The organism is Mesorhizobium sp. M0968, assembly GCF_040319065.1.
Taxonomy (GTDB): domain Bacteria; phylum Pseudomonadota; class Alphaproteobacteria; order Rhizobiales; family Rhizobiaceae; genus Mesorhizobium.
This window is the reverse complement of the sequence record NZ_JAMYNL010000005.1, coordinates 327,382-441,421: the sequence shown is the minus strand read 5'-3', so window position 1 is coordinate 441,421 and position 114,040 is coordinate 327,382. Positions and strand designations below refer to the sequence as shown.

106 protein-coding genes, 2 tRNA genes and 1 pseudogene (2 of these 109 running past the window's edge) are annotated in these 114,040 nt (G+C 62.6%); 65 read left to right on the top strand and 44 right to left on the bottom strand.

The annotated features are described in order from the left end of the window. Positions 1-724, top strand: the 3' portion of a protein-coding gene (locus tag NKH67_RS12605; RefSeq protein WP_352473619.1) for a zinc-dependent alcohol dehydrogenase family protein. It extends 266 nt beyond the left edge of the window; the window shows 724 of its 990 coding nt (coding positions 267-990); its start codon lies off the left edge, out of view; the stop codon is at positions 722-724. 17 nt (positions 725-741) lie between these two features. On the opposite strand, the gene NKH67_RS12600 is transcribed toward NKH67_RS12605, so the two are convergent. Continuing rightward, a complete protein-coding gene (locus tag NKH67_RS12600; RefSeq protein ID WP_352473620.1) occupies positions 742-1,644 on the bottom strand; it encodes a LysR substrate-binding domain-containing protein in 903 nt (300 codons plus the stop codon). Between the two features lie 91 nt (positions 1,645-1,735). Here NKH67_RS12600 and NKH67_RS12595 point away from each other — a divergent pair, with 91 nt between their 5' ends. From NKH67_RS12595 to NKH67_RS12570, 6 genes are all read left to right on the top strand, one after another. Beyond that, a complete protein-coding gene (locus NKH67_RS12595; protein WP_352473621.1) occupies positions 1,736-3,286 on the top strand; it encodes a trimethylamine methyltransferase family protein in 1,551 nt (516 codons plus the stop codon). A 41-nt stretch (positions 3,287-3,327) separates the two neighbouring features. Continuing rightward, complete coding sequence (locus tag NKH67_RS12590) at positions 3,328-4,977, top strand: ABC transporter substrate-binding protein (RefSeq protein ID WP_352473622.1); 1,650 nt, start codon at positions 3,328-3,330, stop codon at positions 4,975-4,977. Positions 4,978-5,082: 105 nt separating this feature from the next. Further along, positions 5,083-5,562, top strand: coding sequence for a DUF3828 domain-containing protein (locus tag NKH67_RS12585; protein WP_352473624.1), 480 nt, complete (start codon positions 5,083-5,085; stop codon positions 5,560-5,562). A 4-nt stretch (positions 5,563-5,566) separates the two neighbouring features. Further along, positions 5,567-6,124, top strand: a complete 558-nt coding sequence (locus NKH67_RS12580) for a hypothetical protein (protein ID WP_352473625.1) — start codon at positions 5,567-5,569, stop codon at positions 6,122-6,124. Positions 6,125-6,135: 11 nt separating this feature from the next. Continuing rightward, complete coding sequence (locus NKH67_RS12575; RefSeq protein ID WP_352473626.1) at positions 6,136-7,320, top strand: mandelate racemase/muconate lactonizing enzyme family protein; 1,185 nt, start codon at positions 6,136-6,138, stop codon at positions 7,318-7,320. A 110-nt stretch (positions 7,321-7,430) separates the two neighbouring features. Then, entirely contained in the window at positions 7,431-8,216 is a 786-nt protein-coding gene (locus NKH67_RS12570) for an alpha/beta hydrolase (protein ID WP_352473627.1), read from the top strand. Positions 8,217-8,230: 14 nt separating this feature from the next. Here the strand turns inward: NKH67_RS12570 and queF are convergent, their stop codons facing one another. Continuing rightward, the gene (queF, locus tag NKH67_RS12565; RefSeq protein ID WP_023674394.1) at positions 8,231-8,692 is read right to left on the bottom strand and encodes a preQ(1) synthase; all 462 of its coding nucleotides are present in this window, start codon (positions 8,690-8,692) and stop codon (positions 8,231-8,233) included. A gap of 113 nt (positions 8,693-8,805) precedes the next feature. On the opposite strand from queF, the gene NKH67_RS12560 reads away from it, so the two are divergent. Further along, positions 8,806-10,851, top strand: a complete 2,046-nt coding sequence (locus NKH67_RS12560) for an oxidoreductase (protein WP_352473628.1) — start codon at positions 8,806-8,808, stop codon at positions 10,849-10,851. Positions 10,852-10,991: 140 nt separating this feature from the next. Here the strand turns inward: NKH67_RS12560 and NKH67_RS12555 are convergent, their stop codons facing one another. Continuing rightward, the gene (locus NKH67_RS12555; protein ID WP_023674396.1) at positions 10,992-11,399 is read right to left on the bottom strand and encodes a hypothetical protein; all 408 of its coding nucleotides are present in this window, start codon (positions 11,397-11,399) and stop codon (positions 10,992-10,994) included. Between the two features lie 117 nt (positions 11,400-11,516). Between NKH67_RS12555 and NKH67_RS12550 the strand changes: the two genes are divergently transcribed. The 3 genes from NKH67_RS12550 to NKH67_RS12540 all read left to right on the top strand — a co-directional run bounded on the left by NKH67_RS12550 (position 11,517) and on the right by NKH67_RS12540 (position 12,719). Further along, a complete protein-coding gene (locus NKH67_RS12550) occupies positions 11,517-11,942 on the top strand; it encodes a MarR family winged helix-turn-helix transcriptional regulator (RefSeq protein ID WP_352473629.1) in 426 nt (141 codons plus the stop codon). Between the two features lie 79 nt (positions 11,943-12,021). Further along, a complete protein-coding gene (locus tag NKH67_RS12545; RefSeq protein ID WP_352473667.1) occupies positions 12,022-12,264 on the top strand; it encodes a type II toxin-antitoxin system Phd/YefM family antitoxin in 243 nt (80 codons plus the stop codon). 17 nt (positions 12,265-12,281) lie between these two features. Continuing rightward, positions 12,282-12,719, top strand: a complete 438-nt coding sequence (locus tag NKH67_RS12540; protein WP_352473630.1) for a type II toxin-antitoxin system VapC family toxin — start codon at positions 12,282-12,284, stop codon at positions 12,717-12,719. Positions 12,720-12,730: 11 nt separating this feature from the next. On the opposite strand, the gene NKH67_RS12535 is transcribed toward NKH67_RS12540, so the two are convergent. Continuing rightward, positions 12,731-14,803: a putative bifunctional diguanylate cyclase/phosphodiesterase gene (locus NKH67_RS12535; protein WP_352473631.1), complete on the bottom strand. Its 2,073-nt coding sequence runs from the start codon at positions 14,801-14,803 to the stop codon at positions 12,731-12,733. A 264-nt stretch (positions 14,804-15,067) separates the two neighbouring features. Between NKH67_RS12535 and NKH67_RS12530 the strand changes: the two genes are divergently transcribed. Genes NKH67_RS12530 through NKH67_RS12520 form a run of 3 tightly spaced genes read left to right on the top strand, consistent with a single transcriptional unit; the run spans position 15,068 to position 17,742 of the window. Then, positions 15,068-16,255 carry a glycine C-acetyltransferase gene (locus NKH67_RS12530; protein WP_352473632.1) on the top strand — a complete coding sequence of 396 codons (1,188 nt, stop codon included), beginning with the start codon at positions 15,068-15,070 and terminating at the stop codon, positions 16,253-16,255. 48 nt (positions 16,256-16,303) lie between these two features. Then, positions 16,304-17,338 carry an L-threonine 3-dehydrogenase gene (tdh, locus tag NKH67_RS12525; RefSeq protein WP_352452270.1) on the top strand — a complete coding sequence of 345 codons (1,035 nt, stop codon included), beginning with the start codon at positions 16,304-16,306 and terminating at the stop codon, positions 17,336-17,338. Then, complete coding sequence (locus tag NKH67_RS12520; RefSeq protein WP_352501674.1) at positions 17,335-17,742, top strand: hypothetical protein; 408 nt, start codon at positions 17,335-17,337, stop codon at positions 17,740-17,742. Before tdh ends, NKH67_RS12520 begins: the two co-directional genes overlap by 4 nt. Positions 17,743-17,756: 14 nt before the next feature. On the opposite strand, the gene NKH67_RS12515 is transcribed toward NKH67_RS12520, so the two are convergent. After that, on the bottom strand, positions 17,757-18,233 hold the full coding sequence (locus NKH67_RS12515; RefSeq protein ID WP_352501449.1) for a MarR family winged helix-turn-helix transcriptional regulator: 477 nt from the start codon (positions 18,231-18,233) through the stop codon (positions 17,757-17,759). A 153-nt stretch (positions 18,234-18,386) separates the two neighbouring features. Between NKH67_RS12515 and hmgA the strand changes: the two genes are divergently transcribed. From hmgA to NKH67_RS12485, 6 genes are read left to right on the top strand one after another with little or no spacing between them, the layout of a single operon-like run. Next, positions 18,387-19,700, top strand: a complete 1,314-nt coding sequence (gene hmgA / locus NKH67_RS12510) for a homogentisate 1,2-dioxygenase (RefSeq protein WP_352501450.1) — start codon at positions 18,387-18,389, stop codon at positions 19,698-19,700. 10 nt (positions 19,701-19,710) lie between these two features. Next, entirely contained in the window at positions 19,711-20,568 is an 858-nt protein-coding gene (locus tag NKH67_RS12505) for an MBL fold metallo-hydrolase (RefSeq protein WP_352501451.1), read from the top strand. A 2-nt stretch (positions 20,569-20,570) separates the two neighbouring features. Further along, positions 20,571-20,924, top strand: a complete 354-nt coding sequence (locus tag NKH67_RS12500) for a DUF7660 family protein (protein WP_352501452.1) — start codon at positions 20,571-20,573, stop codon at positions 20,922-20,924. Positions 20,925-20,941: 17 nt separating this feature from the next. Further along, complete coding sequence (locus NKH67_RS12495; protein WP_352501453.1) at positions 20,942-21,964, top strand: fumarylacetoacetate hydrolase family protein; 1,023 nt, start codon at positions 20,942-20,944, stop codon at positions 21,962-21,964. Then, positions 21,961-22,254, top strand: a complete 294-nt coding sequence (locus NKH67_RS12490; protein WP_352501454.1) for a hypothetical protein — start codon at positions 21,961-21,963, stop codon at positions 22,252-22,254. Before NKH67_RS12495 ends, NKH67_RS12490 begins: the two co-directional genes overlap by 4 nt. Before the next feature lie 4 nt (positions 22,255-22,258). Next, entirely contained in the window at positions 22,259-22,813 is a 555-nt protein-coding gene (locus NKH67_RS12485) for a DinB family protein (protein ID WP_352501455.1), read from the top strand. On the opposite strand, the gene NKH67_RS12480 is transcribed toward NKH67_RS12485, so the two are convergent. From NKH67_RS12480 to hppD, 3 genes are all read right to left on the bottom strand, one after another. Beyond that, positions 22,814-23,191, bottom strand: a complete 378-nt coding sequence (locus NKH67_RS12480; protein ID WP_352501456.1) for a type II toxin-antitoxin system VapC family toxin — start codon at positions 23,189-23,191, stop codon at positions 22,814-22,816. Continuing rightward, the gene (locus NKH67_RS12475; RefSeq protein WP_352473643.1) at positions 23,188-23,412 is read right to left on the bottom strand and encodes a type II toxin-antitoxin system Phd/YefM family antitoxin; all 225 of its coding nucleotides are present in this window, start codon (positions 23,410-23,412) and stop codon (positions 23,188-23,190) included. The genes NKH67_RS12480 and NKH67_RS12475 overlap by 4 nt, the downstream gene beginning before the upstream one ends. A gap of 69 nt (positions 23,413-23,481) precedes the next feature. Then, on the bottom strand, positions 23,482-24,597 hold the full coding sequence (gene hppD, locus NKH67_RS12470) for a 4-hydroxyphenylpyruvate dioxygenase (protein WP_352542358.1): 1,116 nt from the start codon (positions 24,595-24,597) through the stop codon (positions 23,482-23,484). A gap of 141 nt (positions 24,598-24,738) precedes the next feature. Here hppD and NKH67_RS12465 point away from each other — a divergent pair, with 141 nt between their 5' ends. Together NKH67_RS12465 and NKH67_RS12460 are read left to right on the top strand one after the other, a co-directional pair. Further along, the gene (locus tag NKH67_RS12465; protein WP_352501458.1) at positions 24,739-25,206 is read left to right on the top strand and encodes an Lrp/AsnC family transcriptional regulator; all 468 of its coding nucleotides are present in this window, start codon (positions 24,739-24,741) and stop codon (positions 25,204-25,206) included. A 256-nt stretch (positions 25,207-25,462) separates the two neighbouring features. Then, complete coding sequence (locus tag NKH67_RS12460) at positions 25,463-25,636, top strand: hypothetical protein (protein WP_352501459.1); 174 nt, start codon at positions 25,463-25,465, stop codon at positions 25,634-25,636. Between the two features lie 30 nt (positions 25,637-25,666). Here the strand turns inward: NKH67_RS12460 and NKH67_RS12455 are convergent, their stop codons facing one another. The 4 genes from NKH67_RS12455 to aztA form a co-directional block, all read right to left on the bottom strand. After that, the gene (locus tag NKH67_RS12455; RefSeq protein WP_352473646.1) at positions 25,667-26,005 is read right to left on the bottom strand and encodes a protein tyrosine phosphatase family protein; all 339 of its coding nucleotides are present in this window, start codon (positions 26,003-26,005) and stop codon (positions 25,667-25,669) included. A 123-nt stretch (positions 26,006-26,128) separates the two neighbouring features. Next, positions 26,129-27,070, bottom strand: coding sequence for a zinc ABC transporter substrate-binding protein AztC (aztC, locus tag NKH67_RS12450; RefSeq protein ID WP_352501460.1), 942 nt, complete (start codon positions 27,068-27,070; stop codon positions 26,129-26,131). Between the two features lie 22 nt (positions 27,071-27,092). Then, positions 27,093-27,968, bottom strand: coding sequence for a zinc ABC transporter permease AztB (gene aztB / locus NKH67_RS12445; RefSeq protein ID WP_352501675.1), 876 nt, complete (start codon positions 27,966-27,968; stop codon positions 27,093-27,095). Continuing rightward, the gene (aztA, locus tag NKH67_RS12440; RefSeq protein ID WP_352501461.1) at positions 27,968-28,780 is read right to left on the bottom strand and encodes a zinc ABC transporter ATP-binding protein AztA; all 813 of its coding nucleotides are present in this window, start codon (positions 28,778-28,780) and stop codon (positions 27,968-27,970) included. Before aztA ends, aztB begins: the two co-directional genes overlap by 1 nt. Positions 28,781-28,991: 211 nt before the next feature. Here aztA and NKH67_RS12435 point away from each other — a divergent pair, with 211 nt between their 5' ends. Beyond that, positions 28,992-29,336: a RidA family protein gene (locus tag NKH67_RS12435; RefSeq protein ID WP_023674415.1), complete on the top strand. Its 345-nt coding sequence runs from the start codon at positions 28,992-28,994 to the stop codon at positions 29,334-29,336. Positions 29,337-29,742: 406 nt separating this feature from the next. Here NKH67_RS12435 and hutC read toward each other — a convergent pair whose 3' ends face one another. After that, a complete protein-coding gene (gene hutC, locus NKH67_RS12430) occupies positions 29,743-30,504 on the bottom strand; it encodes a histidine utilization transcriptional repressor HutC (RefSeq protein ID WP_352501462.1) in 762 nt (253 codons plus the stop codon). After that, complete coding sequence (locus NKH67_RS12425) at positions 30,501-31,853, bottom strand: formimidoylglutamate deiminase (RefSeq protein ID WP_352501463.1); 1,353 nt, start codon at positions 31,851-31,853, stop codon at positions 30,501-30,503. The genes hutC and NKH67_RS12425 overlap by 4 nt, the downstream gene beginning before the upstream one ends. Positions 31,854-31,951: 98 nt before the next feature. On the opposite strand from NKH67_RS12425, the gene hutI reads away from it, so the two are divergent. From hutI to NKH67_RS12385, 8 genes are all read left to right on the top strand, one after another. Next, positions 31,952-33,187: an imidazolonepropionase gene (gene hutI, locus NKH67_RS12420; protein WP_352501676.1), complete on the top strand. Its 1,236-nt coding sequence runs from the start codon at positions 31,952-31,954 to the stop codon at positions 33,185-33,187. Continuing rightward, entirely contained in the window at positions 33,184-34,719 is a 1,536-nt protein-coding gene (gene hutH, locus NKH67_RS12415) for a histidine ammonia-lyase (RefSeq protein ID WP_352501464.1), read from the top strand. Before hutI ends, hutH begins: the two co-directional genes overlap by 4 nt. Positions 34,720-35,128: 409 nt before the next feature. Next, positions 35,129-35,947 (top strand): N-formylglutamate deformylase, encoded by an 819-nt coding sequence (gene hutG / locus NKH67_RS12410; protein WP_352501465.1) that lies wholly within the window; start codon positions 35,129-35,131, stop codon positions 35,945-35,947. Between the two features lie 32 nt (positions 35,948-35,979). Beyond that, a complete protein-coding gene (gene hutU, locus NKH67_RS12405) occupies positions 35,980-37,650 on the top strand; it encodes a urocanate hydratase (RefSeq protein WP_352501466.1) in 1,671 nt (556 codons plus the stop codon). Between the two features lie 8 nt (positions 37,651-37,658). Further along, entirely contained in the window at positions 37,659-38,246 is a 588-nt protein-coding gene (locus NKH67_RS12400; protein ID WP_352501467.1) for a HutD/Ves family protein, read from the top strand. A gap of 267 nt (positions 38,247-38,513) precedes the next feature. Next, the gene (locus NKH67_RS12395; RefSeq protein ID WP_353030969.1) at positions 38,514-47,084 is read left to right on the top strand and encodes a glycoside hydrolase family 94 protein; all 8,571 of its coding nucleotides are present in this window, start codon (positions 38,514-38,516) and stop codon (positions 47,082-47,084) included. A gap of 363 nt (positions 47,085-47,447) precedes the next feature. After that, positions 47,448-49,217 (top strand): glucan ABC transporter ATP-binding protein/ permease, encoded by a 1,770-nt coding sequence (locus tag NKH67_RS12390; RefSeq protein ID WP_352501469.1) that lies wholly within the window; start codon positions 47,448-47,450, stop codon positions 49,215-49,217. Between the two features lie 238 nt (positions 49,218-49,455). After that, on the top strand, positions 49,456-50,208 hold the full coding sequence (locus NKH67_RS12385; RefSeq protein ID WP_352501470.1) for a heme ABC transporter permease: 753 nt from the start codon (positions 49,456-49,458) through the stop codon (positions 50,206-50,208). A gap of 188 nt (positions 50,209-50,396) precedes the next feature. Here NKH67_RS12385 and NKH67_RS12380 read toward each other — a convergent pair whose 3' ends face one another. Beyond that, a complete protein-coding gene (locus NKH67_RS12380; protein WP_352501471.1) occupies positions 50,397-51,455 on the bottom strand; it encodes a D-TA family PLP-dependent enzyme in 1,059 nt (352 codons plus the stop codon). 244 nt (positions 51,456-51,699) lie between these two features. On the opposite strand from NKH67_RS12380, the gene NKH67_RS12375 reads away from it, so the two are divergent. Next, positions 51,700-52,386: a D-lyxose/D-mannose family sugar isomerase gene (locus NKH67_RS12375; RefSeq protein WP_023674428.1), complete on the top strand. Its 687-nt coding sequence runs from the start codon at positions 51,700-51,702 to the stop codon at positions 52,384-52,386. A 270-nt stretch (positions 52,387-52,656) separates the two neighbouring features. Here NKH67_RS12375 and NKH67_RS12370 read toward each other — a convergent pair whose 3' ends face one another. From NKH67_RS12370 to NKH67_RS12345, 6 genes are all read right to left on the bottom strand, one after another. Further along, positions 52,657-53,445: an RDD family protein gene (locus NKH67_RS12370; protein ID WP_352457151.1), complete on the bottom strand. Its 789-nt coding sequence runs from the start codon at positions 53,443-53,445 to the stop codon at positions 52,657-52,659. Between the two features lie 64 nt (positions 53,446-53,509). Further along, complete coding sequence (locus NKH67_RS12365; RefSeq protein WP_353030966.1) at positions 53,510-54,541, bottom strand: stage II sporulation protein M; 1,032 nt, start codon at positions 54,539-54,541, stop codon at positions 53,510-53,512. Further along, entirely contained in the window at positions 54,538-55,845 is a 1,308-nt protein-coding gene (locus tag NKH67_RS12360) for a DUF58 domain-containing protein (RefSeq protein WP_352501473.1), read from the bottom strand. Before NKH67_RS12360 ends, NKH67_RS12365 begins: the two co-directional genes overlap by 4 nt. Further along, positions 55,842-56,798, bottom strand: coding sequence for an AAA family ATPase (locus NKH67_RS12355; protein WP_352449246.1), 957 nt, complete (start codon positions 56,796-56,798; stop codon positions 55,842-55,844). The genes NKH67_RS12360 and NKH67_RS12355 overlap by 4 nt, the downstream gene beginning before the upstream one ends. Further along, positions 56,785-57,984: a DUF4350 domain-containing protein gene (locus tag NKH67_RS12350; protein ID WP_352501474.1), complete on the bottom strand. Its 1,200-nt coding sequence runs from the start codon at positions 57,982-57,984 to the stop codon at positions 56,785-56,787. Before NKH67_RS12350 ends, NKH67_RS12355 begins: the two co-directional genes overlap by 14 nt. Next, on the bottom strand, positions 57,981-58,613 hold the full coding sequence (locus NKH67_RS12345) for a DUF4129 domain-containing protein (RefSeq protein ID WP_352474990.1): 633 nt from the start codon (positions 58,611-58,613) through the stop codon (positions 57,981-57,983). Before NKH67_RS12345 ends, NKH67_RS12350 begins: the two co-directional genes overlap by 4 nt. 146 nt (positions 58,614-58,759) lie before the next feature. On the opposite strand from NKH67_RS12345, the gene NKH67_RS12340 reads away from it, so the two are divergent. Together NKH67_RS12340 and NKH67_RS12335 are read left to right on the top strand one after the other, a co-directional pair. After that, a complete protein-coding gene (locus tag NKH67_RS12340; RefSeq protein ID WP_352501475.1) occupies positions 58,760-59,635 on the top strand; it encodes a DUF7847 domain-containing protein in 876 nt (291 codons plus the stop codon). Between the two features lie 60 nt (positions 59,636-59,695). Further along, positions 59,696-60,460: a hypothetical protein gene (locus NKH67_RS12335; protein WP_352501476.1), complete on the top strand. Its 765-nt coding sequence runs from the start codon at positions 59,696-59,698 to the stop codon at positions 60,458-60,460. 66 nt (positions 60,461-60,526) lie between these two features. Here NKH67_RS12335 and NKH67_RS12330 read toward each other — a convergent pair whose 3' ends face one another. Genes NKH67_RS12330 through NKH67_RS12320 form a run of 3 tightly spaced genes read right to left on the bottom strand, consistent with a single transcriptional unit; the run spans position 60,527 to position 63,266 of the window. After that, entirely contained in the window at positions 60,527-61,303 is a 777-nt protein-coding gene (locus NKH67_RS12330; protein WP_352501477.1) for an N-formylglutamate amidohydrolase, read from the bottom strand. Continuing rightward, positions 61,303-62,622: a glutamine synthetase family protein gene (locus NKH67_RS12325; protein WP_352501478.1), complete on the bottom strand. Its 1,320-nt coding sequence runs from the start codon at positions 62,620-62,622 to the stop codon at positions 61,303-61,305. The genes NKH67_RS12330 and NKH67_RS12325 overlap by 1 nt, the downstream gene beginning before the upstream one ends. Further along, the gene (locus tag NKH67_RS12320; RefSeq protein WP_352501479.1) at positions 62,619-63,266 is read right to left on the bottom strand and encodes a cysteine hydrolase family protein; all 648 of its coding nucleotides are present in this window, start codon (positions 63,264-63,266) and stop codon (positions 62,619-62,621) included. The genes NKH67_RS12325 and NKH67_RS12320 overlap by 4 nt, the downstream gene beginning before the upstream one ends. A 153-nt stretch (positions 63,267-63,419) precedes the next feature. On the opposite strand from NKH67_RS12320, the gene NKH67_RS12315 reads away from it, so the two are divergent. The 6 genes from NKH67_RS12315 to NKH67_RS12290 all read left to right on the top strand — a co-directional run bounded on the left by NKH67_RS12315 (position 63,420) and on the right by NKH67_RS12290 (position 67,988). After that, the gene (locus NKH67_RS12315; RefSeq protein ID WP_352501480.1) at positions 63,420-64,142 is read left to right on the top strand and encodes a LuxR family transcriptional regulator; all 723 of its coding nucleotides are present in this window, start codon (positions 63,420-63,422) and stop codon (positions 64,140-64,142) included. A gap of 83 nt (positions 64,143-64,225) precedes the next feature. After that, positions 64,226-64,885, top strand: coding sequence for an acyl-homoserine-lactone synthase (locus NKH67_RS12310; protein WP_352501481.1), 660 nt, complete (start codon positions 64,226-64,228; stop codon positions 64,883-64,885). Positions 64,886-65,054: 169 nt separating this feature from the next. After that, complete coding sequence (locus NKH67_RS12305) at positions 65,055-65,531, top strand: hypothetical protein (protein WP_352501482.1); 477 nt, start codon at positions 65,055-65,057, stop codon at positions 65,529-65,531. Positions 65,532-66,015: 484 nt separating this feature from the next. Beyond that, a complete protein-coding gene (locus NKH67_RS12300; RefSeq protein ID WP_352501483.1) occupies positions 66,016-66,579 on the top strand; it encodes a hypothetical protein in 564 nt (187 codons plus the stop codon). Between the two features lie 13 nt (positions 66,580-66,592). Beyond that, on the top strand, positions 66,593-67,597 hold the full coding sequence (locus tag NKH67_RS12295) for a hypothetical protein (RefSeq protein ID WP_352501484.1): 1,005 nt from the start codon (positions 66,593-66,595) through the stop codon (positions 67,595-67,597). Continuing rightward, on the top strand, positions 67,575-67,988 hold the full coding sequence (locus tag NKH67_RS12290; RefSeq protein WP_352501485.1) for a recombinase family protein: 414 nt from the start codon (positions 67,575-67,577) through the stop codon (positions 67,986-67,988). Before NKH67_RS12295 ends, NKH67_RS12290 begins: the two co-directional genes overlap by 23 nt. Before the next feature lie 343 nt (positions 67,989-68,331). Here NKH67_RS12290 and NKH67_RS12285 read toward each other — a convergent pair. Then, positions 68,332-68,405: transfer RNA gene (locus NKH67_RS12285), tRNA-Gln, on the bottom strand. Between the two features lie 462 nt (positions 68,406-68,867). On the opposite strand from NKH67_RS12285, the gene NKH67_RS12280 reads away from it, so the two are divergent. After that, positions 68,868-69,299, top strand: coding sequence for a YybH family protein (locus tag NKH67_RS12280; RefSeq protein ID WP_352501486.1), 432 nt, complete (start codon positions 68,868-68,870; stop codon positions 69,297-69,299). A 333-nt stretch (positions 69,300-69,632) separates the two neighbouring features. Here NKH67_RS12280 and NKH67_RS12275 read toward each other — a convergent pair whose 3' ends face one another. The 3 genes from NKH67_RS12275 to NKH67_RS12265 form a co-directional block, all read right to left on the bottom strand. Continuing rightward, a complete protein-coding gene (locus tag NKH67_RS12275; protein ID WP_352501487.1) occupies positions 69,633-70,262 on the bottom strand; it encodes a hypothetical protein in 630 nt (209 codons plus the stop codon). Between the two features lie 113 nt (positions 70,263-70,375). Beyond that, positions 70,376-70,449 (bottom strand) — tRNA-Gln (locus NKH67_RS12270). Between the two features lie 110 nt (positions 70,450-70,559). Continuing rightward, complete coding sequence (locus NKH67_RS12265; protein ID WP_352501488.1) at positions 70,560-71,492, bottom strand: lysylphosphatidylglycerol synthase domain-containing protein; 933 nt, start codon at positions 71,490-71,492, stop codon at positions 70,560-70,562. Positions 71,493-71,820: 328 nt separating this feature from the next. Here NKH67_RS12265 and NKH67_RS12260 point away from each other — a divergent pair, with 328 nt between their 5' ends. Together NKH67_RS12260 and NKH67_RS12255 are read left to right on the top strand one after the other, a co-directional pair. Next, positions 71,821-73,203: a Ppx/GppA phosphatase family protein gene (locus NKH67_RS12260; protein ID WP_352501489.1), complete on the top strand. Its 1,383-nt coding sequence runs from the start codon at positions 71,821-71,823 to the stop codon at positions 73,201-73,203. Between the two features lie 58 nt (positions 73,204-73,261). After that, on the top strand, positions 73,262-73,957 hold the full coding sequence (locus tag NKH67_RS12255) for an RlmE family RNA methyltransferase (protein ID WP_352501490.1): 696 nt from the start codon (positions 73,262-73,264) through the stop codon (positions 73,955-73,957). A gap of 181 nt (positions 73,958-74,138) precedes the next feature. Here NKH67_RS12255 and NKH67_RS12250 read toward each other — a convergent pair whose 3' ends face one another. Next, positions 74,139-75,560 carry an MFS transporter gene (locus tag NKH67_RS12250; protein ID WP_352501491.1) on the bottom strand — a complete coding sequence of 474 codons (1,422 nt, stop codon included), beginning with the start codon at positions 75,558-75,560 and terminating at the stop codon, positions 74,139-74,141. 295 nt (positions 75,561-75,855) lie between these two features. Here NKH67_RS12250 and guaB point away from each other — a divergent pair, with 295 nt between their 5' ends. The 3 genes from guaB to NKH67_RS12235 are packed head-to-tail and all read left to right on the top strand — an operon-like array spanning position 75,856 to position 78,377. Further along, positions 75,856-77,358, top strand: coding sequence for an IMP dehydrogenase (guaB, locus tag NKH67_RS12245; protein WP_352458563.1), 1,503 nt, complete (start codon positions 75,856-75,858; stop codon positions 77,356-77,358). A 31-nt stretch (positions 77,359-77,389) separates the two neighbouring features. Continuing rightward, positions 77,390-77,929 (top strand): hypothetical protein, encoded by a 540-nt coding sequence (locus NKH67_RS12240; RefSeq protein ID WP_352472058.1) that lies wholly within the window; start codon positions 77,390-77,392, stop codon positions 77,927-77,929. A 28-nt stretch (positions 77,930-77,957) separates the two neighbouring features. Beyond that, on the top strand, positions 77,958-78,377 hold the full coding sequence (locus NKH67_RS12235) for an MAPEG family protein (protein WP_352501492.1): 420 nt from the start codon (positions 77,958-77,960) through the stop codon (positions 78,375-78,377). A gap of 5 nt (positions 78,378-78,382) precedes the next feature. Here NKH67_RS12235 and rnd read toward each other — a convergent pair whose 3' ends face one another. Both rnd and NKH67_RS12225 read right to left on the bottom strand, forming a co-directional pair. Next, positions 78,383-79,540, bottom strand: coding sequence for a ribonuclease D (gene rnd, locus NKH67_RS12230; RefSeq protein ID WP_352501493.1), 1,158 nt, complete (start codon positions 79,538-79,540; stop codon positions 78,383-78,385). 73 nt (positions 79,541-79,613) lie between these two features. Beyond that, entirely contained in the window at positions 79,614-80,861 is a 1,248-nt protein-coding gene (locus NKH67_RS12225; RefSeq protein WP_352501494.1) for an MFS transporter, read from the bottom strand. 390 nt (positions 80,862-81,251) lie between these two features. Here NKH67_RS12225 and NKH67_RS12220 point away from each other — a divergent pair, with 390 nt between their 5' ends. From NKH67_RS12220 to aspS, 4 genes are all read left to right on the top strand, one after another. Beyond that, positions 81,252-82,520 (top strand): ABC transporter substrate-binding protein, encoded by a 1,269-nt coding sequence (locus NKH67_RS12220; protein WP_352501495.1) that lies wholly within the window; start codon positions 81,252-81,254, stop codon positions 82,518-82,520. A gap of 68 nt (positions 82,521-82,588) precedes the next feature. Beyond that, complete coding sequence (locus NKH67_RS12215; RefSeq protein ID WP_352472057.1) at positions 82,589-83,461, top strand: carbohydrate ABC transporter permease; 873 nt, start codon at positions 82,589-82,591, stop codon at positions 83,459-83,461. A gap of 36 nt (positions 83,462-83,497) precedes the next feature. Then, complete coding sequence (locus tag NKH67_RS12210) at positions 83,498-84,322, top strand: carbohydrate ABC transporter permease (RefSeq protein ID WP_352501496.1); 825 nt, start codon at positions 83,498-83,500, stop codon at positions 84,320-84,322. Positions 84,323-84,536: 214 nt separating this feature from the next. Continuing rightward, a complete protein-coding gene (aspS, locus tag NKH67_RS12205) occupies positions 84,537-86,327 on the top strand; it encodes an aspartate--tRNA ligase (protein WP_352501677.1) in 1,791 nt (596 codons plus the stop codon). An 80-nt stretch (positions 86,328-86,407) separates the two neighbouring features. On the opposite strand, the gene NKH67_RS12200 is transcribed toward aspS, so the two are convergent. Beyond that, positions 86,408-87,622 carry an aq_1923 C-terminal domain gene (locus tag NKH67_RS12200; RefSeq protein ID WP_352501497.1) on the bottom strand — a complete coding sequence of 405 codons (1,215 nt, stop codon included), beginning with the start codon at positions 87,620-87,622 and terminating at the stop codon, positions 86,408-86,410. Positions 87,623-87,994: 372 nt separating this feature from the next. Between NKH67_RS12200 and parC the strand changes: the two genes are divergently transcribed. Both parC and NKH67_RS12190 read left to right on the top strand, forming a co-directional pair. Next, positions 87,995-90,247, top strand: coding sequence for a DNA topoisomerase IV subunit A (gene parC / locus NKH67_RS12195; protein WP_352501498.1), 2,253 nt, complete (start codon positions 87,995-87,997; stop codon positions 90,245-90,247). Between the two features lie 249 nt (positions 90,248-90,496). Further along, the gene (locus NKH67_RS12190; RefSeq protein ID WP_352501499.1) at positions 90,497-91,717 is read left to right on the top strand and encodes an AI-2E family transporter; all 1,221 of its coding nucleotides are present in this window, start codon (positions 90,497-90,499) and stop codon (positions 91,715-91,717) included. Here the strand turns inward: NKH67_RS12190 and NKH67_RS12185 are convergent. The 3 genes from NKH67_RS12185 to NKH67_RS12175 all read right to left on the bottom strand — a co-directional run bounded on the left by NKH67_RS12185 (position 91,705) and on the right by NKH67_RS12175 (position 94,097). After that, the gene (locus NKH67_RS12185) at positions 91,705-92,601 is read right to left on the bottom strand and encodes a DMT family transporter (protein WP_352472036.1); all 897 of its coding nucleotides are present in this window, start codon (positions 92,599-92,601) and stop codon (positions 91,705-91,707) included. The two genes, NKH67_RS12190 and NKH67_RS12185, sit on opposite strands and share 13 nt — an antisense overlap. 122 nt (positions 92,602-92,723) lie before the next feature. Next, complete coding sequence (locus NKH67_RS12180; protein ID WP_352472035.1) at positions 92,724-93,488, bottom strand: arginyltransferase; 765 nt, start codon at positions 93,486-93,488, stop codon at positions 92,724-92,726. Positions 93,489-93,626: 138 nt separating this feature from the next. Next, the gene (locus NKH67_RS12175; RefSeq protein WP_352472034.1) at positions 93,627-94,097 is read right to left on the bottom strand and encodes an RDD family protein; all 471 of its coding nucleotides are present in this window, start codon (positions 94,095-94,097) and stop codon (positions 93,627-93,629) included. Positions 94,098-94,307: 210 nt separating this feature from the next. On the opposite strand from NKH67_RS12175, the gene sthA reads away from it, so the two are divergent. Beyond that, a complete protein-coding gene (gene sthA, locus NKH67_RS12170; RefSeq protein ID WP_352472033.1) occupies positions 94,308-95,696 on the top strand; it encodes a Si-specific NAD(P)(+) transhydrogenase in 1,389 nt (462 codons plus the stop codon). A gap of 9 nt (positions 95,697-95,705) precedes the next feature. Here the strand turns inward: sthA and NKH67_RS12165 are convergent, their stop codons facing one another. Then, positions 95,706-96,380: an alpha/beta hydrolase gene (locus NKH67_RS12165; RefSeq protein ID WP_352501500.1), complete on the bottom strand. Its 675-nt coding sequence runs from the start codon at positions 96,378-96,380 to the stop codon at positions 95,706-95,708. 215 nt (positions 96,381-96,595) lie between these two features. Between NKH67_RS12165 and NKH67_RS12160 the strand changes: the two genes are divergently transcribed. Further along, entirely contained in the window at positions 96,596-97,771 is a 1,176-nt protein-coding gene (locus tag NKH67_RS12160) for an OpgC family protein (RefSeq protein WP_352501501.1), read from the top strand. Between the two features lie 23 nt (positions 97,772-97,794). On the opposite strand, the gene NKH67_RS12155 is transcribed toward NKH67_RS12160, so the two are convergent. Further along, positions 97,795-98,877 (bottom strand): LacI family DNA-binding transcriptional regulator, encoded by a 1,083-nt coding sequence (locus tag NKH67_RS12155; RefSeq protein WP_352501502.1) that lies wholly within the window; start codon positions 98,875-98,877, stop codon positions 97,795-97,797. Positions 98,878-99,040: 163 nt separating this feature from the next. Here NKH67_RS12155 and NKH67_RS12150 point away from each other — a divergent pair, with 163 nt between their 5' ends. Further along, on the top strand, positions 99,041-99,184 hold the full coding sequence (locus tag NKH67_RS12150) for a hypothetical protein (protein ID WP_352501503.1): 144 nt from the start codon (positions 99,041-99,043) through the stop codon (positions 99,182-99,184). Positions 99,185-99,241: 57 nt separating this feature from the next. Further along, positions 99,242-99,385 carry a hypothetical protein gene (locus tag NKH67_RS12145; protein ID WP_352472029.1) on the top strand — a complete coding sequence of 48 codons (144 nt, stop codon included), beginning with the start codon at positions 99,242-99,244 and terminating at the stop codon, positions 99,383-99,385. A 26-nt stretch (positions 99,386-99,411) separates the two neighbouring features. Here the strand turns inward: NKH67_RS12145 and NKH67_RS12140 are convergent, their stop codons facing one another. Both NKH67_RS12140 and NKH67_RS12135 read right to left on the bottom strand, forming a co-directional pair. Next, positions 99,412-99,780 (bottom strand): DUF423 domain-containing protein, encoded by a 369-nt coding sequence (locus NKH67_RS12140; protein WP_352501504.1) that lies wholly within the window; start codon positions 99,778-99,780, stop codon positions 99,412-99,414. Positions 99,781-99,833: 53 nt separating this feature from the next. Next, the gene (locus NKH67_RS12135) at positions 99,834-101,084 is read right to left on the bottom strand and encodes a multidrug efflux MFS transporter (RefSeq protein WP_352501505.1); all 1,251 of its coding nucleotides are present in this window, start codon (positions 101,082-101,084) and stop codon (positions 99,834-99,836) included. A 196-nt stretch (positions 101,085-101,280) separates the two neighbouring features. On the opposite strand from NKH67_RS12135, the gene NKH67_RS12130 reads away from it, so the two are divergent. Both NKH67_RS12130 and NKH67_RS12125 read left to right on the top strand, forming a co-directional pair. Continuing rightward, positions 101,281-101,943, top strand: coding sequence for a GntR family transcriptional regulator (locus NKH67_RS12130; RefSeq protein ID WP_353030981.1), 663 nt, complete (start codon positions 101,281-101,283; stop codon positions 101,941-101,943). Between the two features lie 96 nt (positions 101,944-102,039). After that, a complete protein-coding gene (locus tag NKH67_RS12125) occupies positions 102,040-102,297 on the top strand; it encodes a DUF982 domain-containing protein (protein WP_023674477.1) in 258 nt (85 codons plus the stop codon). 51 nt (positions 102,298-102,348) lie between these two features. Here the strand turns inward: NKH67_RS12125 and NKH67_RS12120 are convergent, their stop codons facing one another. Both NKH67_RS12120 and NKH67_RS12115 read right to left on the bottom strand, forming a co-directional pair. Then, positions 102,349-102,507 carry a hypothetical protein gene (locus tag NKH67_RS12120; RefSeq protein ID WP_254817539.1) on the bottom strand — a complete coding sequence of 53 codons (159 nt, stop codon included), beginning with the start codon at positions 102,505-102,507 and terminating at the stop codon, positions 102,349-102,351. A gap of 113 nt (positions 102,508-102,620) precedes the next feature. Next, a complete protein-coding gene (locus tag NKH67_RS12115; RefSeq protein ID WP_352501507.1) occupies positions 102,621-103,664 on the bottom strand; it encodes an aldo/keto reductase in 1,044 nt (347 codons plus the stop codon). 278 nt (positions 103,665-103,942) lie between these two features. Here NKH67_RS12115 and ppk2 point away from each other — a divergent pair. Then, positions 103,943-104,863 (top strand): annotated as a pseudogene (gene ppk2 / locus NKH67_RS12110) (polyphosphate kinase 2). Between the two features lie 48 nt (positions 104,864-104,911). Here the strand turns inward: ppk2 and NKH67_RS12105 are convergent. From NKH67_RS12105 to NKH67_RS12095, 3 genes are all read right to left on the bottom strand, one after another. Beyond that, positions 104,912-105,559 carry a dihydrofolate reductase family protein gene (locus NKH67_RS12105; RefSeq protein ID WP_352472020.1) on the bottom strand — a complete coding sequence of 216 codons (648 nt, stop codon included), beginning with the start codon at positions 105,557-105,559 and terminating at the stop codon, positions 104,912-104,914. A 392-nt stretch (positions 105,560-105,951) separates the two neighbouring features. Then, the gene (hemB, locus tag NKH67_RS12100; RefSeq protein WP_352501508.1) at positions 105,952-106,983 is read right to left on the bottom strand and encodes a porphobilinogen synthase; all 1,032 of its coding nucleotides are present in this window, start codon (positions 106,981-106,983) and stop codon (positions 105,952-105,954) included. An 87-nt stretch (positions 106,984-107,070) separates the two neighbouring features. Next, the gene (locus NKH67_RS12095; RefSeq protein WP_352501509.1) at positions 107,071-107,895 is read right to left on the bottom strand and encodes a DUF8605 domain-containing protein; all 825 of its coding nucleotides are present in this window, start codon (positions 107,893-107,895) and stop codon (positions 107,071-107,073) included. A gap of 145 nt (positions 107,896-108,040) precedes the next feature. Here NKH67_RS12095 and NKH67_RS12090 point away from each other — a divergent pair, with 145 nt between their 5' ends. From NKH67_RS12090 to glyA, 6 genes are all read left to right on the top strand, one after another. After that, positions 108,041-109,084, top strand: a complete 1,044-nt coding sequence (locus tag NKH67_RS12090) for an enoyl-CoA hydratase/isomerase family protein (protein ID WP_352501510.1) — start codon at positions 108,041-108,043, stop codon at positions 109,082-109,084. Then, positions 109,081-109,503 carry a DUF6163 family protein gene (locus NKH67_RS12085; RefSeq protein WP_023674485.1) on the top strand — a complete coding sequence of 141 codons (423 nt, stop codon included), beginning with the start codon at positions 109,081-109,083 and terminating at the stop codon, positions 109,501-109,503. The genes NKH67_RS12090 and NKH67_RS12085 overlap by 4 nt, the downstream gene beginning before the upstream one ends. A 202-nt stretch (positions 109,504-109,705) precedes the next feature. Further along, positions 109,706-110,221 (top strand): transcriptional regulator LdtR, encoded by a 516-nt coding sequence (gene ldtR / locus NKH67_RS12080; protein ID WP_023674486.1) that lies wholly within the window; start codon positions 109,706-109,708, stop codon positions 110,219-110,221. Between the two features lie 338 nt (positions 110,222-110,559). Next, the gene (locus NKH67_RS12075) at positions 110,560-111,813 is read left to right on the top strand and encodes a L,D-transpeptidase family protein (protein WP_023674488.1); all 1,254 of its coding nucleotides are present in this window, start codon (positions 110,560-110,562) and stop codon (positions 111,811-111,813) included. 125 nt (positions 111,814-111,938) lie between these two features. Next, complete coding sequence (locus NKH67_RS12070; protein ID WP_352501511.1) at positions 111,939-113,591, top strand: Na+/H+ antiporter; 1,653 nt, start codon at positions 111,939-111,941, stop codon at positions 113,589-113,591. A gap of 116 nt (positions 113,592-113,707) precedes the next feature. Then, positions 113,708-114,040: the start of a serine hydroxymethyltransferase gene (gene glyA, locus NKH67_RS12065; protein ID WP_352449301.1), read on the top strand. 981 nt of this gene lie beyond the right edge of the window; 333 of the gene's 1,314 nt are visible here — the first part of the coding sequence; the start codon lies at positions 113,708-113,710; its stop codon lies beyond the right edge, outside the window.

Here is a 114,040-nt window from a genome sequence, read left to right as displayed (position 1 = left end):
GCCGCCATTGTCGATGGCCCGCTGGCCTGCCTATGGTGAGATTGCCACATATCCCGCCGAGCTCGTCGTCAAGCATCCACCATCGCTGAGTTGGGAAGAAGCCGCCGCAGCGTGGATGCAATATCTCACCGCCTACGGTGCGCTGATCGACATTGCCAACCTCCAAAACGAGGACTTTATTGTCATTACCGCGGCCTCGAGCAGCGTCGGACTTGCCGCGATCCAGATCGCCAACATGGTTGGCGCGACCCCGATCGCGGTCACACGGACATCTGCCAAGAAGCGGGCTTTGCTTGAGTTCGGCGCGGCCCACGTCATCGCCTCGGCAGAGGAGGACCTGGAAGCCAGGCTGAAGCGAATCGCCGGCCCGGACGGCGTGCGCGTGGTGTTCGATGCCGTCGGCGGCCCGATTTTCAAGCCTCTGACGGCGGCGATGGCACCGGGCGGCATTCTCATCGAATATGGCGGCTTGAGCCTCGACCCGACACCCTTTCCACTACCTGCAGTGCTGGCCAAGACACTGACGATGCGCGGTTATCTCGTCCATGAGATCGTGCGCGATCCGGTCCGGCTGCAGGCCGCCAAGGCGTTCATCCTTGACGGACTGAGCTCGGGTTCGCTGAAGCCGGCAATCGCCAGAACCTTTCCGTTCGACCAGATCGTCGAGGCGCACCGCTATCTCGAATCGAACGAGCAATTCGGCAAGATCGTCGTGACCGTTTGACCGGGCATTTATCGGCCTCACGCCTGCGCCGCCAGCCAGTCCCGCACCTTGCGGGCGTTGTCGCTGAGTTCGCGGTTCTTCGACCAGATGACATGAAAGCCCTTGCCGGTCGTCATCGTGTGGCCGGTGACGCGCACCAGCAGCCCTGATGCCAGCAGCCGCTCGGCGAGGTGACCCCAGCCGAGCGCGATGCCTTGCCCTTCCATGACGGCCTGGATCACCAGCGCATAGTCGTTGATGCGCAAGCCGCGTCCGGCATCGGCGATGTCGACACCGGCCGAGGCGAACCATTCGTCCCAGCTCGCAGCCTCGCGAAACGGCTCTTCAAGATGGATAAGGCGGTGCGATTGAAGATCCGCGACACGGTCCGGCAGCCCGAACCGTGCCACATAACTAACACCGGCAACGGGGAATATCACCTCATCGGCCAGCGGCAGCGAATGATAATCCGGCCATTCCCTGGGCTCGCCGCCGCGGACGCCGAGCGGGATGTCTTCGGCGATGATGTCGAGATCGCGGTCGGCGGTCTGGATGCGCAGGTCGATGCCCGGCAATTCGTCGCGAAACTGCTGCAGGCGCGGCATCATCCAGAACGAGGCAAAGGCGGTCGAGGCGGCGAGTGTCACATGCGCGCCGACGGCGATCTGGCGCAGATCCTCCGCCGACTTGCGAATGTGCGACAGGCCGAGCGAGACGTCGGCATGGAAGCGGTCGCCGGCCTCGGTCAGGCTGACTTGCCGGTGGCGGCGCTGGAAGAGTTTGGCGCCGAGCTGCTCTTCGAGCCCACGGATCGCATAGGAGACGGCAGCCTGCGTCATGCCGAGCTCCCGCCCGGCGGCGGTAAAGCTCGACAGCCGCCCGGCGGCCTCGAAAACGATCAGGCTGCCGGCAGACGGCAGCAGGTGGCGCAAGCTTCGCATAAGCTGAGCTTATACAAGAGATCAGGATTTTCCAGCGTCACAGCCGCATTTTGTCTGGCTAGATTGGTCGAGACTGGAATATGGAGCCTTCATGAACGCACCGGCCGTTGAAGTGAGCGAACACACCAACCGCCGCAGCGGCGGCCGCCTGGGGCGCAAGGCGTTGCGGGGCGCACCCGTAGCGTCGTTTCCAACCCTGGTCCGTCAGATTCCCGTCTATCAGATGGTCCCGGACGAGGCGGTTGAGCTGATCCACCAGGAGTCACTCTCCATCCTCGAAGAAGTCGGATGCGAGTTCCGCGACGACGAGGCGATCGCAATGTGGAAGGCGGCGGGCGCCGATGTCTCGGAGACAAGGGTCCGGATCGACCGCGCCCTGCTGATGGAGCTCATCTCGAAGGTCCCGTCGGAGTTCACGCTCAATGCGAGGAATCCCCAGCGTTCCGTACGTGTGGGTGGAAACAACTCCATCTTCGTGCCGATGTACGGAGCGCCTTACGTGCGCGACCTCGACAACAACCGGCGCTACGGCACACTCGCCGACCTCAACAATTTCCACAAGCTCGCCTACATGGCGCCGGCGCTGCATTCGTCGAGCTCGATCATCTGCGAGCCGATGGAAATCGCGGTGCCGAAACGTCACCTCCACATCATCCATTCGGCGCTGAAGCACTCGGACAAGCCGTTCATGGGCATCGTGACCTCCAGGGATCGAGCCGAAGACACGATGGCGATGGCAGGCATCGTGTTCGGCGAGGATTTTGTCCGCGACAACCCGGTTCTGGTGTCGATCACCAACTGCAATTCGCCGCTGGTGTGGGACGCCACCATGCTGGACGCGATGAAAGTCTATGCGCGCCACAACCAGCCGCTGATCCTCGCCCCCTTCGCCCTTTGCGGCGCCTCGACTTCGGCCTCTGCCGTCGGTGCGGTCGCGCAGGTCAATGCCGAAGCGCTGGCGGGCGTCGCGTTCACACAGCTCCTGCGTCCGGGTTCGCCGCAGATCTACGGACAGTTCATGGTGACGGTCGACATGAAGACCGGCGCTCCCATGGGCGGCACGCCGGAGGCGGCCCAGATGATGTATCTCATGGGCGCGCTGGCGCGGAAGTATCATCTGCCGTGGCGCACGTCCGGTTTCCATGTCGGCTCGAAGCTGAACGACGCCCAGGCGGGCTACGAGGCGAACATGCTGATGCATGCCGCCATCCTTGCCGGCGCCAACTACATCTGGCACTCCGCCGGTTGGCTCGAAGCCGGCCTGACCTGCGGCTATTCGAAATTTGCCACCGACTGCGAGCAGCTTGTCGGCTGGTATAAATATGCTGGCGGGCTGCCATTCGACGATTTCAAGGAGGCTATGGCGGCTATCCGCGAGGTCGGACCGCAGGGCCATTTCCTCGGCACCCAGCACACGCTTGAACATTTCGAGTCCGCCTTCTTCATACCGAGCATCATGGACTTCAATTCATTCGAACAGTGGAAGGCGGAAGGAGCAAAGGACCACGACACCCGCGGCCGCGAGAAAGCGCGCAACATGCTCGCCGATTATGAGGAGCCGAAGCTCGATGAGGGCATCGCCGATGGTCTCAAAGATTTGATTGCGCGGCGCGAGGAGAAACTGCCGGACAGCGTTAGTTGATCACGGGCGAAGACCCGATGCGAACCATAAGGGAGGAAAAAATGACACTCTTCAGAAGCAACGGCGATCGCGTATCGAGCGCCATCGAAGCAATGGCCAGCGAGGCGCGCGCCGGTCGCGTCGACCGGCGGGAGTTTCTGGCCCTGGCAAGCGCTTTCGGCGCATCGACGGCCCTTGCCTACGGCATGATTGGACTTGCCGTGCCGGAGCGGGCTTTGGCTGAAGAGCCGAAGAAAGGCGGAACGCTGCACGTTTCGATGTCGGTGAAGGCGCAAAAGGACACGCGCACCTACGACTGGGTGGAACTTGCGAACATTTCACGCTGCTGGCTCGAGCCGCTTGTCCGCTACACCCGCCAGTTCACATTCGAGCCGGTTCTGCTCGAAGGCTGGGAGGTCAACGACGACGCCACCGAATACGTGCTGCATGTGCGCAAGGGCATCGCCTGGAACAACGGCGATGCTTTCAACGCCGATGACGTGGCCTACAATCTGACGCGCTGGTGCGAGAAGGCTGCCGCCGGCAATTCGATGGCCGCGCGCGTCGGTGCGCTGATCGATGCAAAGACCGGCAAGGCCAGGGAAGGGGCGATCACCAAGGTCGACGACAACACGGTGAAGCTGAAGCTGAACGAACCGGACATCTCGCTGATCCCGAACTTCACCGACTATCCGGCGCTGGTGGTCCATCGCAACTTCGACGCCGACGGCGCCAATCCGATTGAGAAGCCGATTGGCACCGGGCCGTTCGAACTGGTGTCTTATGCGGTCGGCCAGAAAGCGGTCGTCAAGCGTCGTGAGAATGGCAAATGGTGGGGCGGTGAAGCGCTTCTCGACGGCGTCGAATTCATCGACTACGGAACCGATTTCAACGCCTCGATAAATGCATTCGACTCCGGCGAAATCGACCTCAACTTCGAGACGCCGGCCGACTTCATAGACATCCTCGACAAGATGGGGCTGGTCAAATCGGAGGTCGCGACAGCGACCACGCTCGTCGCCCGGACCAACATCACGAACAAGCCCTATGACGACAAGCGGGTTCGCAACGCCCTCCAGATGGCCGTCGACAACAAAGCGGTGCTCGAACTTGGCTACGCCGGGCGAGGCACTGTTGGTGAAAACCACCACGTCAGCCCGATTCATCCGGAATACTACGCGCTGCCCAAGAAGACACGCGACGCCGCGGGCGCCAGGAAGCTTATGGCCGATGCCGGGCAGGACGACTTCGAGCATGAACTGATCACCGTCGAGGACGATTGGCAAAAGAACACCGGCGACGCTATTGCCGGCCAGTTGCGCGATGCCGGGATCAAGGTGAAGCGCACCGTGCTGCCGGGATCGACATTCTGGAACGACTGGACGAAATACCCCTATTCGATGACCATCTGGTACATGCGCCCGCTTGGCGTACAGGTGCTGGCGCTCGGCTATCGCACCGGCGAGGCCTGGAACGAAACCGGCTACTCGAACCCTGATTTCGACGCCAAGCTCAAGCAGGCTCTTTCGCTCATCGACGTGGAAAAGCGCCGCGAGGTCATGAAGGATATCGAGCAGATCCTGCAGGATTCGGGCGTCATCATTCAGCCGTTTTGGCAGAAGCTGTTCAGCCACATGAACGAGAAGGTGAAGAACTACGGTGTCCACCAAACCTTCGAGATGGATCTCCAGAACGTCTGGCTGAACGCCTGAGTTGCCAGCAGAGGACGCGTTGCAGGATTTCATGGACCGCAAGAAGGCCGACGGGCAAGATGCGTGGTACTGATAGCTTCCGTCAGTGAACAATCGGGGACACCCATGAAACTGCCACTTTTTGTTGCCGCGCTTTCGATGGCCGTGCCGGCGGCCGCGTTTGCCGGCCCTGCTGCCAACGCCGTGAAGTTCTTTTATGTCCCGTCGGTCAAGTTCGAGGCCGATGCGCAATATCGCGACCGCTTCACCGCGCCGGTGACGAAACTGTTCGAATTGAACGACAATGCGGCAAAGAACCATCCGGATGAAGTTCCCTGCATCGACTTCGCCCCTGGTCTCGATGCGCAGGACTATGACGAGAAGACCGTGGCCAAGACGCTGACGCTGGCCGAAACGCTGGATGGCGACAGCGCCGAGGTGACGGCGACGTTCAACCTTTTTCCGGAAGGCGATGAGTCCAAACGCGAAATGGTCTGGTCGTTGAAGAAGATCGACGGCCAGTGGAAGGTCGCCGACATTACCTCGAAGACCAGCGGCTGGACCCTGAGTGCGCTCGAATGCCTGGCCGGGCAGTCGCCGGAGTGATGCCGTGCTTCGCTGCCGTCCCTGGATTTTGGCGACTGCGTGCCTGCTGGCCGGATTGAGCAGCGCCGCCGCTCAAGGCCTGTTCGGCGCGCCACCCGCAAACGCGCCGGCCGACAGTGCGGCACCTCCGCCGGCAGTTTTGCCGCCGGCAGAAAACGCGCCGGCCGCAGCCGAGCAGCCGGGCTCGCCGACCGCGGTAGTGAAGCCGTTCTACGAGCATGCCGGGCTCGAGGTCGATCCGGCTCAGCGGGGCCATTTCACCGACCCGGCAAAGTCGGTGCTGGACAAGAGCGACGCGCTGCGGAAGTCGGGGCAGGGCGAGTGCCTCGATCCCAACATGGCGCTCGACAATTCCGAATACGAAAAGGCGGAGATCGACAAAAGCCTGAAGACCATCGAAGCGATCAAGGGCGACGAGGCCAAGGTCGTCGTCGCTTTTGTCGTCTCCGGCAATCCGCACCGGCTGGAATGGAAGTTCAAAAAGATCGATGGCGACTGGAAGATATCGGACCTGCTCTCGGTGACCGGCGAATGGGCGCTAAGCCAATACCAGTGCGAGTGAGAACGGAACCGATGAAGATCACCAACGTCCGCGTCACCCACGTCAACGTCCCGCTCGATGCTCCGTTCTGGTGGACGGCTGGTCTCTACGGCGGCGCCTCGAAATCGATCATCGAGGTCGAGACGGACGAAGGCGTGGTCGGACTGGGCGAGGCGCCATGGTGGCATTTCGGCGAGGTGATCAAGGCCGAGATCGCGCCGGCGCTGATTGGCGCCGATCCGCTCGACATCGCCGACTGCGAGGCGCGCTGTGTGCCGCCCTGGCAGATTACCGCCAACACCGGCGAGAATGCAGCCACGGTGGCGTTCGGCGCCGTCGAACTGGCGCTGTGGGATATAAGAGGCAAGGTCTTCGGCATGCCGCTCTACAAGCTGCTCGGCGGCGCGGTGCGCAAGGACATTCCGTTTTCGGAATATTTCGCCTTTCGCCCCGCTCACGGCGGAGCCGGCGGCGAGATGACCGCCGAAGCGATCGTCGACTACTGTCTCGGCATGCGAGAACAGCACGGCTCGACGATTTTCGAGGGCAAGCTGATCATGGGCGATCCCGAGCTCGAGATCAGGACAGTGCGCATGCTGCGCGAGGCGCTTGGCGATAAAGCCCAGATCAAACTCGATTCCAACATGCAGTGGTCGCTGACCACAGCGCGCTGGGTGCTGCGCGAGATCGAGCCGTTCAACATCCGCAACTACGAGGATCCGGTCGCGACCTTCGAGGAGATGGCTGCGCTGCGCCAGCATTCGCGCATTCCGTTCTCGACGCACATTCCGGATCTCAGACGGGCAGTCGCGCTCGGTGCGCCGGATTACTTCGTCTGCAATTTCGCAGCACTCGGCGGATTGTCGAAAACTCTGAAATTCATCGCCGCCTGTGAGGCGATGGGCAAGGGGTTCTGGTGCTATTCGAACGATCTCGGCATCATGACATCGGCTTATCTGCACGTCGTGGCGGCGACACCGTGGATCACCGAGGCGTCGCAGTCGTTGTTTCGCTGGCAGATCGGCGATGTCATCAAGGACGGTCCTTTCCGCCAGACGGGCAATACGGTGCGCGTGCCGGAGGGTGACGGGCTGGGCGTCGAACTCGATCCGGCGGCAATGAAACGCTGGTCAGCGCACTTTGCCGAACACGGGCCGATGCACCATTTCAGCGACCCGAACAGCCCCAGCCGCTACCGGCGGCTGCCGCTCAACTGATGCGAAGTGCACGTGACCGATCGATGAGAAGAGGTCCTGTCGTGGTTGCTTTATTCGCGGCGGTTTGCGTCCTGGCCTGCGCTGTCACCTGGGAGGCAGGAAGCCACGCGGTGGCCCGCGTGCCTCAGCAAAGCTTCACGCTGCCTGTGGGGTTACCGGTGGAGCGCATCGTTCTGAAGCGGGAGGGCGCGCCCGACCTTGCCGGTTGGGTGGCGGATCGGCAGGACAGTTGCGGAACAATCGTGCTGTTACACGGACGTGGTTCAAACAAGCTGGCCATGGTTCCAAGAGCGAAGCTGCTTTTCGAAAGCGGCTACTCGATCGTGCTGTTCGATCTGTCGGGACATGGCGAAAGCGGCGGCGATATCAGAGGCTTTGGTTACATCGAACGGCAGGACGCCAGCCGCATCCTCGCCTTTGCCCGGCAACGCTTCGCCGGTCGCAAGGTGGCGGCCATCGGCTCGTCGCTCGGTGCGGCTGCTTTTGTATTTGGCGCTCAGCAGGAGCATGCCGACGCCTATGTCCTGGAGCAGCTCTACGCGACTTTGCTGGAAACCACGGCGTTGCGAGCGCCCTTGCCTATGTTGCGCGACATACAGGCGACCATCCTCTTGGCGCAGATGCAGCTCCGCCTTGGCTTCGGGGTAGATGATGTCAGGCCGGTCGATCGCATCGGCGCGATTGATCGGCCGATATTGCTGCTAGCAGGCAATTCGGATCCGTTTGTCGCTCGCAGCCAGACACTGGCGTTGAAAGATGCGGCAGGCGCTGACGCAAAGCTGGTCTGGTTCGACGGCGCGCGGCATGTTGATCTCTATCGCTATGACCAACAGCGGTACCGCGACGCGGTGATGCCTTTCCTGGAGACCAACCTGTGCCGGACCGGGATCAGGTGAGCCGCTCCGTCCGATCAGCCGCGCCCGCGATAGGGGGCGACGCCGGTGTCGGGCAACCACACACCTTCCGGCGGCGCGCCGGTTTGCCAGAACACGTCGATCGGTATGCCACCGCGCGGATACCAGTAGCCGCCGATGCGCAACCACAATGGCTTGGTTGCGGCGATGATGCGGCGGCCGATCATGACGGTGCATTCTTCGTGGAAGGCGCCATGGTTGCGAAACGAGGTCATGAACAGCTTGAGCGACTTCGATTCCACCAGCAGCGCATCGGGTGCGTAGTCGATGACGATATGGGCGAAGTCCGGCTGGCCGGTGACTGGGCAGAGCGAAGTGAATTCCGGGCAGGTGAAGCGAACGATGGCCGGCGGGCCGTCGCCGCGCGAAAACGGCACGGTTTCCAGGACTGCCGCTTCAGGGCTCTGTGGCGCCTCGACGTTGGTGCCGAGCTGGGTGAGGTTTTTCGTATCGGTCATGAACAGGTTCCTTGCTGCATGTCGCCCAAAACTGCGCAGCGATTTTGGGACAGCGACATGCGTAAAAACAAAATTTGCCGCTCATTAGCACAATTTGAAACAGCAGGAAGACGATGACCAGCAACGACCCGCTCCTCCAGCCCTATCAGCTCAAGCATCTGATGCTGAAGAACCGGGTGATGTCGACCAGCCATGAGCCGGCCTATTCCGAGGACGGCATGCCGAAGGAACGCTACCGGCTCTACCATGCCGAAAAGGCCAAGGGCGGCATGGCGCTGACCATGACCGCCGGTTCGGCGATCGTCTCGCGCGACAGCCCGGCCGCTTTTGGCAATCTGCATGTCTATGACGACCGCATCGTGCCGTGGCTCGCCGAGCTTACCGATGCCTGCCACGAGCACGATTGCAAGGTGATGATACAGATCACCCATCTCGGCCGCCGCACCGGTTGGAACAAGGCCGACTGGCTGCCCGTGCTGTCGGCTTCGCCGGTGCGCGAACCGGCCCATCGCGCCTTTCCCAAGACTATCGAGGACTGGGATATCGAGCGCATCGTAGCCGACTATGCGGCGGCCGCGCAGCGCTGCCAGGCTGCCGGCCTCGACGGCATCGAGTTCGAAGCCTACGGCCATCTGATGGACGGTTTCTGGTCGCCGGCCACCAACCAGCGCGACGACGATTTCGGCGGCTCGCTCGACAACCGGCTGCGCTTCACCGGAATGGTGCTCGACGCGGTGCGTGCCGCGGTCGGCGAAAAGTTCGTCGTCGGCATCCGCATGGTCGCCGACGAGGATTTCGAGAAAGGCCTGTCGAAACAGGAGGGCGTCGAAATCGCCAGGCGGCTGGCCGGCTCCGGCAAGGTCGATTTCCTCAACATCATCCGTGGCTCGATCGAGACCGATGCGGCGCTGACCAAGGTCATCCCGGTGACCGGCATGCGGTCGTCGCCGCATCTCGACTTTGCCGGCGAGATCAGGGCAGCGACGAAATTCCCGACCTTCCATGCGGCGCGGATTTCCGACGTCGCCACCGCGCGTCACGCCATCGCCACCGGCAAGCTGGACATGGTCGGCATGACGCGCGCCCACATTGCCGACCCGCATATCGTCAAAAAAGTGATGGAGGGCCGCGAGCACGAGATCCGCCCTTGCGTCGGCGCCACCTATTGCCTCGACCGCATCTATGAGGGCGGCGAGGCGCTGTGCATCCACAATGCGGCGACGGGCCGCGAGGCTGATATCCCCCATATTATTCCGAAAACCGAGGGACCGAAGCGGAAGGTGGTCGTCGTCGGTGCCGGCGCCGGCGGGCTGGAGGCGGCGCGCGTCGCCGCCGAGCGCGGGCACCAGGTGACGGTGCTGGAAGCATCGAGCCAGGCCGGCGGCCAGGTGCGGCTGGCAACGCAAAACCCGCGCCGCAAGGAATTGATCGGCATCATCGACTGGCGCCTGGCCGAACTCGACCGGCTGGGCGTCGAGATCCGCTACGACAAATGGGCGGAGACGGACGACGTGCTGGCGCTGTCGCCGGACGTGGTGGTGGTCGCCACCGGCGGCCTGCCGCAGAACCCGCCTCTGACGGCGGGCGACGATCTCGTCACCTCGAGCTGGGACATCATGGCCGGCAGCGTCAAGCCGGCCGAGAACGTGCTGCTCTATGACGACAATGGCGGCCATCAGGGCATGGGTGCCGCCGAACTGATCGCCAATAGCGGCGCCAGGCTGGAGCTGGTTTCACCAGAGCGCTTCTTCGCCCCGGAAATGGGCGGCATGAATCATGTGCCCTACATGCGCGCCTTCCAGGAAAAGGGTGTCACGGTGACCATCAACACACGGCTACGTTCTGTGCGGCGTGAAGGCAACCAGCTGATCGCCGAGCTCGCCTCCGACTTCGCCGATGGCTGGCGCGGCGAGCGGCGGGTCGACCAGGTGGTGGTCGAGCACGGCACGCTGCCGCTCGACGATCTCTACCTGGCGCTGAAGCCGCTGTCGAAGAACGCCGGCGCGATCGATTACGAAAAACTGATCAATGGCGGCGACATCTTTCCTGCGCGCAATCCGCAAGGCGGTTTCGTCGTCTTTCGCATCGGCGACGCGGTAGCTTCACGCAATATCCACGCTGCGATCTATGACGGCATCAGGTTCGGCTTGCGAATCTGAGGAATATTTTGGATTGATTGGTGGCGCGCAGCCGAACCTCCGTACGGAGAGCCACCACGGTACGTCGGTCCGGTCTGCGCGCCGCGCACGCCGCCGGCCATCGCCGGGCACCGTACGATCTTGCGATTGCGGCAGGACGTTCAAAACATCCTGGCGGTGGCCATGCAGAACACGGTGATGACCAGCAGGCCGCCGGCGATGCGTTCGCCCTTTGTCATCTTGGCGCGCAACTGGGTTTGCTTCGCCGCATCAGCGCCGGCCAACTGCCTGCTGGCGGAACCCACCAGCGCGCCCTGAACCCCGGCGGCGATTAACGCCGTCAAGATGCCGAGCGCCAAGACCTTCTCCATCGAGCCGAAAGAGCCGTTGTGGAAGAAATACCACAGCAGCAAGCCGGTGAGGAAAACCACGCCGGCTGCGCCCATTTGCGGCCGGAAGAAACGTTCCGCCCTGATCTCCGGTTCGCGGGCGACCGCGATGGTGGTGCCGGCCCAGAACACGCCCGCCATGACGTGAAGGCCGAGGACGATGATGTAGACATATTGCATGACCGCATTTCCTCTCTTGCCCACCGCCAGGCATATCGATAGATATCAAATGATTAGATGTCAACGCATAAGCTCGAGCCGGTTCCATAGGCTTTGCCCTTGTTCTAGTGTCGGATCATGACGCCCTTTGACCGCCCGCCGATCGGGATGAATCTCGCGCGCACCGCCAAGCTGGTTGCGCAGGCTTTCGACGCTGCCTTGGTCGAGGCAGGCGGCACGCTGCCAGTCTGGGTCACGTTGCTGTCGGTCAAGTCGCGGGAGCTGGCCAATCAACGCGAGCTCGCCGGCATGATCGGCATCCGGGGCGCAACGCTGACCCACCACCTCAACGCCATGGAGACGCAAGGCCTGCTGATGCGCCGCCGCGATCCCGAGAACCGCCGGGTTCACCAGGTGGAGCTGACCCAAGCCGGAGAAGCGCTGTTCCTGCAATTGCGCACCGCCGCGTTAGCCTTCGACAAGCGGCTGCGGAAAGGACTGTCCGACGACAGGCTGGCAGAGTTTGCACAGGTGCTGGCCGCGTTGCGGGCCAATGTCAGTTGATACCGATTGGACCGCAACCCTTGTTCCAAGCCGTCTGCAATGTTATATGACCATGGTAGTCATATGCGAGGGTGGCAACATGCGCGAAATTCAGTTGAAAGACGCCAAGGCGACGCTTTCGGCAGTCGTCGATCAGGCAGTTGCAGGAGAGCCTGCCATTATCACACGCCACGGTCGGAAGCAGGCCGTCATCCTGTCGTTCGAAGATTATCAGCGGCTGTCTCGGGTGCCGAGCTTCGGGCGGCTGCTGGCGGCTTTTCCCGGGGACAAGGACGACATTCCGCCTCGTTCCCGTAAGCCGGCTCGCAAGGTTGCGTTGTAGCGCGGCGACCAGCCCTGATGTTTCTGCTGGACACCAACATCATCTCGGCAATGGCTCCAGCCAGGAAGGTTGATCGGGCGGCGCTGATGGCATGGCTCGATATGGCGAGCGAATACCTGTTCCTATCCGTTGTGACTGCGTCCGAAATCGCGGCGGGGATAGCGAAGGCGGAGCGCGACGGCGCGACCACAAAGGCCGCGCTGCTACGCGACTGGTGGCAGGCAGTCGAGCACCTTTACGGGGCAAGGATTCTGCCCTTCGATTTGCGAGCCGCGCATGCCGCGGGTTCTATTCTTGATCGCGCAAGGGCTCATCGGCCGGGATTTGAAGATATAGCGATTGCTGCTACGGCCGAGGTTCACGGCCTGGTGATACTGACGGATAACGAGCGTCATTTCGCACCACTTGGGGTGCCGATGCTCAATCCGCTGAGAAACCTGCCGCCATTGCAGTAGTTCCGACTTTCCTACGCCCGGCAGCCCTGCAGCACCGTCAGCCTGGCCTTCTTGGGCGTTCGCGCCACCAGCCATTCGCGCACGCTGTCCGGCGGCATCGGGAAAGCGATGGAATAGCCTTGCACTTGGTCGCAGCCGATCGCCATCAGCGAGTCGAGCTCGGCTTCGGTTTCGGCGCCCTCGGCAACGATCGAGATGCCGAGACCGCGGGCGAGCTCGGTGAGGGCACGCACGATCTTGGTGTTGCCGCTGTTCTCGTTGATGTTCTGGACGAACCGGCGGTCGATCTTCAGCCGATCGATCTCGTTTGGATTGACATGGCTGAGCGATGCGTAGCCGGTGCCAAAATCATCGAGCTCGAGATGGATACCGGCGGCGCGAATGTGCCGCAGCTTTGCCGCGATACCGGTCTTCTCGTCGTCGAGGATGACGGATTCGACGATCTCCAGCGACAGTTTGTGCGCTGGCAGGCCAGCCCTCTCCAGCATGTCGAACAGGAAGACTTCGAAATCTGTCTCGCGCAGCTCCGAGCCGGATACATTGACGGCGATCCGTCCGAAGGCGATGCCTGCGCGGTTCCATTCGGCTGCTTCGTCGATCGCCTTGGCGATGACGATGCGGCCGATCTCGGGCATGAGACCGCATTTTTCCGCGATCGGAATGAACTCGCCCGGCGCGATCATGCCGCGCTCGGCATGTCTCCAGCGAACCAGAGCCTCGATGCCGCTGATGGCGCCGTCCGACAGCGAGACTTGCGGCTGGAAATAGACTTCGAACGCCTTCTCCGAGATAGCGGTCCTGATATCGAGCTCGAGCTGCTTGCGATAATCGAGTTCGTGCCTCAGCTCCTCGGAGAAGAACGACAAGCTGCCGCCGCCCTGCTTCTTGGCGGAATACAGCGCCAGATCGGCATGGACGAGCAGATCCTGCGCATTGTCGGCGTCGACAGGGTAGACCGCAATCCCGGCACTTACGCCCGGATGGATTGTCGTGCCTCGAAAGACGATCGGCTTGTTGAGCTTGGTCAGGATGCGCCGGGCGACGGTATCGATGTCCTCGGTGCTGCCGGCACCGTTGAGAATCATGACGAATTCATCGCCGCCGAGCCGCACGTTGAGATCCGACGTACGGCACGAATCACGCATGCGCTGCGCAGCCGCCACCAGCACATAATCGCCGGCGGCGTGGCCGAACGTGTCGTTGATCTGCTTGAACCGGTCGAGATCGAACTGCACCACGGCAACCCGTTCACGCCGTCGCCGCGCGGCATTGATCAGCGTATCGAAATGCTCAGTCAAAAAGGTGCGGTTGTGCAGGCCGGTCAGCCCGTCATGCACGGCGATAAAGGCCATGGAATTGCGCGCATCGACCAGCTCGCGCGTCCTGCGCAGGATGGCATTCGACATTGGCCTGAAAATGAAAAGCGCCACCAGCACGATGACGCCGATGGTCGAGTAGAACAATGTGCGGTTAAGATCGAGAAGTGTTTCGGATCGCTGGTCTGCAAAGGCACTGATGCGCTGGCCAAGTGCGGCATAGCCCGACAATGTTGCGTTGGCAACGGAAGCGTTCAGGTTGACGCGCTCCTCTCCGCCTTTGTAGCCACCATTGCCGGCCATGTTGAGCCGCGATTCGAATGACGAGATCAGGCGTTCGCCGTTGGCGATAAGCCCGACCGAGAAATAGTCGAGATGGTACGGCTTGGCGAAAAGTACGCTCTCGATCGATCTCGGATCGAACCTTGCCGGCGACGCCGGATCGGCGGCGGTCCGTTCGAGCAGCAGATCGTAGTTCTCCTCGAACTCCACCGTCGCTTGCTTGAGCGCGCTAACCAGGGCCGGCTGCTGGTCGCGTGAGGCGGTACCGGTGGCGCCGGCAAGGAAGACGATGCGCTGCGATAGGGCTTTTTGTGTGCTGACCACATCGAGCAGTGCCTGGTTGTGCTGCTGGGCCGCCATCATCTGCTGCAGCAGGATGAAGGAGGCCACGACCATGGCGGCGATGATCAGCAGAGCCAGCCAGTAACCGGATTTGATCAGGAGTATGAGCCTGCCCGAAACGGCGTGCACCGGCTGCTGTGACATTTTCTGAGGCGGCCCTCTCGCCAAGAATTCTTGTGCGACAACCTTTGGCTTCAAAGTGTTAACAGGTTTGGGACGGCAGCATGCCGGCGGCGGCGACCGTGGCGAGAAACCCGCAAAGTGGTTATTGCAATCTTTCGCGGCGCCTCCGCATTTGAACATCGTGGCCTCTGCCGTGCCATTGCCGCCACCGAAGCGGTCGCTTTTGCGATGGATTTTTCGTCCGCGCGGCGCGACAGTCCTCATCGATCTCAACAGGGCCTGATCATGACCGAAGCATTCCTTTCCCACATCGACAGCGAGCTTGAAGGACTGAAATCGGCCGGCCTTTACAAATCCGAACGGGTGATAACCTCGACCCAATCGGCCGAGATCGAGGTCGGCGGCGAGAAGGTGCTGAATTTCTGCGCCAACAATTATCTCGGCCTGGCCGACAGCGCCGAACTGCGCGAGGCGGCCAAGCAGGCGCTCGACCGGTACGGCTACGGCATGGCATCGGTGCGCTTCATCTGCGGCACGCAGGAAGAACACAAGCAGCTCGAGGCGACCATTTCTGACTTCCTCGGCATGGAGGACACCATCCTCTACGGCTCCTGCTTCGACGCCAATGGCGGCCTGTTCGAGACGCTGCTCGGCGAGGAGGATGCGGTCATCTCCGATGCGCTGAACCACGCCTCGATCATCGACGGGGTACGGCTGTCGAAGGCAAAGCGCTTCCGCTACGCCAACAACGACATGGCCGATCTGGAAGCGCGGTTGAAAGAGGCGCGCGACTGTCGGTTCCGGCTGATCGCCACCGACGGCGTGTTCTCGATGGATGGCATCATCGCCAATCTGAAAGGCGTCTGCGACCTCGCCGACAAATACGATGCGATGGTCATGGTCGACGACAGCCATGCTGTTGGCTTCGTCGGCAGGAACGGCCGTGGCTCGGCCGAACATTGCGGCGTCGAGGGCAGGGTGGACATCATCACCGGTACGCTGGGCAAGGCATTGGGTGGCGCGTCCGGCGGCTACACGTCGGGCAGGAAGCAGGTGGTCGACTGGCTGCGCCAGCGCTCGCGCCCCTATCTGTTTTCCAACACGCTGATGCCGGCGATCGCTGGCGCTTCGATCCGGGTTTTCGAGATGATCCGCAATGGCGATGCGTTGCGCCAGCGCCTATATGCCAATGCGGCGCGGTTTCGCTCCGAGATGGGCAAGCTCGGTTTTACTCTGGCCGGCGCCGACCATCCGATCATCCCGGTGATGCTGGGCGACGCGACGCTGGCGCAGGAAGTGGCGGCGCGGATGCTGAAGCGCGGCATCTATGTCATCGGCTTCTCGTTCCCGGTGGTGCCGAAGGGCCAGGCGCGCATCCGCACGCAGATGTCGGCCGCCCATTCCGGCGCCGACATCGAACGCGCGGTTGAGGCGTTCGCCGCAGTCGGTCGCGAACTCGGCGTGATTTCCTGAGCGGCCGGATCAAGAGATTCAAGCGACTAAGGTTCTGGGGACAAAAGAATGTCGAACATGATGAAGGCCCTGGTCAAGGCCAAGGCCGAGCCGGGCATCTGGATGGAAGAAGTGCCGGTGCCGGAAATCGGTCCGAACGACGTGCTGATCAAGATCAGGAAGACGGCGATCTGCGGCACTGACGTACACATCTACAATTGGGACCAGTGGGCGCAAAAGACCGTGCCGGTGCCGATGGTAACCGGCCACGAATTCGTCGGAACCGTCGCCGATTTCGGCACGGCGGTGACCGAGTACAAACTCGGCCAGCGCGTTTCCGGAGAAGGCCATATCGTCTGCGGCCATTGCCGCAACTGCCGGGCGGGCAGGGGGCATCTGTGCCGCAACACGCTCGGCGTCGGCGTCAACCGGCCGGGCGCCTTTGGCGAATACCTTGCGATCCCGCAGCACAATGTCGTGCCCATCCCCGACGATGTGCCGGACGAGATCGCGGCAATTTTCGATCCTTTGGGCAATGCCGTCCACACGGCCTTGTCTTTCGATCTGGTCGGCGAGGACGTGCTGGTCACCGGCGCCGGGCCGATCGGCATCATGGGTGCACTGGTGGCGCAGTGCGTCGGCGCGCGAAAAGTGGTCATCACCGACATCAACCCGGTGCGCCTGGCACTGGCGAAAAAGCTCGGCGTCCAGCATGTCGTCGATGCGTCGAAGGAAAAGCTGCGCGACGTCATGCCGGCGCTCGGCATGACCGAGGGTTTTGACGTCGGCCTCGAAATGTCGGGTGCCGCACCTGCCTTCCGCGACATGATCGACACCATGAACAATGGCGGCAAGATTGCCATTCTCGGCATCGCGCCGACCGGCTTCGAGATCGACTGGAACAAGGTCATCTTCAAGATGCTGCATCTGAAAGGCATCTACGGCCGCGAGATGTTCGAGACCTGGTACAAGATGATCGCGCTGGTGCAGGGTCCTCTCGATGTCAGCGGCCTGATCACCCACCGCATCGGCATCGACGACTATATTTCGGGATTTGAGGCGATGAAGAGTGGCAATTCCGGCAAGGTGGTGATGGATTGGTGACACCACTGTCTTTCCGACACCTGAACCTGGACTGGAACGCTGAGCCCAACGCTCCGAATGTAGAACTAACCGTTGAGGATAAAACGGTTCAGCTTACCTTTCTGTTGGACTCATGGGACTGTGAGGCCAGCAAGGGAGAGACAGGAACCCTTCGTTTCATCGGTTGCAGTCGTTGGCGATGGGACTCCACAAATGATCACGCCTGGTTCTCAGGTAAAGGCCTTTACAGCAAGCAGGCTCCCAAATGGGGCGAGTTCTACGAGGTGATCGGCGATAGCCGGTCAATCAGCGAAAACGATTGGGAAATTCTGGCGCAAGATGGACCTAACTCGCGGCGTTTCCTGTTTTATTTTCGCGACGACACGATCGAAGTTGTTGCTGAAGATTGGTTGCTTACTCGATAAATGCCAAGCACTGGCTAGCCCCTTCGTTCAAGACGATTGGCTTCGACCCCAACCTCGGCTCGTCCCAAACGACTCTCCAGAGCGGCTAATGCTGCCTCAATTGCCGCGCGGTCGCTATTCCTCAGTTTCTCCAGCAGCTCCCGCTCGAACTCCTTCGCCAGCGGCACCATTTCGCGATAGGCGGCAAGCCCCGCTTTGGTCAGCGTCAGATGCTCGACGCGACGGTCTTTCTCGTCTGGCGTGCGGGTCAGCCAGCGGCGCCGCTCGAGTTCGGCGACCGCGCGCGAAACCTTGGTCTTGTGCATGGCCGATTGCTCGCCGAGCGCCGTCGCCGTCATCGTGCCGTGCTGTCCAAGTCCCGCAAGCGTGCGCCATTCGGGCCGGGTCAGGCCGTGGCGGTCCTTGTATATCCTTGAGAATTCGCGGCTGACGGCATCGGCAAGCCGATAGAGCCGGTAAGGCAGGAAGGATTCCAGCTCGAGGATTTCCATGGTTGGCCCTGACTGGCATGCTGGCGGCTCATGCCGAAATCACCGTTGATGGTTACATTTTCAATGGTTACAAATGAAACCGGTATGGTCAACTCGGAGCATCCTTGCGGATGCGCAAACGATGCTCCGAGACCATGAATTCGGGAGGATTCCATGGCCTATTCCTACATGCCGGGTTTCGGCAACGACTTCGAGACCGAGACTCTGCCGGGCTCGCTGCCGCAAGGGCGAAACTCGCCGCAGCGGCCGGCCTACGGCCTCTATGCCGAGCAGCTTTCGGGCTCTCCTTTCACCGCGCCGCGCGGCACCAATGAGCGCTCCTGGCTTTATCGGATAAGGCCGAGCGTCAGGCACACCGGTCGCTTCAAAGCGGCGAATTATCCGCTTTGGAAAAGCGCGCCGAACGTCGGCGACCATCAGCTCGCACTCGGCCAGTATCGCTGGAGCCCCGTGCCGATGCCGAAGGAACCGACCGATTTCATCGCCGGCATGCGCTCGATCACCACCGCCGGCGACGTGCTCGGCCAGACCGGCATGGCGGCACACGTCTATGTCGCCAATCGCTCGATGGTCGACGATCATTTCTTCAACGCCGACGGCGAGTTGCTGGTCGTGCCCCAGGTTGGAGCCTTGCGCTTCGTCACCGAGATGGGTGTTATCGAACTCAGGCCGGGCGAGATTGCCGTGCTGCCGCGCGGCCTGGTGTTCAAGGTCGAACTGGTCGATCCGCAAGTGCGCGGCTATGTCTGCGAAAATTACGGCGCCAAGCTGACGCTGCCGGATCGCGGCCCGATCGGCGCCAATTGCCTGGCCAATCCGCGCGATTTCAAGACGCCCTGCGCCTGGTTCGAGGACAAGGACACGCCCTGTCGGCTGATCGCGAAATGGTGTGGCCAGTTCCATGTCACCGAAATCGACCATTCGCCGCTGGATGTGGTGGCGTGGCACGGCAATTATTCGCCCTACAAATATGATCTTGCGACCTTTTCGCCGGTCGGTGCGATCCTGTTCGACCACCCCGATCCGTCGATCTTCACCGTGCTGACCGCGCCGAGCGGCGAGGAAGGCACCGCCAATATCGATTTCGTCATCTTCCCGCCGCGCTGGCTTGTGGCGGAAAACACTTTCCGCCCGCCCTGGTATCACCGCAACATCATGAGCGAGTTCATGGGCCTGATTCATGGTCAGTACGATGCCAAGGAAGAGGGCTTCGTGCCGGGCGGCATCAGCCTGCACAACATGATGCTGGCTCACGGACCCGATGCCTCTGGTTTCGAAAAAGCCTCGCGCGCGGAGCTGAAACCGGTCAAGCTCGACAACACCATGGCCTTCATGTTCGAGACGCGCTTTCCGCAGATGGTGACCCGCTATGGCGCCGAGCTCGAAACCCGGCAGGACAATTACATCGACTGCTGGGCCGGCCTGAAGAAGCGCTTCAACGGCACGCCAGAGGGCGACTGGTCTTGAGCGCCGTCGCGTGACGGATCGTCTGGTGCTTCTGGGTTCGAAGGGTGGCCCGGCGCTGCGACCCGGCGGCCCGTGGCCGAGTTCGTCGCTGCTGGAGATTGGCGGCCGCACCATCGTCGTCGATTGCGGGCTGGGCGTAACGCGCGGGCTGACCGATGCCGGCATCAGCCTGAAGGCGCTCGACCTGATCTTCATCACGCATTTGCACTCCGACCATGTTCTGGAACTCGGACCTCTCATCCACACCGCCTGGACCGCCGGCCTGGCGGCGCCCGTCACTTTGTTCGGCCCGCCCGGCATCGGCCATTATTGGCAGCGCTTTTGCCAGGCGATGGAGTTCGACATCGAGATCCGCATCGCCGATGAAGGCAGGCCGGATCTCCGCGACCTGGTCTCGATCGTCGAATTTGGTGAAGGCCAGGTGGCCGAAGAGCGCGGTCTCAAAATATCGGCGCTGCGTGTCGACCACCCGCCGGTGACGGACTGCTTTGCGCTGCGCTTCGATCATGCGGGGCAAGGCATCGTCTTTTCGTCGGATACGGCGTTCTTTCCGCCATTGGCGGATTTCGCCGAGGGCGCCGACATTCTGGTCCACGAGGCCATGCTGGAAGAAGGCGTCGAGCGGCTGGTCGCGAAGACCGGCAACGGCGCAAGGCTGAGGGAACACCTGCTTGCCAGCCATAGCTTTGCCGAAGAGGCGGGCCGCATTGCTAGTGATGCCAAAGTCAAAAGGCTAGTCGTCAACCACCTCATTCCGGCCGACGATCCCGAGATCGGCGAGGCCGACTGGATTGCCGCCGTCAGGAAAACATGGGCCGGCGACTTGACGATCGCCCGCGACGGCCTTGTTGTGGGGCTTGGGGAGTGAAGATGGCCAACGACAAGCTTTCGGAAGAGGTGCGAAAATCCGAGGAGACATCCTGGGCGCAGCTCTCCTTGTTTCTCGACAGGGTGGAAGACCTGCCGTCTTTCGTCCGGTTCCTCGATGCGCTGCGAAACGACCGTGAGGACGCCGACCGTAAGGAGGCGTTGCGGTCGGCAGGACCTGACATCAGCTGGAATGGCTGGGAAAACAATTCGTTAGCCACTTTTCTTGAGTCGGCTGTCGCTTGGGCCGTCACCTGGAGCAAAGACGGTCGGCGCGGCGACCCGGCGTTTCTAGCGGATGAAAATCCTTGGAAAGCCGCGGCCAGAATTATCTATGCCGGCAAATATTACGAATAAACGCCTTGGGAGGAAGCATGAAGCTTGCCACATTGAAGGACGGGACGCGCGACGGAAAGCTCGTCGTCGTCTCGCGCGACCTGACGCGGTTTACCGATGCTTCGTTCCTGGTGCGCACGCTGCAGGCCGCGCTCGACGACTGGCATCGCATCGCCCCGCATCTCGCTGCCATGGCGGAATCGTTGGAAAACAATGCGGTACCGTCCGCCCGCTTTCACGAGCACGACGCCCATTCGCCGCTGCCGCGCGCCTACCAATGGGCCGACGGCTCGGCCTATGTGAACCACGTCGAACTGGTGCGAAAGGCGCGCGGCGTCGAGATGCCGCCAAGCTTCTGGACCGACCCGCTGATCTACCAGGGCGGCTCAGACTCCTTTCTCGCACCGCGCGACCCGATCCGGATGGCCGACGAGGCCTTGGGCATCGATATGGAAGGAGAGGTCGCGGTCATAATCGACGATGTGCCGATGGGCGCAAGCCTCGACGAGGCGAGGGCGGCGATCCGGCTGGTCTTGCTGGTCAACGACGTGACGCTGCGCGGCCTCACCGCACCTGAACTCGCCAAGGGGTTCGGTTTCTTCCAGTCGAAACCGTCATCGGCCTTTTCGCCGGTTGCGGTGACGCCGGACGAGCTGGGCGATGCCTGGGACGGCGGCAAGGTCAGCCTGCCGCTGCTGGTCGATCTCAACGGCAAGCCGTTCGGCCGGGCGAACGCCGGCATCGACATGACCTTCGACTTTCCGGCGCTGATTGTTCACGCCGCAAAAACGCGGCCGCTGGCCGCCGGCACCATTATCGGTTCGGGCACCGTCTCCAACAAGCTCGACGGCGGGCCGGGCAAGCCTGTCTCGGCGGGCGGCGCCGGCTATTCCTGCGTCGCCGAGCTGCGTATGATCGAGACCATCGAAACCGGCGGACCGAAAACGCCGTTCCTGCGCTTTGGTGATAGCGTGCGCATCGAGATGAAGGACCGGGGTGGGCATTCGATCTTCGGCGCCATCGAGCAGAGGGTCGAGAAGTACGGGGGGGCAAGAGAATGACGGGCGAGACATTCTATCTGCTGTGCGGTGTCTGGGCCATTGTCATGCTGGCGATCTTCATCCAGGCGATCCGGCTGAGCTATCGGATCGAGGCGCGCTCGCCCGGCCTGACCAACCGCAGCGGCTTTCCGCGCAAGGCGATGATGTTTCACACCGTCACCAACACGAATGTCGCGCTGGACCAGGAAACGCAAGCCATGCGGCGGCGCATGATCGGGCTGCTGCTGATTGTTTTGGCTGGGTTTGCGCTTCTATGGGCGGGTGTGTCGCTATTCCGGGTCGCGCCGTGAAGTCATGGACCTGCTGTACCATTTCCGGCGCATGGCAGCCAACAATCTGTGGTCCAACGACCGGCTCTACCGCGCCGTGCTGCAGTTTGAGCCCGGCGAATTCGAAGCCGAACGGACGAGCTTCTTTCCGTCGATCAAGGCAACGCTCAATCACATCCTGGCGGTCGATCACCTCTATCTCGATTTTCTCGAAGAGGGCGGCGTCGGCGCCGCCGCCCATGACGATTTTGTGCCGTTCAATGATGCCAAGGCGCTTTTTGTTGCACAGGCAGAGGCCGACCGGCGGCTGATCGCCTTTTGCGACCGCCTGTCGGCGGACGATCTCGAGCGCCGCGTCGTCACCGATCGGCGCGAGGACGGCATGGTACCGGAACGGATCGGCGACCTGCTCGCCCATCTCTTCATCCACGACATCCATCATCGCGGCCAGGTGCACGCGATGCTATCCGGCACCTCGGTGAAACCGCCGCAACTCGACGAGTTCTTGCTCGGCTATGATCTGAAACTCAGGAAAGCGGAGGTTGAGCGGCTGGGCTTGCGAGACCAACTGCTTGGATAATCATGCCAAAGCCACATCGTAACGAGCGAAATGCGGGTCGGATGTCAGGATGGTGAGGTTCTCCACTTGCGCCTGCGCAATCAGAAGTCTGTCGAACGGATCACCATGATGGTGGGGTAGGCCGCCGACGGCGTTCGCGTGCTGGAAGGTTACGGCGAGCGGCTGAAATTGCATCCTTGGAAGCAGCGCTGGCAGATCGTCCGGCGCATTAAGTTTTCTGATCGAACGTTTGATGGCAATTTCCCAGACGCTTGCCGCGCTCGCGAACACCACCGCGTCCGAAGCCAGAATGACGCGGTGGTGCTCGCTAAGACGTCGATCGTCCGAAATCGACCAGAGGATGATGTGTGTGTCGGCGAGAAACGGGCCGACCGTCATTTCACGTACTCATCCCACTCGGGACCGAGTTCATCAAAATCGTCCGCAATCCAGATCTTGCCCTTCAACGCGCCTATACGCGGCAGGGGTTCGGCCACTGCCGGAGGTACGATACGCGCCGCCGCCTTGCCGTGGCGTGTGAGCACGATCTCCTCGCCGGCTTCCGCGCGGCTGACGAGTTCCGACAATTTGGCCTTGGCTTCGGCAATTGAAACATTCATGGTCAGACCTCTTATGACCAGAATTTAGGTCATAATTGATCAAACCACAAGGCACCTCGGCCGAGTTGGCTACGCTGCCTTGCCGTCCACCTTCAGCACGCCGCGCTTGATCTGGTCCTGCTCGATCGATTCGAACAAGGCGCGGAAATTGCCCTCGCCAAAGCCTTCGTCGCCCTTCCTCTGGATGAACTCGAAGAAGATCGGGCCGATCACTGTCCTGGAAAAGATCTGCAGCAGGATCTTGGTCGTGCCGCCGTCGACGACGCCTTCGCCGTCGATCAGGATACCGTGCTTCTTCATGCGCTCGATCGGCTCTTCATGGCCGTTCACGCGGGCATAAGACATGTCGTAATAGGTCTCCGGCGGGCCCGGCATGAACTTCAGGCCGTTGGCGGCGAGCCTGTCGGTGCCGCCGTAGATGTCGTCGGTGCCGACGGCGATGTGCTGGATGCCCTCGCCATTATACTTCTTCAGATATTCGGCGATCTGGCTGGTCTCGTCCTTGGACTCGTTGAGCGGAATGCGGATCTTGCCGCAGGGCGAGGTGATGGCGCGGCTGACCAGGCCGGTGATCTTGCCGTCGATGTCGAAGAAATGGATCTGTTTGAAGCCGAACAGGTCGCGATAGAAATCCCACCATTTGTCCATCTGGCCGCGATAGACATTGTGGGTGAGGTGGTCGAGGTAATAGAAGCCGACGCCTTCCGGCTTCGGGTCACGCTCGCCCAGCCAGTCGAACTCGGCATCATAGGCCGAGCCCTTCTCGCCGTAGGTTTCGATGAAATAGAGCAGAGACCCGCCGATACCGACGATCGCCGGCACATCGAGCGTCTTGTCGTTGCCTTCATAGGGCGTCGCGCCCTTGGCCACCGCGTGATCGAAGGCATGCCTTGCATCGACCACCCGCCACGCCATCGAGGCGGCGCAAGGGCCGTGCTTGTCGACGAATTTCATGGCATGCGAGCCGGGTTCGGCATTGACGACATAGTTGATGTCGCCCTGCCGCCAGACGGTGATGTCCTTGCTGCGGTGCTTGGCCACCGGCACATAGCCCATGCGGGTGAACAACTCGGCGAGCTTTTCCGGCTTGGCATGCGCGAATTCGACGAACTCGAAGCCGTCGGTACCGGCGGGATTGGTTTTGCTGATCGTGGCGGGCGGTGCGTCGTGCGGGAAGGGACCCATGGCAGTGTCCTCCAAAGCTGTTGTTGGCCGGGAAAAGCCATCTCAACACAATGATAACGCGGACGCGGTGCATGGTGCTTGCATTCAAACGCTTGAAATGATCAGATAATGCGTGAATTGTGCATATGTTTGGAAAAATCCATGGATGACGCGCGCATCGACCGGTTTGACCGCAAGGTAATGGCTCTGCTGCAGGGCGATGCACGGCTGACCAACAACGATCTGTCGGAACGGGTGAACCTGTCGGCGTCGCAATGCTCGCGTCGTCGCCAGCGGCTGGAGGAGGACGGCTATATCAAGGGCTACCGGGCGGTGCTCGACCGCGACAAGCTCGGTTTTTCCCTGGTCAATGTCATCTCGGTGACGCTCGCCACCCACAACCGCGACAATGCGCGGCGCTTCGGCGAATTGGTGGCGCGGCTGCCGCAAGTGCAGGAAGCGCACGCGCTGACCGGCGAGATGGATTATATATTGAAAGTGGTGACGCCCGATCTCAAATCATTGTCGGAGTTCGTCAACGGCGTGCTGCTGCCGCACGAATCGGTGCAGCATGTGAAGACGGCGATCGTGCTGGAGACGCTGAAGGAAACCGGCGCGCTGCCGATTTGAGCGGCGTTCGCTGTCAATTTGATGTCTGCATTCGAAAGGTCTATGACAAAGCTGAACAACCAAGTTGTGGTCGTCCATGTCTAACTTTCAGCTTGCCGGGATTGCTCTCTTTTTTGTTGGACTGGTGCCGTGCACGATCGGCGGCCTGATCCACCTCGCAAATCATCCCAAGAATTGGGATTCACTTCTCCTAAATACCAATTGGTCCTGGAGGCCTAGAGCTCGCGTATGGGATCTCAAAGCTTATGACTGGAGCATGTTCACCTATTCGAAGTCGCGCTGGTGGTGTCTCACCGGCTACCCAATCGGCCTCGCGGGCTTCGTCCTGCTGGTGATCAGCACGTTTCCGCTTGGCTTTCTCGCGCTATTCGTCGCTCTCAGCGTGGTTTTCTTCGGTGTGCTCAGTCTGGTCGGCGAGCAGCGCCCGTAGCACACACGCTCATCCCGGCGAGTGGGCCTCTCACCCCTTCGACTGCTTGATCAGCCCATAGAGATTGGTGCAGCGGGCGCCGGAGCGGCAATAGGCGAAGACCGGGCTTTCGAGTTCGTCAAGCGCCTCGGCCTGGTCTTCGACATTCTCGGCCGTGATCTGGCCGCTGATGACAGGGATGTAGCGGAAGGCGAGCCCGGCGCCCTCGACCGCCGCTTTGACGGTGTCGGCCGATGGCTGGCCGGGCTGCTCGTCGTCCGGCCGGTTGCAGATCACGCTCTTGAAGCCGGCGGCCTTGATGGTCGCGACATCTTCGGGCTGGATCTGGCCGGAGACCGAATAGTCCTCGCTGATCTGACGGTATTCCATGGCTGGGGTCCTCACAATCTGGCTAGCGGCAGTCTTGCCACTCCCGGACCCGGTCGGCAACCGCCGTTAGATAGAAATCCGGCCGGGCAATTTCAGCCCGACCGGATGGAGTGACTAGACAGCTCAGCTGCCGAGGATCGCGCCTTTGATCTGGGCGATGTTATTGTGCATCAGGTCGATATAGGTCGCGGCCGGGCCGTCGGGCTGCGACAGCGCATCGGAATAGAGCGTGCCGCCCACCTTGATGCCGGTCTCGCTGGCGATCTGCTCGATCAGCCGCGGGTTGGTGATGTTCTCGACGAAGATCGCCGCCGCCTTGTCCTGCTTCACCTGGCTGACCAGCTTGGCGACGTCGGCGGCGGAGGGCTCCGACTCGGTCGACACGCCTTCCGGGGCCAGGAACGTCAAGCCGTAGGCCTGCTCGAAATAGCCGAAGGCGTCATGCGAGGTGATGACGACGCGCTTCTCCTGCGGGATCGACTGGATCGCCGCCTGCACTTCGCCCTCAAGCGCCTCGAGCTTTTGCGTATAGGCGGCTGCATTGGCCTTGTAGCTGTCGCAACCCGCAGCGTCGGCCGTGCAAAAGGCGTCGGCGATGTTCTTCACATAGATCTTGGCATTGGCGATCGACTGGAAGGCATGCGGATCGGTGACCGTCTTGCCGCCATCGGTTTCTGCGCCTTCGGCGGCATCGGCCTCGGCGAATTCGGGTTTGAAATTGATCGGCGTGACCCCCTTGGTCAGCACGGCAATCGAAGCCTTGGTGGCGCTGGCGTCGACCAGGCGCTGCAGAAAACCTTCGAAATGCAGGCCGTTGACCAGCACGATGTCGGCCTTGGCCATCGCCACAGCATCGGCGGGGCTCGGCTCGTAGACGTGGGCGTCGCCGTCCGGCCCGACGATGGTGGTCAGATCGATGCGGTCGCCGCCGACATTCTTGGCGAAATCGGCGATGATCGTGAAGCTGGCAACCACTTTCAACGGCTCTGCAAAGGCCGAAGATGCGCCAAAGGCGGTTAATGTTATAACGCTCACGGCCAAAGCGGCGCGGATCGATTTCAGCATGGACAGTTTCTCCTTGTTGGGATCAGGCAGTTCTGTGGCGGTGATGGACGATGCGGGCGCGCAGGATGCCGCGCGTGCCGAACAGGATCGAGGCGAAATAGACGACGCCGGCGGACAGGATGATGGCCGGGCCGGACGGCAATGACGCATGGTAGGACAACAGCAGCCCGGCAATACAGGAGGCAAAGCCGATTACTGTGGCCAGCACGCACATCGGCTCGACGCGCGAGGTCCAGAAGCGGGCCGCCGCTGCCGGCAGCATCATCAGCCCGACCGACAGCAAGGTGCCGAGCGCCTGGAAGCCGCCGACGAGGTTGAGCACGACGAGGCCGAGAAAGATGAAATGCACCGGGCTGCCCATCCGGCTGACCGAGCGCAGGAACAAAGGGTCGAGGCATTCGGCGACCAGCGCCCGCCAGAAGATGGCGAGGCTGACCAGCGTCACCACAACGATGCCGCCGATCAGCGTCAGCGCCTCGTTGTTGAGCGCCAGCACGGTGCCGAAGAGCACATGCATGAGATCGACGCTGGAGCCGCGGATCGACACTATGAGCACGCCGATGGCCAGCGAAATCAGATAGAAGGCCGCCATCGAGGCGTCCTCGCGCTGGATGGTGAAGCGCGAGACGGCGCCGGCGCCGAGCGCCACGATGATGCCGGCGATCAGTCCGCCGATGGTCATCGGCAGGATCTCCAGGCCATAGAACAGGAAGCCGGCGGCGGCACCCGGCAGGATGGCATGCGCCATGGCATCGCCGGACAGGCTCATGCGCCGCAGCATCAGGAACACGCCGACCGGGCAGGCGCCGAGCGACAGCATCATCGAACCGGCAAGCGCCCGCTGCATGAAGGCGTAGTCGGCGAAAGGAGCGACGAACAGACCGTAAAGCACCTCCATCATGCCGCCCTCGGCCCGGAGCCGTGATAATGGTCGTGGTCATGGCCGTGCTCGTGGCCACTGTGTTCGTGATCATGCTCGCCGGGCTCACACCATGGCGCGTTGTCCTCCCAGGCTTCGTGGAAGCGGCGCGCGCGCAACAGATTCTCAGGCCGCAGCGTCTCTTTGGTCTCGCCCCAGGCGATCGGCTGGCGCGCCAGGAGCAGTGTTTCGGGGAAATTCTGCCGCACCAGATCGAGATCGTGGACCACAACCATGATCGTGCGTTCCTCGCCGTGCCAGCGCTTGATCAGCGCGATCAGGTCGCCGACCGTCTTGGCATCGACGGCGTTGAACGGCTCGTCGAGCAGGATGAGCTCGGCATCCTGCAACAGCACGCGGGCAAACAGCGTGCGCTGCAGCTGGCCGCCCGACAGTGTGTCGATCGGGCGCTTCTCGAAGCCGCCGAGGCCGACGGCCATCAGCGCCTTGCTGACCGAGTCGCGGTCTTCCCTCGTATAACGGCCGAGCATGCCGCGCCGCGGCCACAGGCCAAGCGAAACCAGGTCGACGACCCGGGCCGGAAAGGAGCGGTCGAGCTCCGATTGCTGCGGCAGATAGGCGGCGCGTACGCCGGGCGCCCGGATCACCGTGCCGGCCATCGGCTTCAGGACGCCGACAATGCCCTTCATCAGCGTCGACTTGCCGGAGCCGTTGGCGCCGACGACCGCCGTCAGCGATCCCTTGCGGATTGTACCATTGAGGTGGTGGACCGCAGGATGGCTATTGTAGCCCAGCGTCAGGTCGCGGAAGGTCAGGCAGGTTTGGCTCATGTGACGATCCATGGGGCGATGATCGGTGCTGCAGGGGCGGATTCGATATGTGATGTTATTACATTAGTCAACAAGCCAATCGGGCGGAATTGCGGCCGGGCCGTCTTGTTGTGTGCTTTGGCTTGGCTCAAGAAGTTCCACTCGAGCGGCCTTGCCCCCGGCGAACCCGGCCCCTAAACAGGCGCAGCGACAAGAGGAGAAGGAATATCCAATGAGCATTCGTCGTATCGATGTAGGCCCGCGCATGAGCCAGATCGTCATCCACGGCAACACCGTCTATCTGGCCGGTCAGGTCGGCAAGCCGGGCGGAAACGTCGGTGCCCAGACCAGGGACATTCTGGCGGCGATCGACGAATTGCTGGCCAAGGCCGGCACCGACAAGACCAAGATCCTGCAGGCGATCATCTGGCTGGCCGACATGAGCACCTTTGCCGAGATGAACGCGGAGTGGGACAAATGGGTACCGCAAGGCAACACGCCGGCCCGCGCCACCGGCGAAGCCAAGCTTGCCGGACCGGAATATCTGGTCGAGATTATTGTTACCGCGGCGATTTGAGGCGCGGCTCCTAACCCTCCCCCTCAAGGGGAGGGTCGGCGAGTAGTCGGAGCGAAGCGGAGACTGCGAGACTGGGTGGGGTCGGCGAGGTTGCACCGACCCCAACCCGCGTCACAAATGCCGCCATGCGGCAATTTGCTCCGCGACCCCTCCCCTTGAGGGGCAGGGCTATCGCAGATGGAAAGCCGAGGCTTTCGCTCTACGACGTACCCCCACCCCTAGCCCCTCCCCACAAGGGGGAGGGAGACTTTCGTTGGCGCTGACCTCGGCAAATTGCCTGCCTTTCGGCGCCAAAAGGGGAAGTAAGGGCGGGCGGCAGCGTTCCCTCCCCCTTCTGGGGAGGGTTAGGGTGGGGGTCCATCTTCGTAAGAATCCAAATGCGATTGCCCTGCCTTGAGGGGGAGGGTTACCCCCTTGACGGCGTGAACCGCGCCACCAGCGTGTGGTTCTCTGCCGCATAGGTGAAGCGGACATGGGTGACGGGGTGCTCGGCGCTCCATGTCCGCCGCTCGATCACCAGACACGGCGCACCGGTCTCGATGTCGAGCGCCGCCGCGATGTGCTTTTCGGCGGCAACGGCGCGAATCCGATGCTCGGCGGCACTCCACGGCACGCGCCCGATCAGCCACGGACCGGGCGCCGTGTCGAAAAACGCCTCTTCGGCAGCCTCCGGCACGGCGGCCAGGTTGATCAGCCGCTGCTCGTGGGCGAACGGCCGCTTGCCGGCGAAATGCCGGCATTCCAGCACCAGCACGGGCCCGGCGACGTCGAGTTCCAGCAGGGCGCGGTCGTCGGCGCTGCTGCGCCTTCTGTTTCGCGCCATGCGCTCGTAGCGGTAGGGCAGGCCAAGTGCCTCGACCTCGATCCGGATGTCGTGGATTTCGAGAACGGCTGCCTGCGACTGCGGCTGGCGGACAAAACTGCCCGAGCGACGCCGGCGCTCGATCAGCCCGGCCTTGGCCAGTTGCGACAGGGCCTTGTTCACTGTCATGCGCGAACATCTGTATTCGGCCGTCAGTTCATGCTCGAACGGGATGCGGTGGCCGGGCGCCCAGGCACCCGACAGGATCCGTTCGCTGATGTCCGACAGGATGCGCTGGTGCAGCGAAAGAACCTCGCCGCCGTCCGCGCTTCCGGAATCCGCGCTTATTGTCCCGATTATGCTCATGCCGAAAGCGCCGTCATCACCTTGCGGAAGCGCTCGGCGATGGCATCGCGCCTGGCATGCATGCCGCCGCTGACCAGTTTCTTGCCATGCACCCAGACGCAATCGACCTTGGTGCCGTTGGCAAAAATCCAGGCATCAAGGATTGCATCGCCCGTCTTGCCGGCCAGCGATGGATGCTTGCCGTCGAGCGAGACGAAATCGGCCGAGGCACCTGCTGCGATCTGCGAGAGGCCGGCGCCCAGCGCGGCACTGCCACCATCGAGCGCGGCATCGAACAAAGCACGGCCGGTCGAGCCGCCGGCCACCGCCAGCACGTTGCGGGCGCGGTGGGCGAGGCGCTGCGAATATTCGAGCTGCCGCAACTCGTCCGGCAGGCCGATCAGTACGTTTGAATCCGAGCCGATGCCGAAGCGGCCGCCATGCTGCATGAACAAGGACGCGGCAAAGGTGCCGTCGCCGAGATTGGCCTCGGTGATCGGACAGAGGCCGGCAACGGCGCCGCTTTTCGCCAAATCGGTCGTCTCGGTCTCGGTCATGTGGGTGGCGTGGATGAGGCACCAGCGCTGGTCGACCTTGGCGTTGGCAAGCAGCCATTCGACCGGCCGCGCGCCGGACCAGGCAAGGCAGTCCTCGACCTCCTTCATCTGCTCGGCGATGTGGATGTGGATCGGCCCCTCCGGCACCATCACCGTGATGTTTTCCAGTTCCTCCGGTGTCACGGCACGCAGGCTGTGCGGGGCAACGCCGACGACGCCTTGATTCAGCGCGAGAATGGATTCGCGGCATTTCTCAACAAGCCGCGAGAACTGGTTCACATTGTTGATGAACCGGCGCTGGCCTTCATTTGGTGCAGCGCCGCCGAAAGAGGAATGCGCGTAGAAGACGGGCAGCAAAGTCAGCCCGATGCCTGTCTCGGACGCTGCGGCAACGATGCGCTGCGCCATCTCGGCGATGTCAGCATAGGGCCGGCCGTCACGGTCGTGGTGGAGATAGTGAAACTCGCCGACGCGCGAGAACCCGGCCTCCAGCATCTCGACATAGAGCTGGGCCGCGACCGCCTCGACCTGGTCCGGCGTCATCGACAGCGCGAAACGGTACATCACTTCGCGCCAGCTCCAGAAACTATCGGCGGAAGGGCCGCGCAATTCAGCAAGGCCGGCCATGCCGCGCTGGAAGGCATGGCTATGCAGGTTCGGCATCCCGGACAAAAGGATGGCACGGCGCTCGTCGCCAGGCAGGAGCGAGGTATTCGCCTCGACCGTGGCGATCCTGCCGTCCGAGATGACGATCCGCACATTGCCGTACCAGCCGTCGGGCAGAAGCGCCTGTTCCGCAAAGATTGCCGTCACGTTTTTCTCCAAATCCCGGTCTGCCGTGCGATGATAGCGCTTGCAGTGCCTTTTCATATGTATATACATAATCGTCACCTATTGAAACGGAAAAGATGATGGCTGCAGAGAGCAAAAGCCGGGCAGGAGAGCTTCGCCTCTGGCGCAATGCGCGCCTCGCGACCATGGCCGAAAGCAGCCCCGGGTCAGGCGTTGTCGAGCACGGTGCAATCGCCGTGCGCAATGGCCGGATCGTCTATGCCGGGCCGGAAGCCGACATGCCGGCAGCACTTAGCAAAGGCGCCGAGGCGACCGACTGCGAAGGCCGCTGGATCACGCCCGGCCTGATCGACTGCCATACCCATCTAGTCCATGCCGGCAACCGGGCCAATGAATTCGAGATGCGGCTGGCCGGCGCCAGCTATGAGGAGGTTGCCAAGGCCGGCGGCGGCATCGTTTCCTCGGTTAAGGCACTGCGCGCCGCCGGCGAGGACGAGCTGGTCGCCCAGTCGCTGCCGCGCCTCGATGCGCTGATCGCGGAAGGCGTCACCACCGTCGAGATCAAATCCGGCTACGGTCTCGACCTCGAAAACGAGCAGAAGTCACTGCGCGCCGCACGACGGCTGGGCGGTGAGCGGCCGGTGACGGTCAGGACCACTTTCCTCGGCGCTCATGCACTGCCGCCCGAAGCAAAAGGCGACAAGGACGCCTTTATCGATCTTGTCGCCAACGAGATTTTGCCGGCCGTCGCTGCCGAGGGCCTGGCCGATGCCGTCGACGGTTTTTGCGAAGGCATTGCCTTTTGGCCGGAGCAGATCGCCCGCGTGTTCGATGCCGCGAAGGCGGCGGGCCTGCCGGTCAAGCTCCATGCGGACCAGCTGTCCAATCTGCATGGCGCCGAACTTGCGGCGCGCTATGGTGCGCTATCGGCCGACCACCTCGAATACACCGACGAGGCGGGTGCGGCGGCGATGGCGAAGGCCGGAACCGTGGCGACCATCCTGCCCGGCGCCTACTACTTCATCCGCGAGACCAAGAAGCCGCCGATCGCCTTGTTTCGCCAGCATGGCGTCAGGATGGCCGTTGCCACCGACAACAATCCCGGCACGTCGCCGCTGACCTCGCTGCTGCTGACCATGAACATGGCCGCGACATTGTTTGGCCTGACCGTCGATGAATGCCTTGCCGGCGTTACCCGCGAGGCTGCCCGCGCGCTCGGGCTGCTTGGACAGACCGGCACGCTGGAGGCCGGAAAATCGGCCGATCTGGCGATCTGGAACGTCGAGCGCCCGGCCGAACTCGTCTACCGCATGGGCTTCAACCCGCTGCATGCCCGCATCTGGAGGGGACAATGACCGAACTCAAGCTAAGGCCGGGCAATGCCACGCTGGCCGATTGGCGCGCCATCTATCGCGGCGCCGCACTGAGGCTCGACGATGCCTGCCGGCCGAAGATCAAGGCCAGCGCCGAGGCCGTCGCCAGGATCGTTGCCAAGGGCGAGCCGGTCTATGGCATCAATACCGGCTTCGGCAAGCTGGCCAGCGTCCGCATCCCCGCCGCCGACCTGGAAACGTTGCAGCGAAACATCGTGCTGTCCCATGCCGCCGGCGTCGGCGAGCCGATGCCCGTCGCAATCTGCCGGCTGATGATGGCGCTGAAGCTGGCCAGCCTGGCACAGGGCGCCTCCGGCGTGCGGCCGCGGACGATCGAACTGCTCGAGGCGATGCTGGCCAACGACGTTATCCCCGTGGTGCCGGCGCAAGGCTCGGTCGGCGCTTCCGGCGACCTTGCGCCGCTGTCGCACATGACCGCCGTGATGATCGGCGTCGGCGAGTGCTTTACCCCGCATGGCCGCTTTCCCGCCAAGGTCGCCTTCGTTTCGCACGGCCTGGAGCCGGTGACACTGGGTGCCAAGGAAGGCCTGGCGCTGCTCAACGGCACCCAGTTTTCGACCGCCTATGCGCTTGCCGCTTTGTTCGAGGCGGAAGTGCTCTACCAGTCGGCACTGGTCGCCGGCGCGCTGTCGACCGATGCCGCCAAGGGCTCCGACGCTCCGTTCGATCCACGCATCCATCTGCTCAGGAAACATCGCGGCCAGATCGAGACGGCCGAGGCGTTGCGCAATTTGATGGCCGGCAGCGCCATCCGTGAATCGCACCGCGTCGGCGACGAGCGTGTGCAGGATCCGTATTGCCTGCGCTGCCAGCCGCAGGTGATGGGCGCAGCGCTCGACGTGCTCCGCAAGGCCGCCGAGACGCTCGGCACCGAGGCCAACGGCGTCACCGACAATCCGCTGATCTTTGCCGAGGACGACTCCGCACTTTCGGGCGGCAATTTCCATGCCGAGCCGGTCGCCTTCGCCGCCGACATGATCGCACTCGCCGTCTGCGAGATCGGCTCGCTGTCGGAGCGGCGCATCGCTATGCTGGTCGATCCGGCGCTGTCGGGCATGCCGGCCTTTCTCACGCCCAAGCCGGGTCTGAATTCCGGTTTCATGATCCCTCAGGTCACGGCGGCAGCACTGGTTTCTGAAAACAAGCAAAAGGCCTATCCGGCCAGCGTCGATTCGATCCCGACCTCGGCCAACCAGGAAGACCATGTCTCGATGGCGGCGCATGGCGCGCGCCGCCTCATCGGCATGGTCGAGAATGCGACGGCCGTAATCGGCATCGAATTGCTGGCCGCCGCGCAAGGCTGCGATTTCCACGCACCGCTGGCCTCGAGCGCGGCACTGGAGGCGGTGCGCCGGCTGGTCAGGGCAGAGGTGCCGCATCTCGACAACGACCGGCACTTCCACCCCGACATGGAGAAGGCCATCGCCATGATACGCAGCGGCGCGGCGGTCGAAGCGGCAAGCGCGGTAAAGCTGCCGGGGGTGACGTCGTGAGACGGTTCACCGTCACAGGCCGCGTTCTGTCGCGCCCCCCTCTGTCCTGCCGGACATCTCCCCCTCCAGGGGGGAGATTGGCTGTCGTCTCGGCTTTCGCCAATCTCCAGCGTTGCAGGACTGAGCGAGGCGCCGAAGCTGCCAATCTCCCCACTAGAGGGGGAGATGTCCGGCAGGACAGAGGGGGGCGCTGTCCCGCCAACCTCAGCCCGGCAACACCGAGACTTTCAAATCCAGAAACAAAAAACCCGCCTCAAAGGCGGGTCGTCGGGCCGAATCAGCACCATACCGAATTTAGTAGCATAGCTGCCGGCACAAAGCAAGAACAAAATGCGTTGCGAGCGATAAAAACCGAAGTCGGTGTTCAAGGACGATTGCAAAGTCGCGTTCCTTCGCGCGGAGACTTCCGATGACCTCACCCTCCTGGCTCACCGTCACCCAAGGCACAGCACCCCTGCTGGTTTCGATCCCGCATACCGGCATCGATCTCGCCGGCCTCGACAGCCGGCTGGTCTCGCCCTGGCTCGGCCGCCGTGACGCCGACTGGTGGATCGACAAGCTTTATGACTTCGCCGAGAGCCTCGGCGCGACGGTCGTGCATACGGCGATTTCGCGCACCGTTATCGACGTCAACCGTGATCCGTCCGGCGTTTCGCTCTATCCCGGCCAGACGACGACCGGGCTCTGCCCGACAGAGACCTTTGACGGCGATCAGCTCTACCGCAAGGGTGAAGAGCCGGGGCCGTCTGAGATCGACGAACGCCGCGAGAAGTTCTTCGTACCCTATCATGCGGCTCTGCAGGCCGAGATCGACAGGCTGCGCGCTTTGCACGGAAAAATCGTCGTCTATGACTGCCATTCGATCCGCTCGGTGCTGCCGCGCCTTTTCGAAGGCAAATTGCCGGTCTTCAATCTCGGCACCAATGACGGCAAGAGCGCCGATCCGACGCTGCAAGCGACAGTTGGCCAGATCCTCGCCGAAACCGGCAAGAGCTACGTCGTCAACGGCCGCTTCAAGGGCGGCTGGATCACGCGCCATTTCGGCCAGCCGCAAGCCGGCGTCCACGCGCTGCAGATGGAACTCTCCAACCGCGGCTATATGCGCGAGCCCGAAGGCAAGGGCGAACCGGCTAACTGGCCGGTGCCTTACGAGGCCGAATTCGCGGCGCCGATCCGCGTCACGCTGAAGAAGATCCTGGAAACCGCGATCGCCTGGGCCGAACGCTGACGCGCGGTGCACCTCACTCGAAAGGGACAATCATGACCGATCCTCGCCACAACATCCGTGAAGTGCGCAGCCCGCGCGGCAGCGAGCTCAACGCCCGCACCTGGCTGACGGAAGCGCCGTTGCGCATGCTGATGAACAATCTCGACCCAGACGTCGCCGAAAACCCCAACGAGTTGGTCGTCTATGGCGGCATCGGCCGGGCGGCGCGCACCTGGAACGATTTCGACCGCATCGTTGCCTCGCTGAAGACGCTTGGCGACGACGAGACGTTGTTGGTGCAATCGGGCAAGCCGGTCGGCGTGTTCCGCACTCATCCTGACGCCCCGCGCGTGCTGATCGCCAACTCGAATCTCGTGCCGCACTGGGCGACATGGGAGAAATTCAACGAGCTCGATAAAAAGGGCCTGATGATGTACGGCCAGATGACGGCCGGCTCGTGGATTTACATCGGCACGCAAGGCATCGTGCAGGGCACCTACGAGACCTTCGTCGAAGCCGGCCGCCAGCACTATGGCGGCAATCTCAGGGGCAAATGGATCCTGACCGGCGGCCTCGGCGGCATGGGCGGTGCCCAGCCGCTCGCCGCGGTCATGGCCGGCGCCTGCTGCCTGGCCGTCGAATGCGATCCCGACCGCATCGATTTCCGGTTGCGCACCCGCTATGTCGATGAGCGCGCCGACACCCTTGACGAGGCGCTCGAAAAGATCGAGCGCTGGACCAAAGCCGGTGAAGCGAAATCGGTTGGCCTGGTCGGCAACACCGCCGACATCCTGCCGGAACTGGTGCGGCGCGGCGTGCGCCCCGACATCGTCACCGATCAGACCTCGGCGCATGACCCGCTCAATGGCTATCTGCCCAAGGGCTGGTCGCTGGCCGATTGGTGCGAGAAACGCACCTCCGACCCGAAGGCCGTCGAAAAAGCTGCCCGCGCGTCGATGCGCGAGCATGTCGAGGCGATGGTGGCGTTCTGGAACGCCGGCGTGCCGACGCTCGACTACGGCAACAACATCCGCCAGGTGGCGAAGGAGGAGGGGTTCGAGAATGCTTTTGCCTTCCCGGGTTTCGTGCCGGCTTACATCCGTCCGCTGTTTTGCCGCGGCATCGGCCCGTTCCGCTGGGCAGCGCTTTCCGGCGATCCCGAGGATATCTACAAGACCGACGCCAAGGTGCGCGAGGTGACCCCCGGCAACACCCATCTGCACAACTGGCTCGACATGGCGCGTGAGCGCATCGCCTTCCAGGGCCTGCCGGCGCGCATCTGCTGGGTTGGGCTTGGCGATCGCCACCGGCTCGGCCTCGCCTTCAACGAGATGGTCGCCAGGGGCGAACTGAAAGCGCCGGTGGTCATCGGCCGCGATCACCTCGATTCCGGCTCGGTCGCCTCGCCGAACCGCGAGACGGAGGCGATGAAGGACGGCTCCGATGCCGTCTCCGACTGGCCGTTGCTCAATGCCTTGCTCAACACCGCGTCCGGCGCCACCTGGGTGTCGCTGCACCATGGCGGCGGCGTCGGCATGGGCTTTTCGCAGCATGCCGGCATGGTCATCGTCGCCGACGGCACGCCCGAGGCGGCCAAGCGCCTGGAGCGGGTTCTGTGGAACGATCCGGCGACCGGCGTCATGCGTCACGCCGATGCTGGCTATGACATCGCGATCGAGTGCGCCCGGGAGAACCAGCTCAACCTGCCCGGCATTTTGGGCTGAGCCGCGCCTTGCGCATCCTTCGGGCAGCCGAATACCGGTCGATGCCGTGGAAGAACGGCGGCGGGGTGACGACGGAGATTGCCGTCTCGCCGCCAGGTGCCGGGCTCGACGATTTCGACTGGCGCGTCTCGATGGCGCGCGTCGAGAGCAGCGGGCCGTTCTCCGGCTTCGCCGGCGTCGATCGGACCTTGGCCCTGCTGGAAGGCGAGGGCATGGTCCTCGACATCGCCGGCCGGCTACCGGTCGAAATCACCAAGGCTTCCGCACCGCTTGCCTTTCCGGCCGACGTGCCGACGCAAGCCACGCTGATCGCCGGTCCGATCACCGACCTCAACGTCATGACCCGCCGCGCCCGGGCGATCCACACGGTCGAGCGCCTGCTGATTTCGGCTCCGACGGAGATCCAGGCCGAAGCCGATGAAACACTCATCCTGTGCGTCGACGGCGAACTCAGCGTGGTCGGCGCGGCGCCCATGCAACTTGGCCCGCTCGACGCGCTGTTGCCCGGGGCGCAAGTGCCGGAACTGCGCCTCGATCCGGTCCGGCCGGCCATGCTGTTCGTGATCCGCATCGACCGCATTGCCGGCAACGATTAACGTCTGTTTCCAAACATGATCGTGACGCCGGCCAAATATCGCGTAAGCTGGTCGCTGCATCACGAAAAAGCCTGAATCTTCCGCCGATCAGAAGCCGAAACGATGCTCATAGTGCTCGCCTGGAAGTTGTCGAAAGACGGCATCTTGTCGTGGTGCGGAAACAAACTTTCGGCCAAGTGTTGCGATGCAACCAATTGCATTTGGACCGGTTTTAGGGACATTGCCGTGGCGGTGACGCCGCACTGCGTCCCCAACACGGAACCTTAGATGAATATCCAGACCAATCTCGCACAGATCGAAAAGACGAGCGCCAGCTTCCCGGCTGTCACCGACGAGCCGATACGCTCCAATTTCCTGCCGGAGGATCGCCTGCGCGCTTTGGGCGCAGCCCTTGCCAATGGCGATGCCAAGGATTTGTTCGGTCTGACGCCTTTCGATTTTCAGGCGCGCATCCGCGACAGCGCCAGGAAAATTCTCGACGTCTACCGTTCCACGAACGCTGCCCAGGCGAGGGGCGAAACGATCACGCCCGCGGCGCAGTGGCTGCTCGATAACAACTACCTGGTCGAGGAGACCATTTTTCAGGTCAAGCGCGACCTGCCGCGCCGCTTCTATCGTCAGTTGCCGACGCTGAAACTGTCGGATGGATCCAGCGTGCCGCGCGCCCTGGCGGTCGCGTGGACCTATGTCGCGCATTCCGACAGTTCCGTCTCGTCGGCCATGTTCAAGGCGATCGTCGAAGGCTTCCAGTCCGTCGAGCCGCTGAAGATCGGCGAATTATGGGCGCTGCCGTCGCTGCTGCGCTTCGTCCTGATCGAGAACCTTCGCCGGATCGCGGTCCGCGTCAATCGCACGCGGGAACTGCGCCAGATCGCCAACGAGGTCGCCGACCGTGTGCTGGCGACGGACGACAGCGCCGACCGGCAGGCGATACTTTCCCACTACAGCGCCCATGCGCAGGACACCACCTTCGCCACCCAGTTGCTCTACCGGCTGCGTGACGGCTCGCAAAATGCCGGCAGGGCGCTGGAATGGCTGGAGGGCGAGCTGGAACGGACCGGCTCCGACGCCGAGGAGATCATCCTCAGCGAGCACCACACGCTGTCCAGCGGCAACGTGACCACCGGCAACATCATCCGCGGCCTGCGCCTGATCAACGACATCGACTGGACGGTGTGGTTCGAGGGCGTCAGTCGCATCGACACCTTGCTGCGCGAACGCACCGATTTCGCCGCGCTCGATTTCTTTTCCCGCGACCAGTACCGGACTGCGATCGAGGAGCTGGCGCGCCGTTCCGATCTCTCCGAATTTCGCGTTGCCGAAAGGGCGATCGAGCTCGCCGGCCATGCTGCCGCTGCACCGGGCTCCGAAACCGGTCCGATCGCTCACACCGACGTCGGCTTCTTTCTGGTCGGCCCGCGCCGGCAGGAGCTCGAGCGGTCGATCGGCTACCGGCCGACCATCGGCAAGACGCTCAACCGGACCTTCCGCAAGACCGGATGGCTGGGCATTGTCGTGCCGGTGTTTGCGCTGACGGTCCTGCTTCTGGTCGTTTCCGGCAATGCGCTTGCCAATCTCGGCCTGTCGGTGCCGTCGATCGTCCTGATGCTGGCCCTGTTCGCGGTGCCGGCCAGCGAAGGCGCGCTCGCGTTCTTCAACACCGTCGTCTCGCTGTTTTTGAAGCCGACGCGTCTCATCGGCTATGATTTCAGGCACGGTGTGCCGCCCGAGGCGCGCACGCTGGTGGTGGTGCCGTCGCTGATCGGCTCGCGCGACGATGTCGAGGAGAACATCCGCAACATCGAGGTGCATCACCTCGCCAACACGGCGGGCGAAGTCTATTTCGCGCTGCTTTCCGACTGGCCGGACTCCAAGACCGAGATCGATACGGCGGATGTCGAAATCCTCGAATTCGCCCGCGCCGAAATCGCCAGGCTGAACGCCCGCTATCCCTCGGAAGGGGCGCCGCGCTTTTATCTGCTGCATCGGCGCCGGCTCTACAACGCGTCGCAAGGCGTCTGGATGGGCTGGGAGCGCAAGCGCGGCAAGCTGCACGAATTGAACCTTCTGCTGCGCGGCGACAGCGACACCACCTTCCTGCCGTTGGAAGTGCCATTGCCGGAGAGCGTCGTCCACGTGATGACGCTGGACGCCGACACCCGCACCACCCGCGACGCCGTCGCTGCGCTGGCCGGCAAGCTTTGCCACCCGCTCAACCGTCCGCATTTCGATGTCGCACGGCGCGAGGTTACGGCAGGTTATTCCATCCTGCAGCCGCGCATCACCGCGTCGCTGACCAGTGGCGACGAGGCGTCGTTCTTTCAGCGTGTCTTTTCCGCCAATCGCGGGCTCGACCCGTACGTCTTTGCCGTGTCGGACCTCTACCAGGACATCTTCGGCGACGGTTCCTTCACCGGCAAGGGTCTTTACCATGTCGACGCCTTCGAGGCGGCGCTGAAGGGTCGCATCGAGGAAAACACCATCCTCAGCCATGATCTGCTCGAAGGCGCCCTGGCGCGCTCGGCCTTGGTCACCGACGTCGAACTGGTCGAGGACTATCCGACCCGCTACTCGGTCGACGCGTCGCGCCACCATCGCTGGGCACGCGGCGACTGGCAGCTTCTGGGCTTCATCCTTGGCCCACGCTCAAACGTGCCGGCGCTGTCGCGCTGGAAGATGGTGGACAATCTGCGCCGCTCGGTGACGCCGATCTTCTGGGTGATGGCCGCGATCGCCGGCTGGACGCTGCTGCCCTTCACGCAGGCCGCGCAATGGCAGGCGCTGCTGATCCTTACGCTGTTCATGGCGCCCACTTTCGACATCGTCAACGCCATCCTGCCGAAGAGCGGCGATCAGACGCCGCGCGGCCATTTCTCGGCACTGGCACGCGACGTTGCCTTCGGCACCGCCCTGGTGGCGCTGAAGATCGTGCTGATGGCGCATCTTGCCTGGATGATGGGCGACGCGATCATCCGCACGCTCTACCGCCTGTTCGTCAGCCGCCAGAACCTGCTCGAATGGCGCACCGCCTCGCAGGCACACAAGGGCGGCGACAACGATCTCGGCTCCTATTACAGCATCATGTACGGCGCGGTGATCATCGGCGTCGTCGGCCTCGCCGTGCCGGTGCTGGCCGATTCCACCGGCGCCTTCGTCGCCTTCTTCTTTGCCTTGTTCTGGATCGGCTCGCCCGCCATCGCCTGCTGGATCAGCCGTTCGGCCGAAACCGAGGACCGCCTGCGCATATCGGCCGCCGACATCCACGCGCTGCGCACCGTGGCGCGGCGCACATGGCACTATTTCGAGACCTTCGTGACGGCCGAGCATCACCATCTGCCGCCGGACAATTTCCAGGAAAGCCCGGCCCCCGTTGTGGCGCCCCGCACCTCGCCGACCAATATCGGCGTCTACCTGCTGTCGGTGATTTCGGCACGCGATTTCGGCTGGATCAGCCTCTCCGACGCCGTCAACCGCATCGACGCGACCATGTCGACCATCGAGAGCATGCCGCGCGACCGCGGCCATCTCTTCAACTGGTATGACACGACGACCCTGAAGCCGCTCTACCCGCTGTACATTTCGGCGGTCGACAGCGGCAATCTCGCCGGCCATCTGGTGGCCGTGGCCGCTGCCTGCGCCGAATGGGCCGAAGCGCCGTCGGTGCATGTGCAGGGCGACTTCGAAGGCATCCTCGACACCGTCACCATCCTCGACGAAAGCCTTGAGGAACTGCCCGACGACCGGCGTCAATTGCGGCCCTTGCGCCAGCGGCTCGCCGACCGGCTCGACGGCATGCGGCGGGCGGTCGAATTGATCAAGGCGCAGCCGGAGATGGCGTCGATCCGTACCATCAACCTGGCCGTCCTGGCCGGCGAGATACGCAAGCTCGCGACAGCCATCCACACCGAGGCCGCGTCGACCCAGAGCGACACCATCGCCGATTGGGCGGCCAGGCTCGAAGCCACCTGCGAGGCGCATGTGCACGACGCGCACAGCGACGAAAACGCGGTCGCGGCATTGCGGGCCAAGCTTCTGACCTTGCGCGAGCGCACGCGCCGCTTCGCCTTCGAGATGGATTTCTCGTTCCTGATGCGGCCCGAGCGCAAGCTCCTGTCGATCGGTTACCGGGTCGAGGAGCATCAGCTCGACGAAAGCTGCTACGACCTTTTGGCGTCCGAGGCGCGGCTGACCAGCCTGTTCGCCATCGCCAAGGGCGATTTGCCGACCGAGCACTGGTTCCGGCTCGGCCGCCCGATCGTCGAGATCGGCTTCCAGGGCGCACTGATGTCCTGGTCCGGCTCGATGTTCGAATATCTGATGCCGCCACTGGTGATGAAGGAGCCGCAAGGCAGCATTCTCAACCAGACCAGCAAGCTCATCATCAAGCGCCAGATCCAGTATGGCCGTTCGAAGAACGTTCCCTGGGGGATTTCGGAAGCGGCCTACAACGCCCGCGACCGTGAACTGACCTACCAGTACACCAATTTCGGCGTGCCCGGGCTCGGCCTGAAGCGCGGCCTTGGCCAAAACACGGTGATCGCGCCTTACGCGACCGTGCTGGCAGCGCAGTTCACGCCGCATGAATCCGTCCAGAACCTGGCCAGGCTGAGGCGGCTGGGCGCACTGGGCCGGCACGGTTTTTATGACGCCGTGGATTTCACGCCGCAACGCGTCCCCGAGGGCACCGACCACGCCGTCGTGCTCAACTACATGGCCCACCACTCCGGCATGTCGATTGCCGCAGTTGCCGATGCGATCTTCGAAGGGCGCCTGCGCGACCGCTTCCACAGCGATCCGGTGATCGAGTCGGCCGAATTGCTGCTGCAGGAACGGGCGCCGCGCGACATCCCGACTGCGACCGTCAGGACCGAGGCCGACGAGCGCTCGAAGGACGAGACCGAGCTGGAAAGCCCGGATACCCGCATCGTGCTCGATCCGCTCAAGGCGCTGCGCTCGACCAGTGTCATGTCCAATGGCCGCTATTCGGTCATGGTGACCGCCACCGGCTCCGGCTACAGCCGCTGGGGCGAACTTGCCGTCACGCGCTGGCAGCCGGATCCGACCGAGGACCGCCTTGGTTCCTATATTTTCCTGCGCGACGCCAGCAACGGCGACTGGTGGTCGGCCACCGCCGAGCCGAAGCGCGCCGCCGGCGAGCGTGCGCAGACGCTGTTCTCCGACGACAAGGCGAGCTTCGTCAAATCGATTGGATCGCTGCGTTCGGAAGTCGAGTGCATCGTCATCTCGGAAGGCAATGGTGAGGGCCGACGGGTGACACTCCACAATGATGGCCCCGCCGACCGGCATATCGAAGTAACCTCGTTTGCCGAACTGGTGCTGGGCTCCGAGCCCTCGGATAATGCCCATCCGGCTTTTTCGAAGATGTTCGTGGAAACCGAGATCGCGCCGAACAACGGCGCGATCTTCGCCACCAGGCGCAAGCGCGAAAAGGACGAACCCGACGTCACCATGGTGCATTTCGTCACCGACCCGTCTGGATCGGCGCGAGACGCCGAGGCGGAAACCGACAGGCGCGCCTTCATCGGCCGCGGCCGCACCATCACCGAAGCGGCGGCCTTTGATCCAGGCGCCAAGCTTGGCGGCCATTCCGGCTTCACCCTGGACCCGATCGCATCGCTTCGCCGGCAGGTGCGCGTGCCGGCCAACAAGAAGATTTCGCTGACGTTCTGGACCGTCGTCGGTACCCATCGCGCCGAATTGGATGCCGCCATCGCACGGCTCGACCATCCCGAAAGCTTCGCCCGCCAGGCGATGCTCGCCTGGACGCGCTCGCAAGTGCAGACCCGGCACCTTGGCCTCAGCCTGTCCGACGCCGCCAATGTGCAGAAGCTGGCGCGCTATCTGATCTATCCCGATCCGTTCCTGCGCCTTCCGGGCGAATCCATCGTCTCCGGGCTCGGCAGGCAGTCCAGCCTGTGGCCGACCAGCATATCCGGCGATTTTCCGATTTTCCTGGTCAGGATCGCCGATGTCGCCGATCTGGAGATCGTCGCCCAGGCGCTTCGCTTCCAGGAATACATGCGCGCCCGCGGCATGATGATCGACTTTGTCGTCGTCAACGAGCAGGCGTCATCCTACGTGCAGGACCTGCAGCGCGCGGTGGAGACGCTGTGCGAAAACAGCCGGTTGCGCGGCAAGGAACTCGGACCCCGCCAGCACATCTTCGCGGTGCGCCGCGATCTGATGGAGGAAACGACCTACCGGACCTTGCTCGCCGTCGCTCGGGTGGTGCTGCATACGCGCAACGGCACCATCTTCGACCAGATCGAGCGCGCCGAGGCCGCGGCATTGCAGGCGCGGGACGCCGCCCTCCAGCCGGCAGACCTTGCAGCGCTTCGCGAGCCGTCCTTGCCGGTGCCGACGTCGCAAGCATCGGCCGCTCAGGCACTGATCGAGGGCCGCGTCGACGGCAGCGGGCTCGACCAATGGAACGGTTTCGGCGGCTTCGACGGCGACGGACGCCACTACGTCGTGCGTCTTGCCGGCCGGCGCACGACGCCGCAGCCGTGGATCAACGTCATCTCCAACCCATCGTTCGGGTTCCATATTTCGGCTGAAGGCGCTGCCTTCACCTGGAGCCGCAACAGCCGCGACTATCAGTTGACGCCATGGTCGAACGATCCGGTCACTAACCGGCCGGGCGAGGGCATCTACATCTACGATCACGCCAGTGGCAGGGCGTTCTCGCCAATGGCTGCCGTGGTGCGTGATCCGACAATGACCTACGAAACCTGGCACGGGCAGGGTTTTTCGACGCTCCGCTCAAAACGCGGGCCGCTGTCGATGGACCTGACCCATGTCGTCGATCCCGTCGATCCGGTGAAGATATCGCGGCTGCGCATCCAGAATTCGGGTTCGGTGCCGATGCGGCTGCGCGTCTACGTCTATGCGGAATGGGTTCTTGGCGGCCATCGCTCGCGCACCGCTGCAAGCATCGTTCCGTCGAGGGATGCCGCAACCGGCGCATTGCTGGCGCAAAATCCCTATGGGCTCGATTTCGGCGAGCGGATCGCCTTTCTGGCCGCCGACGGTGCTGTGCATTCGGTCACCGCCGATCGCGGCGAGTTCATCGGCAGGCAAGGCACGAGCGAGTTTCCGCATGCCGTGCTGAGCGGCGCCGGCCTGTCCGGCCGTGTCGAGGCCGGCGACGATCCCTGCGCGGCCATCGCACGCGACATCGACATCGCTGCCGGCGGCGACGTCACGCTGCTCTGGCTGCTCGGCGACGCGGCCTCGCCCGAGGCGGCCAGCGCGCTGGTGCAGACCCATCGCTCAAGGGATTTCGATCAGCGGCTGGCCGACAACGAGCGCACATGGCGCGGCTTTCTCGACACCATCCAGGTCGAGACGCCGGACAAGGCACTCGACGCTATGGTCAATCACTGGCTGCCCTATCAGAGCCTGGCCTGCCGCATCCGTGCCCGCTCTGCGTTCTATCAGGCGAGCGGTGCCTTCGGCTTCCGCGATCAGCTGCAGGATACCTTGGCCTTGCTGGCGCATGACCCCAAGCTGGCGCGTGATCAGATCCTCAATGCGGCGCGGCGGCAATTCCCCGAAGGCGACGTGCAGCATTGGTGGCTGCCGCGCACCGAGGCCGGCGTCCGCACCATGATCTCGGACGACGTGGTCTGGCTGGCCCACGCCACGGCCCGCTACCTGCTGGTGACCGGCGACACCGCGATCCTGAAGGAGCAACTGCCCTTCATCGAAGGGCAGGCGCTGGGCGAAGGCGAGCACGATGCTTTCTTCATCCCGGAAATCTCGAAGAAGACAGCCTCGCTCTACGACCATTGCGCGCGGGCGCTCGATCTTGCCGTCAAGCGCAGCAGCCCAGCCGGGCTGCCGCTGATCCTCGGCGGCGACTGGAACGACGGCATGAACCGCGTCGGCGAGCACGGCAAGGGCGAGAGCGTGTGGCTGGGCTGGTTCCTGCTGAAGACGCTGGGCGACTTTGCCGCTGTCGCCAAGGCGGAGCGCGATGCCAAGCGCGTGCAGGCCTGGACGAAGCACGCCGAGGTGCTGAAGCGGGCGCTGGAAAGCACCGCCTGGGATGGCGAGTGGTATCGGCGCGGCAGCTTCGACGACGGCACGCCGCTCGGCTCGCGCAAGTCGGACGAGTGCAAGATCGATTCGATCGCCCAGTCCTGGAGCGTGCTTTCGGGCGAGGGCGACCCTGCGCGGTCGACCACGGCAATGGCGCAGGCGATGAAAGCGCTCGTCGACGACGACCTCAACATCGTCAAACTGTTCACCCCGCCCTTCTCGAAGACGGAAAAGGACCCGGGCTACATCAAGAGCTATCCGCCGGGGGTCCGTGAAAACGGCGGCCAATACACGCACGCGGCGACATGGTTCGTCATTGCGCTGGCCGAGATGGGTCGCACCGACGATGCCTACCGCTGCCTTTCAATGCTCAATCCGGTCTACCATGCTCTCGATGAAGCCGCGGCGGAGCGCTACCGCGTGGAACCTTATGTCGTCGCGGCCGATGTTTATTCCGGGCAAGACAAGGGCGGCCGCGGCGGCTGGACCTGGTATACCGGGTCGGCGGGCTGGCTTTATCGCGCCGCGGTCGAGAACATTCTCGGCATAGAGCGCCGCGGACAGCGCCTCCAGTTCACGCCGAGACTTCCCAGCCATTGGGACGGCTATTCGGCAACTCTGAAGATGCTGGGCGCCGAGATCAAGGTACGCGTCGTCCGCGACAAAAAGGCCCGGGCCATCTCACTTGAAGTGAATGGCACGAAGACCAAATCTTCGTCCTTCGAGCCAAAAGCCGGAGATAGTGCCGAGGTGGTCGTCAGAATACCGGCCTAGATTCAAGGGCTTGGAGCGTCGCTTAGCGTTCCCAGGGCACGCACGGGCGCTCCAAGTGCCTCTACCGGTTATATTTGCGTTTGACCTTGCTGAATGCCTGCACACGACTTTAGACGTCGTGCCCAGGGTCTTGCTGATTAAAATTGTGGCAGTGCTTTCCGGCTGCCATGATTTTGCCGCAACGCTGACATTTCACCTTTTATCTCAAACTGTTAGACGATCACGGCAAATTTCGAAGCGTCGTCATCTTTTGTTCGCGGAATGGGAACGGAAGAGCTAGACGAGCATTGTTTTGCGACGCGTCAACCGATACGAGTCAAAAAATGACGCACTGCACCATAAATAATTGGCGGAGTAGCTGAAGTGTCACTTCTGCAAATCTACTGGCGAGCCCTTGGTTATCTCGCTGCCGACAGGAAACGCGTTGCGTTTATCTGCGGGGCGAATGTCGCGCTTGCCATTATCGCCATTCTCGAGCCGATCATGTTCGGCCGGGTGATCGATGCCATTTCGGACCGCGGCTCGGTATTCGCGACGCTCGCAATGTGGGCCGGTCTCGGCGCGTTCAACATCATCGCCTTCGTGCTGGTGGCGCGCGGCGCCGACCGCTTTGCCCACCAGCGGCGCAGCGAGGTTCTTTGCCAGTCGTTCGAGCGCGTGATCACCATGCCGCTTGCCTGGCATCATCAGCGCGGCACCTCCAATTCCCTGCACACGCTCCTGCGCGCGGTCGAGACCTTGTTCAGCCTCTGGCTGGAATTCATGCGGCAGCATCTGTCGACGGCGGTTGCGTTGGTCCTGCTGGTGCCCACCGCGCTCAGCATGGATATCCGCATGTCGATGGTGCTGCTGGCGCTTGGCGCGCTCTATGTCGGCATCGGACGGCTGGTGATGCGGCGCACCAAGGAAGGCCAGGCGGCCGTGGAGCGGCACTACCACAAGGTATTTGCGCATGTGACCGACTCGGTCAGCAACGTCGCCGTCCTGCAGAGCTACAACCGCATCGGCCATGAGACCGAGGCGCTGAAGTGCTACGTCAAGAACCTGCTCGACGCACAGAATCCGGTGCTCGACTGGTGGGCGATGGCCAACGCGCTGCACCGCCTGTCGTCGACGATTTCGATGATGGTGGTGCTCTTGATCGGCGCCTATCTGGTGACGCACGGCCAGTTGCGCATCGGCGACGTCATCGCCTTTACCGGCTTTGCCACGCTGCTGATTGCCCGGCTCGACCAGATGTCGGCCTTCGCCAACCAGATTTCCGAGGCGCGCGCCAAGCTCGAGGAATTCTATCATCTCGAGGACTCTGCATCCGACGCCGCCGAGCCCGATGGGCTGCGCGATCTCGTCAACGTCACGGGTCATGTGCGTTTCGAGAATGTCTGCTTCGAGTTCGGCAATTCCGGGCAGGGCGTCGACGACGCGTCGTTCGAGGTCCAGGCCGGCCAGACCGTCGCCATCGTCGGCCCGACGGGCGCCGGCAAGACGACGCTCATCAACCTTCTGCAGCGCGTCTTCACCCCGTCCGGCGGCCGTATCCTGATCGACGGCATCGACACCCGCACGGTGACCCGCAAGTCGCTGCGCCATTCGATCGCCACCGTCTTCCAGGATGCCGGCCTGCTCAACCGCTCGATCGAGGACAACATCCGCGTCGGCCGCGCGGAGGCGACCTATGACGAGGTCCATGCCGCGGCCAATGCCGCCGCCGCGCAGGATTTCATCCTGTCAAAGAGCGAGGGCTACGACACGGTCGTCGGCGAACGCGGCGGACAGCTGTCCGGTGGCGAGCGCCAGCGCATCGCGATCGCCCGCGCCGTGCTGAAGGACGCACCCATCCTGGTTCTCGACGAGGCGACCAGCGCGCTCGACGTCGAGACGGAAGACCGCGTCAAGGACGCCATCGACGAATTGCGGCGCGGCCGCACCACCTTCATCATCGCCCACCGCCTGACCACCGTTCGCGACGCCGATCTGGTCGTGTTCATGGACAAGGGCCGGGTGGTCGAGATGGGCGGGTTCACCGAACTGTCGCTGCGCAACGGTCGCTTCGCCAGCCTGCTGCGCGCCGGCGGCCTGCTCAACGACGAGGAGGTCCGCCGCCTCAGCCGTCCGGTGAACGAAGCCGCTTGAGCGCTTCCCTTCTCCCCTTGTGGGAGAAGGTGGATCGGCGCGCAGCGCCGAGCCGGATGAGGGGTGTTGGAAGAAACTCCACGCGCCAGAATTCCAGCGCCCCATTCTGTCCAGCACCCCTCATCCGACCGAGCTTCGCTCGGCCACCTTCTCCCACAAGGGGAGAAGGAAAGAGGAACTGCCCCCGACCTCGCCGCTGCGGTTGCCGCAACTCCGCCGGCGGTCTATGTAAGGCGGCATGAGCGACACGACTTCACGCCTCTCCGGCTGGATGGACCTTGCCAACCCGACGCGGTTCGTCGGGCTGGCCGACAAGGTCGTGCCGTGGCTGGCGAGCGTTGCCGCCATCGTCCTCGGTGTCGGCCTCTACATGAGCTTCACGGCGCCCGAGGACTTCCAGCAAGGCATCACCGTTCGCATCATGTATATCCACGTGCCTTTCGCCTGGCTCGCCATGATGTGCTACACGCTGATGGCGGTCTCGGCACTGGGCACGCTGGTCTGGCGCCATCCGTTGGCCGACGTGGCGCTGAAATCGGCCGCACCTATCGGCGCCGTCTTCACCGCCCTTGCACTGATCACCGGTTCGATCTGGGGCAAGCCGATGTGGGGCACCTGGTGGGTATGGGACGCGCGGTTGACCTCGGTCTTCATCCTGTTCCTGATGTATCTCGGCATCATCGCGCTGACCCGCGCGCTCGACGATGCCGGGCGCGCCGCGTGGGCCGCCGCCATCATCACCCTGGTCGGCTTCATCAACATTCCGATCATCAAATTTTCGGTCGACTGGTGGAACACGCTGCATCAGCCGGCGTCGGTGTTCCGGCTCGGCGGCCCGACCATCGACCCAAGCCTGTTGTGGCCATTGCTGGTGATGGCACTCGGCTTCACCGTGCTTTTCTTCGCGCTGCACCTAGCGGCGATGCGCACGGAAATCCTCCGCCGCCGAGTCATTTCGATGCGCCGCGTCGCAGCAAGGCAGGCTAACTGACCGCCGTCGAGTTCCTTCGCGCCCCCCTCTGTCCTGCCGGACATCTCCCCCTCAAGGGGAGATTGAAAGAGAGGCGAAGCTACCGATCTCCCCCCTTGAGGGGGAGATGGCCGGCAGGCCAGAGGGGGGTGCTGTCCCTCCAGCGTTTGAAGGATTTTGTACCTGAAGCGCACGCGCTCCAGCTGGACTCATCCCACCCGCCCGCGCGCCTTGACCGGGAGCGTTTCCAGTACCTTGTCCCCTTCGATCAGATGCACCTCGTCGAACAGGTTGGTGACGACGCAGCAATGGTCGGGCACGACGCGCACGCGCTCGCCGATGCGAAGCTCGGCGCCGCCTGACAGCGTGACGTTGCCGTGCTCTTCGCTGAGGCTTGTCACCCTTGCGCCTGAAATGCCCAGCAGCTCGCCGAAATCGGCGAGCCCCAGCGTATCGCTGGACAGGGCCTTGCTGCCGGCGTCGAGGATGGCGCGTGTCGGCGTTGGGTGGCTGACCACCGTCGACAGCACCGTCAGTGCGCAATCGTCGAGGCTGCCGACGCCTTTGGCGACCTGGTAGCGGTCGAGATAGATGTAGGTGCCGGGCCGGTATTCGGTAACGACGCTATGTTCGCCGGAACGCCACATATCGGGTGTGCCGCCGCTGGAGATGCGCTCGCAAGCAAGGCCGACTGCGGCAAGTGCTTGCCGCGCTTCGGCCAGCCACGCCTCGGTCTCGGCGGCGCGGCCAGCCCCCGGGTAGGTCATCAAGCCGCCGAAGACGAGCCCCCGGACCTTGTCGATTTCGCTCGCAAGCGCGACTGCCTCGCCGGCCGACTGCACACCGCAGCGGCCCATGCCGGTGTCGCATTCGACCAGCACCGGCAGGCGGTGGCCGGGATCGCTAAAGGTGGCGGCAAGCCCCATCAGCGTGTCCATGCTGTCCGTTGTCACCGACAGGGTTACGCGGCCGTGCAGCGCCTTGAGGCGCTCCAGCTTGGCCCGCCCGACGATATTGTAGGGCAGAAAGATGTCGGTCAGCCCGGCGTCGGCCATGACCTCGGCCTCGCCGATCTTCTGGCAGGTGATGCCGACGGCGCCCGCCGCGATCTGCTTCTTTGCCCAGTAGGGCAGCTTGTGGGTCTTGATGTGCGGCCTGAGCTTCAGCCCGTGCCGGTCGGCATGGGCCTGCGCCCGCGCTATGTTGGCTTCGGCGCGGCCGGCATCGATCAGGATCGCCGGCGTATCGAGGTCGTCTATGCTGCGCATGGTCTCACCATCGGAAAATTGGTTGACCTTATGGCCCTGATCGGACCGCATGTCATGGGGCCAGCGACAGCAGTTTGCATCGACACCGGATGCGCGTTCGGCTATGCGGTTTGAGCAATTCCAGGAAAAGTGTGAAACGGTTTTCCGTCCGGAATTGCGTCCAAAGAAAGATAGAGCGGTTCGGCGTTCCGTGAAACGATGAACCGTTCTAGCGCTCGCAAAGCGACGGGAAGGAACCACGATCATGAAACGCTCCGCCATCAACGACATCATCCGCGACGCCGACGCCTTCATCCGCTCGTTCGGCTACATCATGCCGCCCTTCGCCTACTGGTCGCCGGAAGAGATGAAGGCGCGCCGGCAGGATTCGTCGGCAATCTTCTCGTCGCGGCTTGGCTGGGACATCACCGACTACGGCCAGGAGAAATTCGACGAGCTCGGCCTGTTCCTGTTCACCGTTCGCAACGGCCGCTACGAGGACATGAAGAAGGGCATGGGCATGCTTTATGCCGAAAAAATCATGATCTCGCGCAAGGATCAGCTGTCGCCGATGCACCGCCACAACATCAAGGCCGAGGACATCATCAACCGTGGCGGCGGCAAACTGGTGCTGGAGCTGTTCATGCATGATCGCGATGGCGGCATCGATCCGAAGGCCGAAGTATCGGTGCCTGTCGACGGAACCATCCACAGACTACCTGCGGGTGGGCTCCTGAAGCTCGACCCAGGCCAGAGCGTCACCTTGCTGCCGGGCGTCTGGCACGCCTTCTGGGCCGAGGGCAAGGACGTGCTGATCGGCGAGGTTTCGACCGTCAACGACGATCTCACCGACAACGTCTTCCGCGAACCAATCGGCCGCTTCGCGGACATCGACGAGGACACAGCACCGCTGCACCTGCTGGTGTCCGATTATGAGAAGTGGGTGGGATAGGGGAGGGTGGCATTTGAACCGGGGCTCATGAGAGGGGCTCATCAGGTTCGTCGGCGCCGCCCCTCATTGCCCTGCCGGGCATTTCTCCCCGTATAGTGACGGGGAGAAAGACGCTATCGCAGATGGTTTCGCAAACTGGCAGCGTTGCGGAATAGTGGTCGACATTGCGTCTATCTCCCTTCTCCCCGTCACTATACGGGGAGAAGGTGCCGGCAGGCGGATGAGGGGCAGCACCGATGCTTCTCGCTAGCTGCACCTGTTCGGCAACTGCTACCGCGCATGCTTGTCGGCCCTGCGGTTGCCGAGCAGCAGCTTGCGTTCGAGATGCGCCCGTAGCTCGCCGTAGTAAGCCGTCAGGAACGCGCGTGCGTCATGGGCTTGGGGTGCCGCGCCGATCTTGCGTCCGATCGTTTCGGCCACCGTCCGCAGGGCGAAATAGTCGTCGCGGCGCAGCACCTCTTCCAGCTTGTGGAGTTCGGCAATCCCGTAGGCATCGAGCTGGGCGTGGCTGAACCGGAAGGCGCCGGCCGCCGGATCCTGCCGTGCCGACAGGTCTTCAAGCAAGGCGCGCTTCGGCGCCTCTACCACCCAGGTCCCCGCCAACAGATCACCGATCCGCATGCGGTCGCGATTGAACAGCGGGAACAAGGCAAACAGCAGCGTCCACACCAGTCCGAACACTGTCGTCAGCGTGTCGGCGAGGTCGGTCCCGCTGCGTCCAACGATGATCGACAGCGGCAGGAACACCTCGATCTCGCGCATCAGGTTGCGGGCGATGACCTGGTCGATCGACAGGCCGTCTCCGCTGCGCGACGCGACCCGGATGCCGACGATCCGCTTGCCGGGCGTAGCCGCGCGCCGGCCCGCTTCGAAGACGATGAAGTAGGCGTTGCGCAGAAAGAAGATCAGGATGATCCAGACGACGAAGAGCGGCTGAAATCCCTCGCTGCCAAGGCCTCCCACCCCGAACAGCGCGACGATCGTGATCACGATTGCCGCCACGGCGATGAACACGATGTCGAGCAGGAAGGCGGAGGCCCGCGTGCCGGCGTCGGCCAACTTTATCCGGAGATCGACGCCTTCGGGCGTGATCAGCGGCCGAATAGCCGCAAAGGCGGCGCGTTTAACGATCGCCATGCCGCACCGCCCGGAACAGGTAGAAATAACCGATCCACAGCACCAGCATGCCACCGCCGATGCCGTAGCGCGTGACGTCGCTGGTGATGGTCTGCCTGCCAATGCCCTCGAGCAGCCCGGCAAACAGCAGCATGACCGAGACCCCGACCATGGCGTTCGCGGCGATGCGTCCGGCGCGAGCCGCTGCCGCCATGCGTGTCAATTCGCCGGGAAAGGCGATGCTGGTGCCGATGCGCATGCCCGCCGCGCCGGCCAAAGAGATTGCGAACAATTCGGTGGTGCCGTGGATGGCCAGCCAGCCGCCGAGCTCCATGCCAAGCCCCTTGGACCAATAGACTTGGAACAACGCCCCGATCATGCAGCCGTTGAACAGCATCAGCAGCACCGCCGGCACCGCGAAGGCGAAGCCAAGGGCGAAGGCCAGGATTGCGACCTGGACGTTGTGCGTGAACAGATAGGCGGCAAAGCCTGAGAGAAAGCCATTGTCGCCATCATAAAGCATGCCTCGCAGCAGTTCGGCCGAGGTGTCGGGGCCGCGGCCTCCTGCCAGGCCGGGCGGGATGATCGCGTCGAACCAGCTCTTGTCGGATGCCACCAGCCAGGCGCCTGCACCAATGCCGATCACCATCAGCGCGACCGACGCCAATGTCTCGCGCCACAGGTCGCGAATGGCTTCGGGCCAGTCGTGCAGGAAGAAATCGGCGAGGCGCTGCCGCAGCCCGCGGCGCGCGCCATAGAGATAGAAATAACCGCGCAGCGACAGCGCTTCGAGATAGCCGACCAGCGCATTGTCGAGCGATGTCGCGCGCGCCACCGACAGGGAAGACAGCGCCGATCGATAGAGCAGCGGCAGCGACAGCAGCTCCTCTTCGGAAAGCGTCCGCGGCGCACGCTTCTCGACACGCGCCAGCAGCGCCTCGAATGTCTTCCAGTCGGCCTCGCGCTCGCGGCGGAAGCTGGCCAGCGACTGGCGTACCGCGTCGCCGCGCACCGCATTGCCGTGTACCGGCGCCGTCACAGCAAGTCCTCCTGCTTGAACTGCAGATAGCGCTCGACCAGCGCCGGACCCAGCCGATTGTGGTCGGCTTCGATCACATGCGCCCCGAGCAGACGCAGCCGGCCGATGACGACCTGCCTTTCGCGCAAGAGCCCTCCGGCAACGACCGCGCGGGCAACATCCTCGCCGGAGCGTGGCGGCAGGTCGGCCAGGCCCTCCAATTCGGTGTCCTTCATCATCATGAACAGCACGAGATGCCGTTCGGTGAGCCGGCCCACGGTGCGCAGCATCAATTCCGCACTGATCGGATCGACGAAATCGGTGAAGATGATGACCAGCGAGCGGCGGTCGAGCCGCGCCGCCAGCGTCGTCAATGCCAGCGTGAAATTGGTCTCCTCGCTGGAGTAGTCGATCTCGGCGGCCCGTTTCTGGATCATCGCAAAGCTGGCGGGGCCGCGCACCGCGCCGCTCGAAACGCGCGGCCTTGCATCGAAGCCGAACAGGCTGACCATGTCACCGCCCTTCAGCGCGATGAATGCCGACAGCAGGGCGGCCGTCACCGCCCGGTCCACCTTCGGCACCCCGTCGACCGGTTCGCACATCAGGCGTCCGCTGTCGATGGCCAGCACGATGTTGTTGTTCTCCTCGATGCGGAACTCGCGCGCCAACAGCTTGCCGTGGCGGGCGCTGCGCTTCCAGTCGATCATCCGCCGGCCCATGCCCGGCTGGTAGTCCTTGAGCGCGTCGAACTCGCGGCCTTGACCGGCGCGGCGCTGCGCATGGCCTTCGGCAAGCGCCGCATGTTGCAGCAGCGTGATCGCCTCGCCGCGGGCGCTGCTGACGTCGGGCAGCACCGCAACCTTGCTTTCCACCGGCAGCACGACCTGGTTCCAGACCAGCCCGAACGGCCCGCGCCAGCGCACCCAGAGACGGTCGAAGCTGGCGACGCCGCGCCGCAGCGCCTGGAAGCGGAGGTTGAGCGAGCCGCCTCCGGCGGTTGGCAGCAAGGCGCCGCCGCTGCCGTCCACCGGCGCCAGACGCGCATCGTGGCCGACGCGGGCCTCCGCGGCGCGCGGCCCCGAGTGACGGGCGGCGACGTGCACGCTGAACTCGCCGCCGACACCGACCTGGTGCGGCGCATCGATGCTGGCATTCAGCGATGCCCGTCCGCGTCCGGCTGCTGCATCCACCGCCAGGAAGGCAAGCAGCAGACAGCTCCACAGCAATCCCAGATACCAGAACGACGGCAATGCCAACGCGACCAGGAAGGCCGGCACCGCGCCGGCCGCAGCTGCCCATACCGCTCGGCCGCTGGGATAGATCAACGTGGTGCTTCCGTCTGGTCGACCAGGTCGGAGACGATCTGCTCGACCAGCCGGCCATCGATCTGTGCGGCAGGCGAAAGGATGACGCGATGACGCAGCGCCGGCACCGCCAGCGCCTTGACGTCGTCGGGGATCACATAGGCGCGTCCGTCCAGCGCCGCCCGCGCACGCGCCGCCCGCGCCAGCATGGCGCCGGCGCGCGGACTGGCCCCGACCTCCAGATCGGCATTTTCGCGCGTAGCCCGAACCAGCGCCGCTATGTAGCCGACGACATCGTCGACAAGGGTGACGGAGCCGACGACTTCAAGGGCCTCCTGCAGCGTCTCGCGGTCCGTCTGCGCTTCGATGCCATATTGCGCGATGTCGTGCGAGGCGGAGCCGCCGCCGTGATGGACGATGATGGCTCGTTCTTCCTCGGGGCCGGGATAGCTGACGCGGTGCTTGAACAGGAAGCGGTCGAGCTGCGCCTCCGGCAGCGGATAGACGCCCTGGTGCTCGATCGGATTCTGGGTCGCGACGACCATGAAATTGCGGCCGAGCGAATGCGTGGTGCCGTCGAAGGTGACCGCATGCTCCTGCATCGCCTCGAGCAGTGCGGCCTGCGTCTTGGGCGGCGTGCGGTTGATTTCGTCGGCAAGCAGGAGATCGCAGAAGATCGGGCCGCGCGTCAGCGTGAACTGCCCGGTCTGGAAGTTGTAGATGTTCGACCCGACGATATCGCCAGGCATCAGGTCCGGCGTGAACTGGATGCGCCCGTAGGCGATCCCAAGCGCCTGGGCGAAGCAGCGCGCCGTCATGGTCTTGGCCGTGCCCGGAGGACCTTCGAGCAGGATATGCCCGCCCGCAAACAAGGCGGTCAGCATCAGGTCGACCGTATCGTGCTGCCCGGTGATCGCCTTGGCCACTTCTTCCCTGATCCGTGTCGCCAGGGCCTTCACATCATCGACGTTCACCGAGCCTCCTTGCCGTCCAGTCATACAGCCGTTCTGCTGCCTGTTGCATCTGCGTCAGATTCTTCGCCTCGCCGGCCGCTTGCGAGCGCGTCGTGAAGCCGCCGGCTTGCTCCTTATCGCGAGAGTCGAGCCAGTGGTCGAGCGCTTTGCCTTGCAACCCTTGCGGTGCGCCGAGCAGCGCGCCGGCGCGCACCCGCATCAAGGCCGCATAGCGGCCTCCCAGCTCGTCCAGCCGGCCGGCACGCCGCATGAGCATCGCCGTCGTATCGACCAGCGCACGCTTGCCGAAGGCGATCGCGCGCTGGTCGATACGCGGCGGGCCGAACCGGCCAAGGCCATGCAGGAACGCCAGCGCCGCAGCGATCAGGATCGTCAGTGTCAGCGCCAGGAACGGCGGCTCGACCAGAAGCTTGGCGAGGTCATATTTCCGCGCCCCGCCGTGCAGCGTCAGGTCGAACATGACCAGACCCTTGCCAGGCCGCAGCCATCGGATCAGGTCGCGCGCCGCGGTCGCCTTGTCGGCATCTCCAAGCGCGGAATTGTTGATTAGGTCGGGGTCGGTCAGGATGAAAAAGGGTTTGTCTTGGAATTCGATGAGGACGGCCTTGCCGCTGCCTGCCGCAATGATCGGGTGATCGTCGGCAACCCATTGCATGTCTTGCGGCGCGGCGACGAGATGGCCCCGGATCTCGAGTTGCTCGACGGTGCTCCTGCCGACACCGAGCTTGGCCTTGGCGATCCGGCCGAGCCAATCGTTGACTGCGGTGTCGGGCAAACGCTCGATTTTCATCTTCCATCCCTCATGCTGCTGGAGGGGCAAGGTCTGCCATTTGGGCAGCACGAAGAGAGTCTCGCGGTCATCGCGAAGCTCAAGAATGCGGTCAAGCGCCTCCGGATCGCTGTCGGGCGAGATGGTGACGATCAGCAGTATATCTCTGGCAAGATCGTCTTCGGTCCGCGCCATCAAGGGCGCTTCGCCGGTGAGCCGCAGCCATTCCGCCAGGCCGGCGTAGCCGACGCCGCTTTTCGACAGCGGCGTGGCGCCGCCATTGCCGGGTTGCCGGAAATCGGGAGCATAGGTGGACAGCAGGAAGAAACCGGCTGCCGCAAGCAGGCTGGCGAAAATCCCCCAAAACAGTGTCTTTCGATTGAACGGCTCCTGTGCCTCGACCGCCGGTGCGCTCACGTCCAGGCATCCCGGAAGGCGAAACGTTCATAGGCGCCGCGCGCCTGCCGCCAGCCTTCCGCGCCGACCGGCCGGCGCGCGAACAGCGCCGCCTCGACAATGCGGGCGATCTCGGTAAACGCATGGCGCGCCCTTCCCGGCAGGGAAGGGGCATTGGCGATGTCGCGCGCGGTGAGCGACGGGCGCAGGAAGTCCGGCAGCCGGCCGGCAATATCGGCGACGCTGCGCCGAAGCAAAAGGTGAACCGCCTCGTCGTAGTCGCCGCGTGCGGCCAGCGCATCCGCTTGCGACAACAGGATCTGCGCGGCGCCGGCGTCTGGGCGCCAGGTTTCTTCGTCTTCGACTTCGGGCCGCGCGCGCTGCCATGGCAGCCGCCAGGCGATGCCTTTCACCTCGAGGAAGACCAAAAGCAGGATGATTGCGACGCCCGATATCACCGCCCCCCAGAACAGATAGATCATGTAGGGACTGAGCCACGACAAAAAATCCTGCAGCGGCTTCAGCCACTCGGGCGGCTTTGGCGGCACATAGGCCGGCAGGTCGAACTGGATCGACTCATCGGCGATCAGCTGCTTGTGCAGATTGGTCAGCCGTTCGGCTTCCGCTGTGCCTGGCTGTGCCAACGCCACCCTCTCCCCTGCAACCTGTGGTTCCCCAGCCGACACTGGCAATGCGGCAAGACAATTGCAAGTGGACTAGACGTCAACCTCCAATGTTGGCACATTTAATGCGGGGATCACCAGCCGATATGCGGTGATTAAGCGGGGGACGCATCATGGTTTCAACGACATTGGAACGGTCGGACAAGTTTCGCATCGGCAGGGTTTTCAGCAACAGTTTTGCGGTTATCGGCCGCAATCCGGGTCTGTTGGTCGGACTAGCGGCTCTTTTTTCCGCCCTTCCGGCACTGGTGCTTAACCTTTGGAATTACAGCAATTTTGCCAACATCAATATTGCTAGTCCCGAAACTCTGGCTGTTGCCGATCCCTCGGCGATTCTACGCAACTCGTTAATATCGGTGGCTTTTGGCTTGATATATCTTGTGCTGGCTTTGTTGTTTCAATCATCACTGGTGAGGGCGACGATAGAAGACTTGAACGGCAAGCGCCCGGCAATCGGTGACTGCATCCAAATAGCTTTACGCTGCATATTCCCGACGCTTGGGATCGGGCTGGTGGTCTTTTTCGTCATGGTCCTCGGGGTTGTTGCGATTGCCGTCGCAGGGCTGATTATCCCGATCTTCGGGACGATCATCGCGTTCGTGATGCTGCTTGTTCCCGGCATCATGTGGTTGCTTGGTATATCGGTTTCCGTACCCGTGCTGATCCAGGAGCGCCTTGGCGTGTTTGGCTCGATGTCGCGGAGCCGCGCCCTGACGAAGGGCAGCCGCTGGTCACTATTCGGCCTTTTGCTGATTCTGTTCTTGGTGGCGATTGCCTTCCAAATGGCATTCGCTTTGGTGTTTGGATTGGCTTTCGCCCTTACCGGCAGCCTCTCGACCGTTGGCCTGATTGTGGGCGCGATTGGAAGCGCCGTTGTGTCAACGGTCGTGTCGACGGTAATATCGGTTGCCATCGCCGTTAGCTATGTCGAGCTGAGACAAATCAAGGAAGGCACCAGCGTCGAAGACTTGGCGGAAATCTTCTCGTAGCGGCAAGGGATTTGCTGCCTTCATCGCGTCAGGATCGGTCTGGACTGGATAGGTAATATCGTGGCGTCAATAACGCTGGAACAGCCCGACAAATTTCGCATCGGCAGGGTTTTCAACGACAGCTTTGCCGTCATCGGACGCAATCCCGTTCTTTGCCTAGGGCTTGCCTTGATTTTCTCCGCCCTGCCGAGATTCGTATTTGCGCTCTGGTTCAGGAATACCGTTACGAATGTCGAGCATGGCGGCCCGGAATTCTCGGTTCAACGGGTCGCGCTCACGGTGGTTGGCGCGATCGGCTATATTGTCCTCATGTCCTTGCTGGAGGTGGCTTTGACGCGCGCTGCCATCGAGGATTTGAGCGGCAAGCGGCCGTCGATGCGTGATTGCATCGGGACGGCCGTGGCACTCCTGCTGCCGGCAATCGGCATTTCGCTGATTGTCAACATTGGCTTCACAGTCGGCCTCGTGCTGCTCGTCGTTCCGGGATTTTTGTTGTTGGTTCTCTGGGTTGTAGCGATACCGGTTCTGATTCAGGAAAAACTGGGGGTATTCGCGAGTTTGGGCCGCAGCCGCGATCTTTCCAAGGGCAGCCGTTGGTCTCTGCTCAGTCTCTGGTTCCCCCTGTTCGTAGCTTTGGTCGCAACAAATTTCACGTTGGGCCGCGTCCTATCCCACTTAGGCATTCCGCTCGTGTTCTTCCTGGACGCTCTGGCGCGCGCGGTCGAGCAAGTCGTGTTTTCCGTTGCCATCGCCGTCAGCTATGTCGAGCTGCGTCAGGTCAAGGAAGGCACCAGCGTCGAAGAGCTGTCGCAGATCTTCTCCTAAGGACGGTTCGCCCGGCTTTTCATCGACGGCTCGGCTCTCGCGTTGCGCTCGAGCAGCCGAGCTTGTTCACAAACCCTGTGTCTGCGCCGGTAACGCTGCGGCCAGCCGCTTCGCCCATTCTTCGATGCCGGAGCGGCCCGCCAGCAGGTCCTGCCTGATCTCGATGAGGACGGCCTGAATGCCGCGATCGTCGCCATGGACCGGTATGGCGTAGTCGCCGTCGCGGCTGATCGCATAAGGCTCGTTTGCCGCGGCGTTGAGCGCACCGTCGGCGCGCAGGCCGGCAAGCACTGCCTGGCCGAAATCGACTGCCCGGTCGTAAAGCACGCCGGCGTGCCAGGGCCGCGCAATGCCGAGGAAGACCGGCGTGAAGGAGTGGACCGTCGCGATGCGCGTCGGTCTGCCCTGCTTCGCCCGGTCGTCGAGATGGGCGGCCACGCGGTCATGAAACGGCGCGAACATGATTTCGGCACGCCGGCTTCGCTCCTCCGGATCGAGGCCGACATTGCCGGGGATGCCGGTGTCCTCCGATAGCACCGGAATGCTGCCGCTGGAACCAAGCGGCCGGTTGAGATCGATCAAAAGCCGCGAATAGGAGCTGAGGAAAGCCGGAGCATCGAGCAGCTTCGACAGAAGGCGGGTCACTGCGGCGGCGCCGATGTCCCAGGCGATATGGCGCTGCAAATGGCGGCTGTCGAGACCGAGCCGCGCATACTCGGCCGGAATATGATTGGACGCATGCTCGCATATCAGAACGATATCGGAACGCCCCGTTTCGTTGATAGCTTCGACCGCTGGAAGCCAACCTTCCGGTAGGATGGCGTTGGCAACCGGCTCAGCCATCAATACAGCGTCCGGTAGAGATCGCAGACCGCCACTGGGTCGAGACCGGCGAGGCGCTCGGTCTCATGCCGCTTAAGGCCGACAAAAGTCTCGACGAACACCGGCGCGAACCATCCGGTGACGGTCTTGTCGGCGACGAGCGCGTCGAGTGCCATCGGCAGCGTTTCCGGCAGCCGCACGAGGCCAAGCTTCTTGCGCTCGGCAACGCTCATCTGTATCGGGTCGCCCGAGACCAGCGGCGGCGCCGGCAGCTTGGCTTTCAGCCCCTCCAGCCCGGCGCGCACGATCGCCGCCAGCGACAAATAGGGATTGCCGGTGGCGTCGGCCGCCCGGTATTCGATGTTGTACTGCCGCGCCGGATCGCGCCCGCCGATCGTCACCGTCGGGCAGATGCGCAGGCTCGCCTCGCGGTCGCGATCGGCAAGCCAAGTGTAGGACGAGCTCCAGCTATGCGGCTTCAGCCGGTAGTAGGACGACACACTCGCCGCCGTCATGGCGGTGATCGCGGGCAGGTGGCGCAGCACACCGGCACAGAACGAAGCGGCACGGCTGGAAAGGCCGCCCGGCTGGGCCGGGTCGTAGGTCGCCGGTTTGCCGGCGTCTTCGACGAAACTGAAATGGATGTGGACGCCGTTGCCGACGGCATCGGGAGCGGTTTTGGGCGCGAAGCTCGCCCGCCAGCCGGCGCATCGCGCGACTTCGCGCGTGATCTCGCGGATGGCGACGGCGCGATCGGCCGAGGCAAGCGCATCGGCCGGCTCGCACGTCACCTCGAACTGGTCGGTGCCGAACTCGGCGATTACCACTTCGGGCGCGACGCCGGCCTCCGCCAGCGCCGCCATAAGATTGGCGGCAAACGGATCGGCGCGGCGCAGTGCGGCCAACGACATCGAATGAGCCGGTGCGAAGTCGCCCTCGATATGGAATTCATGCTCGAAGGCGGCGATGACGGAAAGCCCGGTTGCCGCCTTCAACTCCGCCAGCGCATCCTTGAGCATGGTCCGCGTACAGCCGACCCACGGGCTGCCGTCGAGTTCGACGATGTTGCCGGCGACCATGTCGAAAGGCGTCGCCGATCCGGTCAGCGCCGTGCGGAACCGCGCGTTGAGATCGGGAACGAGCCGCACATCGCCTGACGAGCCCCAGGGATTGGGATCGACGATGGAGTTGAACGGCGTCAGCGACAGATTGGCCTGCAGCCAGCCGACGCCGGTCGCGGCGATCTTCTGCAGCTTGCTTTCGACGACCGAGCGGCCGCGCGTGATCGCCGAAAGATCGGTGGTGACGACGGCAACCAGCGGTTCGACGGTCGATGTCATGCAGCTTTTCCCAAGGCTTCGAAACGGCCCGTAACGGTGGCGGTATCAGTGACCCAGCAATAGCCACCGAAAGCCTCGAGCGCGCCGTCATGACGCTCCTGCGAGGCGGCGGCGCAGGCATCCGATACGCAGGTGACGAGATAGCCGCGATCGGCGGCATCGCGCACCGCCATGTCGACGCACTGGTCGGTCATGATGCCGGCGACGATCAGATAACGCACTCCGAGGTTTTTCAAGACATAGTCGATGTTGGTCGAGTTGAAGACGCCCGACGATGTCTTCGGCAGCATGATCTCGTCGCCGACCGGCGCCAGCGACGGCACCGGCAGGCCTTCCGGCCGGCTCGGCGCGATATGGATCGGCGTCAGCTTGTGGTCGAGCGAGCAGTCGCGGCCGTCTTCGGTCAGGCTCTGGATGATCGTGTGGATCACCTCGACGCCGTTGGCCCGCGCCGCCGCCAGCAGGCGCTCCTGGTTGGGGATCGTTTGCGACGCCGTCTGCCGGTAGAAATAGTGATCGGGACCGCGCTCCGGATGCGCCGGATCAGCACCCGGCTCCAGCCAGACCCGTTGCATGTCGACCAGCAGCAGCGCGGTTTCGCCAGCCCGGAACGGCTCGTTTCGTTTCGGCAGTGATGGCGTCATGCTTGGGGGTCCTGTGTTGCTGACTACAATCCGGCTGATTTAGCTGATTTTGGTCCACGCGTCCTGCGTCGCGGACACACTTATTGGGAGTATTCGAAGTCTCTAATTTAAGATAAGCTTTGTTTTCGGGCGTGGAGACGGGGGGTCTGTGTCATGATCGATTCAGATGTGTTCGACTTTGTCGAACGCTGCAGGAAACATACAGCTACCGGGCCGCTGCTGGGCGACCTTCTCGAGACCGTGAGGAATCTCGGCTTCGAGCACCTTATCCTGAGCGGGGTGCCGCTCGGTGGGCAGAAGCTTGCACCGATGGTCGAACTGAATGGCTGGCCGGCCGGCTGGTTCGAACGCTATGTCGAGGCCGAGCATGCCGCGGCTGATGGTGTTTGCATTTACTCGGCAAAGACCCTGAAGCCGTTCCTGTGGTCCGAAGTCCCGGCAAAGTGGTCGGATACGGAAGGCTCACGACGCGTTGCCGGTGAGGCGACGGAGTTCGGCATCTGTAGCGGCTTCGCCGTACCGATGCTCAGCGTTCACCATTGGCAATCCGTGCTGTCGTTTGCCTCTTCCGCGAAGGCCTGCACCCTGTCGCCGCGCCATCAGGTGCAACTGGTGACCATGGCGGTATACGCGGGCATGTCGATCCAGGCCTTGGCGAATGACGATGACGACCACGAGGGCGTGCTGACCGACCGCGAAAAAGAAGTGCTCTTGTGGGCCGCGGCCGGCAAGACCTCATCGGAAACCTCCCAGATCCTTGGCCTGACCGAGCGCACGGTCAAATGGCACTCGACGCGGGCCCGCGAGGCTTTTGGCGTCGGCACGACCACGCAGGCGGTCGTCGAGGCGGTGCGCCGGCGTCTGATCCATCCCTAATCGCGTCAACTGTCCCATCGGACAGGTGACGTATATTAGCGCGACTGCGAGTATCCCTGCGAGAACGATCGGGGGATCGCGCCATGATAACGGCCCACGTAGTCAATGCGCATAACAAGCATCTCTACGAAAACGAATTCGACGAGTTTCTGCGCCGCCGGCACGACTTCTTCGTGCACCAGAAACATTGGCGCCCTCCGAGCCCGGACGGTCGCGAGCTAGACCAATTCGATACCGACGCGGCGACTTACCTGCTTGGTATTGAAGATGGTCGCGTAGTGACTTCGGCTCGATTGATCCCAACGAGCGAGCCGCACATGGTCTCGGAGGTTTTTTCTCACATGTGTGAAAAATCGGGCGTCCCGAGGCGTCCCGACTGGGCCGAATGGACCCGCACATTCGTCGTTCCCGACAAACGAACTGCCGGACTGAGGGGCACGCTGACGCAGCTGTGCTGCGCGGTGATGGAGTACGCTCTCGACGAGGGCCTCAGCGCCGTCGGCGGCATCCAGGAAACCTACTTCATGCCCCACCATGGCGCGCTGAAGTGGCGCGCCGAGCCGATGGGCATGGCCAGGGAAGAAAACGGCGAATGGTATATCGTCGCGTATATCGAGGTGAATGAGGCGGCGCTCGCGAGCGTTCGGAAGATCTTGGGGTTCGAGCAGAGTCTGCTGGTTCGGCGGGGGACGCAATTGCCGTTCCTCCCAAAAACCAGCGATATCATAGAGTTTGCTTCGTGACCGGGTTGAAGCCATGGGACGTGTGGTTCGGCTATCTGCCGCCGCTGGCGGTTGATGCCACGACCCTGTCGGCACACACGATCGGCGGCAGCAGGCATCTAACATCGCCGAAGATAACGCTTGGCCCAGAGGGATGTAATATCGCGCTTATTTTTTAAAGGAGATGGCAATGAGCGGTCGTTTTGTAGCGTTTATCTTAACTATGGGGCTAATGATCGGTTCTGCGGCCGGCCAAACGGATGCGCCTCCTCTTACATCGAGCGAAGCCAGCGCATCTATTGCACTTCCATTGAAAGAGAAAACTGACGGTTCGCTTGACGTATTGTCGCCAGAAGCGGTACTTACCTCGGGTGCAATTTGGCTGCATTCCAAGGGAAAAACAGATTGTTATTATCTATATGACGAGCATTACTACGAAACTAAAACAACCACGGGTAAAGATATTAACAGCCAACCGGTGAATGTTGACTCGCTAACCCTGCACTTTCAGGTCGGGGGCGACTCGGGAGACCAAACGTGCAACTCTACATCAATCTGTGCCAAAACGATTAAGGAATATAATATGTACTGTCGTACGCCTCGGTGTGTTTACGCGACAGCCACGGTGAACGGATCGACCTGGAGCACGACGAAGGCCTGCTGGTAGGGGTTACTACCCGTACTTCTCTCCACGTGCCCATCCAGGGTAACGTCCCAAGCTTATCGATATGGTCGAACAGTGAAAGGGTGCTTTATTGGTCACTTATCTTGGGGGTCATCGTCGCTCTTCAGCCAGCGTGATCGGGTGCTTGCTCTTTTTTTTGATGACACTAATTCTTACATTGGGCGCTGGTTTGCTTTGTCCGCCGACGGCTGCGGCCCAGTCCCCTCGCTTTTCACAAACCTGCCCTGCACTCTCATTCGGCGATTGCGCGCAGTTCCAAGACTACTGGGACCACGCAACGATGTCACAACATTACGACTGCCCCTTTCCTAGTGCCGCTAAGCAGTGTTGGGATAGCAGCGGCTATATAATTAAAGGTTGCCACGCGAGCCCGCTAGGGCTGGACTTCATAGCAGCGCATGACATTTTCTCGGATCTGTTTAGAAAGGCGTATGCCGCCGGAGAGTTCAGCAGGGCGCCTGCCCTAATGTATATCTGGGAGGACGTAGATGCAACCTTGATGGATATTTTATATCCCATATCAAATCGGCAGCAGATAGAGGCAGACGTGTCGGCATTAACTCTTAAAGACGCAATCGCGATAGCTACAATCGCAGTGAAATACTCTTCTGATTTTCCACCTGTCTTGAGGATTTTGTCGACAATAGCTATCAATGTTTCCGCATGCACAGATCTAGAGAGACGAATTCCCGGTTTTGTGCGGACAGTCCTGTCACAGGCGATGACGTTGGCCGGAGTCTGGTTGGTGGAAGGCCCCGTAGGCGATCCTGTGGATACCAATCTTGTTTATGATGGCCCTGTCGACATGCATTTCAATGCAGCGCGAGCCGACTGCGGCGGGAGCGCGGCGCGCCCGACAATTCTCTTTCAGGGCGATCGTAAGGACGGGACTAGTTTCAGTTATCAGCTTGACGTTGGGGGCAACCCGATAGCGTTCACGGGCAATCGCGTCAAGGTAACATTGATAAAGAAAACCGCGGATTGGACCCGGTATCTTTGTGCTGCCGGGACGATTTCTATTAATAACTGATTTAGCGATAGACATGCGAAAAGGTCTGCTGATGAATTGGTACAAACTGGCCAAGGTGGGGTGGTTCATTGGCTGCACCGTTGCCTGCTTATTGTCATCCGCCCGCGCAGACGATCTGACCGACCGCGATGTACTTTGGCGACAAAATGCCTTCCTCTGCGCTATAGCCTCTCCGACGTTCCCGTCCAAGGAAATCGTGGGTCAGCCCCTGGACTGCGACGATGGTGACATGACTCTTTTCAATGGCCTGCTTTGCGCCGCTGGAGAATCAGAGGGATGTGATGCAGTCGCGCGTTCCCAGGGAACCAATGGTCGATGGTGGCGGTCTCCGCGGCGGATTGGTTGGGAGGCGCCTGCTTATGACGTATCGTTCTCTCCTGACCAGTCGTTGGGGGTATTGCTATATTCTGTTCAAACCGGTGATGCTGTAAGATTCTCACGTTGGTTATCCTGGTTAGAGGCGAATCGTCCATGTCTCGCTAAGGTCGGCGGCACGTGTGTCCAATTAGGTTGGCTGCGCTTCTGTACAGACGATCCAGATAAGCGCTGCACACTTCGCCCAGCCGATTGTGTTCGCATCGAGGAAGTAGCGCGGAAACTCAGCGTCGATGGCACGCTGTGCAGGCGCATCATGCGCGAACTTCATATGCCAGAAGATGTACTCCTGCCCCTTGGCGAATTTCTAATTGGCGCCGCAACTGTCGATGATCCAGGCTATCCTCAACATCTGGTGGGTGTCGACATAATGCTCGCCAGACGACTCGACGTGGATCTTAGCAAAGTCGATCAAGCCGCAGCTATTCTTTTTGGGCGCACGTCCGACAACGCGTTCTTTCGCTATCTTTATGAAGGCGCGACCCAAGAAGTCAAAGCAGACGCTCTCACGACATGTCCAGCTCCCGACCGCCTGTCCATCAATCGATTTCAATGGACTTGGGAGCGTGAGACAAAGGCTAACTCGTGGGCAGAAAGCATGTATTGGGAGTGCATTTTTCTTGGCGATTTACTCCGTCAATGAAAGCGGGCGGTGCGGTCGGTCCGCCGAACCATTCAGGGGGATACAAAATGCAGCGGCTATTATTAATGACACTCGTCTAGCGGCGGCGAACGGCTTCGCGGTGGCCGAGGAATACATCGACGTTGAAACTGCCAAGCAGACAGGCCGCACCGCCTTCGGCGAGATGGTAGCGTATCTCAAGGCGCATCCATCCGTTCGCGTGGTGCTGGTCGAGAAGACCGACCGGCCTTATCGCAACCTCAAGGATCGGGTGACGGTCGACGAACTGGACGTGGCATCTGGCCGACCGAAACGCCGCTGGGCTATCGCAACATCACCGGCCCGGACGGCAAGAAGAATCATCGCCGTCGATCCAGCGCTCTCGCCGGTCGTGGCGCGGCTGTTTGACTAGTATGCGCGCGGCGACGTTTCGTTGAAGGAAGCGGCGCGCAAGGCGCACGCGGCGGGTCTGGTCTATCCCAAGAGCGGCGCAAAGGTGGCGCGAGGAGCAGAGCCGCTGCCACCGCGAGATCGAACGGCTTCTTGACCTCGCCCGGAACGCGCAAAGCCTGTTCTCGGCGCAGGAACCGCGCGAAAAACGCCGGTTGCTCAACTTCGTGCTATCGAACTGCACCTGGGAGGATGGCGAAGTGGTCGCTACGTTCCGCCAACCCTTTGACATGCTTGCGAAAACCTTAACTGCCGCTGCAAACTTTGGGCCGGACGAGAGAGCCAAATTGGCGAAAAATGAGGTTTGGCTGGGGAACCTGGATTCGAACCAGGACTAACGGGGTCAGAGTCCGTGGGTCTACCGTTAACCTATTCCCCAGCAGGCGCGGTTGTTGAAAACCGCGCGGGCAGGGCGACGATATCGCCGCGCGTGCCTTGTAGCCGCCGCCGGGATTACGGTGACGGTGCATCATTTTCCTTTCGCCGCGTGCCTCGTTTTCCGGGTTTTCACGGCTTTGCCGATTTGCCTGGCGATGCTCTCGGCCCCAGGGGCGCATTGAAAACCGCGCCATCGGCGACGCGGCAATACTCGATGAGCAGTTCTTGTGAAACCATAGTCTTTCGGACGTGAAAACGCTTTGGCTCACCCGTACGGTGCCGGCGATGCGGCAGACCGGGAACGCGGGCAAGGTGCACCATGCGGCGGGAGCCACATGGTAAACAGTGCACTCACCGTAATTCTGATCTATACTCCGGACATCGGCCCGAACGCCTACGGCAAGCCGAAGGGCGGATGAAGCGCTTGATAGAGTTCTCTTTGTAGTCATGGGGCGATGTTAAGATGTTAGCCTCCGACCTGACCAAATTTATCGAGCAGGATCATCTGGCTCTGGATGCCTTCGTAAAGGGCGATCCTGAGCCCTTGAAAAACCTCTACTCGCGACAGGACGACGTCATTATTGCCAATCCCTTTGGCCCGCCGGCGAAGGGATGGAGAAAGGCCGCTGAGACCATGGAACGGGCCGCCACCAATTACCGGCACGGCAAGGCCATCGGCTTTGAGCGCATCTCGGAGTATGCGACAGCCGACTTGGGATACATCATCGAGGTCGAGCGGCTCCAATCCAAGGTCGGCGGTGGCAACAAACTGGTGCCGATTGCGCTTCGAGTCACCACCATATTCCGGCGCGAGGAAGGCACGTGGAGGATCGTCCTTCGTCATGCCGATCCGATAACCTCGGCACGCCCGCCGACGTCCATTGTCGGGGAGTAGAAGGGTTGCCGGAGAGGTTTTAGGAACTACGGTGACAGTGCACCATTTTTCTTTTCGCCGCCTGCCTCGTTTTCCGGGTTCTCACGGCTTTGCCGATTTGCTCGCCGATACTCTCGGCCCACGGGCGCATTGAAAAACCGCGACATCGGCGACGCGGTAATGCTCGATCAGCAGTTCTTATGGAACACATAGTCTTCGGAGTCTTCGGACGTGAAAACACTTTGGCTCGCCGGTACGGTGCCGGGGAGACGCGGCAGACCGGGAACGCGGGCAAGGCTTCGTTGATCAGCGGTATTCCGGGGAACAGATGCAAGCGAGCGCATCTATTTTCCTTCAAACGCCGTTACGAACCCGTTCCGAATTGGTCAGGGCTTCGCCGAGGCGGCCCACCGCTTGTTTCAGTGCCTTTTCCGCGGAATCGGTTAGCGATTTAGCGCCGCCCTCGCAGAGGACACCTGCATCGCCTTGTGCATTTCCCTGACCTTCCACAGTTGAACCGAGCAATCGACCTTTTCGACCGTCAACAGTTATCGAAGCAACCAAGTCAACATCGGTTTCTATGCCGGCAGACCAAAAACCTGGTACAACCCGCAGTCGGGCATTCATCTCTTCGCCTTTGACCATAATCATCCCACGGCTCTTACGCTCCGCGAGGCCAGCGGCATCGACTGGCTGATCCACGATCTCGAGTTCTGTGACGAGGGATTCCAGCGTCTTGCGGACAGATCCGGAGAAACCGCTTCGCATATCGATCGGGTAACTGTGAGCGGCGCAATTTAGATCCGAAGGCTTGATCGATCTATTTAGCGCGGCGGAGTCTATAAACAGCAGATATTTTCCAGGGAGCTTTTCGCCGTAGCTCGAATAAACGTTATAAGCGGCGATTGGCATTGGCTCGGCTTTATATTGACAGCCGGCAAGCGCAAATGCGGCCGCAAAAACGGCCAACTTTCTATATTTCATCCCCAGCCCTCCCCAGGCAAAGGGAAGCATCGCGCAAGATCACCGCAGACGCAAGCATCGCCCTACACAAGTGTCGGGCAAAATCGTGTCTATGTTATTGAAAGAGAATCAACTGGCTGGGGAACCTGGATTCGAACCAGGACTAACGGAGTCAGAGTCCGTGGGTCTACCGTTAACCTATTCCCCAGCAGGCGCTTGTCGCGCAGGGTGGGCCGCCAGGCAGCCGCGCGGCCCTTGTAGCCGCCGCCGGAAAATAGTCAACCCTGTGTTGGGGTTCAATCGTCGGCTTCCGGTGCTTCAACTCTCGCTGCGGCTGTATTGCGAGTGCTCGAAGAATAGCACCACGCCGAGCGCGATCAGCAGCGGGATGATCAGGTAGAACAGCCGGAACACCAGCAGCGCCGCCAGCACGCCGACCTGGTCCATATGTGACAAGCCCGCGAGAAACACCACCTCGAACACGCCCAGCCCGCCCGGCGCATGCGAGATCTGCGCGATCGAGAACGACACCAGGAAAACGCCGAGCACGATGAAATAGCCGGGATTGCCGGTGGCGGGCAGGGCGAAGAAGATGATCGCCGCCGCCGCCAGCAGTTCGATCGGGCCGACCAGCAATTGCCGCGCCACGATCGGCAGCGCCGGATAATGCAGCTGAAAGCTGCCGATCCTGAGTGGTCTCAGATGCAGCCAACTGCCGAATATGTAGGCCGCCACCACGAGCAGCATGGCGAGCCCTGCTGCTTGCGACAGCCGGTGATGCGGCGTGCCGGAAAACCGGTCGATCACGTCGGGCTCGAGCAGCAGGACGATGCTTGAGACGAACAGCGTCGACAGCACGAAGGTGATCCAGCAGATCGCCACCAGAATGCCGACGTCCTGCCCGGTCAGGCCCCTGGTGCCGTAGGCGCGGTAGCGGATCACCGCACCGGAAAACACCGAGCCGCCGATATTGTGCGACAGCGCGTAGGTGGTGAACGAGCAGAAGGTGACGAACAGCCACGATACTTTCTTGCCGATGTGCAGCAACGCGATGTGGTCGTAGCCGGCGAGCGAGGCATAGGCGATGACCGAGCTCAGCGCCGCCAGTACCCAGCCGCGCGCCGGGATGGCGATTATGCCGGCCCAGACATCGTCAAGCGAGATGCCGCGCAATTCGTGCAGCAGCAGCCACAGCGAGAACACCACCGCGGCGATGCCGATGACGGGCCAGAAATAGCGCCTCCAGTTCATGGCATGACGATCATGCGTTGCAGCCCGTACCGTTTTCCGGTTCGCAGCAGGCAAACCGCCCGCGTTGCCGAATGATTTACCCTCCATTTCAGAAATGCCTCATTGAAGCCGGCTATTCAACCGGGAAGGCGCGTTGTGGCGCTCGCGCCTTCCCTTCTCCCAAGGGGACAAGGGCTCACCGACGTCGCCGCCTTCACGCCGCCGGCAAAATTCGCCGCGAGCGCTCTTGGTGATCCGGCCGTGCGCTGATAGTCTGGCGGCAACTTGAACATGTAAAAGCGCCTGCTGCGTCCGGTCTCCGGTTCGCGCGGTGCCGGAAGGAACGACAGTGGAAGACCACGACGCCGGCGCTGGCGCGCCGGAAGTGGGCGTGTCCAGGGGTTCGCCGACGCCGTCCGGCCAGGCAAGCCCATCCACCGGACGCTACGGCCGTCAGGTGCAACCCTGGTCCGGCAATGGACAGGCTGGCGACACGTCCCACGATCACAAGGGTCAGAACGGCCCGCATCAGAACGGCAAACCCAAGAAACGGCGCAAGCGCCGGCGCGGGCGCAAGGTTTTCGCACGCGACGAGACTCGTCCGCTGGCGGCCGGCGCTTCGGTGCCCGCCGCCAACGAGGCCCCGGCCGCGCGCCCGCCCCAGCCAGCGGCTTACGCGCCTCCGCCCTCAGCTCCGCCAAGGCCGGGGCAAGGTGCCCGCACACCGCCGCCGCTGCAGGAATTGCCGGTGTTTGCCGCGCTCGATCTCGGCACCAACAATTGCCGGCTGCTGGTCGCGGTGCCGACGCGCCATGGCCAGTTCCGCGTCATCGATGCCTTCTCGCGCATCGTCAGGCTGGGCGAGGGCCTTACCGCCAATGGCCGGCTCGGCGACGCCGCAATGGACCGCGCGGTCGAGGCGCTGAAGATCTGCGGTGACAAATTGCGCAACCGCAAGGTCAGGAAAGCCAGGCTGATCGCCACCGAGGCCTGCCGAACCGCCGCCAATGGCGTCGAGTTCCTCGAGCGCGTCGAGCGCGAGGCCGGCCTGAAGCTCGAGATCATCGACCGCCAGACCGAGGCGCGGCTGGCGGTGTCGGGCTGCGGTTCGCTGGTCGAGCGCGACACGCAAGGCGTCGTGCTGTTCGACATCGGCGGCGGCTCGTCCGAAATCGCGCTGATCGACCTCACCGGTCAGCGCTCGCCAAGGCTTGCCAACCATATCGTCTCGTGGACGTCGCTGCCGGTCGGCGTCGTCTCGCTGGCCGAGCGTTTTGGCGGCCGCACGGTGACACGCGAGATCTTTGGCGCCATGGTCGAGGATGTCGCAATGCGGCTGCGCGCCTTCGACGGGCGTGATCGGCTGAGCCACCTCCTGGCCAGCCCGAAATTCCATTTGCTCGGCACATCGGGCACTGTGACGACGCTGGCCGGCGTCCATCTCGATCTCGAACGCTATGACCGCCGCCGCGTCGACGGGCTGTGGATGGATCGCGACAGCGTCGACCGCATGGTCGAAAAACTGGTCGGCTGGGATTTCCAGCAACGCGTCGCCAACCCTTGCATCGGCGCCGACCGCGCCGACCTGGTTCTGGCCGGCTGCGCCATATTGGAGGCGATCCGCGCCGTCTGGCCGTCGGAGCGGCTGCGTGTCGCCGACCGCGGCCTGCGCGAGGGCATATTGAGCGAATTGATGGCCGATGACGGCGTCTGGCGGCGAGGCAGAGCATGATCCCGAAAAGTGGCTGCCGGTTTTCGGACAAGATCATGCTCAAACAAGCAATCAAGCAATGACCAAGAAACCGGAAAGACCGAGCTCCGCCGGCATTCGCGTGCTGAAGACGAAGATCAAGAAGAAAAGCGGCCTGAAGGAATCGTCGCGCCGCTGGCTGCAGCGCCACATCAACGATCCCTATGTCCAGCGCTCGAAGGCCGACGGCTATCGCTCGCGCGCCGCCTACAAGCTGATCGAGATCGACGACAAGCACCATCTGCTCAAGCCAGGCATGAAGGTGATAGACCTTGGCGCGGCACCCGGCGGCTGGTGCCAGGTCGCCGCCGCGCGTACCAAGTCGACCGCGGAACACCCGAACGTCGTCGGCATCGATTACCTCGAGATGGACGCCGTGCCGGGCGCGCCGGTGCTGCTGATGGATTTCCTCGATCCGCAGGCACCCGAAAAGCTGGCCGAGACGCTGGGCGGCCAGCCCGACATCGTGCTCTCCGACATGGCCGCACCGACCACCGGCCACAAACGGACCGACCACATCCGCACCATGCATCTGTGCGAGGTGGCGGCCGATTTCGCGCTGTCGGTATTGAAGCCAGGCGGACATTTCCTCGCCAAGACGTTTCAGGGCGGCGCCGAGAACGAATTGCTGGCGAAACTCAAGCGGAATTTCCGCTCGGTCCATCACGTCAAGCCGCCGGCCTCACGCGATGAGTCGGTGGAGCTTTATTTGCTGGCGAAGGATTTTAAGGGGTAGCGCCCTTTCCTTCTCCCCTTGTGGGAGAAGGTGGCCTCGCGAAGCGAGGTCGGATGAGGGGTGTTCCAGCTTGGCAACACGCTTGCAGTTATCATCGCCTCATTTCTTCCAACACCCCTCAACCGTCTCGGCGCTGCGCGCCGATCCACCTTCTCCCACAAGGGGAGAAGGGAAGGGGTCCTCAACTCCCCGGCGGGCTCACCGGCTCCAGTGTCTTCGGCGGCGTCAACCGGCCATGTCCAGACACGGCATTGCCGGCGTCCGGGGCCAGCCGCATGAACGACAGCGAGGCTGCCGCCGACACCGCCGCTACGATGAAGAAGGCGGTGTGGAAGTCGCTCAGCGTCAGCGGGCCACCATGGATCTTGGTTGACACTTCCAGGATGCCGCCGGCCAGCGCCACACCGAGCGCGATCGCCAACTGCTGGAACACCGCGGTGATCGGCGTCGCCTTGCTGGTGTCGGCGGCCGAAATCTCGGCGTAGGCAAGCGCATTGATGCCGGTGAAGAACATCGAGCGGATAAAGCCCCCGGCGAGCAGCATGGCGAGGATCAGCCCGTAGGGCGTGTCGGGTGTGAACAGACCGTTGATGGCGATGGACGCGGCAGCGATGAGCGAGCCTGAAATCAGCACCCGGCGGAAGCCGGCGACCCTGAAGATCAGCGCGGTGACGAATTTCATGCCTATGGCGCCGATTGCCGAGACGAAGGTGATCATGCCGGACTGGAACGGCGTCAGCCCGAAACCGATCTGGAACATCAGCGGCAACAGGAAAGGTACGGCACCAATGCCGATGCGGAACAGTCCGCCGCCGAGCACCGACGAGCGGAACACCCGATTGCGAAACAGCTCGAGCGCCAGCAGCGGGTTCTTGGCGCGGCGCGCGTGCAGCAGGTAAAGCACCGCCGATGCCAGCCCGACGGCAACGGTGATAAAGCCGGCGACTGGCGGCAGAGCCGGCAGGCTGACCACCGACAGGCCGAACACGATGCCCGATGCCGCCAGCCCGCTCAGCACGAAACCGATGAGATCGAGCGGCGGCGTCTGCGCGGCGTCGGTCTTCGGCAGGAAACGCGTGGCCAGCCAGATGCCGATCAGCCCGATCGGCACATTGATCAGAAAAATCCAGTGCCAGGAAAAATAGGTGGTGATGAAGCCGCCGACCGGCGGGCCGACCAGGGGGCCGACCAGAGCCGGGACAGTCAGCCACGACATGGCGGCGACGAGCTCGCTTTTCGGCGTCGCGCGTACCAGCACCAGGCGTCCGACCGGCGTCATCATGGCGCCGCCAATACCTTGCAGGAAACGTGACACCACGAAAGCCGGCAGCGAATTGGAAATGGCGCACGCGACCGAACCGACGATGAACACGGCGATCGCGGCGCGGAAGACATTCTTGGCGCCGAAGCGGTCGGCCATCCAGCCGCTGATCGGAATGAAGATCGCCAGCGATACCAGATAGGCGGTCAGCGCCAGCTTGAGCGCGATCGGGCTGGTGTGGATGTCGATGGCGATCGCCGGCAACGATGTCGCAATGACGGTCGAATCCATGTTTTCCATGAATAGAGCGACCGCCAGGATAAGCGGAATGGTGCGGTTCACGATGGATCCGGCCTTGAAATGTGCGTCGCGATTGCTTGCCGGCCCTGGGGGCCAAACCGACAGGTAGGGCGGTTATCATGGTTTGGCCCGGATGTCGTATTAATTTGCTGTCACGTTTGTGCGACCGCAAGTCCCGCAGCCCCTGGGGCAAAATGCAGCTTCGCCACTACACAACCATCGGCTTTTCAACGGCCACGGGACGTGTTACGAGCCAGCGCCAATCCTGAAAGGGAAGAAGACGAGTCGGCGCTGTCCATCCAGGGCGAGCGCCTTTCCTGCATTCCGAGGGCTGGCCATGGCAAAAATCATCGAGACGTCCACCGGCGCATTGGCGCTGACCTTTGACGACGTGCTGCTGCAGCCGGGTCATTCCGAGGTCATGCCCGGCGAGACCGACATCCGCACCCGCATCGCCGGCGACATCGACCTCAACGTGCCGATCCTGTCGGCCGCCATGGACACGGTTACCGAGGCGCGGCTCGCCATCGCCATGGCCCAGGCCGGCGGCATCGGTGTCATCCACCGCAATTTCTCGCCGGCCGAACAGGCCGAGCAGGTGCGGCAGGTGAAGAAATTCGAGTCCGGCATGGTGGTCAACCCGGTCACCATCGGTCCCGAGGCGACGCTTGCCGATGCGCTGGGTCTGATGCGCACCTACAGCATTTCGGGCATTCCGGTGGTCGAGAACGGCGGCACCGGCGGCCACACGGTCGGCCGGCTCGTCGGCATCCTGACCAACCGCGACGTCCGCTTCGCGTCCGATCCGGCGCAAAAGGTCTATGAGCTGATGACCCGCGAGAACCTGATCACGGTCAAGGAGAACGTCGATCAGGACGAGGCCAAGCGGCTACTCCACCAGCACCGCATCGAGAAGCTTGTTGTGGTCGATCGGGACGGCAATTGCGTCGGGCTGATCACGGTCAAGGACATCGAGAAGTCGCAGCTCAACCCGCACGCCACCAAGGATGCGCAGGGGCGCTTGCGCGCAGCCGCCGCCACCAGCGTCGGCGATGACGGTTTCGAACGCGCCGAGCGCCTCATCGACGCCGGCGTCGACCTTCTCGTGATCGACACCGCGCACGGTCATTCGCAGCGCGTTCTGGATGCGGTGACGCGGGCCAAGAAACTGTCCAACTCGGTTCGCATCCTGGCCGGCAACGTCGCCACCGCGGAAGGCACCTTGGCGCTGATCGATGCCGGCGCCGACGCGGTCAAGGTCGGCATCGGACCAGGCTCCATCTGCACCACCCGCATCGTCGCCGGCGTCGGCGTGCCGCAGCTCTCGGCGATCATGTCGGCGGTCGAGACGGCGCAGAAATCCGGCGTTTCGGTCATTGCCGATGGCGGCATCAAATATTCGGGCGATCTCGCCAAGGCGCTGGCCGCCGGCGCAAGTGCTGCGATGATCGGCTCGCTGCTGGCCGGCACGGACGAGAGCCCGGGCGAGGTCTATCTGCACCAGGGCCGCTCGTTCAAAGCCTATCGCGGCATGGGCTCGGTCGGCGCGATGGCGCGCGGCTCCGCCGATCGTTATTTCCAGGCCGAGGTACGCGACACGCTGAAACTGGTCCCGGAAGGCATCGAAGGGCAGGTGCCGTACAAAGGACCTGTGTCTGGCGTGCTGCACCAGCTTGCAGGCGGCCTGAAAGCCGCTATGGGTTATGTCGGTGGCCGCGACCTTGCCGATTTCCGCGAGCGCGCCACTTTTGTGCGGATATCCAATGCCGGACTTCGTGAAAGCCACGCCCATGACGTCACGATTACCCGCGAAAGCCCGAATTATCCTGGCGGAGCCTGACCGTCATGCGTCTTGGCGCAATCTGACGGCAATGATCCTGCGGCTGTCGCGCCACGCGGCCGCACTCTGTGTCGCCACCGTGGTGGTTTTCATCATCATGACGGCGATGGAGTTCCTCTATTTTCGCCGATTGAGCGGCGGTCTGCCGTCGCTCGACATGCGCTATACCGGTTTTACCCCGGATGAGGGCATGGCCTGGCTAACAGCCCTCGGCCGGCGCGGCAGCGAAATTATTCTCGTCTGGCATTACCTGACCTTCGACCTGCTGTTTCCGGCGCTGCTGTCGCTGACGATGGTCAGCCTGATCCTGGCCACGGGCCGGCGGCTGAAGAATTTCCGTGCACTGCCTGCGCAAACCCAGTCGATATTCGCGGTTGTGCTGGTGCTGCCCTACCTGCTTACCGACTATGCCCAGAATATCGCCGTGGCTCGTCTTTTGTCCGATTTTCTGTCGGCCAATCCGGATTCGCTATCCTTCGCCTCGGCGCTGATCGTCACCAAATTCGCCCTACTGGCGATACCAGTGACCGTCACTGCGGCTTTCACTCTGATGGCTCAGAAACGGTCTTGAAGGCTGGGTGACAGAGACAGGGGGCATCTTGAACCAGACCGCGATCTTCTGGCCGATGCTGGCGCAGGTGCTGCTGGTCTATATCGTCTATATCGTAATGGGCCGGCGCCGCTATGGTGCGGTCAGATCGGGCGAAGCCAAGACCGGTCAGTTCAAGACGCGCTCGACGGAGCCTGGTTCCAGCGTCACCGTCGCCGACAATCTGAGCAACCAGTTCGAACTGCCGGTGCTTTTCTACGTCTTATGCTTGACGCTGCACGTGACCAATGGCGTCAATTACCTGACCTTGGCACTGATGTGGATCTTTGTCGTCTCTCGCTATTTTCACGCATCGGTCCACTTGACCAGCAATCAGCTAATCCTGCGCAGCAGGGCATTCTACCTGGGCGCGGTGGTTCTCGCACTTGGCTGGATATGGGTGGCGCTGCATCTGCTCGGCTTGGTCTGAGCAGATCAAGGCTGCACGTCGAACACAGCGATCTTGCGCTTGTCGAACCTGATGGCGAGTTCACCGCGCACAAGCTTGAGCGCGGCCTCGCCGAAGACGGCGCGCCGCCAGCCTTGCAATGCCGGCACGTCGGCTTCCTCGCCCTCGGCAGCGATGCGGTCGATGTCGTCACTGGAGGCGAGTACCTTGGATGCGACGCCCTCCTTTTCGGCAACGATCCGCAGCAGCACCTTCAGCAACTCCGCCGCGGCGCTTGACCCCTCCGGCGGCTGGAAGCTCTTCGGCAGCTTCGGCATCTCTTCCCTGGGCAGGGCAAGGGCAGCGTTTACCGCGCCAAGCAGTGCCGTCGCCGTCGACGAGCGCTCCCAGCCCTTCGGCGTGGTACGCAGCTTGCTCAGCGCCGCAGCGTCGCGCGGCGCCTGCTGCGCCACTTCGTAGATAGCATCGTCCTTGAGCACCCGGCCGCGCGGCACGTCGCGCTCGCGCGCTTCGCGTTCGCGCCAGGCGGCCACCGCCTGCACGATCGCCAGTTCCTGCGGCTTGCGCAGCCGCATCTTGAGCCTCTTCCAGGCATCCTCGGGATGCGGATCGTAGGTCTCGCGCGAGGTCAGCACGTCCATCTCCTCGTTCAGCCAGTGGGCGCGGTTTTCCCGCACCAGCTCGGCGCTGAGATGCTTGTAGACCTCGATCAGGTGGGTGACGTCGGCGAGCGCGTAGTCGAGCTGCTTTTCGGACAGCGGACGGTGGCGCCAGTCGGTGAAGCGCGAGGACTTGTCGAGCCGCGCTCCGGTGATGCGCTGCACCAGCTGGTCGTAGGAGACGCTGTCGCCGAAGCCGCAGACCATTGCCGCGACCTGGGTGTCGAACACCGGATGCGGCACCAGATCGCCGAGATGCACGATGATTTCGATGTCCTGGCGCGCCGCATGGAAGACTTTGACGATCGCCTCGTTGGACATCAGCCTGAAGAACGGTTTCAGGTCGATGTCGGGCGACAGCGGATCGATCAGCGCGGTCACCCCGGGCGCTGCCATCTGGATCAGGCACAGGATCGGCCAGAAGGTCGTTTCGCGAATGAATTCGGTATCGACGGTGACGAATTCCGCCTTTTCGAAAGCGGCAATAGCGGTCTCGAGTTCTTTCTGGGTGGTGATGACGTGCATCAAATCGCTTTTGGCAAGGGATAGGGTCTCTTTCAATTTCAGCCGCGCGCGCTTTCGTCAAGCGCAAGCACCTCTATCCAGGCTTTGCGGGTTCATCGGGATCGGCATTCCGCTTCGCCAGCCGGGCAAAAACCGTCGAAGTGCGCAACAGCGCCGTAAAACGGCTGCGATGGGTGGCCGGCACGGCGGAGCGCGCCTGCATCCGGTAAAGGATGACGGCCACGAAGATCGCATAGACGGTGGCGCTGAACACGAACAGCGCGCTCGGCCCGAAAAATTGCATCACCGTCGAGGCTACGAACGGCCCGCCAATGGCGCCGAAGGAATAAAACAGCATCAAGGCCGCGTTGATCAGCACGAACTCGCCCTTGTCGGCGCGGTCGTTGGAATGCGCCGCTGACAACGAATAGAGCGGCATGGCGAAGCAGCCGAAGATGAAGACGAGCAGGAAGTTGAGAAACGGGCTGCCGCCTGCCACGAATGCCAGCGCCAGTGCCGCCACCATCGCACAGCACGTCGTCATCAGCAGCACCGAGCGCCGGTCCCAGCGGTCGGAGAGATAGCCAAGCGGGTATTGTATGATGGCGCCGCCGAAAATGCCGACGCTGACGAAGGTGACGACGTCGGCGACCGACATGCCGATCTGCTCGGCATAGACCGGCGACAGGGTGCGAAAGGCGCTGTTTGTGACGCCGACGGCGATACAGCCGAAGCAGCCGAGCGGCGAGATCCGCCAGACGCGCGCCAAATCGAGCTTGACGTCTTCCGGCGGCGTCGGATTGGAGCGGTCGCCGAGCGAAACCGGCACCAGCGAAACGGTGATCATCATCGACATGATGGCGAAGATGGCAAAGCCGCCGGCGCCGAAGATCGGGATCAGGAACTGGGCGCCCGTCACCGAGCCGATGTCGACCATCCGGTAGATGGCAAGCACCCGCGCCCGGTCGGTGTTCGTGACGCCGGAATTCAGCCAGGCTTCCATGATGGTGAACAGGCCGGCAAAGCAGAACCCGCCGGCAAAGCGCACGGCGCACCACATCACCGGATCGATGACCAGCACCAGAAGCAGCGTTCCCGCCGAGGCGATCGCCGCGAGTGCCGAAAAGGCGCGCACATGGCCGACGGACTTCATGATGCGGGTCACGGCAAGGCAGCCGAGCAGGAAGCCGGCGAAATAGAACGTGCCCATCAGGCCGATCGAGGAAGCGGGAAAACCTTCCTGCGCACCACGCAGCGCAATCAACGTGCTCTGCAGGCCATTGCCGCCGAGCAGGATGCCGGCGGCGATCAGGAGGGGGATCAGCGGGCGGATGGAGGACATGAAGGAAAGCCTGTCGTTGATCCTTCTTGAACCATCGCCTTCGCCAATGCCAGCGGCAATTCCCGGTGGCGTTGGGGCCAGCCGGGGGCCTTAACGCATGTCGCGCAAAAGTGTGCAGCGGTTTTGCGATAACGACATGCATAAAAACAAGAACCTAAAGCGCGTCGCCGAGGCCGATCGAACGCGACACGTTTTAGGTGCATTAACGAGGGGGAACTTGCGCTACCGCGTGGCGCCGGACCCTCCGTGTTGGGAACCAAGGCGTATCTTTGTAGTTCAGTGCTGGTGGGCGAATGCGCGTCTTGTGAGCTGCCGGTGTGCGGAGATGGTGTCAGGCATCGACGTCGTTTCTGCTGCCCGGCCTGAAGCTCCAAAGGGAGGTCCGCCATCATGAAATTTCATTCCGCATTTGCGGCATTTGCCGTGGCCGCAGTTCTGGCGGCCGGGCCGGCGCGGGCTGTCGACCTCGTCATGGTGTCCGGAGATACCGGCAACGGCCAGAGAATCCTTCGCGAGATCCTCGATCAATACGAGAAGACGACCGGCAACAAGGTTAGCGTCGTTCCGCTGCCCCCCTCGGCGACGGACCAGTTTGGCCAATACCGGCTCTGGCTTGCCGCCGGAAGCAGCGACGTCGACGTCTATCAAACGGACATCATCTGGGCCCCCCAGCTTGCAAGGCAGTTCATCGACCTGACCGAAGCGACCAAGGATGTCGTTGGCGCCCATTTCCCATCGATCATCAAATCGCAGACCGTGGACGGCAAGCTCGTCGCCTTGCCGATATTCACCGACGCTCCGGCGCTCTACTACCGCAAGGATCTCCTCGACAAATACGGCGCCAGGGTCCCGGCCAGCTGGGCTGAACTTGCCGATACCGCCAAGCTTGTCATGGATAAGGAGCGCGCGGCCGGCAACAAGGACATGTGGGGTTTCGTTTTCCAGGGCAACGCCTATGAGGGGCTGACCTGCGATGCACTCGAATGGGTGAAGTCGAACGGCGGCGGCCAGATTATCGAGCCGGACGGCACCATCTCCATCAACAATCCGCAAGCAGCTGCGGCGCTGGAAATGGCGAGGAGCTGGGTGGGAACCATCTCACCGCCCGGCGTTCTGGCCTACCAGGAAGAAGAGTCGCGCGGAGTCTGGCAGACCGGCAACGCCGTCTTCATGCGCAACTGGCCCTACGCCTACGCGCTTGGCAACAGCGAAAGCTCCCCCATCAAAGGCAAGTTCGAGGTGACGATGCTGCCGCCGGGGTCTGGTGAGGGCGCGCACCCGGCAGCAACGCTTGGCGGCTGGAATCTCGCGGTTTCCAAATATTCGAAGAACCCGGATGCAGCGATCGAGCTGGTCAAATGGATCGCCTCGCCTCAGATGCAGAAGTACCGCGCCTTGAAGGGGGCATATCTGCCGACCATCCAGGCACTCTATGACGATGCCGACATCGCCAGCGCCCAGCCGGTGATTCCGCGCTGGAAGGAAGTCGTCCTCAACGCGGTGCCGCGTCCCTCGGCCCAAGCCAAGAGCCGGTACAATGAGGCATCGAGCGAGTTCTGGACCGCCGTCCACAACACCATTTCCGGCGAGGGCACAGCCGCCGACAACCTTGCCGATCTGGAGTTCTCCTTGACCAGGCTCAAGGGCACCGCCTGGTGACCTCGCCGCGCTCAGGCTCGCTGCTGGCGCGTCAACGTACGCGCTCGGCATGGCTGTTGCTTGCCCCGATGCTCATCGTGCTCGCCGCCGTTGCCGGTTGGCCGTTGATGCGCACGATCTATTTCGGCTTCACCGACGCCTCGCTCGCCGACCTCGAAGCCCGCCGCTGGGTTGGCTTCGCCAACTATTTCTCCGTCGTGCAAATGCCGAGCGGCCGCGTCGTCTATGACGGGCTGCTCGCCGATCCGGTCTGGTGGCGCGCCGTCTGGAACACGGTGCGCTTCGCGGTGATTTCGGTGACCTGCGAGACGGTGCTCGGCATGATCGTCGCGCTGGTGCTCAACGCCAGGTTTCGCGGCCGCGGTATCGTGCGCGCCGCGATCCTCATCCCTTGGGCGATCCCGACGATCGTCTCGGCGAAAATGTGGCAGTGGATGCTCAACGACCAGTTCGGCATCATCAACGACGTCCTGCTCAAGCTCGGCCTGATCAGCACCAAGATCGCCTGGACGGCCAGCGCCGACACGGCGATGGTCGCCGTCCTTGTTGTCGACATCTGGAAGGCAACCCCCTTCATGGCGCTTCTCATTCTCGCCGGCCTCCAGATGCTTCCACAAGAAATCTACGAGGTCGCCAAGCTCGACGGCGTCGGCGCGTGGAGAATTTTCTGGAAGATCACTTTGCCGCTCATCCGACCGGCGTTGATGGTGGCCATGATCTTTCGCGGTCTCGATGCCCTGCGCATCTTCGATCTGATCTACGTGCTTACGCCAAACAACATACACACCAAGTCGATGTCGGTGTTTGCCCGCGAGAGCCTGTTTGAGTTCGACAAGTTCGCTTCCGGTTCCGCCGCCTCGACGCTTCTCTTCCTTATCCTCGCTCTGCTGACCATGCTCGTTCTTTGGCTCGGCCGGATAAGACTGGACAAGGACTATTGACCATGGGGGACTATTGATCATGGGGGACTACTGACCATGTGGATCGTCAAGCGCACGGCTTTCTACCTCCTCGTCGCCGTTATCGTCGTCGTCGCGGCGTTCCCGTTCTACTACGCCATCATCACCAGCCTGAAATCGGGGACGGCGCTCTTCCAGATCGACTATTGGCCGAAGACGATTACCTTCAGCAACTACAGGACCGTGTTCACCGAGGGGACCTTCCTGCGCAACCTCGTGAACTCGCTTTTCATCTCGAGCGCCGTTGTCGTCATTTCGCTGTTCCTCGGCGTCACCGCCGCCTATGCGCTGGCGCGCATCCGCTTCCGCGGCCGCTCGGCTCTGCTCCTCACTATCCTGTCCGTTTCGATGTTCCCGCAATTGGCGGTGCTTGCCGGGCTTTTCGAGCTGATCCGCATCTTCGGCCTCTACAATTCGCCGTTCGCGCTGATCTTGTCCTACATGATCTTCACCTTGCCGTTCACCGTCTGGGTGCTCACCGCCTTCGTTCGCGACCTGCCGATCGAGCTGGAGGAAGCGGCGATCCTCGATGGCGCCACGCCCTGGATCATCATCAGCCGCGTCTTCCTGCCGCTCATGTGGCCGGCGCTGGCGACCACCGGGCTTCTCGCCTTCATCGGTGCTTGGAACGAGTTCCTGTTCGCCCTGACGTTTACCTCCAGCAACGAGCAGCGAACCGTGCCGGTGGCGATCGCGCTGCTCTCCGGCAGCTCGCAGTTCGAGATCCCGTGGGGCAACATCATGGCCGCATCGGTGATCGTCACCGTGCCGCTCGTCGTCCTCGTTCTCATCTTCCAGCGCAAGATCATTTCCGGTCTCACGGCGGGCGGGGTGAAGGGGTGAGTGCATAGTTGAACTGCGGGCACAGAGCAGCGAACTCAGATTGACGCCTCGAGCATAAATTGATGCCGGTGGGAAAGGGGCGGGAAGAACGCGAACTCGACCCGGCTGCCGCTTGCCTTGACAAATGCACCCTCTCATGTGCTTTTCGCGCAAATTTTCAGGCTGGGCCATCATGCCTTGGCCGCAACCCAACATCCGGACTTTAAGAATGACAATGCATCGTTACCGCAGCCATACCTGTGCCCAATTGAGGAAGCTCGACGTCGGCTCGACCGTTCGCTTGTCGGGCTGGGTGCATCGCGTGCGCGACCATGGCGGCCTGCTGTTCATCGATTTGCGCGACCATTACGGCCTGACCCAGATCGTCGCCGATCCGGATTCGCCCGCCTTCAAGATTGCCGAGACCCTGCGCGGCGAATGGGTCGTCCGCGTCGACGGCGAGGTCAAGGCGCGCCTCGCCGACACCGTGAACCCTAATTTGCCAACCGGCGAGATCGAAGTCTTCGCGCGCGAGATCGAGGTACTGTCGGCCGCCAGGGAATTGCCCCTGCCGGTCTTCGGCGAGCCGGATTACCCAGAGGACATCCGCCTCAAATACCGCTTCCTCGACCTGCGCCGCGATACCCTGCACAAGAACATCGTCGCGCGCACCAAAATCATCGCCGAGATGCGCAAGCTGATGGGCGAGGTCGGCTTCACCGAATTCTCGACGCCGATCCTGACCGCCTCGTCGCCGGAAGGGGCGCGCGACTTTCTGGTGCCGTCGCGCATCCACCCCGGCACTTTCTATGCGCTGCCGCAGGCACCGCAGATATATAAGCAGCTGATCATGGTGTCCGGCTTCGACCGCTACTTCCAGATTGCGCCCTGCTTCCGCGACGAGGACCCGCGCGCCGACCGTCTGCCGGGTGAATTCTACCAGCTCGACGTTGAGATGAGCTTCGTCGAGCAGGAGGATGTGTTCACCACCATGGAGCCGGTGATGCGGGGGGTGTTCGAGACCTTTGCCGCCGGCAAGCCGGTGACGGAGAAGTTTCCGCGCATCGCCTATGATGTCGCCATGCGCAAATACGGCACCGACAAGCCGGACCTGCGCAACCCGATCGAGATGCAGGCCGTCTCGGATCATTTTCGCGACTCTGGCTTCAAGGTATTTGCCAACATCCTTGCCAACGATCCGAAGGCCGAGGTCTGGGCCATTCCGGCCAAGACCGGCGGGTCTCGCGCCTTCTGCGACCGCATGAACTCATGGGCGCAAGGCGAGGGTCAGCCCGGCCTCGGCTACATCTTCTGGCGCAAGGAGGGCGAGAAGCTCGAAGGCGCCGGGCCGCTGGCCAAGAACATCGGCGAGGAGCGCACGGAGGCGATCCGACAACAACTCGGCCTCGCCGATGGCGATGCCGCCTTCTTCGTCGCCGGTGATCCGAAGAAGTTCGTCTCCTTCGCAGGAGCGGCGCGCACCCGCGCCGGCGAGGAGCTCAATCTTGTCGACCGCGACCGCTTCGAATTGTGCTGGATCGTCGACTTCCCGTTCTTCGAATGGAACGAGGAGGAGAAGAAGATCGACTTCGCGCACAATCCTTTCTCGATGCCACAAGGCGGCATCGATGCGCTTAACGGCGAGGATCTGCTCGGCATCAAGGCGTTCCAGTACGACATGGTCTGTAACGGTTTCGAGATCGCCTCCGGCGGCATCCGCAACCATCTGCCCGAAACCATGGTCAAGGCGTTCGAAACCGTCGGGCTGGACCGCGCGACGGTCGAAGAGCGCTTCGGCGGCCTTTATCGCGCCTTCCAGTATGGCGCGCCGCCGCATGGCGGCATGGCGGCCGGCATCGACCGCGTCGTCATGCTTCTGGTCGGCGCCAGGAACCTGCGCGAAGTGACTATGTTCCCGATGAACCAGCAGGCCTACGACCTGTTGATGAGCGCGCCGTCGGAAGCCAGCCCGCAGCAGCTTCGCGAATTGTCGCTGCGCGTGGTGGCGACGAAGAAAGAGGTTTAGAAAACGCTCCGAACCGGTGCTGTTGATTCATAAAAAAGCCCGGCATCGCTGCCGGGCTTTTTGCTTGAAGCCTGTCTCGGTCAGTCTTCGTTTGCCGTAACCGTCACGCCGAGCGTTTTCGGCAGGTCGAGCGGGTTGGACATGGCGCCCGCCATGATCAGCGCGAACGGCACCGCTGCCGGCGGCTCGGCCGAGACCTCGATGCTTTGCGGATCGTCGAGGAACTTGTTGACCGCGGCCGAAACCTGCGCGGTCAGTTCCGGATTGTTGAGCTGCGCCATGCCGAAGGGCACGATCGCCTTGGCCTGGTTGGCGATGTCCTTGCCGGACATGCCTTGCTGCTTGCCGGCATAATCGAGCACCTTTTTGGTCAGCGAATCGTCGTCGAAGCGGATCGAGGCGCTGTTGAACGAAAGCTGCTGCAGCAGCCCGAGCATGGCCATGCCTTGCGCCGAATTGTCGGCGCCTTCGGGCTGCGCTGCCATCTTCTTCTGCATCTCCTGCAGTGATTTGATGACGTCCAGCGTGTAGCCGCCGAGATCGAAGGTCATGCCGAGCGTGCCGGCATTGTCGACCGATATTTCGTATTTCGACAAGTCCATCCTGCCGTCGGTAGGCTGCCAGGTGCCTTCCATCTCAAGATTGCCTGTTATGTTCTGGTAGCCGAGTGCGTTGATGACTTCCTTGGATTTCGGATCTTCGACCAGGGTCAGGTCGGCAGCGAATTTTTCCGTAGTGCCGGAAAACGCCATGGCCTTGCCGTCGGCCGGCGGCGTGATTGCGATGGCAAGCCCGTCCATCGAGAAAGCAGTTTTGTCAGCCACTTTGACTGTCATGTTGTCGAGCTCGGCCGATTTGTACATCATCAGCGAGCCCAGCGGACCGGTTGCGCCTTCGGCCGGAACCGTCATGTCGTGGATGACGAAGGGGCTGAGATTGAGCGTGACGCCATCTTCGCTGTGTTCGAACGGCGACGTCGATACGGTCGCGATTTGATAGCCGCCATTGGCTTCGGTCACACCTTCGAGCTTGACGTCGCCGATCTTGAGCGCCTCCTTTTCGGCCGCCGGTTTGACCGCTACGCCTTGCAGAATCATGCTGGAGGTGTCGCCGGTTACTCCGGTCCAGGAGAGGTCGACACCCTGCGCGGCGAGGGCAGCCTTCAGCCGGTCGGCGACCGCGGTATCCTGCGCGAATGCCGCATTCAGCGGCAGCGTCAGCAAAAAGGTCGAAAAAGCCAGTCTCTTAACAAGTGTCGAGTGTCTTTTAATAAGTGTCGAGTGTCTGATCGTCATCGAGAGCTCCCCTGAGAGTGTCCTGAAATTCTTTTCAAATCGTCGCGTCGTCACCATTCGGTGACGAACTGGACCGGAAAAAGGCGGGCCTCGGCACAATGGTCGAAAATCGCGGCCAAAGGCAAACCCGATCCATCAGCCTTGCGATAGAAGCAGGATGTAACGGATTGATGTTGGCCGGCGTCGCGACGCTTCCAATTCCTGTTGCATAATGGGTGTCGCGCAAAAATGTGCAACGGTTTTGCGATAACGACATGCATCAAAACAAGGACCTAAAGCGTCGCATGGGGCCGGTCGAACGCGATGCGCTTTAGGAGCACGCATACCGGTGTGCCTCTTGCCGCGAATCACCCGCTCGGCTAGTGCCAGCCCATGGGAAAAAGGCTTTTGCCGCCCGAGAGTGGCGGCGGCGACAATATTGAGCCGGTCGATCTGAAGAAGGCGCTGGAAGAGCGCTATCTCGCCTACGCGCTGTCGACCATCATGCACCGGGCGCTGCCGGACGTGCGCGACGGATTGAAGCCGGTGCATCGTCGCATCATGCATGCCATGCGCCTGTTGCGGCTCAACCCCGACCAGGGTTTTGCCAAATGCGCCCGCATCGTCGGCGAGGTGATGGGCAAATTCCATCCGCATGGCGACCAGTCGATCTACGACGCGTTGGTGCGGTTGGCGCAGGATTTTTCGATGCGCTACCCGCTGGTCGACGGGCAGGGCAATTTCGGCAATATCGACGGCGATAACGCCGCCGCCATGCGCTACACCGAAGCGCGCATGACCGAAGTGTCGACGCTGCTGCTGGAAGGCATCACCGAGGACGCGGTCGATTTCCGCCCGACCTACAACGAGGAAGACGAGGAGCCGGCCGTGCTGCCCGGCGCCTTCCCGAATCTGCTCGCCAACGGCTCGTCCGGCATCGCCGTCGGCATGGCGACCTCGATCCCGCCGCACAATGCGGCCGAGCTCTGCGACGCCGCGCTTCACCTGATCGATCATCCGGATGCGCCCGTCACCAAGCTGATGGATTTCGTGCAAGGTCCGGATTTCCCGACCGGCGGCATCATCGTCGACAGCCGAGCCTCGATCCTCGAAGCCTACGAAACGGGTCGCGGCGGCTTTCGCGTCAGGGCGAAATGGAGCCAGGAGGACCAGGGCAGGGGCACCTGGAACATAGTCGTCACCGAAATCCCTTACGGCGTCCAGAAGGCCAGGCTGATCGAAAAGATCGCCGAGCTCTTGATGGCGCGCAAGCTGCCGTTGCTCGAGGATATCCGCGACGAGAGCGCCGAGGACATCCGCGTCGTGCTGGTGCCGAAGAGCCGCTCGGTCGATCCCGGCATCATGATGGAATCACTGTTCAAGCTGACCGAGCTCGAAAGCCGCTTTCCGCTCAACATGAACGTGTTGTCGCGCGGCAAGGTGCCGAACGTGCTGTCGCTGAAAGGTGTGCTCAAGGAATGGCTGGAGCACCGCCGCGACGTCCTGATCCGCCGCTCCAAGCACCGCCTCGGCGAGATCGAAAGACGGCTGGAGATCCTCGCCGGCTATTTGATCGCCTACCTCAACATCGACGAGGTGATCAGGATCATCCGCGAGGAGGACGAGCCCAAGCAAGTGATGATGGTGCGCTGGTCGCTGACCGACACCCAGGCCGAAGCCATCCTCAACATGCGGCTGAGAGCGCTGCGCAAGCTCGAGGAATTCGAAATCCGCGAGGAATTCAATGGCCTGACCGGCGAGAAGAAGCAGATCGAGGCACTGCTTGCGTCCGACGCCAAGCAGTGGGCGACGATCAAGTGGGAAGTCGCCAATGTTCGCCAGAAATACGGGCCCGACACCGAGATCGGCAAGCGCCGCACCGAGTTCGCCGACGCACCCGAGCATGACCTGACCGATATCGCCCACGCCATGATCGAGCGCGAGCCGGTCACCGTGGTCGTTTCGGAAAAGGGCTGGCTGAGGGCCATGAAAGGTCATCTGACCGACCATTCGGCCCTGACCTTCAAGGAAGGCGACAGCCTCAAGCTCGCCTTCCACGCCCAGACGACCGACAAGGTGCTGGTCTTCACCACCGGCGGCAAGTTCTACACGATCGGCGCCGACCGGCTGCCGGGTGGGCGTGGCCACGGCGAGCCGATCCGCATCATCGTCGACATGGACAACGACCAGGATATCGTCACCGCTTTCGTCCATGATCCCAAGCGCAAGCTGCTGCTGGTGTCGCATGACGGCAACGGTTTCATCGTGCCGGAAGAAGAAGTCGTCGCCAACACCCGCAAGGGCAAGCAGGTGATGAACGTCAAGGCGCCCGACGAAGCCCAGCGCTGTGTGAGCGTCGCCGGCGACCATCTCGCCATTGTCGGCGAGAACCGCAAGATGCTGGTGTTCCCGCTGGCCGAGATCCCCGAGATGGGACGCGGCAAGGGCGTGCGCCTTCAGAAATACAAGGATGGCGGTGTCCTCGACCTCAAGACCTTCACGCTGGCAAGCGGCCTGTCCTGGCAGGATTCGGCAGACCGCACCTTCACCAAATCGCGTGACGAGCTTGCCGAATGGATCGGCGCCCGCGCCTCGGCCGGCCGCATAGTGCCGAAGGGTTTCCCGAGGACTGGCAAGTTCGGGTGAAGCGGTAATCTCCCCCCTTGAGGGGGAGATGTCGCCGAAGGCGACAGAGGGGGTCGGAACGTCCAGACGCGACCCTTATCGCAGACAGAGGAGACTGGCGTCTCACGCGCGGCGACCCCTCTGGCCTGCCGGCCATCTCCTCCTCAAGGGGGGAGATTAGCAGCTCCACCCAAACATTTGGAATGTCGTCACGATTGCTGCACTATATCAGTGCATAAGCGATGCGATGGGCTAGGGAGAATTGGGCGCTTGAAGGAAGTCAGGATCCAGAAGCCGGAGCGGCAGCAGCGCCTGTTTGGCCTGTCGACGCCGCTCAGGGCCGCTGTCATTCCGCCGCTGTCGGCAGCGCGCTGGCTCCTGGTGCTGATCGTCGCCGCTGGCGTCTATTTCTTCCACGGGTTCCTTTTCCCGGTCCTTGCCGCCCTGGTTATCGCTTTCGCCAGTTGGCCGCTCTATCGGCGGCTGCTCGCAGGCGTCGGCGGCAACCGCACGATTGCCGCTACGCTTGCGATCCTGTTCATCCTGACCTTCCTGGTGGTGCCGATCGCGCTTGCCGGCACCTACGCCATCAACGAGGTGCGCGAATGGGTCGGCTGGGCTATCGAGACCAACCGCTACGGCGCGCCGACGCCGCACTGGATCGCCACGCTGCCTGTAGTAGGCGAATGGCTCAATGAACAGTGGACGGTCAACGTTGGCCATCCAGGCGGTATCGGCGAACTGATCCAGCTGATCAGCGGCGCCAATATCGGCAGCATCTATCGCGGCGCGCTTGCCGCCGGCGGCAGCGCCTTCGGACTTTTGCTGACGCTGCTGTTCATGATGATCGCATTGTTCTTTGCCTATCGCGACGGCGAGCATTTCGCCGGGCAGGTCGATCGCCTCGGCGAACGCATCCTGCCGGCCCGATGGGGACGGATCTCACGCGTGGTGCCGGCGACGATCTCGTCGACGGTTACCGGTATGACCGTTATCGCCATCGGCGAAGGACTGGTGCTGGGCATCGCTTACTGGTTGGCCGGCGTACCGTCGCCGGTGACGCTCGGCGCGCTGACCGGCATCATGGCGCTTATCCCCGGCGGCGCGCCGCTGTCGTTCACGCTGGTCTCGATCTATCTCGCCGCCAGCGGCTCGCCGATGGCGGGGCTGGCGCTGTTCGTCTGGGGCGCGGTCGAACTCTTCATCGTCGACAAGACATTGCGCCCGAAGCTGGTCGGCGGGCCGATAAAGCTGCCCTTCCTGCCAACCTTTTTCGGCCTGATCGGCGGCGTCAAGACAATGGGTTTTCTCGGCCTGTTCATCGGCCCGGTGCTGATGGCCCTGCTGGTCGCAATCTGGCGCGAATGGCTGCGCGAGGTGGAACTGACCGATGAACTCGCTGCCGCCGAACCGGCGGAGCAGGAAGATGCACCGCCGCAGATTGAAATTGTTGCCGAACGCGCCGCCGCGAAAAAGAATCAGGCCGGGTGACTGACGGCGAACGTGGCGCGGCGCTTGCGCCCGTCGTGCAACTGCCAGAGCGAATGGCCGATCAAGGTCATGATGAGGATCGCGCCGCCGATCAGGCTGTTGCGCGTCGGTGTTTCGGCGAAGATCATCCACACCCAGACCGGCGCCAGCACGGTTTCAAGCAGGTAGAACATCGCCACCTCCGGCCCGGAGATGTATTTCGGGCCGTTGGCGAGGCAGAAGAACGAGATCGGCATGATGACGGCACCGTTGAAGACGATCCACCATGGCGCGTTGACGTGAAAACCCACCTTGGAAACCATCAGGGTGGCGACAGCCAGCGGCAGGACCACTCCGATCAGCGCCGTGAAACCCATATCCTTGCCGCTGGCGCGCGAGATGGTGATGGCCGCGGCGATCATGAAAGCCGAGCATAGCGCCATCAGGTCGCCGAAGAGATGTCCGGTTCCAACGGAATCGCCGACAATGATCGTCACGCCGACGATCATCAGTGCCAGCGCTGCAAGCGTCAGGGGCCGTGGCCTCTCCTTCAGGAACAGCCATGACAAAAGGGCCGCGAACATGGTTGTGAACGCCAGGATGAAAACGAGGTTGGCAGTCGAGGTATTGTAGACACCGGTGATGAAGGCGATCGAGCCGAGCCCGTAGAGGCCGGCAACGATGAGCCCTGACCAGCCTGGCACAAGCTGCGGTGCCTTTGCGCTCAGCGAGCGCCAGGCGGCCCAGATGATAAGCGTGGCGACGAAGGTCGTGCCGGTGCGCAACAGCAGGATCGTCCACGCCTCGCCGTCGGCGAGCCGGATCAGCGGAATGTCGACGGTCAGCGTCAGCCCGCCGATGGCGGTGATCAGAAGGCCTCTCTGGTGGTCGTTGTGGGAAGACATGCGGCAATTCTCGCGTAGGCTTGGAGGCGCAAAATTGACCCGCCCGGTTTCCCAGCCGATCGGCCGGAAGCCCAGCGGCATCCTCCTCGAAACAATTTAAGAGTGAATACCGAAAGCGAAGATCAGCGCGAAACCGCTTCGTGATTGTAGCGTTCCCAGCCTTTCGGGCCGAGATGCTCCTGCGGCTGGAAGCGCATCTTATAATTCATCTTGCGCGAGCCGTTGACCCAGTAACCCAGGTAGACATGGGGCAGGCCCATCGCCCTGGCGCGGGCGATGTGATCGAGGATCATGAAGGTGCCGAGCGAACGGTCCTCGAAGTCCGGGTTGAAGTAGGAATAGACCATCGACAGGCCATCGGCCATCTTGTCGGTAAGCGCCACGGCGATCAGTTCGCCCTGGCCCTTGCCGGTAATGAAGCTGTCAGGTCCGCGGCGACGGTATTCGATGACCTTGGTGTCGACATGGGTATCCTCGACCATCATGGCGTAGTCGAGCACGGTCATGTCAGACATGCCGCCACGGCGGTGGCGGACGTCGAGATAGCTGCGGAACAGCGAATACTGTTCGGTGGAGGGTTCGGCGTCGTGCATGGCGCCGACCAGATCCGAATTATGCTGTATGACCCGTTTCATGTTGCGGCTGGCGGTGAATTCCTGCGCCAGGATGCGCACGGACACACAGGCGCGGCAGGTCTCGCAGGCCGGCCTGTAGGCGATGTTCTGCGAGCGCCTGAAACCGCCCTGCGTCAACAGATCGTTCATCTCGGGGGCCTTGTCGCCGACCAAGTGTGTGAACACCTTGCGCTCGAACTGGCCCTCGAGATAGGGACATGGCGAGGGCGCGGTCAGAAAGAACTGCGGCGACTGGGTCGGGTGCTGCGTCATCGAGCCTTGGAAATACTCCTGCGAATCGCTCTACCTTTGGCGCGGACGCCGAAAAATTCAACAGGATTGTGAAAGCCTGGTTGATTGGACGTCTTCACATTTGTGCGCAAAGGCTACGGCCGCGCTTCAAAAGTCTGCTCAGCGGCCACTGCGGCTGACAACGGTGCCGAGCAGCAGGTCGTGCAGCGTGCGCTTGCGGTCGGAAAACAGGCTCACCAGCAGGACCAGCGGCGAAAGGATGACATTACCGGCCCAAAACAGCACCGAATGCACGACGGCGGTCAGCCCGTCGATGCGGCTGCCGTCGAGTCGGTCGAGCCGGATGCCCATCATCTTCATGCCGGTGGTGGCCTGGTCTTTACTGCCGAGCGTGTTCCAGATGTAGAGGATGGCGACGGTCGGCACGAGAATGGAAAACAGCATCCAGCCGAGGCCGAGCGTCAACAGCCCGAACAGGAACACCAGGATCGCGAATGGAATGGTGAGCAGCGCGACGATGAAATAGTCGATGACGAAAGCGAGAATGCGCCGCGTGCGCACGCCCTCATAAGAGCGGACATCTTCGAGCCTGCTGGTGATGATTTCGCCGTCGAGAACGCGAGCGTTCATGTCATTTCCTCGTAATCGAACCCGGGTTAATGCACGGGCCGCGTATTGATGAAATGGTGAAGGTTCGCGGCGGAATCAAGATCGAGCCTTTCGCCGCCGTGTAGATGGCGACAGAGCGCCTGGGGCCGCCTGACTTGTTGAATTCACGGCGCGGATAGCGTTAGTTTGCTGCGGCGCACAAAGCGCGCCGAGCCGAGGGGACGGGGCGACATGGACTACGACATGCTGGTCATCGGCAGCGGCCCATCCGGGCGCCGCGCCGCGGTGCAGTCGGCCAAGCTCGGCAAGTCGGTGCTGGTGGTCGACAGGGGCCGGCGTCTCGGCGGCGTTTCGGTGCATACCGGCACTATACCGTCGAAGACGTTGCGCGAGACGGTGCTCAACCTCTCCGGCTGGCGCGAGCGCGGCTTTTATGGACGCGGCTACCGCGTCAAGCAGGACATTTCGGTCGGCGATCTGGTCGAGCGCCTGCACAAGACGCTCGACCATGAGGTCGAGGTGCTGCAGCACCAGTTCATGCGCAACACGGTCAAGAGTGCGCGCGCCGCGGTAAAATTCCTGGGCCCCAACAAGGTCAGCCTGACCACCGACACCGGCGACTACAGCGAGGTTGGCTTCGCCCATGCGCTGATCGCGGTCGGCACCCGGCCGCACCGGCCGCGCGACGTGCCGTTCGACAAGACACGGATCTTCGACAGCGACGAGATGCTGGAGCTCGATCGGCTACCGCGCACGCTGACGGTGATCGGCGCCGGCGTCATCGGCGTCGAATATGCGACAATCTTTTCGGCACTCGACGTTCCGGTGACACTGGTCGAGCCGCGCAACACGATGTTGGATTTCGTCGACCGCGAGATCGTCGACGACTTCATCCATCAGATGCGCGACCGCGGCATGACCATCCGATTGGGCAGTGCCGTCAAGGAGATCGCCTCGAAACCCGACTATGCTGAGGTGACGCTGGCCGACGGCCGCACCATACGTTCCGAGATCGTGCTTTATGCCGCGGGACGCACCGGCAATGTCGGCAATTTAGGGCTCGACGCCGTCGGCATCGAGGCTGATTCGCGAGGCCGCATCAAGGTCGATCCGCAGACCTTCCAGACCAGCGCGCCCAACATCTATGCCGCCGGCGATGTCATCGGCTTTCCGAGCCTGGCATCGACCTCGATGGAGCAGGGCAGGGTGGCCGCCTGCCATGCCTTCGGCGTGCCCTTGCCGCCCCCGCCCGAAACCTTTCCCTACGGCATCTACGCCGTGCCGGAAATCTCCACCGTCGGGCAATCCGAGGAGCAGGTGCGCGAGAGCGGTGCCGCCTACGAGGTCGGCGTGGCGCGGTTCCGCGAGACATCGCGCGGCCACATCATGGGTGTCAACACCGGTTTCCTGAAGCTTCTGTTCTCGATCGAAACACGCCGTCTGCTCGGCGCCCATATTGTCGGCGAGGGCGCGACCGAACTCATCCACATCGGCCAGGCGGTCATCAATCTCGGCGGCACAGTCGACTTCTTCGTCAACAACACCTTCAACTACCCGACGCTGGCGGAAGCCTACAAGATCGCCGGGCTGGACGCCTGGAACCGCATGGGGCGAGGGTAGCTTCGGGGCTCATCGATCCGACGCTGCAACGGCGACCGCAGGATCCGCCAGCCATTGCCTGACGATGTCGGCGTCCGGATCGCCAATTTCATGGCCGGAGGCGACGGTGTGGGCCTCGACCTTGGCGCCATGCGAGTTCAGTAGAGCGGCCAGCACCGGCGCGAATGGCACGTAGGTCAGGTCGGCGGCGCCGGCGATGATCAGCGCCCGCGCCTTCGACAGGTCGGCCGGCGGCACCTCGTCGAGCACCGGCATCGGACGCAGCAATGCGGCGCGCTCGATGAGGCCCGGATGCAGCAGCATGACGCTTGAAACCAAATTGGCGCCGTTCGAATAACCGAGAAAGGTCGCGCGACGGAGATCGAGGCTGTGGCGCTTCGCGACGCCGGCGACGAAGCCCGCGAATGCCTCCGCCTCCGCGCGGATGCTTGCCTGCTCGAATCGCGTCGGGGTGATTCGCGTGAACCAACGGAACCCGTCCTCCTGAGGAATGCGGCCACGGACCGCAACCAGCACAGCATGCGGCGCGATTTGCCGACCAAGCGGCAGCAAGGTCGTCTCGTCGACACCCGATCCATGCAACAGGAACAGCCAGTCACCGGGTAAGTTGGCGGGTCGAAGGAGCCGGTAGAAAAAGCCTGAATTTTCCTGCAGAATACCGTCTTCGAGGCTCTCCTCGGCCATAGTCACATCCTTTTGATTTCGCGTTACTTTCGTTAATTTGCCGGCTTCAAAACGAAATATTTTCAAGCTCCGCGAAAGTTGATTGAACCGGGCGCATTTCAGTCCGTTTCTTTGCCCATATAATCCCCGCGGGGGGATCGAAGCAGTGTGCGCCGGGTGGTCGCCCGAGTGATCGCATGCCGGGCATAAACAACCAGCTTTAAGGCCTTTTATCGATGACCATGCCAGTTTCGCCGGAACGCGATACGCGTATTGACGTGTTCCGGGCTCTCGCCCTCCTGACCATATTCATCGACCACGTGCCGGGCACCGTTTTCGAAACCCTGACCTACAAGAATTTCGGGTTTTCGGATGCGGCCGAGGCCTTCGTGCTGATCTCCGGCATGTCCGTCGCTCTTGCCTACGGCACCAAATTCCAGCCGGGAAACCGGCTGGTCGCAACGCTGAAGATGTGGCGCCGCGCCGGCGTGCTCTATGTCACCCACATCGTCACGACGATGGTGGTCATGGCTATCTTCTGCGCAGCGGCGGTGTTTGCGAAACGGCCGGACCTTCTGACCCTGATCAACATCGAGCCGCTCGTCAGGAACCCGCCGCAAGTCCTCGTCGGCATCGTCACGCTCGGCCATCAGCTCGGTTACAACAACATACTGCCGGTCTATGCGGCCCTGCTGTTGATGGCGCCGGCCTTCCTGCTGTTCATCAGCTACAGGCCGCTGGCGGCGCTTGCCGTATCCGCAGCCCTTTGGCTGATTGCCGGTATCTACCAGATCGCGCCGCCGAACTACCCGGAGCCCGGTTTCTGGTTCCTCAATCCGCTGTCATGGCAATTGCTGTTCAATATCGGCATGGCCAGCGTGTTGCATGTGCGGCGCGGCGGCACCATCCCGGTCAATCGTTGGCTGGTCGGCGCGGCGGCCGCTTATGTGCTGACGGCGCTCGTCTGGGTGCACAGCCCGCTATGGGGGCATGTGTCATGGCTTGACCTGCCGGTGGTGCTGACCGGTTTCGACAAGACGTTCCTGTCGTTGCCGCGGCTGCTGCACATCCTGGCGATGAGCTATCTGGTCGTCGCCTTGCCCTTCGTCTCGAACCTGTTCCGCACCGGCCGCGACAATCCGCTCGCCATATTGGGCAAACGCTCGCTGCCGGTTTTCATTGCCGGCACGGTGATTGCCATGGCGGCGCAGGTGATGAAGCTGATCAACCCGGGCGGCATTGCCTATGACAGTCTGCTGCTCGCCGCCGGCATCGCCATGCAGTTCGCGCTCGCCTTCTATCTGGAGTGGCTGTCCGCCATCGGCTGGTCCGGCAAGGGCAAGCCGGTCCGCAACGAGGCGCCGCCTGTCCGTCCATCCTTTGGCATCGGTCCCATGGCGGCCAATAGGTAAGATTTGGAGCCGATCTGCCCCAGTCAGCCTGTACTTGGCGGCGGTCCGGACGATGCCCTGACGACAAGTTCGACGTCGAGCGTTTCTCGCCGCACGGTGCCGTCGAAGTCGAGGATTCTTCGCGCTGCCCGGCGGCCGATCTCGGCGATCGGCTGGGCGATGGTGGTGAGCGGAGGCTCGCAAGTTGCGGCTTCAGGCACGCCGTCGAAGCCGACAACGGAAACATCGCGGGGAACCGCGATGCCCCGTGCGTTGAGCCATTCCAATGCCACCATCGCGATCCGGTCCGACATCGCCAGGATGGCGGTCGGCGGTTCCGCCGAGGCGAAGATGGTTTCGACACCGGCCCTTGTGCTCGCCTTATCGTTTTCCGTCTCGTAGACCGGCACCTTGGCGGTGTCGACACCAAACCGGGAAAGCTCTTCGAAATAGCCGAGGAGGCGGTCACGGGTTCCGGTATAGACCGCGGTCCGGACCTGCTCGGGCGAGACAAGACCGGTGCTGTCGTCGGCGAAGGCCAGCGACAGCACGGCGAAGCGGCGATGTCCAAGTTCCGCCAGATGGCGCGCCGCGAGCCGGCCGCCGGCAACATTGTCGATACTGATCGCCGAGACCGTCTCGTCCTGCGAGCCGAGCTCGAGCGCGACGAAGGGGAGCTTTCGTTCGCGCGTCAGCTCAACGAGACGCGGACCGCCCTCGATGCAGAAAAGGATGAAGCCATCCACGAGGGCGCTCTGGATATTCCAGGCAAGTTTTTCCTCGTTGCCAGCCGACACGAGGGCTATCCCCGCGCCGGTGGCGTCGCAGGCTTCCGAGATGCCGGCCATCATCACGCGGGCAAACGGGTCGTCGAAGAAATAGGACAGCGGCTCGGTTGTGGCGACGCCGATTGCATTGACCTTGCCGGCGCGCAGCAGCCGGCCCTTGGGATCCGGGCCGGCGTAGCCCAGCGCCTCGGCCGCCGCCTTGACCCGCTCGCGGACTTCCTCGCGCACGATTTCGGGACGGCTGAAGGCATTGGAGGCAGTGCCGTGCGATACGCCCGCGGCTTTGGCGATGTCCGCCAGCCGGATGGGCCTCCTGCTGCCCTCGGTGGGTGATGTCATTTGTTCGTCTCCAGGACTCCTGTCCGACAGTAGTGCCGATTACCTAACATCTTCCTTGGATCGATTCAAATTTTTGCTTGACATTTATGCTGTGACGCATATTCTTGAATCGATCCAAGAGCGGTTTTGCCCGCACATTGGATCGATACAAGAGGAGAGTGCCATGCACCCCGTCAATTATCTGTTCGAGGACATTTACCGGAACGACTGGAGCATCCGCTCGAGCGCGGAGGCCCGCAAGGGGCGCGACAGGACCGGTCCGTGGATTCGCGACCTGCGTTTCCTCGTAGGAGGCAAGCGGAGCTGATCGGCGGCCTATTTTTTGTGCCCGCTGATTGGATCGATTCAAAAAGGAGATTAAGCCATGCACCCGATCAAGCATCTGTTCGAAGACATCTATCGCAATTATTGGGGCATATCGCCGGCCACCGAACGGCCGGAGCGGCGGCGTGTGGTCAAAACGGCCAAACGCGACGGCCAAGTCCGGCCCGAACGTCGCCAAGACTGACAGAACCGGCGAACCTGGCTGCCGCGTCAAGGGCGCGGCCGCACCAGCGCCGAGGCGGCCATCATCAGCCAGCCGCCGATGACCAACGTGCCGCCGATCGGCGCCGACATCGGGAACAGCCGCGAGCCAAGGAAGTCGCGGGCCAAAAGATCTCCCGAGAACAGCAGAAGCCCGACGAGAAGGATGAGGCTTCCGGTTCGCAGGATGCTATTGCCACCGAGCAGCCCGACGGCAAGGAAGACCGGCGCATGCAAGAGCAGGAAGGATGCGGCCTTACCGACCAAAGCGCCGCCGAGATGCGCCGCCGCCGCCGAAAGCGCCACGCCAGCCGCGCCGCATAGGCCGCCGGCAAAAACCAGAATGCGGCCGCCTGCCGCGTGTTCATCCGTGCTCATGTCCACGCCTCCGTGATTCCTGGCGACCGCCTGAGATAGTGCTGCGAACCGTGTCAGGATTTGCCGGCTTCCGCCAGCATGTCGCGCTCGCGGCGCGACTGGACCAGCCAGTTATAGGCCGCTCCGCCCGCCATCAGAATGGATGTGCCGAGAAACACCGAGCGCATACCGAAATGGCCGCCGGCAAAGCCGCCGAGCAACGGTCCGGCGACCTGCCCGACATATTGCGCCGAGATCGACAAGCCCAGCACATTGCCACCGACCCCGTCGGGCACATTGTGGCGGATGACGCTGGTGATGCAGGGCAAAAGACCGCCAAGCGCTAGGCCCATCAGGAAACGCAGGCCGACGAGTTGCCAGCCCTGGGTAACGAAGGCCTGCGGGATCAGCAGCAGCGCCGAGACGGCGAGTGCGGCAACGATGACGTTCCAGTGGCCGATACGGTCGGCGAGATTGCCGAGCCGCGACGCCGACAGGATGGCGCCGAGCGCTGCCGCTGACATGACGATGCCGGAGACCAGCGTGACCTGGCACTGATCTTCGATGAGCTGCTGGACATAGACGGTGATGATCGGCTCGATCGACATGGTGGCGAAACTCAACAGCATGCCGGTCGCCAGCATGGCGACGACGGGGCGCTTGTCGGGAATCTGCGACCAGCTGTCCTTCACTTTTTCTTCTGACGCGGCCTTGGCGGCAACCGGGCGAGGCGCCTCCTTGATCAGCAAGGTGGTTGCCAGAAAAGCCAGGAAAATGACGCCGCCGGCGAGCAGGAATGTGGCGCGTATGCCAATCAGCGGCGGCAGCGCGCCGCCAAGCAGCGGACCGACCAGGGCACCGGCGGTGATACCGGCCGACAGAACGCCCAGCGCCCAGCCGGAGCGATCCTTCGGCGTCTGCATGGCAACCAGGATGGTCGAGCCCGAAGAATAGCCGCCGGCAAAGCCGATCAGCAGGCGCAAGAGCACCAATTGCCAGACAGTCTGCACCATGCCGGTCAGCGACATGCACAGCGCCATGCCGCAACTGGCGCGCACCAGCATCAGTTTGCGGCCGTAACGGTCGCCTAGCCGCCCCCACAGGGGCGCGACCAGCGCGGCGGCAAGGAAGGTGGCGCCGTAGGCGACGCCCGACCACTGCACGATCGCCGCATGGCCCTCTGCGCCCAGCTGCTCGACGTAAAGCGGCAGGAAGGGCAACAGCAGCGTCATCGCTACAAGCGTGCTGAACGAGCCGGCAAAACACACGGCGAGATTGCGGCGCCAGTGGACGTTGTGCGTGGCGCGGTTGGCGTCTTGCGGCATGTCTGTCCTGTCCGGCCAGCTTGCATGAAACTTGCTGTGGATACCAATTTGGGATACCAACCTGATATCTGTCATGAACGCAAGCCCCGTCGCTGTCAATGCGGGCCTCTCAAACATGATCGACAAAGGCCGGCGTGATCGGCCAACGCCGGCCAGTGACCCGATTGCCGGAACGAATGACCTGAACGGAACGCCAATGTCGCAGATGCAGAACGTCGAAAAGCAGCTTCGCGAGATGATCCTCGGGCTCGAGATTGGTCCCGGCGAGCGGCTGACGGAGCGCTGGGTCGAAAGCCGCTTCGGCGCCTCGCGCACGCCGGTCAGGGCTGCGTTGCTGCGGCTCGAGACCGAAGGCCTGATCTGCCGCGACGGCCGCGGCTGGACGGTCTCGCCAATCAATCTTGCCGAGCTGGAGCAGATCGCCGTCTATCGCGAGGCGGTCGAGGTCGCGGCAGTCAGGCTGACTTGCACCTTGCAGGACAGAACTGCCGTCGAAATCATCGAGGCGATGCTCGATTCTTGCGACGACAAGACGCCGCGCGAGGAACGGCATCGCGTCGGCAGGGATTTTCATATCGAGCTGGCACGCCTGTCAGGCAACGAGTTCCTGTTCAGAGCGGTTCGCGATGCGATGACGCGCCTGTCGCGCGCCCGCTGGCTCGAGGTTCGCGACGAGGCAGCGCTCGGCCGCGCCTGGGCCGAACACCATGCCATTCTGTCGGCGGTGCGGGCCGGCGATGCCGATACCGCCGCCCGCCTGCTTTCGGCCCATATCATCGGCAGCCGCGACCGGCTGGTGACCTCGCTGCGCAACGACCGGCGCGGCCTGCGCGCCCGTGGATTTGCCGTCGTCGCTTGAGTGAGGATCGGCTGCCATTGATCACGAAAAGAGCAGATGAGCGAAGAATGCTACTTTCGGTCTCGCTTCGCAAATGCCGATGGCGTAAGAGCGGCGATGGAAAACAACCGATTTGACACACCCGTGACCGTCAAGGGCGCGGCGGGAAGCAATCAGCTCTTGCGTACGGCCCGCGAGGCTTCCGACTACCTCCTCAACAATTGGCCCGGCAAGCGCAGCCCCAAGCACCGCGAAGCGTTGCAAGCCTGTCATGATGCGCTGGCCGGCGACAAGCCGGCCATGAACGCAAGACGGGCCTTCATTGCCGCCGCTCGTGAAGTGAACGTCTTCGTCAGCGACAAGGCGCCTGCCTGAGGCATAGCGGGATTTGACCGAGGCCCGGCCCGCCTGGCAGCCCGGATATCATCACTCTGCCGTTTCGGTTTTGGTTTGGGACTCGCTCTCGCCCTCGGGCTTCGATCGCTCCTTGGCTGCGACCTTGGCAGCCTGCTTTTCCGCCTTCTTGGCAGCCTTCTGCCGGTCGCGTTCCTTGCGTTCCTGACCGTAGTTCGGTGCTCGTGCCATATCGTTTCCTTTCGTTGTGCTTGGCCTTTGCCTAGGAGCATTGGACCGCAAACACAACACCGCAAGGCACGATCGGGCTCCATATCTCGGCGCAGTCCGGAGAGCCCGGCTTTTCAGGCGCCGTCGCGGTCGAGAACGAGATCGGCCGGCCCGAACCGGTCCTTTGCCGTGAATTGCTGGTGCCAGTAGGGATAGAGCACGGGCGGCCTGCTGACCACATCGAGCCGTGTGCGCTCCTCATCGGCAAGCACAAGGCTTGCAGCGGCGATATTGTCTTTGAAATGGGCTTCGGTTCGTCCGCCGATCACCAGCGAACTGACAGCGGGCCGGCCGAGCAGCCAGGCAAGCGCCACCTGCGCCGCCGACACGCCGTGATTATTGCCGATATCGATCAGCGTGTCGACGATCCGCCACAGCCGGTCCTCGTCGCGGATCGGCGGTTCCGACCAGCCGCTGAGCTGGCGGGCGGTCGGCTGGTCACGGTGGTATTTGCCGGACAGCAACCCGCCGGCAAGCGGGCTCCAGACCAGCACGCCGAGCCCCTGGTCGACCGAGATCGGCAACAATTCATACTCGGCCTCGCGCGCTTCCAACGTGTAATGGATCTGCTGGGTGACGAAGCGCGGCTGGTGATGACGGTCGCTGATCCCCAGCCCCTTCATCACTTGCCAGCCGGAATAATTGGAGCAGCCGACATAACGGACCTTGCCCTGCGCGACCAGCGTGTCGAGCGCGGCGATGGTTTCCTCAAGCGGTGTCAGGCCATCCCACTCGTGCAGGAAATAGATGTCGATGACATCCGTCCTGAGCCGCTTCAGGCTCCTCTCGCATTCGCGGATCAGATGGTAGCGCGACAGGCCTTCATCATTGGGGCCTTCGCCGATCCGCATGCGCGCCTTGGAGGCGATCAGCACGTCGCCCTTGCGCTTGCCGCCGAGCGCCTCGCCGATGATCTCTTCCGACACGCCGTTCGAATAGACGTTGGCGGTGTCGATGACATTGACGCCGGCATCGATGCAAAGGTCGATCATCCGGCGCGCCTCGTCGAGGTCGGTCTTGCCGACCGCCGAAAACGCGCCGCCGCCGCCGAACGTCATGGTGCCCATGGTCAGGGTCGAAACCTTCAGCCCGGAACGGCCGAGAGTGCGGTATTCCATGTCGTATCCTCACGATTTATCGGGAAAGGGCGTTGCAAACGACAGCCCTCAGTGAACCGGGCATTTGTAGGACAATTCGTTCCGCTTGTCGCCCGCCCCGCAGGGCAAGCTCGATCACATCTTGCGGATTGAACGCACAGCCAGCGCAGTAGTGGCTGCAATAAAACCGTCATTGCCGGCCTATACTAACATCGGTCCAGCGCTTCGATTTCCGGCCGCCGGGCCGGGCGGCAGAGCGCCTGAAGCGGCCGGCAAGGCCTGTAAGCGGAGCAGCGTAAATGACCGAGATAAAACAGAATTCCCCGGCCAGGGACTGGCTGGAAGCGGAACTCGCCGACACGCTGGATGAAGACTATGAGCTGGAAATCTCGGAGCCGGCGCTGTCGATGGAGATCGCCAAGATCTACAAGAATGCACATCCGCCATCGATCGACCGCCTGCAGTATTTTCGCGATCTCATCACGCTGCAATCCGAGTTGATCAAGCTGCAGTCCTGGGTCGCCTATCACAAGAAGAAGCTCGTCGTGGTTTTCGAGGGCCGCGACTCGCCGGGCAAGGGTGGTGTTATCAAGCGCATCACCCAGAGGCTTAATCCGCGCATCTGCCGCGTCGCAGCACTTCCGGCGCCGACCGAGCGCGAGAAGTCGCAATGGTATTTCCAGCACTACGTTCCGCATCTGCCGGCCGGCGGTGAGATCGTGCTGTTCGACCGCTCCTGGTACAACCGCTCCGGCGTCGAGCGGGTAATGGGCTTTGCCCAGCCGGGATCAGGTCGAGGAGTTCTTCCGCGACGTTCCGGATTTCGAACGCATGCTGGTCCGCTCGGGCATTACGCCTGTCAAATACTGGTTTTCGATCACCGACGAGGAGCAGCAGATGCGCTTTTTGATGCGCATCCATGACCCAATGAAGCAATGGAAACTGTCGCCGATGGACCTCCAGTCGCGCGTGCGCTGGGAGCAGTACACCAAGGCCAAGGAAGAAACGTTCGCCCGCACCAATATCCCGGAAGCCCCGTGGTTCATCGTCGAGGGCAACGACAAGAAACAGGCACGGCTGAACTGCATCGACCATCTCCTCAAGCAGGTGCCCTATGAGGAGGTGCCGCACGAGGAGATCACACTGCGGAGCGCGTCTTCAATCCCGAATACGAGCGCCAGGTACTGCCGCGCAAACAGTATGTGCCGGAGAAGTACTGACTAAAGCGGCGAGGAGGGCGCCGCTCCATGGCGGCACCCTGCAACAAGCTAGGTGCGCTCGATGATGACATGCGTGGCCTTCGGCGTCGCGACCTGCTCGCTGCAGCGATAGCCGAGCTTGGGCATGTCGATGCCGGCAAAAAGGCTCTCGCCGGCGCCTAGCAGGACCGGTGAGATCGCCAGATGCATTTCGTCGATGAGCTTTTCCTTGAGATATTGCCGGATCGTAGAAACGCCGCCGCCCAGCCGTACATCCTTACCGTCAGCCACTGCCTTCGCCTTCTCCAGCGCTGAGTGGATGCCGTCGGTCACGAAATAGAAGGTCGTGCCGCCCTCCATGACAATAGGATCACGCGCATGGTGCGTGAGCACGAAGACCGGCACGTGGTAGGGTGGGTTGTCACCCCACCAGCCTTTCCAGCTGTCATCCGGCCATTCGCCGCGGATCGGCCCAAACATGTTGCGGCCGAGGATCCATGCGCCGACATTTTCGAAGCTGCGTGCCGCGAACGCCTCGTCGGTGTCCGTGGTCCCGCCATCCTTGCCGAGGACCATCTTGCGGAAGGTGCGGGTGCCGAACATCCATTCGTGCAGGGCTTCTCCGCCAACACCCAGCGGGTTCTTCAGGTCTTGGTCGGGACCGGCGCCGAAGCCGTCGATCGACAGGGTGAAAGCGCTGACGCGAAGTTTGGACATGAGAGCCTCCTCGATAACCGATTGTGAGATGCAAGCAGTTATCGGGGTAGCTTAACTGATTGCATTTTGCAAGCGGTATCTTGAATCGCCGGCGGGGTAATCGCTTCCAAATCATGTTGGAATAACCAATCTCAATGTCGGCGCCGCCCGTCATCCGCCTGCCGGCAGCTTCTCCCTGTATAGTGACGGGGAGAAGGGGCTGGCCGCAACGTCGATGTTTTTGCAACGCTGGAGATTGGTGAAATCTTTTACGAACGCGTCTTTTCTCCCTGCCACTTTACGGGGAGAAAATGCCCGGCAGGGCAGCGTAAACTTGAAGCGATGTCCTGCGGCGTTCCACGTCGCGCTTTGGACGAAGGAACACTGCTCGATGTAGACGCTACAAAGGCGCATCACCCCTTGAGCATCGCCGCCACTTCGGGCGCAAAGTAGGTGAGAATCCCGTCGCAGCCGGCGCGCTTGAAGGCGAGCAGCGATTCCAGCATCGCCTTTTCGCCATCGATCCAGCCATTGGCGGCGGCGGCCTTGATCATCGAATATTCGCCCGAGACCTGATAGGCGAAGGTCGGCATCTGCAACTCGTCCTTCAGCCGCCGGATGATGTCGAGATAGGGCAGGCCGGGCTTGACCATCAGCATGTCGGCGCCCTCGGCGAGATCCTGCTCGGCCTCGCGCACCGCTTCGTCGGAATTGGCGTGATCGATATAATAGGTCTTCTTGTCGCCCTTGAGCAGGCCGGCGGTGCCGACCGCCTCACGATAGGGGCCGTAAAAAGCGGATGCGAACTTGGTCGCATAGGACATGATCGCAACATCCTGAAACCCATTGGCGTCGAGCGCATCGCGGATGGCACCGATACGGCCGTCCATCATGTCCGAGGGGGCAATGATGTCGGCCCCCGCCGCCGCCTGGATGACGGCCGCCGCCGTCACTTGCTCCACCGTTTCATCATTGACGATAATGCCTTCGCGCAAGATGCCGTCATGGCCATGCGAGGTGAACGGGTCAAGCGCGGCGTCGGTGATGATGCCGATCTCCGGCACTGCGTGCTTGATGGCGCGGGTGGCACGGTTGATGACGTTTTCCGGATCGAGGATGTGCGAACCGGTCTGATCGCGCAGGCCGAGCTCGACATTGGGGAAAGTGGCGATCGCCGGAATGCCAAGCTTGGCCGCGCGCTCAGCCTCCTTGACGGCGAGGTCGAGCGACAGGCGGAACACGCCGGGCATGGCGGCGATCGGTTCGCGCACTTGTCTGCCGTCGACGACAAAGATCGGCCAGATCAGATCGTCGACCGAGAGCCGGTTCTCCTGGACAAGGCGGCGCGACCAATCGGCCTTGCGCATGCGCCGCAGCCGCCGGCTGCCGGTGATCTCGTCGACGCTGCGCGCGCCGGCAGGCTTTGCAGGGGTGAATTTGTTCATCGCAAAAACTCCGGATCAGGCGGCTTTTACCACGAGCCTCCGCTGCTGACCAATGCGACACGATTGTGCCAGCGGTCCTGTCGGGCGCTATTCTGGTTGGCCATTGCCCGACAGGATCTGCGCAGCACCCCGCATGGCGACGCGGAATGCCTCGTCGAAGCTGACGCCGCGCACTTGCCAATTGTAGCTCTTGCCATTCAAGGCAAGCCGCCAGTCGGCTATCCAGCCCAGTTCCTTGTCGCTCCAGACGATACTGCCGGCGAGCGCCTGGTCGGCTCCGGCCTTCCTGGCAAGCTGGTCCAGCGTCGTGATATCGGCATAGCGCAGGGCCTGGTCGTCAAGCTTCGAGGCCGACAGCAGCGACGCTTCGGGAAACACAATCCGCATGACCAGCGGACCGGTGGCATTGACGAAGGATTCGCGCATCGCCGCCCCGCGCTCATCGTCGGCGGTCAGCGCGAACTGCCTTGTGCCTTGCTCCGCCGCCAGGAAAATTGCCAGGTGTGGCCGCTCGCCAAGCCATGGTTTGCTGCCAAGCGCGGCAAGCACCGGATCGATAACGTCAGGCCTGTACAGACAAGTGAGATCGTGCGGCCGGTCATGGGTGCCCTGTTCGTCATGGACCGGAATGCCTTCGAGACGGTCGCGATAGCGGAATTCGGCAACGAAGCTGCCGGCCTTGTCGCGCAGCGCCGCCATCTCAGTTCTCTTCGGCAGCCGCTGATCGCCGGACACACGAACCAGCACCGCATCGAGGCAGGCCTTGAAACCGATCTGCCTGTTGACCTCGCCCTGGCCGGTGACGATGGTCTGCGATTGATAGAGCTCGTCGACGGTTTCGGCCGATACGGGAGGAGTGTTCGCAGCGATCAGGCCGACCACCACAACAGCAAGGCGCGGCAACCAAGGCATGGTTCAACCTTCCGGTTCAAAGCGCCAGCATTAGCACTGGGTGACGCCGACGACCATGCAGCGGATTGGCCGCCGCCATTGACGCGGCCATGCGCCACGCTTTAGCACTTCACTCCCGGCGGGCGCGGGGAGGGATTCTCTGGCGATGGATTTTGGCGGAGGCGACGAGATTCGCTTCGAAAGATTGGGCAGGGCTGGCGTCGTCACGCTGACGCGGCCGCAGGCGCTCAATGCCGTAACCCACCGCATGGTCAAGGCGCTGGACAAGGCGCTGCGCAGTTGGGAGCGCGACGACGGCGTCGACGTTGTCGTCGTCAAGGCCGAGGGCAGGGCATTTTCGGCGGGCGGCGACATCCTCCACATCTACGAAGCCGGCCGCGCAGGAAGGCCTCCGGTCGATTTCTTCGCCGATGAATACCGGCTGAACGCCCGCATCGCCCGCTTCAAGAAACCCTATGTCGCGGTGATCGACGGGATCGTCATGGGCGGCGGCGTAGGTATCTCCTTCCATGGTTCGCAGCGAGTGCTGACCGAGAACGCCCAGTTTGCCATGCCCGAGGTCGGCATCGGCTTTTTCCCGGATGTCGGCGCCAGCCATCTGTTGCCGGATCTCGGCGGCAGCTTCGGCATGTATCTGGCGCTGACCGGCAACCGCATCCGCTATGGCGATGCTTTGTGCTCGGGCCTCGCCACCCATACGATCAAGGCGGAGGACCAGGCCGGCTTCCTCGACCGTCTGGCGGAAAGCGGCGACCCGGAATCGGTGCTGCGCGGCTGCTTCATCTCGGCCAGGCGCGAGACCGACAGGCCGACGCTGGAAGCCATCGCCCGGCATTTCGCGCAGCCGTCGCTGGCCGATATCGTCGCCAGTCTGGAGCGGGCAGCCGCTGCCGACGAGTTCGCGGCAAAGACGCTGGCCACCATCCGCACACGTTCACCGACCAGCCTGCATGTTGCATGGCGCCAGATCAGCGCCGGGCAGACGTTGTCGATGGACGAGTGCATGAAAATGGAGTTCCGTATCCTCAACCGCATGCTTGCCGGGCACGACTTCTATGAAGGTATCCGCGCCGCCATCATCGATAAAGGCTCGACGCCGCAATGGCGGCCGGCAGGTATCGATGACGTCAGCGCCGCCAACGTCGACGCCTATTTCGCACCGCTCGGCGAACGGGAACTGAAGCTGTGAGCGAGGTCGCCTCGAGACGCGTGGTGCTGCAACCCTCGACGATCGAGGTCATCTTCGCCTGGTTCCAGCGCGTCATCGCCGGCTACTGTCTGCTGTTCGGCATCTTGTACTGGATCCGGCTGATCGGCTTTTACCCCGGCCCGTTGTGGCGCTTCGACCTGATGCCGGTACACTGGCAGGTGGCGGCGGTGGTGCTGGCGGTGTTTTTTCCGTTCGCTGCCGCCGGCCTGTGGATGCTGGCGTCCTGGGGGCCGGTGATCTGGTTCATCTGCGCGGTGACCGAGTGCGTCATGTATGCTGGCTTCCCCGAGTTGTTCGGCCACCGGCCGCTGATCGTCGCCTCGCACCTTGCGGTGGCGCTGCTCTACATAGTGTTCCGCGTGGTGATCTGGATCCAGAAGCGGCAACCCCGGCGATAGCAATTCCGGCCAGGATCGTTGGCTAAATCTTTAGGTTAATTATCCTTGCTCGGGTGACCGTCCGTTAAGCCTCTTTCGAAACCCCTTACCGGTAAGCTCTTGTTAGCCTTGGCGTTTAAGTCGAATTTTATGAGTATTCGATAGTGTCGCGATCAAGGTGAAGAACAAAAAATCACCGGGCGACAAACGAGAGGCAAAGACAATGATCAATTCGCGTCCGGCGGCGAAGACCGCCAACGTATCCGATGACCGCCGCGAGGCGATCCGTTCGCTGTACATGGAATCGCTGCAGCTGGTCGAGCGGCTGCATCGCCGTCTGCTTGATGTGATCAAGGACGAATTCGACCGCAACGGTCGCTCCGACATCAACGCCATCCAGGCGCTGCTCCTGTTCAACATCGGCAATTCGGAGCTGACCGCCGGCGAACTGCGCTCGCGTGGCTACTATCTCGGCTCGAACGTCTCCTACAATCTGAAGAAGCTGGTCGATCTCGGCTTCATCAACCACCAGCGCTCGCGCATCGACCGCCGTTCGGTGCGGGTTTCGCTGACGCCGAAGGGCAATGAGGTGGCGGAAGTCGTCGCCGGCCTCTACGAGCGCCATGTCGGTTCGATCGAGCAGGTTGGCGGCATCAACACGGAGGAGTTCAAGCAGATGAACCGCGCCCTGCAGCGCCTGGATCGGTTCTGGAACGATACCATCGCCTACCGAATGTAATCGCATCCGCCGCATCTAGATTTGAAGCTGGACTACGGAAGTGCTGCCGCGGAGTGGACCAAAGGCCGGTGCCGAAAAGCACCGGTCTTGCCGTTTCGTCAGGCCGGCCGATCCAAATTCGAGCAACAGCCACGTTGCCGCCATATTCCAATGGAACCGAAGATGCGGGTGATGCTGGGGCCAAAGCCGTGCATTTGTCCTGTGCTCAAGTCACTTCCCATGTGGTTTTACACCGAAGTGATGCGGGCCATGGTTGGCTAATTGTTAAGAAGCCAACTCTAGAGTGCGGGCGAGACCGCCCGGTGGGTTGAATTGTAGCAAGAATGTCTGGAACGTCCATGAGAACCAGCCGCCGTTTCTTCCTTTCAGGAGCCTCCGCGCTCGCAGCCGCAATGGTCGCCGGCCGCGCCAGTGCACAGGATGTGATCGGGGATATCCTGAAATCCTCGGCGCGCGGCAATTGGGACGACCAATTCGATGCGCGTGCCAGCGAAGGCGGCAAGGTTGCCTCGACGCTGCCGATCTTCAGCCTGCAGACGGTGTCCTTCACCGAGCAGGCGATCATGCAGTATCAGAATATCGTCGCGCAAGGCGGCTGGGAACAGGTTCCAGACACCAAGAAGCTGCAGCTTGGCGTCGAGGATCCCGATGTGGTGCCGCTGCGCAGGCGCTTGATGATATCGGGCGATCTGGCGCAGAGCGCCGGGCTCTCGGAAGCGTTCGATTCTTACGTCGACTCGGCGCTTAAGCGCTTCCAGTTGCGGCACGGCTTGCCGGCCGACGGAACCACGGGCAAATATACTTTCGCGGCAATGAACGTGTCGGCGCCGGTTCGGCTTGGTCAGCTCCAGACCAATCTGCAACGGCTGCGTGAGCGGGCCGGCACGCTTGGCAACCGCTATGTTCTGGTCGACATCCCGGCGGCGCAGATCGAGGCTGTCGAGAACGACCGCGTTGTGCTGCGCCACACCGCAATCGTCGGCAAGATCGATCGCCAGACGCCGATCGTCAATTCCAAGATCAACGAAATCATCGTCAATCCGTACTGGAACGCGCCGGTCTCGATCGTGCGCAAGGATATCATTCCGCTGATGCGGAAGGACCCCAACTATCTCAAGGACAGCCATATCCGCCTGTTTGCGCCGGACGGCAGCGAGGTCGACCCAATGACGGTCGACTGGTCGACCGATGATGCCGCCAAATACCGCTTCCGCCAGGATCCCGGTTCCGGCAACGCGATGGCCTCAGTCAAGATCAATTTTCCCAGCCCGGACGGCGTCTACATGCACGACACGCCGCAGCAGAGCCTGTTCGGCAAGCTGATGCGCTTCGATTCCTCTGGCTGCGTGCGGGTTCAGAACGTGCGCGACCTCGTCACCTGGATTCTGCGCGACACACCGGGCTGGGATCGCCAGCATTTCGAGGCGGCGATCAAGACCGGGGAGAACACGCCGGTGCAGGTCACCAATCCGGTGCCGGTTTATTTTCTCTACGTCTCGGCCTGGTCGACAGGGCCGGGCGTGGTCCAGTTCCGTGACGACATTTACGGCCTCGACGGAGCCAACGAGCTGCAGATCACATCCGCGCTCTAAGCAGCTGAGTTCATTTGCAAAAGGCCGCCGGAAGGCGGCCTTTTTCGTTGCCGAGTCTTTCGCGGAAAGCTTTGCTGGGCCGATTGCCGGAAAAAGGACGCGGCGCTGTAGTCGGAAATCGCATCATGCATGTCGCAATGTTCATTCTGGTCGTGCTCATCTTCGTCGCCGTTTCGGGCGCGCTGGTCCGGCTGGTGCGGGTGCCGCTGCCGGTACTGCAGATCGCCATCGGTGCAGCGCTCGCCTGGCCGGTGCGCGGCATGCATGTCGAGATCGATCCCGAGCTGTTCCTGCTAGTGTTCATCCCACCGCTGCTGTTCAGCGACGCCTATGGTGCGCCCAAGCGCGAACTGATCGCGCTGCGCGGGCCGATCCTCGACCTCGCCATCGGGCTGGTCTTCTTCACCATTGTCGGCTTCGGCTACGCTTTGCACTGGCTTGTCCCGAGCATCCCGCTCGTCGTCGCTTTCGCACTTGCTGCGGTGCTGTCGCCCACCGATGCGGTGGCCGTCTCCTCGATCGTCGACAAGAGCCTGGTCCCGGCCCGGCTGATGCACATCCTGGAGGGCGAGGCGCTGCTCAACGATGCGTCGGGCCTCGTGATGTTCCGCTTTGCGGTGGCAGCTGCCTTGACCGGCAGCTTCTCCTTCGTCGCGGCATCCGTGACTTTCCTCTATGCCGTCGCTGCCGGCATCCTGGCCGGCGTGGCTGCCTTGTTCGTCGCCGCCAAGGTGCTGCAATTGCTGAACCGTATCGGCGGCGTGCCGTCCGAGGCGCAGGTGCTGGTCATGGTCCTGCTGCCGTTCATCGCCTATCTCGGCGCCGAGAATGTCGGCGCCTCGGGCATTCTGGGGGCGGTCACGGCCGGAGTGCTCACCGGCGGCTCCGGGATTTTCCGCTTTCTCGGCGTCTCGGCGCGCATACAGACCGTATCGCTGTGGACGACGCTATCCTTCGTCTTCAACGGCGCGCTGTTCATCCTGCTCGGGTTGCAGCTTCCCGAAATCATCGGCAACGTGCCGCCTGAGCTCGGCAGCCGCTATCCGGTCATCCAGCCAATCGCCACGGTGGTCGCGCTGACACTATGCCTGATCGGGCTGCGCTTCCTGTGGATCTGGGTCGGCGACATCGCGACGCGCGTCTCGGCGCGATTACGCGAGCAGAAGGCCGAGCCGTTCGGGCTGCGCGTCCGGATCGCCGGCTCTGTTGCCGGCGTGCGCGGCGCCATCACGCTGGCCGGCATCCTGTCGCTGCCGCTCACCATGCCGAATGGTTCGCCCTTTCCGGCGCGCGACGTGGTGATCTTCCTCGCCGCAGGCGTCATCATCTGCTCATTGCTCATAGCCAGCCTTGCCTTGCCCAAGGTGGCGCGGGGGCTGGTCGAGCCGGGCGAGGATCCTGGCGCTGCCGAGGAGCGTCTTGCGCGCGTGGGCGCGGCCAACGCCGCCATCGCCCGCATCGAGAGCATGGCCGGCGCGACCGACGGCGATGAAGGGGAAGTACCCGGCGCCCGGCTTGCCGCCGCCGATAGCATCGTCGCCGGCTACCGTCGCCGCATCGCTGCCTCCGACGAGGCCGACGAGGCGCGCGCCGAGGCCCGCGAGGCCGGACGGCTGGAGCTCGAATTGAGGCTGGCGGGCATTGAGGCCGAACGCGCAGCGGTTCGCGCAATGTTTCGCAGCGGCCAGATTAACGACCATACGATGCAGGCGCTGTTCACCGAGATCACGCTCACCGAGGCCCTGCTGAAGGGCCGGCAGGCAAGGAAATGGAAATAGAGGCTGCCAGTCTCTCTGGCGCAATCCGGCCAGCAAATTTCGCGCTGCAAACGTGGCGGGCCGAAAGCAACTGTGTTAATGGCGCGACAGACCCCGAACCTTGAGGATTTCAGCCCATGGCAACAGCAGCGGCAGTGTCGAACAAATTCGAATCCTTTTTCGAAACCACGCTTGCCGATGCCGACCCCGAGATTTTCGGCGCAATCCGCAACGAACTCGGCCGCCAGCGCCACGAGATCGAGCTGATTGCCTCGGAAAATATCGTCTCGCGTGCCGTGCTCGAGGCACAGGGGTCGATCATGACCAACAAATATGCCGAGGGCTATCCGGGCAAGCGCTACTATGGCGGCTGCCAATTCGTCGATGTCGCCGAGGAACTGGCCATCGAACGCGCGAAAAAGCTGTTCGGCTGCAACTTCGCCAACGTCCAGCCGAATTCCGGTAGCCAG

Bases quoted from the DNA above. Each gene is read 5' to 3' on its own strand.
- NKH67_RS12255 (WP_352501490.1), top strand. From the start codon at position 73,262: ATGACCAAGAAACCGGAAAGACCGAGCTCCGCCGGCATTCGCGTGCTG.
- NKH67_RS12200 (WP_352501497.1), bottom strand. From the start codon at position 87,622: ATGACGATCAGACACTCGACACTTATTAAAAGACACTCGACACTTGTT.
- hutI (WP_352501676.1), top strand. From the start codon at position 31,952: ATGGCTGCAGAGAGCAAAAGCCGGGCAGGAGAGCTTCGCCTCTGGCGC.
- NKH67_RS12380 (WP_352501471.1), bottom strand. From the start codon at position 51,455: ATGCGCAGCATAGACGACCTCGATACGCCGGCGATCCTGATCGATGCC.
- hutG (WP_352501465.1), top strand. From the start codon at position 35,129: ATGACCTCACCCTCCTGGCTCACCGTCACCCAAGGCACAGCACCCCTG.
- NKH67_RS12120 (WP_254817539.1), bottom strand. From the start codon at position 102,507: ATGGCACGAGCACCGAACTACGGTCAGGAACGCAAGGAACGCGACCGG.
- NKH67_RS12300 (WP_352501483.1), top strand. From the start codon at position 66,016: ATGTATATCTGGGAGGACGTAGATGCAACCTTGATGGATATTTTATAT.
- NKH67_RS12495 (WP_352501453.1), top strand. From the start codon at position 20,942: ATGAAGCTTGCCACATTGAAGGACGGGACGCGCGACGGAAAGCTCGTC.
- NKH67_RS12480 (WP_352501456.1), bottom strand. From the start codon at position 23,191: ATGACGGTCGGCCCGTTTCTCGCCGACACACACATCATCCTCTGGTCG.
- NKH67_RS12105 (WP_352472020.1), bottom strand. From the start codon at position 105,559: ATGTCCAAACTTCGCGTCAGCGCTTTCACCCTGTCGATCGACGGCTTC.
- NKH67_RS12310 (WP_352501481.1), top strand. From the start codon at position 64,226: ATGATAACGGCCCACGTAGTCAATGCGCATAACAAGCATCTCTACGAA.
- NKH67_RS12500 (WP_352501452.1), top strand. From the start codon at position 20,571: ATGGCCAACGACAAGCTTTCGGAAGAGGTGCGAAAATCCGAGGAGACA.
- NKH67_RS12330 (WP_352501477.1), bottom strand. From the start codon at position 61,303: ATGGCTGAGCCGGTTGCCAACGCCATCCTACCGGAAGGTTGGCTTCCA.
- NKH67_RS12535 (WP_352473631.1), bottom strand. From the start codon at position 14,803: ATGTCACAGCAGCCGGTGCACGCCGTTTCGGGCAGGCTCATACTCCTG.
- NKH67_RS12340 (WP_352501475.1), top strand. From the start codon at position 58,760: ATGGTTTCAACGACATTGGAACGGTCGGACAAGTTTCGCATCGGCAGG.
- aspS (WP_352501677.1), top strand. From the start codon at position 84,537: ATGCATCGTTACCGCAGCCATACCTGTGCCCAATTGAGGAAGCTCGAC.
- NKH67_RS12095 (WP_352501509.1), bottom strand. From the start codon at position 107,895: ATGCCTTGGTTGCCGCGCCTTGCTGTTGTGGTGGTCGGCCTGATCGCT.
- NKH67_RS12550 (WP_352473629.1), top strand. From the start codon at position 11,517: ATGACGCCCTTTGACCGCCCGCCGATCGGGATGAATCTCGCGCGCACC.
- NKH67_RS12590 (WP_352473622.1), top strand. From the start codon at position 3,328: ATGACACTCTTCAGAAGCAACGGCGATCGCGTATCGAGCGCCATCGAA.
- NKH67_RS12555 (WP_023674396.1), bottom strand. From the start codon at position 11,399: ATGCAATATGTCTACATCATCGTCCTCGGCCTTCACGTCATGGCGGGC.
- rnd (WP_352501493.1), bottom strand. From the start codon at position 79,540: ATGCACGTCATCACCACCCAGAAAGAACTCGAGACCGCTATTGCCGCT.
- NKH67_RS12280 (WP_352501486.1), top strand. From the start codon at position 68,868: ATGTTAGCCTCCGACCTGACCAAATTTATCGAGCAGGATCATCTGGCT.
- NKH67_RS12125 (WP_023674477.1), top strand. From the start codon at position 102,040: ATGGAAAACAACCGATTTGACACACCCGTGACCGTCAAGGGCGCGGCG.
- NKH67_RS12075 (WP_023674488.1), top strand. From the start codon at position 110,560: ATGAGAACCAGCCGCCGTTTCTTCCTTTCAGGAGCCTCCGCGCTCGCA.
- NKH67_RS12240 (WP_352472058.1), top strand. From the start codon at position 77,390: ATGATCCTGCGGCTGTCGCGCCACGCGGCCGCACTCTGTGTCGCCACC.
- NKH67_RS12375 (WP_023674428.1), top strand. From the start codon at position 51,700: ATGAAACGCTCCGCCATCAACGACATCATCCGCGACGCCGACGCCTTC.
- NKH67_RS12275 (WP_352501487.1), bottom strand. From the start codon at position 70,262: ATGAAATATAGAAAGTTGGCCGTTTTTGCGGCCGCATTTGCGCTTGCC.
- NKH67_RS12595 (WP_352473621.1), top strand. From the start codon at position 1,736: ATGAACGCACCGGCCGTTGAAGTGAGCGAACACACCAACCGCCGCAGC.
- hmgA (WP_352501450.1), top strand. From the start codon at position 18,387: ATGGCCTATTCCTACATGCCGGGTTTCGGCAACGACTTCGAGACCGAG.
- hutU (WP_352501466.1), top strand. From the start codon at position 35,980: ATGACCGATCCTCGCCACAACATCCGTGAAGTGCGCAGCCCGCGCGGC.
- NKH67_RS12160 (WP_352501501.1), top strand. From the start codon at position 96,596: ATGACCATGCCAGTTTCGCCGGAACGCGATACGCGTATTGACGTGTTC.
- NKH67_RS12185 (WP_352472036.1), bottom strand. From the start codon at position 92,601: ATGTCTTCCCACAACGACCACCAGAGAGGCCTTCTGATCACCGCCATC.
- NKH67_RS12140 (WP_352501504.1), bottom strand. From the start codon at position 99,780: ATGAGCACGGATGAACACGCGGCAGGCGGCCGCATTCTGGTTTTTGCC.
- aztA (WP_352501461.1), bottom strand. From the start codon at position 28,780: ATGAGCCAAACCTGCCTGACCTTCCGCGACCTGACGCTGGGCTACAAT.
- NKH67_RS12175 (WP_352472034.1), bottom strand. From the start codon at position 94,097: ATGAACGCTCGCGTTCTCGACGGCGAAATCATCACCAGCAGGCTCGAA.
- NKH67_RS12165 (WP_352501500.1), bottom strand. From the start codon at position 96,380: ATGGCCGAGGAGAGCCTCGAAGACGGTATTCTGCAGGAAAATTCAGGC.
- NKH67_RS12515 (WP_352501449.1), bottom strand. From the start codon at position 18,233: ATGGAAATCCTCGAGCTGGAATCCTTCCTGCCTTACCGGCTCTATCGG.
- NKH67_RS12145 (WP_352472029.1), top strand. From the start codon at position 99,242: ATGCACCCGATCAAGCATCTGTTCGAAGACATCTATCGCAATTATTGG.
- aztB (WP_352501675.1), bottom strand. From the start codon at position 27,968: ATGGAGGTGCTTTACGGTCTGTTCGTCGCTCCTTTCGCCGACTACGCC.
- NKH67_RS12465 (WP_352501458.1), top strand. From the start codon at position 24,739: ATGGATGACGCGCGCATCGACCGGTTTGACCGCAAGGTAATGGCTCTG.
- NKH67_RS12575 (WP_352473626.1), top strand. From the start codon at position 6,136: ATGAAGATCACCAACGTCCGCGTCACCCACGTCAACGTCCCGCTCGAT.
- hutH (WP_352501464.1), top strand. From the start codon at position 33,184: ATGACCGAACTCAAGCTAAGGCCGGGCAATGCCACGCTGGCCGATTGG.
- NKH67_RS12150 (WP_352501503.1), top strand. From the start codon at position 99,041: ATGCACCCCGTCAATTATCTGTTCGAGGACATTTACCGGAACGACTGG.
- NKH67_RS12130 (WP_353030981.1), top strand. From the start codon at position 101,281: ATGTCGCAGATGCAGAACGTCGAAAAGCAGCTTCGCGAGATGATCCTC.
- NKH67_RS12320 (WP_352501479.1), bottom strand. From the start codon at position 63,266: ATGACGCCATCACTGCCGAAACGAAACGAGCCGTTCCGGGCTGGCGAA.
- NKH67_RS12530 (WP_352473632.1), top strand. From the start codon at position 15,068: ATGACCGAAGCATTCCTTTCCCACATCGACAGCGAGCTTGAAGGACTG.
- NKH67_RS12435 (WP_023674415.1), top strand. From the start codon at position 28,992: ATGAGCATTCGTCGTATCGATGTAGGCCCGCGCATGAGCCAGATCGTC.
- NKH67_RS12600 (WP_352473620.1), bottom strand. From the start codon at position 1,644: ATGCGAAGCTTGCGCCACCTGCTGCCGTCTGCCGGCAGCCTGATCGTT.
- queF (WP_023674394.1), bottom strand. From the start codon at position 8,692: ATGACCGATACGAAAAACCTCACCCAGCTCGGCACCAACGTCGAGGCG.
- NKH67_RS12540 (WP_352473630.1), top strand. From the start codon at position 12,282: ATGTTTCTGCTGGACACCAACATCATCTCGGCAATGGCTCCAGCCAGG.
- NKH67_RS12385 (WP_352501470.1), top strand. From the start codon at position 49,456: ATGAGCGACACGACTTCACGCCTCTCCGGCTGGATGGACCTTGCCAAC.
- NKH67_RS12090 (WP_352501510.1), top strand. From the start codon at position 108,041: ATGGATTTTGGCGGAGGCGACGAGATTCGCTTCGAAAGATTGGGCAGG.
- NKH67_RS12180 (WP_352472035.1), bottom strand. From the start codon at position 93,488: ATGACGCAGCACCCGACCCAGTCGCCGCAGTTCTTTCTGACCGCGCCC.
- NKH67_RS12455 (WP_352473646.1), bottom strand. From the start codon at position 26,005: ATGGAATACCGTCAGATCAGCGAGGACTATTCGGTCTCCGGCCAGATC.
- NKH67_RS12460 (WP_352501459.1), top strand. From the start codon at position 25,463: ATGTTCACCTATTCGAAGTCGCGCTGGTGGTGTCTCACCGGCTACCCA.
- NKH67_RS12070 (WP_352501511.1), top strand. From the start codon at position 111,939: ATGCATGTCGCAATGTTCATTCTGGTCGTGCTCATCTTCGTCGCCGTT.
- NKH67_RS12560 (WP_352473628.1), top strand. From the start codon at position 8,806: ATGACCAGCAACGACCCGCTCCTCCAGCCCTATCAGCTCAAGCATCTG.
- hemB (WP_352501508.1), bottom strand. From the start codon at position 106,983: ATGAACAAATTCACCCCTGCAAAGCCTGCCGGCGCGCGCAGCGTCGAC.
- NKH67_RS12490 (WP_352501454.1), top strand. From the start codon at position 21,961: ATGACGGGCGAGACATTCTATCTGCTGTGCGGTGTCTGGGCCATTGTC.
- NKH67_RS12315 (WP_352501480.1), top strand. From the start codon at position 63,420: ATGATCGATTCAGATGTGTTCGACTTTGTCGAACGCTGCAGGAAACAT.
- sthA (WP_352472033.1), top strand. From the start codon at position 94,308: ATGGACTACGACATGCTGGTCATCGGCAGCGGCCCATCCGGGCGCCGC.
- NKH67_RS12220 (WP_352501495.1), top strand. From the start codon at position 81,252: ATGAAATTTCATTCCGCATTTGCGGCATTTGCCGTGGCCGCAGTTCTG.
- tdh (WP_352452270.1), top strand. From the start codon at position 16,304: ATGTCGAACATGATGAAGGCCCTGGTCAAGGCCAAGGCCGAGCCGGGC.
- NKH67_RS12475 (WP_352473643.1), bottom strand. From the start codon at position 23,412: ATGAATGTTTCAATTGCCGAAGCCAAGGCCAAATTGTCGGAACTCGTC.
- NKH67_RS12545 (WP_352473667.1), top strand. From the start codon at position 12,022: ATGCGCGAAATTCAGTTGAAAGACGCCAAGGCGACGCTTTCGGCAGTC.
- hppD (WP_352542358.1), bottom strand. From the start codon at position 24,597: ATGGGTCCCTTCCCGCACGACGCACCGCCCGCCACGATCAGCAAAACC.
- NKH67_RS12325 (WP_352501478.1), bottom strand. From the start codon at position 62,622: ATGACATCGACCGTCGAACCGCTGGTTGCCGTCGTCACCACCGATCTT.
- parC (WP_352501498.1), top strand. From the start codon at position 87,995: ATGGGAAAAAGGCTTTTGCCGCCCGAGAGTGGCGGCGGCGACAATATT.
- NKH67_RS12210 (WP_352501496.1), top strand. From the start codon at position 83,498: ATGTGGATCGTCAAGCGCACGGCTTTCTACCTCCTCGTCGCCGTTATC.
- NKH67_RS12305 (WP_352501482.1), top strand. From the start codon at position 65,055: ATGAGCGGTCGTTTTGTAGCGTTTATCTTAACTATGGGGCTAATGATC.
- ldtR (WP_023674486.1), top strand. From the start codon at position 109,706: ATGATCAATTCGCGTCCGGCGGCGAAGACCGCCAACGTATCCGATGAC.
- NKH67_RS12225 (WP_352501494.1), bottom strand. From the start codon at position 80,861: ATGTCCTCCATCCGCCCGCTGATCCCCCTCCTGATCGCCGCCGGCATC.
- NKH67_RS12115 (WP_352501507.1), bottom strand. From the start codon at position 103,664: ATGGAATACCGCACTCTCGGCCGTTCCGGGCTGAAGGTTTCGACCCTG.
- NKH67_RS12395 (WP_353030969.1), top strand. From the start codon at position 38,514: ATGAATATCCAGACCAATCTCGCACAGATCGAAAAGACGAGCGCCAGC.
- NKH67_RS12295 (WP_352501484.1), top strand. From the start codon at position 66,593: ATGCGAAAAGGTCTGCTGATGAATTGGTACAAACTGGCCAAGGTGGGG.
- hutC (WP_352501462.1), bottom strand. From the start codon at position 30,504: ATGAGCATAATCGGGACAATAAGCGCGGATTCCGGAAGCGCGGACGGC.
- guaB (WP_352458563.1), top strand. From the start codon at position 75,856: ATGGCAAAAATCATCGAGACGTCCACCGGCGCATTGGCGCTGACCTTT.
- NKH67_RS12155 (WP_352501502.1), bottom strand. From the start codon at position 98,877: ATGACATCACCCACCGAGGGCAGCAGGAGGCCCATCCGGCTGGCGGAC.
- NKH67_RS12135 (WP_352501505.1), bottom strand. From the start codon at position 101,084: ATGCCGCAAGACGCCAACCGCGCCACGCACAACGTCCACTGGCGCCGC.
- NKH67_RS12215 (WP_352472057.1), top strand. From the start codon at position 82,589: ATGCTCATCGTGCTCGCCGCCGTTGCCGGTTGGCCGTTGATGCGCACG.
- NKH67_RS12485 (WP_352501455.1), top strand. From the start codon at position 22,259: ATGGACCTGCTGTACCATTTCCGGCGCATGGCAGCCAACAATCTGTGG.
- NKH67_RS12265 (WP_352501488.1), bottom strand. From the start codon at position 71,492: ATGAACTGGAGGCGCTATTTCTGGCCCGTCATCGGCATCGCCGCGGTG.
- aztC (WP_352501460.1), bottom strand. From the start codon at position 27,070: ATGCTGAAATCGATCCGCGCCGCTTTGGCCGTGAGCGTTATAACATTA.
- NKH67_RS12585 (WP_352473624.1), top strand. From the start codon at position 5,083: ATGAAACTGCCACTTTTTGTTGCCGCGCTTTCGATGGCCGTGCCGGCG.